This is a genomic window from Agromyces sp. PvR057 (genome assembly GCF_040547485.1).
In the GTDB taxonomy this organism is placed as follows: Bacteria; Actinomycetota; Actinomycetes; order Actinomycetales; family Microbacteriaceae; genus Agromyces.
Map to the genome: position 1 here is coordinate 340567 of NZ_JBEPPT010000003.1, position 104367 is coordinate 444933.

Sequence of the window (104367 nt, forward strand, 5' to 3'; positions counted from 1 at the left end):
CGAACTTCTGTTCCTCAGCGCGAGCGTGTACAGTGCCGACGGGGCCCGGCGCATCACCAGTTCGCATGCCGCGACCCCCGAGAGCCGCTCAGCCGCCGATCTGGCGGAGGCGGCTCGCGATGTCGCCGATCGCGCCGTCGCAGAACTCCTCGGCAACGGTGCCGCTGAATTGGCTGCTGCTGCTGCTCCGGAGGAATCGTGACCGAATTCGAACCCGTCACCGGGGTCATCGGGCTGCCTTCCCACCCCGGCAAGCCCCTCGCCGGCTGGCGCGTGCTCGTGCCGCGCGGCGGGCCATGGGGAGACGGCGTCGCCGGCGCGCTCCGCGCCCGCGGCGCGGCGCCCATCATCGCCCCGCTCATCAACTTCGCGCCGACCGACGACCAGCCGGCGCTCGAGGCGGCGCTCGCGAAGCTCGCGGCCGGCGGCTTCGACTGGCTCACCGTCACGAGCGCCACCACGGTCGACGTGCTCTCGTCGTACAACGCCGTGATCCCGGAGACCACGAGGGTCGCCGCCGTCGGTGAGACCACCGCGGCCGCCCTCGTGGCCGCCGGATACCACGCCGACATCGTGCCCTCCGAAGACAACTCGGCCAACGGCCTCCTCGAGGAGTGGGAGGTCGCGACCGGCGGCGCCCAGGGCCTCCGCGTGCTCGCGCTGCGCTCCGCGATCGCCAAGCAGGTGCTCTCGATCGGCCTCGCCGAGGCCGGCCACAGCGTCGAGGCGGTCGTCGCCTATCGCACGATCGGCGTCCCGGTCGCGCAGAAGGTCATCGACGACGTGCGCAGCGGTCGCGTGAATGCCGTGCTCGTGACCTCCGGAAGCGTCGCCGAGCAGGTGCAGCAGCAGCTGGGCCCGATCCCCGAGTCGATCCTCGTCGCGGCCATCGGCCCGCAGACCCGGCGCGACGCCGCCGAGCTCGGACTCCGCGTCGACGTCGTCGCGCGCGAGCGCAGCGCGGAGTCGCTCATCGAGGCGGTCGTCGACGCCGCGACGGCGCACGCCTGACACCGGGCCCTCGGTCCGGGCCGCTCTCGGCGGCTCCCAGACTGCGGCGACGTAGGCTTGTGCGGTGACTTCCACGCCTGCCCCCCGCATCCGCCCGCGGCGTCTCCGCGAGACGCCGGCCCTGCGCCGCCTCGTGTCCGAGACCCGCCTCGATCCGGCCGAGCTCGTGCTGCCGATGTTCGTGCGCGAGGGCGCGAGCTCGCCGGTGCCGATCGCCTCGATGCCCGGCGTCGTGCAGCACACGCTCGAGAGCCTCCCGCGGGCGGTGGCGGATGCCGCGGCCGCGGGCATCGGCGGCGTGATGCTGTTCGGCGTGCCAGAGGTGCGCGACGCCCGCGGATCGGGTGCGACCGACCCCGACGGCATCCTGAACGTGGCGACGCGCGTCGCGGTCGAGGCCGCCGCCGGCTCGCTCGTGGTGCAGACCGACCTCTGCCTCGACGAGTTCACCGATCACGGACACTGCGGCGTGCTCGACGACCGCGGGCGGGTCGACAACGACGCCACGCTCGAGCGCTATGTCGCGATGGCGCTCGAGCAGGCCCGTGCGGGCTCCGAGCTCCTCGGCCTGTCGGGCATGATGGACGGCCAGGTCGCCGCCGTGCGCGACGCGCTCGACGGCGGCGGTCACCGGGACGTCGTGCTGATGGCGTACTCGGCGAAGTACGCGTCGGCGTTCTACGGCCCGTTCCGCGACGCGGTCGAGTCGACGCTCGAGGGCGACCGCCGTTCGTACCAGCTCGATCCGGGCAATCGGCGCGAGGGGCTGCGCGAGGCGATGATCGACATCGAGGAGGGCGCCGACATCGTCATGGTCAAGCCCGCAGGCAGTTACCTCGACGTGCTGGCCGACGTGGCCGCGGCATCCGACGTCCCCGTCTGGGCCTACCAGGTCTCGGGGGAGTACGCGATGATCGAGGCCGCCGCCGCCCACGGCTGGATCGATCGCAAGCGCGCGGTGATCGAGTCGGTTCGCGGTATCCGCCGCGCCGGCGCCGATGCCGTGCTCACCTACTGGGCCGTTGAACTGGCCGAATGGATCCGCAAGGGGGACCTCGCATGACCGCCGCTGCCGACACGACCAACGCCGGGCTCTTCACCCGGGCGCAGGCCGCGATCCCGGGGGGCGTGAACTCGCCCGTGCGCGCGTTCCGCTCGGTGGGCGGCACGCCCCGGTTCCTCGTGAGCGCCCGCGGCGCCTACGTCACCGACGTCGAGGGGCGCGAGTACGTCGACCTCGTCGCCGGCTGGGGTCCCGCGATCCTCGGGCACGCCGACCCGCGCGTCATCGAGGCCGTCACGGATGCCGCGGCTCGCGGTCTCTCGTTCGGCTCGTCGACGCCCGCCGAGACCGAGCTCGCCGAGCTCGTCGAGGCTCGCGTCGCCCCGGTCGAGAAGCTCCGGCTCGTCTCCACGGGCACCGAGGCGACGATGTCCGCCATCCGCCTCGCCCGTGGGTTCACCGGTCGCGACCTGCTCGTGAAGTTCGCCGGGCACTACCACGGCCACTCCGACGGCCTGCTCGCCGAGGCCGGTTCGGGCCTCGCGACGTTCGCGCTCCCGGGGTCCGCGGGGGTGCCCGCCGACATCGCCGCACTCACGCTCGTGCTGCCCTACAACGACCTCGACGCCCTGCGCGAGGCGTTCGCCGAGCACGGCGACCGCATCGCGGCCGTCATCGTCGAGGCGGCCGCCGCCAACATGGGCGTGGTGCCGCCATTGCCCGGCTTCAACGCCGCGCTCGTCGAGCTCGCGCATGCGAACGGCTCGCTCGTGATCAGCGACGAGGTGCTCACCGGCTTCCGCGTCTCGGAGGCCGGCTGGTGGGGCCTCGAGTCGACGACCGATGCCGCGTACACGCCCGACCTGCTCACGTTCGGCAAGGTCATCGGCGGCGGCATGCCCGTCGCCGCGCTCGGCGGCCGCGCCGAGATCATGGACCGGCTCGCCCCGCTCGGCCCCGTCTACCAGGCCGGCACGCTCTCGGGCAATCCGGTCGCGGTCGCCGCGGGCGTCGCGACGCTCAGGGCTGCGGATGCCGCGGTGTACGCCCACCTCGACGGGGCCGCCGCCACGATCAGCGGCGCCGTCTCCGAGGCGCTCGCCGCTGAGGGCGTCGCGCACGGCGTGCAGCGCGCCGGCAGCCTCTTCAGCTTCGTGTTCGGCGAGGAGACCCCGGTCTTCGACTACGCCGCCGTGCAGCGGCAGGAGGCCTACCGGTACGCGCCGTTCTTCCACGCCATGCTCGACGCGGGCGTCTCCCTGCCGCCGAGCGTCTTCGAGGCGTGGTTCGTCACGGCGGCGCACGATGACGCCGCGATCGACCGCATCGTCGCCGCGCTGCCCGCAGCGGCGCGTGCCGCGGCATCCGCTCGCCCCGCCTGACGGGTTGAGCCGCTCGACGGGATCTTCACGCAGCTCGCTCGAGCGTGAAGCGTCTGTGGCACCCCGATAGCCTGCAGCCACCTGTCCTGGTGCGTCGGTCATCAGAATCCGCCCTCCCGCGAGGGCGACTTCGCCGACGCGGTTCGTCGGTACGAGCCCGGCTCCGATGCGTGCTCATCCACGAACGGGCACCTGTTGGCGAAGCCGCCTACTCGTCGATGGTGCGGACCACGCGTGCGGGTGAGCCGACCGCGATCGTGCCGGCGGGGATGTTCCTGGTGACGACGGAGCCGGCGCCGATGACCGCATCTTCACCGATGGTGACGCCCGGGAGGATCGTGACGTTGGCTCCCAGCCAGACGTTTCGCTCGATGACCACCGGGGAGGGTATGAGGTCGCCGCGTCGCCTGGGGTGGAAGTCGTGTTGGAGGGTGGCGATGACGGCGTTGTGCCCGATCAGGCAGTCGTCGCCGATCGAGATGCCGCCCTGGTCTTGGAACCGGCAGCCCGAGTTGATGAAGACGCGCCTGCCGAGTGAGATGTTCTTCCCGAAGTCCGCGGTGAACGGCGGGAAGAGCGTCACGGACTCGTCGACGGGCTTGCCCATCAGTCGCGCCAGAAGTTCCCGTACTTCCGCCTGCTCGTGGTAGCCGGTGTTGAGCTCGCCGGCGATGCGGAGTGCGTCTTGACTGGTGTCGTGCATGACCGCGTGGCCGGGTGAACCGCCGGTGATGGTCTCACCTGCGTCAAGGAGTGCGAGAAGTTCTGCGAGCGTCATGATTCCCTAGCGTGGATCGGGAGAGGGCGGCTGAGCGCTGTCGTTCTGACGGCGCCGTGCGTGCGTGCGGATGAGGGCCTGACGCCGCGGTCAGGCCGCGTTGTCCTTCAGATACGACGACAACGATGCTTCGACGGTCTCCAATCGTGCCGCCTTCGAGCGCACGTCGTCACGGAGCGCGGCGATCTGGGCGAGGAGCCCGGGGCATGCCGACTCCGCCCGTTCGCCCACCGTGCAGGGAAGCACGTCTCGCACGAGGGCGCTCGGCAACCCGATCTCGAGGAGTGCGCGGATGGTCTCGACCATGGCGACCGCGTTCGGCCCGTAGTCGCGGTAGCCGTTCGCGCTGCGGTCGGGCGACAGGAGCCCCTGCTGTTCGTAGTAGCGGAGTGCCCTGGGGCTCGCTCCGGTCCGTTCACTGAGTTCGCCGATCTTCATGACGCCTCCTCTTGACATTGACGCTGACGTCAGACTTTACGCTGCACGCATGACACCACGCACGCACACGCGACTGACCGACCCGCTCTCCGAAGTCCGCGACCTGACCGGACATCGCGCCATCGTCACCGGCGGCGCCGGCGGCATCGGCGTCGTCGTCACCCGCACGCTCGCAGCGGCGGGCGCCGACGTCATCGTGGGAACGCGTGGAACGGGACGTGCCGAGAAGATCCGGGAGACGCTGCTCGCCGAACTCCGAGCCCCCGGGGATCGGATTCGAATCGCGCACCTCGACCTCATCGACGCCGACTCGATCCGCCGGTTCGCCGACCAGATCGGCGACGCGCCGATCCACACGCTGGTGCTCAATGCCGCCATGAGCAGTGTCCCGTTCGGGCGCGATCGGAACGGCACGGAGAGCCAGTTCGCGACGAACCACCTCGGTCACTTCACGTTGACCGGCCGGCTCCTGCCCGCACTCCTGGTCGCACCGGACGCGCGCGTCGTGACCGTGTCGTCCGCGCTCTACCCCAGCGCGAAACTCGATCTCACGCGCCTGGGCGACCATGCCGAGTATTCCCCCGGACGCGCGTACATCCGATCGAAGCTCGCGAACGCGATGTTCGCCATCGAACTGAACCGCCGACTCGCCGCAGCCGGCAGCACGGCACGCAGTTTCGGCACTCACCCCGGCATGGCCCGCACGCCGCTGCACACCACGTATCCGACGGCGCTCACGCGGGCGGCAACCCGCACGCTCGCCAAGGTGATCGGCCGCGATCCAGAACCCGCGTCCGTCGGCATCCTCGCCGCGGCACTCAGCACGCAGGTCACGCCGGAACTCTTCTGGGGGCCTGCCGGATCGAGGAGACACCCCGACGCGCTCGGAACTCCGTACGCGTCGCCGGCCACCGATCACGCACTGGCAGCAGAGCTCTGGAGCGTGTCCGAGAACCTGACCGGGATCGCCTACCTCTCCGAAGCCGTTTCTTCGAGGACCCGCGTCGACCACGAGGCGTGATGCCCGTCGATCGGCCCTCGTGCTGATCGACGGGGCGGATGCCCTCGCTCGGGTGGGCAGTGGCATCCGAGTGGAAGCGCACCTGGCCGGGCGCTCGAACCGGAGCAACCGGCCGATGGGTTGACACGTCGGGCCGGGCGCTCGCCGAAGGCCGTGCTTCCTGCCAGTCTGGACGAGTGGACGAACTGATCATCCTGGGCGTGATCGCGTTCGTGGTGATCGCCGCCGCGACCGTCCTCGGACCCAGGCTCGGCATCGCATCCCCGCTCGTGCTCGTCGCGATCGGCATCGCGGCGAGCTTCCTGCCGATGTTCGACTCGATCGAGATCGATCCAGAGCTGATCCTGGCCGGCGTGCTGCCGCTGCTGCTCTACTCGTCGGCGGTGTCGATGCCGACGATGAACTTCCGACGGGAGTTCGGTGCGATCAGCGGGCTCTCGGTGATCCTCGTCGTCGCGAGCTCGCTCGTGCTCGGGGTGTTCTTCATGCTCGTCATCCCCGACCTCGGGTTCGCGTGGGGCGTCGCGCTCGGCGCGATCGTGAGTCCGACCGACGCCGTGGCGACCTCGATCATCAAGCAGACGCCCGTGTCCAAGCGTGTCGTGGCGATGCTCGACGGTGAGAGCCTGCTGAACGACGCGACCGCGCTCGTGCTGCTGCGCACCGCGATCGTGGCGACCGCCGCGTCGTTCTCGTTCTGGGGAACGGTGGGCACCTTCGCGTACTCGGTCGTCGTCGCGGTCGTCGTCGGCTGGCTCGTCGGGTGGCTGAACCTCGTCGTCCGCAAGCGCGTCACGAACCCGGCCGTCAACACGGTGCTCTCGTTCACGGTGCCGTTCTTCGCGTCGGTGCCGGCCGAGCTGCTGCAGGCGTCGGGGCTCGTCGCCGCCGTCGTGGCCGGGCTGGTCACCGGCATCCTCGCGCCGCGCCGGCTCTCGCCGCAGAACCGACTGTCGGACTCGCAGAACTGGCGCACGGTCGAGCTCGTGCTCGAGGGCGCGGTGTTCCTGACGATGGGCCTGCAGATCCAGGCGATCGTCGCCGACGTGCAGCGCGATCACGCCGGCGTCGCCCCGGCGATGCTCGTCGCCGCCGGCGCCCTCCTGCTGACGATCCTCGTGCGGGCGGCGTACGTCGCGCCGCTGCTCGGCGTGCTCGGCCGGCGTGCTCGCCGCCAGGCGCAGATGCAGGAGCGGCTCGAGGGCATGCAGGAGAAGATGACCACGCCCGAGGGTCAGCAGGAGTTCCTCGAGCGGGCGAACTCCGGGCGCGGTCGGTCGGTGACGCCCCGCGACCTCGATCGCTTCGCCCGCCGGGTCACCCACGCCCTCGGCGACATCGAGTACTTCCGGCGGCAGCCGCTCGGCTGGCGCGAGGGCGTCGTCGTGGTGTGGGCCGGCATGCGCGGCGCGGTGACCGTCGCCGCGGCGCAGACGCTGCCGGAGGACACGCCCCAGCGCCCGGTGCTCGTCTTCATCGCGTTCGCCGTCGCGGTGATGTCGCTGCTGTTGCAGGGCGGAACCATCGGGCCGCTCGTGCGCCGCATCGCGCCGAAGGTCGACCAGGCCGCGCTGGACGCGCAGGCCCTCGACGAACGCACGCGGCTCATGACGATCTTGCGCGGGAGCGCGGAGGGGATCGCGCAGCCCGAGCGCACCGAGGGCGAGCCGCGCATGGAGGCGTTCCTCGCTGAACGGCGCTTCCGGCTCGAGGTCATCGAGGCGCAGCGGGCGGCCCTGCTCGACGCACGCGACAACGGCACGTTCGACGCCGACGTGCTGGCCGACGAGCTCGCGAACCTCGATGCGGCGCAGATCGCGCTCGAGATGCGCGCCAAGACGGCCGACTGACCACGAGCGGATGCCGCGGCATCCGCTCGTCGTGTCGGAGCCGCTGCGGGGGTGTAACCGAGGTTGCGGGTTTCAGGAGGAAACCGGTGAGAAACCGTTACCGCCTTGTGGAGCGTCGACCACCATGCTCCGCGCCGACTCGGGCAGGATGGAGGCATGGCCCAGCTCCGAGTGCACTCCGACCGCATCGAGGTCCTCCTCACCGCGGCCGAGAAGTCGCTCTCGCTGCGCTCCGCCGACATCGTGGTGCAGCGCGACGACATCCGCTCGGCCACCATCACCGACGACCCCTGGGTGTGGATCCGCGGCATCCGCACGCGTGGCAGCGTCGTGCCCTTGGTCGTGGCCGTCGGCGCATGGAAGTACCACGGCGGGCTCGACTTCGTCATCGTCAAGGGCAAGCGCCAGGCCGTCGTGCTCGAGCTCGCCGGCGGCGAGTTCGCCCGCATCATCCTGAGCACCAATCACGCCGCCGCGCTCATCGACCGCCTGAAGCTCGGCGAGACCCCGGTCGACGCCGACTAGCGTCGGCGGGGTCGTCGTCGTCGACCGCAGGGGTCGTCTTCGGTCCCGTCGCGCGGTCGCGTCGCGCGTCGCCTCGGGCCTCGCGCCCCAGCGCCGGACCCGTGTCAACCGAAGTGGGGGCAGCGGGCGGATGGCGAGCCGAGTACAACTGAGGGCACCCCGAGAAACATGAGGTGTCCTCGAAGTCGAGTGCACTCCCTGTTTTCACCCAGACCGTCATGGCCTGCGCACCAAACCCGATAGCGCGCCGAAGCACACCCATGTGCTTCGACACGGCATATCTCGACTCTCGTTACCCAAGGGTCTGCCCGTGTCCCAGCCTGCCCAGAACTCCGCCGCGCGTCCGCGCGCCGCACGCACTCGACTGCGCGCCGCGTTCACCGCGGTGACGGCGTCGCTCGCCCTCGTCGCGGTCGGCGTCGTCGGCCTGCCCGAGTCCGCTGCCGCGGCCTGCGCGAACCCCGTCGCCTGCGAGAACGCGAAGACCGGTGCGAATCCCAGCGAGTGGGACATCAACGGCTCCGGCTCCGACGACATCCAGGGCTTCGCCACCGACATCAGCGTCAACGCGGGATCGAAGCTCGACTTCAAGGTCGACACGACCGCGCGGGCGTACACGATCGGGATCTACCGCACGGGCTGGTACCAGGGGCTCGGCGCGAGGAAGGTCGCCACCGTCACCCCCAGCGCGACGCTCCCGCAGAGCCAGCCCGGATGCATCACCGACGTCGCGACCGAGCTCGTCGACTGCGGCAACTGGAAGGTCTCGGCCTCCTGGAACGTGCCGGCCGACGCGGTCTCCGGCGTGTACGTCGCCCTGCTCAGCCGTGCCGACACCGGCGGCAGGAGCCACGTCACGTTCATCGTGCGCAACGACGCCAGCCGGTCCGACATCGTCTTCCAGACCTCCGATCCGACCTGGCAGGCCTACAACGGCTACGGCGGATCGAACTTCTACGCCGGCGGCCAGAACGGGCGCGCGTACAAGATCAGCTACAACCGGCCGTTCGCGACGCGCGGCGACAACAACGGCCGCGACTTCTACTTCTCGGGGGAGTACGCGCAGGTGCGCTTCCTCGAGCGCAACGGCTACGACGTGACGTACCTCGCCGGCGTGGACAGCGACCGGAGCGGCGCGCTCCTGCGCAATCACAAGGTCTTCCTCTCGGTCGGGCACGACGAGTACTGGTCGGGCGCGCAACGCGCGAACATCGAGGCCGCACGCGACGCGGGCGTCAACCTGCAGTTCCTGGGCGGCAACGACGGATACTGGCGCACGCGCTACGCGGCATCCGCCGACACGAGCGCCACCCCGTACCGGACGCTGATCTCCTACAAGGAGACCTGGGCGAACGAGAAGATCGACCCCGCCGCCGAGTGGACCGGCACGTGGCGCGACCCGCGCTTCGCCCCGACCTCGGCCGGCGCCAACCGCCCCGAGAACCGGCTCATCGGCACGCTCTACATGGCGAACCACAACGACCTGCCCATCACGGTGTCGTCGGCGGAGGGCAAGCTGCGACTCTGGCGGGGCACGTCGCTCACCAGCCTGGCCAGCGGCGCGAGTGCGGCGCTCGCCGCCCACACCGTCGGCTACGAGTCGAATGAGGACCTCGACAACGGCTCGCGTCCACCGGGACTCATCCGGCTGTCGACCACGACCGGGCCGACGCCCGAGTACCTGCAGGACTACGGCAACACCGTCAAGGCCGGCACCACGACGCATCACCTCACGATATACCGCGCGCCCAGCGGCGCCCTCGTCTTCTCGGCGGGCTCGATCCAGTGGGCGTGGGGACTCGACCAGGAGCACGACGGGAACGGCTCGGCCGCCGACTCGCGCATCCAGCAGGCCCAGGTGAACGTGCTCGCCGACATGCGCGCCCTCCCGACCACGCTCCAGACGGGGCTCGTGGCCGCGACGGCCAGCACCGACACGACCCCGGCGACCGCGACGATCACGGCCCCGGCCTCAGGGGCGCAGATCGCCAACGGCGGCTCGGTCACCGTGACCGGCACGGCGACCGACGTCGGCGGTCGCGTGGCCGGCGTCGAGGTCTCGACCGACGCCGGTGCGACCTGGCATCCAGCGACCGGCACCTCGACCTGGACCTACACCTACGTGCAGCACGGACGCGGACCGGTCGAGCTCAGGGCACGCGCCGTCGACGACAGCGCCAACATCCAGACGACGGCCGCGTCCCGGGCGGTCGCGGTCGTCGGGCCGTTCTCGATCTTCGGGGCGCAGGTGCCGACGGTCGCCGACTCCGGCGATGCCTCCGCGGTCGAGCTGGGCCTGCGGTTCACGCCGACCGACGACGGGTTCGTCTCCGGCGTGCGGTTCTACAAGGCGACCGCCAACACCGGAACCCACGTCGGCTCGCTCTGGTCGCCGCTCGGCGAGCGGCTCGCCACGGTGACGTTCACCGGCGAGACCGCCTCCGGCTGGCAGAAGGCGACGTTCGCGCAGGCCGTCCCGGTGACCGCCGGCACGCGCTACACGATCTCCTACACGGCGCCGCGCGGCCACTACTCCGTGCAGGCCGACGCGTTCTGGGCGTCGGGCATCGCGCACGAGCCCCTTCTCGTCGACGGGGGCTTCGGCGCACCGGCCGCCGCGGTGTACGGCAACCCAGGAACGCATCCCGCGACCTCGTACCAGAGCAGCAACTACTTCGTCGACGCGATCTACGACTCCGCCGACTCGACGCCGCTGTCCGCCGCCAACCTCTGGCCGCTGCCTGGGTCGTCGAGCGTGCCGCTCGGCACCACGCTCAGCGCCAGGTTCCTGAAGGCGGTGGTCGCGGCATCCGTCGGCATCTCGGTGACCGACCAGCTCGGCAGCGCCGTCGCCGGCGCCACCGCCTACGACCCCGCGACGCGCGTCGCCACGTTCTCGCCGGCGGCGCCGCTGAACGGCTTCGTCGTGCACACCGTCGTGCTCAAGGCGACCCCATCGGGGTCGACCGCCCCGCCGGCCGAGGTGTCGCGATGGACCTTCACGACCGTGAAGCCGACGCCGGCCGCCGGCATCTGCCCGTGCCGCCTGTTCAACGACTCCACCACGCCGACCGTGCTCGAGGTGGCGGATGCCGCCGCGGTCACCCTCGGGGTGAAGTTCACGCCGTCGGTCGACGGCACCGTCACGGGGGTCTCGTTCTACAAGGGGGCGGGCAACACCGGCGAGCACGTCGGATCCCTCTGGACCACGACCGGAACGCAGCTCGCCACGGCCACGTTCGCCGGCGAGAGCACGAGCGGATGGCAGACCGTCACGTTCGCGACGCCGGTGACCGTGAAGGCCGGCACCCAGTACGTCGCCGCGTACCGCACGACCGTCGGCCGCTACTCCGGGACGTCCGGCGCGTTCTCGGGCAGCGGCGTGAGCTACGGGCCGCTCAGCGCGGGGACGGGTGCCGGCGCGTACACCTACGGCACCGGGTACCCCGCGAACACCAGCACGACGAGCTACCTCGTCGACGCCGTCTTCGAGAAGGCCGCCGACCCGATCGCCGTGGCGTCGACGACGCCGGCGGCCGGCGCCCTCGACGTCGACCGCGGCAGCACGATCTCGGCGAAGCTCACCATGCCGACGGCACCGGGCGCCACGATGACGGTGACGAGCGGGGGCACGGCGGTCGCCGGCGCGACCGCGCTCTCGACCGACCGCACCACCCTCACCTTCACGCCGTCGGCTCCGCTGCCGAACGCCGCCAACGTCAGCGTGGCCCTGGCCGGCGTGCGCTCCGACTCGGGCACGGCGCTGCCGACGAAGACGTGGTCGTTCACGACCGCCGACACCTCGGGCGCGACCACGACGTACTCCCTGTTCGGCAACGCCGTGCCGGCCGTTCCCGCGGTCGGCGACGACGCGTCGGCGGTGGAGCTCGGCATGGCGTTCTCCACAGCGACGGCCGGCAGCGTCACGGCCATCCGGTTCTACAAGGGAACGGGGAACGGCGGCACGCACACCGGCTCGCTGTGGAACGCCGCGGGAACCCGCATCGCCACCGTGACCTTCGCGAACGAGACCGCGACCGGGTGGCAGACCGCCGTGCTCGACGCCCCCGTCGCCCTCACGGTCGGGGCGGAGTACGTCGTGTCGTACACGGCGCCGCAGGGGCACTACGCGGCGACCGGCGGGTTCTTCGCGGGCGCCGCCTCGTCGGGGCCGCTCGTCGCGCCGGCGGAGGGCAACGGGCGCTACCGGTACGGCACCGGCGGAGCCGTGCCGACGTTCACCTGGAACCGCACCAACTACTTCGTCGACGTGCTCTTCCGGGCCACGACGGTCAGCCAGGTGACCGTCACGTCGACCAGCCCCGCAGCGGGGCGCACAGACGTCGGGACGGGGGAGCGGATATCAGCCCAGTTGTCCGCCTCCCCCGTCACGGCACCAACCATCGCCCTCACCGGGCCGGGCGGCGCGGTCGCCGGGCACACTGAATGGGATGCCGCGACGCGAACCGTCGCGTTCGTGCCCGACCAGCCCCTGGCGTGGGTGACCGCGTACACGGCGGCCGTCTCCATCGGCGGGCAGACCCCGCCGGGCGGCACCTGGGGCTTCACGACCAGGGCGCAGCCGACCACGACATCCCTCTTCCCCGAGACCGCCGTGCCGACGCGCATGGACTGGGACGATGCCACCGGCCTGCAGCTCGGCGTGCGCTTCACGTCGACGCAGGCGGGCACCGTCAGCGGCATCCGCTTCTACAAGGTCGCCGGCGATGCGAACACGCACACCGTTCGCCTCTGGGCCGACGGCGTGGAGCTCGCGACCGCGACGTCGTCTGGCGAGACCGTGAGCGGCTGGCAGACCGTGTACTTCGCCCCGGTGCAGATCAGCGCGAACGTGGAGTACCGGGCCACCTACTACACCCCGCGCGGCCGGTATGCCGCCGATCTCGGCACGCTCGCCGAGGCGGTCGTCGCCGCACCGCTCTCGACGGTCGCCGTCGGCGGGGTCTATCGATACGGCACGGATGCCCCGACCGCCGTCACCTCGCACAACTACTGGGCGGACGTCATGTTCACGCCCGCTGGCTGACACGCGCCATGGACGACCACGGCGCAACGGAAGGCGGAGACATGGAACGACTGGGCATCGCCGTGATCGGCGCCGGGTACTGGGGGCCGAACCTCGTGCGCAACCTGCGGGCCAGCGACGACTGGCACCTGCGTGCCGTGTGCGACCTCGACCTCGACCGGGCCGCGCGGGTCGTCGGCCCGCCGGGCGACGTGCGCGTGACGGCCTCCCTCGACGAGGTCCTCGCCGACCCCGCCATCGACGCGGTCGCGATCGCCACCCCGGCGCGGACCCATCACGGGCTCGCGCTCGCGGCACTCGCCGCGGGCAAGCACGTGCTCGTCGAGAAGCCGCTGGCCGACAGCGCCGAGCACGGCCTCGCGATGATCGACTCCGCCGAGGCGGGCGGGCTCGTGCTCATGGCCGACCACACCTACTGCTACACCCCGGCCGTGCAGAAGATCCGCGAGCTCATCGCCGAGGGCGCGCTCGGGGACCTGCTGTTCATCGACTCCGTGCGCATCAACCTCGGGCTCATCCAGCCCGACGTCGACGTGTTCTGGGACCTCGCGCCGCACGACCTGTCGATCATGGACTTCATCCTCCCCGGCGGCCTCGCCGCCGAGGCGGTCGCGGCCCAGGGCTCCGATCCGCTCGGCGCCGGGAGGTCGTGCGTCGGCTACCTGTCGATGCCGCTCGCCAGGGGCGCCATGGCCCACGTGCACGTCAACTGGCTCAGCCCGACGAAGATCCGGCGGATGGTGATCGGCGGCACCCGCAGAACCCTCGTCTGGGACGACCTCAACCCCCAGCAGCGGGTGAGCGTCTTCGACCGCGGCGTCGACCTGGCGTCGACCTCGGAGGACCCCGCCGACCGCACCGCGTCCACGATCTCGTACCGGCTCGGCGACACCTGGTCGCCCGCACTGCCGGAGCACGAGGCGCTCGCGTCGATGGTGGCGGAGTTCGCGGCCAGCATCCGCGGCGGTCGTACGGCACGCACCGACGGCCGCGCCGCCCTCCGCGTGCTCAGGGTGCTCGAGGCCGCCACGCGCAGCCTCGAGGATGCCGGCAGCCTCACCAGGGTCGAACGCGACGAGGTCCCGAGGGAACTGGAGGGCGTGCGATGAGCGGGATCGCGGGAGCCAGGGTGCTCGTCACCGGGGGAGCCGGGATGATCGGCTCGGCCATCGTCGACCGACTCCTGGCGGCGGGTGCGGCATCCGTCGACGTGCTCGACAACCTCGTGCGCGGTCGGTTCGAGAACCTCGACGCGGCACTGGCCGGCGGCCGGGTCGCCTTCGTCGGCGGCGACATCCGCGACCGCGACGCCGTCGACCGGGTCACGCGCGGCAAGGACCTCGTCTTCCACGAGGCCGCGATCCGCATCACGCAGTGCGCCGAGGAGCCGCGGCTCGCGCTCGAGGTGCTCGTCGACGGCACCTTCAACGTCATCGAGGCCGCGGCCCGCAACCGCGTCGGCAAGATCGTCGTCGCGTCGAGCGCCTCGGTCTACGGCATGGCCGAGGAGTTCCCGACCGGCGAGCGGCACCACCACCACAACAACGACACGTTCTACGGTGCGGCGAAGTCGTTCGGCGAGGGCATGCTGCGCAGCTTCCGCGCGATGGAGGGACTGCCGTTCGTCGCGCTCCGCTACTTCAACGTGTACGGCCCGCGCATGGACGTGCACGGCTACTACACCGAGGTGCTCGTGCGCTGGATGGAACGCATCGCCGACGGCCTCCCGCCGATCGTGCTCGGCGACGGGGCCCAGACGATGGACTTCGTGAACGTGCACGACGTCGCGCGGGCGAACATCCTGGCGGCCGCGAGCGACGTCGAGGAGGGCGTCTACAACGTGGCCAGCGGACGCGAGACGAGCCTGCTCGAACTCGCCCGTGCCCTGCTCGCGGCGATGGACGCCGACCTCGCGGTCGAGCACGCCCCGGCTCGAGCCGTGAACGGGGTCGTGCGCCGGCTCGCCGACACGACGGCGGCGCGCCTCGACCTCGGATTCCAGGCGCAGGTCGGCCTCGAGGACGGGCTCCGCGAGCTCGTCGAGTGGTGGAGGCCGTTGCGCGAGGACATCGCCGCATCGCGGGCGGTGCTGCGGTGAGCGCGGCGCAGGCGACGCGCATCGACGTCATGCGCCCGTGGCTCGGGGCCGAGGAGGCCAGCGCCGTCGCCGAGGTCATCGCGTCGGGCTGGATCGCCCAGGGGCCCAAGGTCGCTGCCTTCGAGCACGCCTTCGCCGCGCGCATGGGGGCCGCGCACGCCGTCGCGACCTCGAGCTGCACGGCGGCCCTGCACCTCGCCCTCGTCGTCGCGGGCATCGGCCGAGGGCACGTGGTCATCGTGCCGTCGTTCTCGTTCATCGCGACCGCGAACGCCGTCGTGGCCGCCGGCGCGAGGCCCGTCTTCGCCGACGTCGACGCGGAGACCGGCAACGTGACCGCCGCGACGCTCGCCGAGGTGATCACCCCGGGCACCCGCGCGGTCATCGTCGTCGACCAGGGCGGGATGCCGGTCGACCTCGAGCCGATCCGAGCGCTCTGCGACGAGCACGGGCTCACGCTCATCGAGGATGCCGCGTGCGGCGCCGGGTCCCGGTACCGGGGCGCGCCGGTCGGCATCGGCGCCGACGTGACGGCCTGGTCGTTCCACCCGCGCAAGCTCCTCACCACCGGGGAGGGCGGCATGCTCACGACCTCGCGCGCCGACTGGGCCGCCAGGGCGCGGCGGCTCAGGGAGCACGCGATGAGCATCTCGGCCGCCGAACGCCACGCCAGCCTGCTCGCACCGGAGGAGGTGTACGACGAGGTCGGCTACAACTACCGGATGACCGACCTGCAGGCCGCGATCGGCCTCGTGCAGCTCGCGAAGCTCGACGCGATGGTCGCACGGCGGCGCGAGCTCGCGAGACGGTACGCGATCGGGCTCGCCGGCGTGCGCGGCATCCGTCCGTCGGAGGATCCCCAGCACGGCGAGACGAACTTCCAGTCGTACTGGATCGAGGTGCTCGGAGGCTTCGGGATCGAGCGCGACGACCTGCTCGTCGCACTCGCGGAGGCCGGCATCTCGGCGCGTCGCGGCATCATGGCGGCCCACCGGCAGCCCGCCTACGCCGACCGCGACACCGGATCGGCGCCGCTCGGCACGACGGAGTGGCTCACCGATCGCACGTTGATCCTGCCGCTGCACCACGGCCTGGACGAGGACGACATCGACCGCGTGGTCGACGTGATCGGCCAGGCGGTGGCCTGATGCGGCCGCTGCTCGTGATCGGTGCGAGCGGACTCGCCCGCGAGGTGCTCGCGTTCGCCCCCGCGGCGGGCTTCGAGCCCATCGGCATCCTCGACGACGCCGCCTCGCGGCTGCCGTACCCGGTGGGCGGTGTGCGGGTGATCGGACCGATCGAGGAGGTCGGCCGGATCCCGGGGATCCAGCTCCTCGTGTGCATCGGCTCGGGTGCGGCGCGCGAGCGGATCGTCGCACGGCTGGGCCGCCTCGGGGTCGAGGCCGGCCGGTACGCGACCCTGCTCGACCCGAGCGTTCGCAACCCGGGCGGATGCCGCGTCGGGGCCGGGTCGATCCTCCTCGCCGGCGTCGTGGTCACCGCCGACGCGCTCGTCGGCGACCACGTCGTCGTCATGCCGAACACGACGATCACGCACGACTGCATCGTCGGGGACTTCGCGACCCTCACGGCGGGCGTCTCGCTCGGGGGCGGCGTCACCGTCGGCCGGCGCGCGACGGTGGGGATGAACGCGTCGGTGCGGCAACGGGTCACGATCGGCGCGGACGCGACCATCGGCATGGGCGCCGTCGTGCTCGACGACGTGCCCGCCGGGGCGACCTGGGTCGGTGTTCCGGCGGCACCCATGCGGTACGCCGCGACGGGCGGTGCGGCATGAGGGTGCGTCGCCCGCACGTGAGGGGCGCCCGCCCGGGCGTCACCGCCGTCATCCCGTGCTACCGCTACGGCCGGTACCTCGACGCCGCGGTCGGCGCCGTGCTCGGCCAGGAGGACGTCGACGCCCACGTGATCATCGTCGACGACGCCTCGCCCGACGACTCGCTCGCCGTCGCCCGCCGCATCGCCGCCGCGGACGACCGGGTCGCGGTCATCGCGCACGAGCGCAACGCCGGACACATCGCGACGTACAACGACGGGCTCGCGGCCGTCACCACCGAGTTCGTCACGCTCGTGTCGGCCGACGACCTCGTGGCGCCGGGCGCGCTCGGGCGGGCCGCACGGCTGATGCTCGCGGAACCGACGGTCGGCATGGTCTACGGTCGCCCGCTCGAGTTCGTCGATGCGGGTGCGCAGGACGACGCGGAGCCCGTGCCGACGCCGGCTGAACACGCCGGACGCACGACCTGGACGGTGTGGCGCGGCCACGAGTGGATCGCGCTGGCCTGCTGGCGCGGACGCAGCTTCATCCTGTCGCCGGAGGTGGTCATGCGCACCGCGGCCATGCGCCAAGTCGGCCCGTACAACCCCGAACTCCCGCACTCGGGCGACCTGGAGTACTGGCTGCGGACCGCAGCCAGGTGGGATGTCGCGCGCGTGAACGGACCCGTGCAGGCCATGTACCGCGTGCACGCCGCCAACATGCACCTCACCGAGTTCGCGGGCATGACCGAGGACCTCCGCCACCGGGCGCTCGCGTTCCGGACGCTGTCGTCGCCGGCCGTCCGCGAGGCCGTCCCGCAGGGCGACACCCTCGTCGCGCGCGCCGAGCGCGCGATCGCCCGAGAGGCCCTCCTGCTCGCGCAACGCGAGCTCGACCGAGGGGGCGATCCGGACGCGGCATCCGAGCTGTACCGGGTGGCGGGGGAGGTGCGGCGATCGTCGCTGCGCCGGCGACGCGGCCGGGGCGTCGTGCGGAGCCTCCGCCGCGTGCAGCAGGGCGCGCGGCCCGGCCTGGCGCACCGGAGCGCGGAGTCCGCCCGACGCCAGCTCGACCGGGTGCGCTGGACCCTGTGGCGGCATGTGGGCCTGTCATGAACGCCGCGCCCGAGCAGACGACCACGCTCGCCCGACGCGTGCGGAGCGGGGCGCTCTGGGGCGCGGTCAACGTGGGCGCGTCGCGCATCCTGAGCTTCGTCTCGACGATCATCGTGGCGCGACTCCTCGCCCCGGAGCACTTCGGCGCGCTCGCCGTGGCCATCGTCGTGCAGACGATCGCGCTCAACATCGCCGAGCTCGGCGCGACGGCCGCGCTCGGTCGTGGCGACCGCGATCCCGACGAGATCGCGCCGACCGTGTTCACGATCGCCCTCGTCACGAGCGGCCTGCTGACCGCGGCGATGGTCGCGGCGGCGCCCTGGCTCGCGGGCGTGCTCGGCGACCCGGCGGCCGCCGACGTCATCCGGGTGCTCGCGATCACCGTCGCGCTCGCAGGCCTGAGCTCGGTGCCGACCGCGATGGTGTGGCGGGACTTCCTGCAGGGTCGCCGGATCGCGGTCGACCTCGCGAACATCGCCGTCTCGCTGGCGCTCGTCGTGCCCATGGCCGGCTGGGGCTGGGGTGCGCTCGCGCTCGCCTGGTCGCGGGTGGGCGGCCAACTGGTGGCGGCGATCGGCTACTGGATCATCACCCCCCGTCGGTACGCGCCAGGGTGGAGCCGGACGGAGGCAGGCGGCATCCTGCGCATCGGCCTCCCGCTCGCCGCCGCCAACCTCGTCGTGTTCGCGACCCTCAACCTCGACTACGTCGTCGTCGGGCGGGTGCTCGACCCCGTGGCCCTCGGCCTCTACCTCATGGCCTTCAACCTCGCGAGCCTGCCGAGCAACGTCGTGACGGCGATCGTGCGCACGGTCGCCGTGCCCGCCTTCGGGCGGCTGCACGCCGTCGGTGCGCTGCCGGAGCAGGCGGTGCGCGTCACGCGCGGCCTCTCCTATGCCGCGTTCCCGATCTCGGCGCTGCTCATCGGGGTCGCCGGCCCGCTCATGGTCACGCTGTTCGGCGAGAAGTGGGCGCCCGCGGCATCCGCGATGCTCGGCCTCGGCGTGTTCGGCATGGCGCGCATCCTCACGGAGCTGTTCGCCGACCTCTGCGTCGGCGCCGGCCGCACGCTCGGGCTGTTCTGGGTGCAGGTGGTCTGGCTCGTCGTGCTCGCACCCGCGCTCTGGTTCGGCGTCTCGCAGTGGGGCATCGCCGGCGCCGGCTACGCCCACGCGGTCGTCGCATGGCTCGTCGTCGTGCCCGTCTACCTGGTGCTGGTGCGCCGGGGGGTCGGCGCATCGGCGTCGCGCGTCCTCGGTGCCTGCCTGCTCCCGGCCGTCGGGGCCGTCGCCTGCGCGGTCGCCGCCGGGCTCGTGGCCTCTGCGGTGGGCGCACCCGTCGTCGCCGTGCTGGCGGGCGGAGCCGTCGGGCTCGCCGTGTACGCCGTCGTCACGCTGCCCGTGGGCCTCACGTACCTCGCATCCTTCCGCTCACGAGCGTCCGAAGAAACCCCGAACCCCGCGGCGCAGGCCGCTCCCGAACAGGAGGTTGCACGATGACCGTGCCGTTCACGGATCTCGCCGCCCAGCAGCATGAGGTCGACGACGAGGTGCTGCCGCGATTGCGGGCGGCCCTCGCCTCAGGGGCGTTCATCGGCGGGCCGGAGGTCGAGGCGTTCGAGCAGGAGTACGCCGCGTACTCCGGCACCCGCCACTGCGTCGGCATGGGCAACGGCACCGACGCGCTCGAGGCCGCGCTGCGTGCCGTCGGCGTGCGGCCCGGCGTCGAGGTCGTCCTGCCCGCCAACACCTTCATCGCGACGGCCGAGGCCGTGCTGCGCGCCGGCGGCGTCCCCGTGCTCGTCGACGTCGACGAGCGGTCGCTCCTCATCGACCCCGCGGCCGTGGAGGCGGCCGCGGGCCCGGCCACCGGGGCCATCGTCGCCGTGCACCTCTACGGCCAGGTCGCCCCGGTCGAGCAGCTCACGCCCATCGCCGACCGCATCGGCGCCGTGGTCGTCGAGGACGCCGCGCAGTCGCAGGGGGCGCGACGCCACGGCGCCGTCGCCGGCAGCCTCGGCCGCATCGCGGCGACGAGCTTCTACCCCGGCAAGAACCTCGGGGCCGCCGGAGACGGCGGGGCGGTCACCACCGACGACCCATCGCTCGCCCGCACGGTGCGCATGCTCGGCAGCCACGGCAGCGAGCGGAAGTACGAGCACGAGGTGCTCGGGTTCAACTCGCGCCTCGACGCGCTGCAGGCGATCGTGCTGTCGGCGAAGCTCCGCCGGCTCGAGGACTGGAACGCGAGGCGACGCGCCATCGCGGCCGTCTACGACGTGCTGCTCCGGGACATCGAGGGGATCGTGCTGCCGGCCCCCGCCGAGGGCAACGAGCACGTCTGGCACCTCTACGTCGTGCGGCTGAAGGAGCGCGAGCGCGTGGCGGAGGCGCTCGCCGAGGCGGGCATCGCCACCGGCATCCACTATCCCGTCCCCCTGCATCGGTCGCCGGCGCTGAGCGATCAGCGCATGCGCGTCGCCGACTGCCCGGTGACGGATGCCGCGGCCGACGAGATCCTGAGCCTGCCGATCTTCCCCCACATGACCGCGAGCCAGGTCGTGCGGGTGTCGCAGGTGATCCGCGAGGCCCACGGTCTCCGGGCGGACGCCGAGGAGCTCGTGGCCGAACCGACGATCGAGGGGGTGCGGCCGTGGCCGGCCGCGTGAGCGTGTCCGAGCTCGCCGAACGCCTTCGGCGCGAGGGCGCGCGCGGCGTGATGCGCCGAGCGGCCTACGAGCTCTACCACCGCACGGGGGCCGCGGACCTCGAATCGGCGATCGCCGAGGAGGACTACTCGGATCCGCTCGACGCCCTGCGACTGCCCGGTCCGCTCCCGCATCGTGCCGGCGCACCGGTCTCGGCCGGCTGGATCAGCACGGCACCGGCTCCCGGGTCGGGCGGCCACACGACGCTGTTCCGCATGATCGCCGGTGCGGTCGAGGACGGCATCGAGTCGACGCTGTTCCTGCACGATCGGCGCGGCGGCGACCTCCGCCGGCACGAGCGCGTGATCCGCGAGCACTGGCCGTGGCTCCGCGTGCGGGTCCGCGATGCGGCGGCCGGGTTCGACGGCGTCGACGCGATGGTGGCGAGCTCCTGGGAGACCGCGCACGTGCTCGCCTCCCGCGGCACGGCTCCGATGGCCAGGCTCTACTTCGTCCAGGACTTCGAGCCGCTCTTCCACCCGCACGGCTCGATCCGCGCGCTCGCCGAGGACACGTATCGGTTCGGGTTCCGCACGATCGCGCTCGGCGAGATGGTCCAGCAGGAGCTCGCCGGCATCGGCGTCGCCTCGACGCTCGCGCCGTTCGGCCGCGACGGCGATGCCTACCGACTCCTCGACGCGACGCCGCGGCGGTCGGGCATCGTCTTCTATGCCAAGCGGGGAAACGACCGAAGGGGCTACCTGCTCGGCAAGCTCGCGCTGCATGCCTTCCACGGCATGCATCCGGAGCAGCCCATCCACGTGGTCGGCGATCCGGTCGTCGACTGGCGCATCCCCGTGCTCTCGCACGGCTCGCTGCCCCCTGCCGAGCTCAACGAGCTCTACAACCACGTGATCGGCGGACCGGCGCTCTCGTTCACGAACATCACCCTCGTCGTCGAGGAGATGCTCGCGTCGGGGGCGATCCCGGTCGTCAACGACACGCTGCACTCGCGGGCGGTGCTGCGCCATCCGGATGCCGTCTGGGTGCCGTCGAGCGCCGGCCGGATCGCCATGGCGCTCTCGGACCTCGTCGAGGCGCCGGACCACGCCCGCCGTGCCGAGCAGGCCGCCAGGTACACCGCACGTCACGGCATCGGCTGGGATCAGGCCAAGGGCATCGTCTCCTCGACGATCCTCGAGGAGGTCGCCGGAACGGTGCCGCGGGAGGAGTGGGCACCCGTCGGGCGCGGGGCCGACGACTGACCGATGGCTCGCCCCGCCGAGCGGCGTCAGCGCCGCGACGGAGGTCGGTCGAGCTCGTGCACCTCGTCGTCGGCATCGTCGAGCGCGGGCACGTCGTCGACCCAGTCGAGCCGGAACGGTGCGTAGAGGTCGTCGAGCCCGGATGCCGCGGGCGTCGTGTCCGTGCCGACGGCGACGGCCGCCGCCGCGACCGCTGCGGCCTCCGCCGCGGCGGCCTCCGCCTCGGCCCGGGCTCGCGCCTCCGAGCGGCGGCGGCGGCGTGCCCGCGTCGCGTCGACGCCGCGTCCGAGCGAGACGGCGGCGAACACGAGCACCGCGCCGCCCGCCAGGACGATGACGATCGACCTGAGGCGACTCGAGAACTGCTCTGAGGCCCGGTCTGGTTCCGCGACGACGAGCGAGGTGAACAGGAAGCGATCGTCGGCGCCGTTCACGAGCTGGATCGAGCGCAGCTCGCGCTCGAACATCACGCCGAGCGCGCTCGAGGTGCGCAACGACTGCTGGGCCGTGGAGCCGACGCCCGAGATCTCGACGATGTAGCCGCTTCCCCCGACGCCCGGTTCCACGGTGAACTCGCGACCGAGGCCGGCATCCTCGAGGTATGCGGCCGTCGCCGGCGCCTGCAGGCGGGTGATGACCACGTTGGCCACGAGGTTCGGGTCGGTCGAGCGCAGGTAGGGGTTGTCGCCGTTCAGCTTGGCGAGCGATGGCTGCCGCTCGATGTCCGCCTCGGTCGGGACATCCGGATTCACGAGGGCGTAGCTGATCGTCGACTCGTAGAGGCGCGGACCGAGGAAGTACACGTACGCCGCGACGGCGAACGTGATGAGGAGCGCGGGCACGACGTACCAGCGGTACCTCCACAGCGACTTCAGGACTCCGGTCGGATCCATGGTTCAGCCTCCTCGGCCATCGGGGCGGGTTCAGGTCGGGACGGGTCCGGTGCCGCGATGGCGACACCGGCTGGGTCGCGGACAGCGGATTCCTCGCGCTCCGCACGCACGAGTCGCCAGACGCCGCCCGCGAGGCCGACGAGCGCCGGATACAGCAGCGCGAACACGGGGAACGAGAGGGAGTCGAACGTCAACGAGCACGCGGCGGCGACGAGGGCGCCGGCGGCGACGGCTCCGGCCAGGCCCCGCAGGGTCGGGTCGACGGCCGCACGTGCGGCGAGGATGCTCGAGATGCCGGGCAGCAGGAAGTAGATGAGCGTGGCGACCAGGCCGACGAGGCCGAGGGTGATGATCGATCCGAGGTACTGGTTGTCGAGGATCCGCAGGGCGTCCTCGGGGGAGTAGTTGCCCGGTCCGGCGCCGAGGACCGGGCGCGTGTCGAGCATCTGCGCCACGCGCGGGTAGTTGTTCACGCGGGTGGCGATCGACGGGTCCGACGTGTCGGCGCCGAGCGCGCCGCCGATGGTGGCGACGAAGCCGGGCACGAGGAGGAAGAGCCCGGTCACGGCGAACGGGACGGCGATGAGCACGCGCCGCCGCACGATCCGGGGGAGGAACGGGAGGAAGACCACGAGCGCGACGCCCAGGGCGAGGATGCTCGAGCGCGACACCGTCGTCGCGATGGCGAAGACCAGCAGCGCGGTCTGCAGCCAGTGGAACCAGACCCGCCCCTTCGGGTCGCTGAGCGCACGCCAGATCGAGAGCGGGACGAGCATCGACGCGACGACGGCGAGTTCGATCGAGTGGAACGTGCTGCCGGCCACGCGCATCAGCGAGCCGCGCACCTGGAAGGCGGTGTCGCCGCCGTTGTACACGAAGCCCGGCATGCCGGCCTGGATCCACTCCATCGGATTCACGCGGAACACGAACTGCACGACGCCGACGAGGCAGCAGAAGAACGCCCCGGCCAGCAGCGCTCGCACGACCTGCATGGCGTCGGTGACGGTGCGCACGGCCTCGGCGACGACGAAGATGAGGGCGCTGCTCGCCGCGAGCAGGAGGAGCCACCGGTCCGCCGCGGCGCGCGTCGCCTCCGTCGTGCCCCCGGTCCAGCCGGTGAACATGGCGACGTACGACGCGAAGGTCGAGAGCAGCAGGACGGAGATCGCGATCCGACCCGGATGTCGCATCGACACGGGATCGTGGAGGCCCCACACCCACGACGCCAGCCAGAAGACGAGCAGCAGGAGTGCGAGGAGGATGGGCACCGTGCCCGAGGCCCCGATGGGCTCGATCACCATGGTCGACGGGAAGATGAACATCGCCGCCAGCGTGAACCGCAGCAGCCACGAGACACCGCGGCGCCGCGGCGCGCTCCCGCCGAGGTCCGGCGTGCTCGGGAGGGGTGCTCGGGTCCGTCGGTCAGAGGCCACAGGTCCCTCCGTCCAGCCGGTACACGTGCACGGTGTCGGGATCCGCGAACGCGTCGCCGAAGCGGCCGCCCACGACCGGGATGCTCCGGCCCTCGCCGACGACCTCTGCGGTGGTGGCCGACGAGCAGGCCGACGTGAACGTCACGTCCGCGGCACCTGTGCCCGTCGAGGCGGCGAGGAGCGTGAAGCCGTCGTCGACGAGCTTCACGGCGACGTCGGCCTCGCCGTCGACGGTCACGAGCCCGTCGACGAACGGCGCGTTGAGCGTGGGAGCCATCGTCTCGAGTTCCCGGTTCAGCGTCGTGACGTCCTCGCGGATCGGGTCGCCGCAGACGGAGCGGAGCACGTTCTCGGAACCGCACTCGTCGCCGAACCCGTGGTTGAAGTAGATGACGCCGCGCGCGCCGTGGATGAGGCTGCTCCACACGGCGGCCCGGATCTGCGCTCCGGTCACGGTCGGCAGCGAGCCGTCGTCGAACGGACGCCCGACCTCCACGAACGCCCAGACGGGCCTGGAGCCGGCCGGCGAGACGAGCGAGCGCACGTACTCGACCGTCCAGCCGTAGTTCGCGGCGATCCGGCACTCGTGCACGGCGAGTTCCTCGCCGCCCCCGGGGCCCCAGCCGCCTTCGCTCGCGCCGCAGATGTTCGGGTCGCTGAACCAGTAGGTGTCGGCCGACACCACGTCGGTGTACTCGAGGAACGGCTCCGCCTCCTCTTCGGTGCCCCAGAACGCGACGCCCTTCCCGAAGTTGGCGAGGGTCATCAGGCCGGGCGGAACGCCTCGGGTGAGCTCCTCGAGGATCGTGTACCCGCATTTCGCGTCGGCCTCGCACACCTGGCCCTCACCGGGGTAGGCGCCGGTCCACGCCCCGTCGCCGGCGCCGGCCCACATGTCGACCTCATCGGCGACGAGGAGTCCGGCGGCGCCGGGCTCGACCACGCTCGGGATGGCGTGCATGCCCGCGGCCGCGATGAGGTCGAGGGAGGAGTCCGCCGTCAACTCGACATAGGTGTTGATGCCCATGCTCCGATCCAGGCGCACCTCGTCCTCCGAGGTGACGCTGGCGAACCACTCCGCGACCGGGAAGAATCCGGGGTCGCTCGGGAGTCCGTCGTCGAACTGCGCGTAGAAGTCGCTGCCGCCGTCCACGGGCCGCACGACCACGTCGGACGACCCCGGCATCGGGGCGGGCGGCGAGCTCGCCTGAGGCGCGGCATCCGACCCGAATCCGGCGGCGGCGCCGATCGCGACCGCCGCGACGCCGCCGACCGCCAGCGCCACGACGATGCCGAACACCAGCGGGCGCCGCATCACGTCACCCGCCCCTCGGCGGGCCTCGTGCTGTCGTCGTCACGGCGCGGTGCCCGCGGAAGCCCGGGCCAGCGGCGGGAGTCCGCGACGATCGCGAGCACGCCCTCATGGTGCGGGCGTCCCACGCGGAGCAGTTCCGCGAGGACCGCGACCGTGCGGAACGCCGCCGCGTAGGGTGCGGAGCGGAACTTCTGCGCGTACCGGATGCGGTTCACGGCCTCGAGCGCATGCAGTGCCGGCGAGGTGCCGGAGCCGCCCTGGGCGTGCGTGACCACCGCGGCCGGCTCGTACCAGACGTTGGCGCCCGTGGCACGCAGTCGCCGCAGGTAGTCCGTCTCCTCGGAGTAGAGGAAGTAGCGCTCGTCCCACGGCCCGATGCGCCGTGCGACGCGGGCGTCGATGAGCACCGCGGCACCCGTCGCCCAGTCCACGGGGTGGGCGTGCCCGTAGGCCCGCTGGTCGAAGACCATCTCGGAGAGTCGGGCGGGGCGGCCGCGGAGTCGCCCGCCGAACAGGGCGTCGCCGATCGCGCCCATCAGGCTCGGCTCCCTGCGGAGCGATTCGTAGGTCGTGCCGTCGGCGTCGCGGATGCGCGGCACGACCGCGCCGGCCCCGCTCGAGTCGAGACGGCGCAGCATGGCGTCGACGGCGCCGGGCTCGACGACGGCGTCGGGGTTCAGGACGAGGATCGCGCGGGCCGTCCCGATCGACGCCGCAGCGACGTTGATGGCGCCGGCGTACCCGAGGTTCGCCCCAGTTCCGATGGCGACGACGTCGGGGTGGCGCTCGCGCACGCGGTCGAGGGTGCCGTCCGCCGAGGCGTTGTCGGCGACGATCGCGCGGATCGCGTGCGCGCCGGCCTCGCGCCGGAGCGAGTCGAGCAGCCCGTCGATGCACGGGCGGCTCTCGTAGGTGACGACGACCGCGGCGAGGTCGACGGCGTCGTCGGGGCCGGCGAAGGACGGTGCGATCCCGGATGCCGCGGCGGAGGCAGCGGGCCGGGCGACCGCGGATGCGGTGGCAGCCGCCGACGGCACGACCCGGGTGGACTCGTCGCGCTCCCACACGGCGCCCCCTCGCGCCCGCAGGGCGGGCAGCCGTGAGCTCGCGCTGAGCGCCGCGTACACGGCTGCGTCGACGGCGGACCGGGGGCCGCGCACGGATCGGACGAGCTGCCGCATGGTGGACGGGGCGGTGCCCGTGGTTCTGATGGCGAGCTGGCCGGCGCCCCGAGCTTGCCGGCGCAGCACCGCCATCAGGTTCCGGACCCGTTGTGGAACGCGTACCGGAACGGGGGTCGTCGACACGATGCGCTTCTCGGAGTCCGAGAAGTGCCGGTCGACGAAGACGTCGTCGGCGATGACCCTGGGGAATTCGCCGAAGCGTGCGCGCCCTTCGGCGCCGAGCGCGAACGCACCGGCCCCCCAGAGTCCGCACCTGGTGTTGGGGAGGCGGTCGCGTGCGCGGTAGTAGGCGCGCACGGGCGCCGAGGCCGAGTCCATGACGTACCGGAACTCGGGCCGTGCCGCGAGGGCGTCGCCGCGCGACACGGCGTCGAGCACCTCGAGCGCGGCATCGGCGGTGATCGCGATGTCGGCGTCGAGGTAGAGCCGCGGCCAGTGCTCGGCGGCGGCGTCGGCCGCGTTGAGGGCCGCGGTCTTCAGCGGCTGCGGGGTCTGCAGCACGGTCACCCCGTCGACGGATGCCGCGAGCTCGGCCGTGCGGTCGGAGCATCCGTTGCAGGCGACGACCACTTCGACGACTCGCTGCTCGATGAGCGGTCGGAGGCCCTCGAGGGTGCGGAGGATGACCGCCTCCTCGTCGTGCGCCGGGATCACGATCGAGCCGCGCATGGTGGCCGCGCTCGCCGAGGGCGAGGGCGTCGCCGGGTTCGCCGCCGTGGTGGTGGGCGTCGCCGTCGCCGTCCTCGGCCGGTTCGTCGCCACGTGCTCGGCCGTCGCGGTGAGCAGGGTCGGCTCGTCCGTGAGCGTCATCCGGCCGCCCTCCGTTCGAGTCCGAGGCTGCCGGCGGCGTGCGCGACCGAACGACGCACCGCGAGGTAGGCCGACGGCCCGTCGACGAGGTAGCGGTGCGCGAGCCTGCGCGGTTCGATGGCGAGCCGCCATGCCCACTCCATGCCGTGGTCGGCGACCCAGTGCGGCGCCCGGCTGACCCGCCCGGCGAGGAAGTCGACGACGGCGCCGAACGCGAGCAGCACGTGCGAGCCGGTGAGGGGCCCGTAGCGTTCGATCCAGAGTTCCTGCCGCGGCTTTCCGAGGCACACGAGCAGCACGTCGACCTCGTGCGCGGCGATGTCGTCGGCGATCGCGCGGCAGGCGTCGCCGTCGGCGAGCTGCTCGCGGTCGGGCGCCCAGCACCCCGCCAGGCGCAGTGCCGGGTGTTCCTGGGCGAGCCGCAGCTCGAGCCGTCCATGGGTCTCGGCGGTGCCGCCGAGGCATCCGATCGAGACGTGCGCGCCCTCCGCCCGCTCGAGCAGCGCGTCGATGAGGTCGCTGCCCGCGAGTCGCGGCCATTCGACGTGCGTGATCCGTCGTGCCGCGGCGGCGAGCGGCGCCCCGTCCACGAGGTTCAGCCACTCGACCGGGGCGTCCTCGCCGTCGTGGAGCACGGTGTCCGGCCGGTGCGCGCCCGCGCCGAAGTGGTGGACGTGGTCGAGGTTGATCGAGGCGACGCCGAGGGGCCGCCCCGAGGCATCCGCGAACCGCGACGAGATCGTCTCGATGGCGTCGTCGTAGCGGAGCAGGTCGACGGGTGCTCCGCCGAGCCGCAGGCGCGTGATGGTGTCGCTCATGACCGCACCACCGCCGGCGACCACGCGTGCTCGATGAGGAGTCCGGGGCCGGATGTCGCGTCGGCGGCGATCTCGTAGACATCGGTGTCGCCCGGGGCCGATGCCCGCGAACGGCCGTAGAGCAGCGTGTCGTCGTCGAGCCATTCCGCCTGGTCGTCGACGGACGCCGGCTCGGGCAGCACGACGACGTCGCCGTCGCGGAGGTCGAGCACGGCCAGGGCCCAGTCCGGCTGGCCCGCGCCCGCGCGGTTCTGCTTGAACGCGATGCGCGTGCCGTCGGGCGAGAGCGACGGGCACTCGACGCCGTCCCTCAGCGCCGTCAGCGTGCGGTCGACGAGGTCGCCCTCGACGAGCCAGCGGTGGTCGCCGCTCGCGGCCGTCGCGTAGAACCGGCGGTCGTCGACGAAGGTGACGCCCCAGACGTTGAGGTCGGCGGCCGTCACGAGGGCGCCGTCGACCCGCAGGGGGAACAGTTCGAGCTCACCCGAGTCGGCGACCTCCGGCGCGGATCCGACCTCGACGATGACGGTCGACGTCGAGAAGTCGGTGCCCGCGTACGCGTGGCCGGTGATGAACGAGGTCGTGGCGGCGAGGCGGCCGTCGGGGGAGAGGCGGGTGCGGCTGGGGATCCCGGCGAGCGGCCGCCGATCGACCTCGTCGAGCCGGCCGTCGAGGAAGAGCGTCTCGAACGTCGTCGAGATGCCGAGGTCGGCGCGCAGGCAGACGACGCCGGCCGTGGTGGCGTCGACGCGGTCGCATGGCGTCGTCGAGACGGCTCGCGGGCCGGCCGGGTCGTCGACGGCCACGGATGCCACGAAGCCGTGCTTGGCGCCCCCACCCGTCTGGCGGAACACGATGGTTCCCGCCTCGACGGAGGTCATCGGCGTCGACGTGTCGTCGGCCGGGAGCGCGCGCGATTGCGCGAATGCGACGGCGCCGTAGGCGGTCGCGCCGCCGAGGAGCGCCACGGCGGCGATGGCCACGATGAGCCCGCGACCCGTCACGTCCATGCGGATGCACCGCCCTCAGCCGGTCGCGGTCGGAGCAGGATCGCCGCGACCGGGATCAGCACGGCCAGCGCGCCGGCCGCGATGAGCAGCGCCGGGCCGACGCCGAGCGCGAACCAGAGCAGGCCGAACGTCGTCGCGGCGACGAACCGGGTCACGGCGACGACCGTCTGCGCCGCGGCGATGCCGCTCGTGCGCGCCTCGACGGGCACGAATGCCGAGGCCAGCGCCGCGAGGATGCCGTCGGTCGCCGCGTAGAACACGCCGAGCAGCACGAGGCATCCGATGCTCGCGGCCACCGCGCCGGCGCCGACGAGGGGGAGCGAGGCGAGCACGTAGGCGCACAGCAGCACGACGTGACCGCCGATGAGCACGCGTCGCCCGCCGATGCGGTCGCCGAGCCGTCCGATCGGCACCGCGAGGGCGAGGTAGACGACGTTCGTGCCCACGAACAGCAGCGGGAACCACATGGGCGCGAAGCCGAGCCGGTCGTGCAGTGCGAGGTAGAGGAAGCCGTCGCCGATGGTGACGAGGCCGAGGAGGCCGGCGGCGACGAGGAGCCGCACCAGGCGTGGAGCCCGCAGCAGGCGCCAGCGGAACGGCGCAGGCGGGGCGTCGTCCGTCGCGCGCTCGGCCCGCGGGCGCCGGTCGGGCACGAGGGCGCCGAGCACGACCACACCCAGGAGGGCGAACGCGAGCGACACCACGAAGACGGTGCGGTATCCCTCAGGCACGATGAGCAGCACGGCGAACGCGATGAGCGGGCCGGTCGCCGCGCCGACCGTGTCGAGCATGCGGTGCACGCCGAACGAGCGACCGAGTTCGGCGGGTTCGGCCGACGCCGCGATGAGGGCGTCGCGGGGCGCGGTCCGGATGCCCTTGCCGATCCGGTCGCCGACGACCACGGCCGTGATGGCCGCGAACCCGGTGGCGAAGAGGAGCCCGATGCGGGCGAGGGCCGAGAGGCCGTAGCCGACGAGCGCCACCCGTTTCGGCCGGTCGGCCCGGTCGGACGCCCAGCCGGCGGCGATGCGCACCATCGAGCTCACGCCCTGGTAGAGGCCGTCGATCACGCCGTAGGCGACGACCGACAGGCCGAGCGCACCCGTGAGGTAGAGGGGGAGCACGGCCGCGCTCGCCTCGGACGAGACGTCGGTGAACAGGCTCACGAAGCCGAGGGCGACCACGGTCGAGGACACGCGACCGGCGCGCCGCACGGGGGGCGGTGGCGTGCCGGTCGCGCCGGTCTCGGTGGTCCCACCGGCCGGGCTGGTCTCGGGATCCTCACGGCGTCGGCGGTCGGACAGGCTGATGTACATCGTCAGCCCTCCCGTCCGGCGGTGAGGATCCCGAAGATGGAGTAGTCGGTGCCGCCCGTGACGGATTCCGACACCGTCACGACCACGGTGTCGGCGCCGTCGGTGAAGGTGATCGCGGTGCGCCCTCCCACCGAGGGCGTGTCGACCGGCGCGAACGCGAGGGCCGCGAACGCCGTCCGGAACAGGACCAGCACCTCGTCGGGCGCTTCCGGGGCTTCGGCGTCGAGGGTGGCCTGCACGCGGTCGCCGTCCGCGGTCACGGCGCTCGCGACGATCCGCGACCCCTCGATGATCGGGATGAACGCCGGGAAGCCGTCGACGCGTCCGCCCACGAGGCTCGCGGGCTCGGCCGGCGCCTCGACCGGCTCCTTCTGCGGCTCGTCGTCCGGAACAGGGGGGAGGCCTCCCTCGTCGGGGGCGTCCTCGGCCGAGGCCGTCGCGACGGGAGCCTCGCCGGCGTCGTCCGGACGCTCCGGCGCCGGCGCGTCGCCGAGGACGTGGGCCGCGGTCGAGCCGCCCGGCCCGCCGCGCTGCGCCGAGCGGTCCGCCTGCGAGACCGCGCCCGCGACGCCGGCCAGCCCGGCGACGAGCGCGATCGACGCGATCACGATGATGAGGATGCGCCGCCCAGTCATGTCTTCCGTCTCCGTCAGTAGGCCCCGACGGGGTGCACCATGACGTACAGGGTCCGCCAGAGCAGCATCACGTCGCCGATCAGCGACCAGTTCTCGATGTAGTGGAGGTCGAGCCTGACGCTCTCCTCCCAGGCGAGGTCGCTGCGTCCGCCCACCTGCCACGGCCCGGTGAGGCCGGGCTTGAGGTAGAGCCGGCGCCGTACATGCGCCTCGTAGCCCTCGACCTCGCTCGCCAGGGGCGGGCGCGGGCCGACGAGGCTCATGTCGCCGACGAGCACGTTCCAGAACTGCGGGAACTCGTCGAGCGAGTACCGGCGCAGCACGCGTCCGGCGCGGGTGACCCTCGGGTCGTCGCGCAGCTTGAACAGCACGCCGTTGCCCTCGTCGCGGTGCGCCAGTGCGGCGAGGTCCTGCTCCGCGGTGGGGACCATCGACCGGAACTTCAGGAGCGTGAACGTGCGGCCGCCCCGCCCGACCCGCTCCTGCCGGAAGATCGCGGGCCCACCGTCGTCGAACCGGATCGCGATCGCGATGGCGAGGAAGAGCGGTGCCAGCAGGATGAGCGCCGAGGCGGAGCCGACGATGTCGAGCCCGCGCTTGGCGACGTGCTTGCCGCCCTCGAACCTCGGGATGTCGACGTGCATGAGCGGCAGGTCGTCGATGATCTGGAAGTGGATGCGGGGGCCGGCGACCTCGGTCAGCCTGGCCGCGAGCACGAGCTCGATCGACGTGCCCTCGAGCTGCCAGGCGAGCCGCTTCACGAAGGACGGGCCTCCCGATGCCGTGCCGGCGACCACGATCGTCTGCGCGCCGATGCGCTCCGCTGCGCCGACCACCGCACCTGGCGTGGCGACCACGGGGAACGTGCGCTCGCCGACGGGCAGGCTCGTCCTCGCGGTGAGGCCGTCGACGGCGACGCCGACGATCGCGTAGACCGCGGGGCACCGGCTCATCTGCGCGATGACCTGCGCGACGTCCTCGGCATCTCCGACGACGATCGCCCGGGAGATCGACCGGCCGGCCCGGCGCTCGTGGTTCAGCCACCGCCGCCAGCTCCACCGCTCGACGAGCAGGACCGGCACCCCGATGGCCCAGGCGACGAGCAGGTAGGCGCTGGGCGCGGCGGCGTCGAGGCTGAGGAAGGCGATCGCGATCACGCCGATCGCGATGGTGCTCGCGCTCATGAGGCGCTTGTACTCCTCGGCGCCCACGGCGAAGAGCCGCTCGTCGCGGGTGTGCAGTGCGGCCAGCGCCGAGATCCAGACGGCCGCGGCGATGATCGCGAGCGCGGCGGTGGACCAGACGGGCGCGGTCCTCCCGGCGACGAGCAGGGCGGCCTCGAAGGCCGCGAAGGCCGTGACGGCGACCACGAGGACGTCGCACACGACGAGCCGCGCTCGGTAGTCCGCGGCCCATGCGCGGGCGGAGGTGCCGGCTCCGCCCGGCACCAGGCGCAGGTGGGTGCGTGGCCTGCGGGGCGGTGGCGGCACGGATGCCAGCTGGCGGGCGTCAACCACGGGACTCACCGCCGGGCGGGCCGGTCGACGGCCGCCGGCGCGGTCGGGCGTCGCAGGGCTGGAGCGCATGCGGCCGCGGCGAACTCGGGTTCGCGGCCGCACCGCGCGTTGGGAGCGCAGTCACGGGATAGCCTCGGGTAATGCCCTCGGGAGGGCGAGCTTTCAACGCGATACGTGACCGGAAGGTGCCGGTCCGTCAGTAGCCCAGTCGCGGTGCCGGGGCACCGCGCCTCTCGCACGCTGACACGTGCGAACAGTTTTCACCCGCCGATTCACGGAGCCCAGAAGCCGTGGCCGGAGCGGGAATGCCTCAAGGTACCGCCGTTGTGCGCTGCGCCCTAGAACCCAGTTCGGGGCACGTGGCGGGATGACGCCGACGGATGCCCCGACGCAGCCCTCATCCGGGAGCGAGGAGCCCATCGGCCTCGGTGAAGCGATCCCCGCTCACCGGGCAGCGGAACGCGCCGTCGCCGACGGCCTCGAGGCGGACGCCGCGGGGGCCGACCCAACCGATCCTGCGCGCGGGGACCCCGGCGACGAGCGCGTAGTCCGGCACGTCGCGGGTGACGACGGCGCCGGCGGCGACGAGCGCCCAACGGCCGATCCGCACGGGGGCGACGCACACGCTGCGCGCACCGATGGCGGCGCCGTCGCCGACGACCACGGCGACCTTCGTCCAGTCGTCGCCGGTCTGGAGGCTGCCGTCGGGGTTCACGGCCCGCGGGTTCGCATCGTTCGTGAACACCACGGCGGGACCGATGAACACCCCGTCGCCCACCACGGCGGGTTCGTAGACGAGGGCGTGGTTCTGCAGCTTGCACCGTGCCCCGATGCGCACGCCGGGTCCGACGTACGCCCCGCGCCCGATGGTCGTGCCCGCCCCGATCTCGGCGTGCTCGCGCACCTGCGCCAGGTGCCACACGCGCACGCCCGCGCCGAGGCGCGCCCGTTCGTCGACGTCGGCGCTCGGCTCGATCGACGCGGCATCCTCGGCGCTGTCCATGGGGAGATGGTAGCGCCGAGTCCCGGTCGCGGCCCGGCTCGGCCGTGCGCCGGCGTCACCGATTCGGACCGATGCGCCGGGTCGCCTAGGATATCCGCGGATGCCGCGGCGGGGCCCGTTGCCGCCGCATCCGATCCCGAGACGAACGACCGGTCTGCCGGTGCGTCCACGTACGCCGGCAGAAGGGGAACAGGTCGTGCCGAAGCGCTTGCCGTCAGCACCGCCGATCCTGGCGGGATACAACTACGTGCGCCCGCTCGGCACGGGCGGCTTCGCCGACGTGTTCCTCTACGAGCAGGACCTCCCGCGACGCGTGACGGCCGTCAAGGTGCTGCTCGCCGACGTCATCGACCCCGAGGCGCGCCGCACCTTCACACTCGAGGCCGACGCCATGGCGAGGCTCAGCGCGCATCCCTCGATCGTCACGATCCACCAGGCCTCGATCTCGTCCGACGGCCGCCCGTACCTCGTCATGGAGTACTGCCCGGAGTCGCTCGGCACCCGCGTGAAGCGCGGCCCGATGCCCGCAGGCGAGGTGCTCGACATCGGCGTGCGCATGGCGGGCGCCCTCGAGACCGCGCACCGCTCGGGCCTGCTGCACCGCGACATCAAGCCGTCGAACCTGCTCGTGAACTCCCTCGGGGCCCCCGTGCTCGCCGACTTCGGCATCGCGGGCTCGATCGGCGACGACGGATCCAGCGACACGCTCGCGATGTCGGTGCCGTGGAGCGCGCCGGAGGTGCTCGGCGAACGCACGAACGGCACCGTCGCGACCGAGGTCTGGAGCCTCGGCGCGACCCTCTACACGCTGCTCGCCGGGCACAGCCCCTTCGAGCTCCCCGACCGCAGCCGCAACACCGTCGACCAGCTGTCGCGGCGCGTGCTCGGCGCGAAGTACACGCCGCTCGCCCCGCGCGGGGTGCCGTCGCGCATCGACACCGTGCTGTCCGCCGCGATGCAGCGCGATCCGGCCCGCCGGTACAGCTCGATGGCCGAGTTCGGCGAGCAGCTCCGCTGGGCGCAGTACGAGCTCGGCGTCTCGCCGACGAGCCTCGAGGTCGCCTCGCCCGAGTGGGCGGCCGCGGCCCCCATCGACTTCTCGGATGCCGCGCGCCGCGGTCCCGTCGTCACGACCGTGGATCCCGACTCGCGCCGTGCCGGCCGTGCGGCCGCCGTCGCGAAGGCACGTCCGACCGGTCGCGTGATCGACGCCGGCGGACTCGCGCCCGCGCCGGTCCGCTCCCGCGGCTCCTGGCTGAAGCCCGTCGCGATCGGCGCGGGTTCGGCGCTCGTCGTGCTCGCGGCCGCCGCGGCCGTGCTGCTCTCGTCTGGAGCGCTGTGATGGCCCGTCGCCCCGCGCGTCGCGGGGCGGTCATCGCCTCCGTCGCCGGCGTCGCCGCGCTCGCGACCGTCGTCACGCTCGCCGTCACCGCGAACGGCTACGAGGCGCAGGAGGTGCCGCGCCTCGAGACCTCGGTCTGGGTCACCCGCGACTCCGGACAGTACGCGCGCGTGAACACCGACCTCGCCGAGATCGACCTCGTGCGCGACGTCGAGGACCCGAGCACGATCGTGCAGGTCGGCGCCGAGACCTCCGTCTACAACCAGGGGCTCCGGCAGCGCTGGGCGATCGACGAGGCCGATCCGGTCGACCTCGTCGCCGAGGACGGCGGCGGCTCGGCGCCGACGCCCACCGGCACGCGCGAGGTGCGCGCGGCCGGCGACTGGGTCGCGTACCGCACCGACACCGGTGCCGTGCAGGTCGGCCGGGTCGACGAGGACACGGTGCCGGTCGACCCGTACGCCGAACGGCGGGCCGAGGGCGACGACGACGAGACGTACTCGGCGACCGCGATCGGGCTCTCGCCGACCGGCCTCGTCGCCCTGTACTCGGCGCGCGAGGCGGCCGTGCGCGTGCACGACGCCGACACCGGCCGCTTCGTCGGCGACGAGATCGCGATCGTCGACCCGCCCGTCGCCGACGCCCGCCTGCAGCTCACGTTCGCCGGCGACCGCTGGGTGATGCTCGACGCGTCCGAGGGCCGTGCGTGGATCGCCGGCCTGCCCGAGCCCGTCGAGGTCGACGTCGAGGCCGACGCCGAGCTGCAGCAGGGCGCCGCCGCCGCGGCATCCGTCATCGTCGCCGACTCGGCAGGACTCGTCGAGCTGCCGCTCGACGGGGGAGCGTCGGAGCGCATCGTCGACGCGACCGGAACACCTGCGCAGCCGATCGTCGTCGACGGCGAGCTCGTGGCCGCGTGGCTCTCGCTCGACGGCGGCGGCATCTGGACGAGCGCGGCGCGCGAACTCGTGCCGCTCGACCTGCCCGCGGGCGAGCTGGGAGGCGACGGGCCGCAGTCCGTCACGCCGGTGCTCAGGGGCAACGGCGACCGCGCCGTGCTGAACGAGACCACGTCGGGGCTCGTGTGGACCGTGCCGGACGGGCGACTCGTGCCGCTCGAGCAGTGGTCCCTCGACGACGAGATCGAGGATCGCGTCGGCACCGAGGACGTCGAGGACCTCGCCAGGCAGGAGCCCCCCGTCGCGGTCGCCGACCGGTTCGGCGTGCGCGCCGGCGGCCAGGTCGAGCTCCCGGTGCTCCTGAACGACCACGATCCGAACTCGAAGGACGTGCTCACGGTCGACCCCGCTTCGATCGCCGGCGGCCTCGCCGACCCGGGCTTCGGCGACCTCGCGCTCACCGCGAACGACCAGACCCCCACCGTCCGGGTGCGCGCGACCTCCGGATCCACGACCTTCAGCTACGCCGCGACCGACGGATCTGCGAGCTCGGCGCCCGTCGGCGTCACGCTCACGGTCGTGCCCGACGATGTCAACAGCGCGCCCGTGTGGTGCGGCGTCGACGCCTGCACGCAGACATGGCCGACCCCCCAGCTCATGCCCGGCGGCACTGCGCTCGTCTCGGTGCTGTCCGGCTGGGTCGACCCCGAGGGCGACCCGTTCGTGCTCGCCGACGCGCAGCCCGTCGACCCGTCGGCGCCCGTCTCGGTCGTGCCGATGTCCGACGGGCGCGTGGCGATCCGGCACACCGACCCGAACGCCGCGACCGAGCAGGTGCAGGTGCGCATCACCGTCGTCGACGCGTTCGGCGCCGAGGCCGAGGCCACCCTCGACCTGCGCGTCACGTCGACCGCCGCGCTCGAGGTCGCACCCGTCGCGGTCACCGCGGGTGCCGGCGAGAACGCGATCGTGCGCATCGCCGACCACGTCAGCGGCGGCTCGGGGTCGATGCGGCTCCTCGACGCGGTGCCCACCGCGACCGCGGCCAGCGGCGGCCTCACCGTCGTGCCGAACACGGCCGGCGGCGAGATCGAGCTCAGTGCCGCCGAACCGGGCGCCTACCTCGCGACCTTCACGGTGCAGGATGTCGTGACCCGCGCCGAGCAGACCGCGACGATCCGCGTGACCGTCGCCGCAGCCGGGGCTCCGCTCGCCCTCGCGCCCATGACCGCGTTCGTCCGCGTCGGCGAGGACGCCATGATCGACGTGCTCGGCGCCGTGCAGAACACGAGCGGACGCGTGCTCGTCGTCACCGGCGCGGTGTCGACGACGCCCGAGCTCGACGTCGGCGTGGTGGCCCAGTCGCAGGTGCGCGCGACCGGCACGACCCGCGACGGACAGCCCGGCCTCGTCGGCCGCGCCCGCGTGAGCGTCGCCGACGGTGCGGGCGCGACCGCGGTCGGCGACCTGAGCGTGTTCCTCGTGGCGCCGTCGGCCGGACTCAGCCCGATCGCGATGCCCGACACGGTCACGATGCGCGTCGGCGAGCTCATCTCGATCCCGGTCACGGGGAACGACGTGAGCCCGCGCGCCGAGCGGCTCGTCGTGCACGCCGACGTGACCTCCTCCGGGGCCGACGGCGAGCTCGCCTTCGCGGCCGGCGACGAGGTCCGCTACCTCGCGCCGTCGAAGCCCGGAACCTACGAGCTCGGCTACGCGGTCGGCCTCGAGCAGGCGCCCGACCGGCTCGACCACTCGACGGTCACGGTCACGGTGCTGCCCGACGGGGCCAACCGCGACCCGCAGCCGCATCCGCTCGTCGCGAGGGTGCTGAGCGGGCAGAGCGTGCGCATCCCCGTGCCGTCGACGGGCATGGACCCCGACGGCGACCGCACCGTGCTGACGTCGGCGACCCAGCCCGACGCGGGCCTCGGCATCGCGACCATCTCGGCCGAGGGGGATGCGATCGTCTACACCGCTCCCGCCGCCGGAACCGGGGCGTCCCAGCCCGCGTTCGAGTACACGGTGCGCGACGCCTCCGGCGCGGTCGGCACGGGCACGGTCCGCGTCGGCGTGTTGACGGCCGCGGTGACGGATGCCGCGCCGGTGACGTTCAGCGACTACGTGCGCGTGCAGCAGGGTGCGTCGTCGCCCGTGACCGTGCAGCCGACCGGCAACGACCTCGACCCCGCGCAGGGCGAGCTCGAGCTCGTGAGCCTCGTGCCGAACGCGCCGGAGGGCAGCACCGAGCACGAGCGGCTCGCGGGCCTCGTCGACGGCTCGACCTCGCTCGCCGACGACCGCATCGTGCTGCATCCCGGCGACGTGGCCGGAACCAACTCGTACCGCTACACGGTGCGGTCGGAGCGCACGTCGAGCACGGCGGAGGGCCTCATCGTGGTCAGCGTGACCGAGGCGGAGTCGCCCGACGCGCCGCTCGTCTCCGACACGGTCGTGACCGCGCGTTCGCGCGCCGACCTGCCCGACGTGGGGCTCGACGTCGTCGCCGGGCACGTGGTGTGGGCCTCTGGCGACCTCGACGCGCTCGAGGTCGAGATCTGGAACGGCGGAGGCGCCGCTGCGAGCGGCCCGAACGGGAGGTACCGCGTCGAGGGCCACCGCATCATCGGCCCGCTCACGGCCGACGGAGGGCTCGTGCCGTTCCGCGTGCACGGCGCCGATCGGGCCGGGCGCGAGGTCGAGGCCTTCGGGTTCCTCGTGGTGCCCGCGAGCGACGACCTTCGGGTGCAGGTGCGCGCCGACCTCGAGCCGCTCGAGGTGAAGGAGGAGCAGAAGGTCGCGTTCGACGTGCGAGACCTCCTCGACCTCCCAGCCGGCGACCCGGTCGAGGTCGACGGCGGGGCCTACCGGGTGCAGCGCGCCACGGCCTCCTGCGCCTCGGTCTCGGGCGGAGGGGCCGAGTACGCGGCGGGCCGCGACGCCCCGTGGAGCGACGTCTGCCTGGTGCCGGTGCGGCTCGACGGGCAGTCCGCGTGGTCGTGGGTCGGGGTTCCGATCGCGATCGTCCCGAAGGACCCCCAGGCGATCCTCTCCGCGGTGAGCCGCACGGTCGCGCCCGGTGCGACCGAGAGCGTGAAGCTCTACGAGGAGATGACCACGTGGGAGGGCGGCCGCGAGGGCGACCGCTCCAAGCTCGACTACGCCGTCTCCGCCGCCGGCGGCGCGTTCCTCGTGACGGAGGCGGGCGGCACGGTGACCTTCGAGGCCAGGGCCGATGCCCGTCCTGGCACCCGCGAGACGGTGACGGTGAGCGTCGGCGCGTTCGGCGGGCTCACCTCGGCGATCACGCTCGTCGTCGGGCAGGCGCCCGCCGATGCGCCACGCGGGGCCGTGTTCAGCACCCAGTGCTCGGTGAACCAGGGGGCCTCGTGCACCGTGCAGGTCGTCGGCCTCTCGGGCGAGTACGACCCGTTCACGGGCAAGACGGGCGCCGGCCTGAAGCTCACCGGGCTCGCATCGGGCGCCGCGAACTGCCAGGTGGCGACCGTGCGCGCCGCCGACGACCGATCGATCACGGTCACCTGGCCGACCGGCCAGAACGCGTTCGGCGGCGAGTGCGTCGTGCCGTTCGCGGTCGCCGACGCCCAGGGCCGACCCGGCACCGGGCGCGTGACCGTCGACCTGCTCGGCCTGCCGCAGCCGCCGGCCTCGGTCTCGACGGCCGACTACTCCGAGTCGAGCGTGACGCTCGAGGTCTCGCTCGGCGAGGCGATGCGCGCGCACCCCGCCGTGACGGGCATCGAGATCCTCGAGGGTGGGCGCCCGATCGCGGCCGCCTGCGCGCCGAACGGCCCGGGCACCTGGTGGTGCCGCATCGACGGCCTCACGCCAGGCGACCGGCACGACTACGCCGCGCGGGCCGTGAACAGCGTCGGATCCTCGTCGACCACGAGCGCGGTGACGACGTGGAGCTACCGCGCACCCGCCATCACCGCCGTCTCGATCGACCCCGTCTACCGCGCGGGAACGACGTCGCCATCGACCGGCGTGGCCGAGGTGCGCATCTCCGCGGATCGCGATGCGCGTTCGTTCCGGGTGCAGGAGACCGGCCAGGTCATCGAGCGCCAGGGGTCGACGACGGTCGCCGACCTCGTCCTCGCGCCGGGGCCGCACCTGATCACGCTCGTGCCGGCGAGCATCTTCGAGCCGCCGACCGGGCGAGGCGGCAACGAGGGCGGCACGGTCGCGACCCCGGTGACCGTCGCCGGCGCCCCGGTCCTCGAGCCGAACCGCATCGAGGCGACCGCCACGGCGAACACGTCGCTCGCGGTGTCGGGCGTCGGGCTCTCGACGAACCAGAGCTCCCGGCCGAGCGAGCTCGTGTACTTCGCGTGGCGCGACGGCGGCGAGCCGCAGTGCTGGGCCGACGGCGACGGCTCCCTCTCCTACGACGCGAGGTCGGCGGTCGTCTCGTCGACCCCGGCCATCGGCGGCCTCTCGCAGTACCAGCAGTACCGGGTCAAGGCGTGCGCCACGAACGGCTACGGCATCGCGGTGTCCGGAACGGCCGAGGTGTTCCTGTACACGATGGTCGAGGCCCCCACCGGCGACGCGGGGTACACCGTCGCGACGACGCCCTCCGCCGGCGGCGACACGTACCGCTACGGCCTCACGGGCCCCAACCTCACGGCACTGCAGGACTTCCGGCTCGAGTACCGCTCCGACCTCACCGACTGGACCACCGACTTCGCGTCGGCCGTCGGCGAGTGGGCGAACCCCGGCCAGGTCTTCGTCAGGCAGTGCCACGAGCGGGGCCGGTCGTACTGCTCGAACGAGCTGCCCGTCACCGCGAAGACGGCGCCGGCGCCGGTCACGGTCACGTTCGATTCCGGATGCCTCGCGGCCCCCGCCGACACGGCGGCCGTGACGGTGTTCGAGGTCGGGGCGACGGTGTCGGCCGCCGCGGCCGGATCCGCCGTGATCCGCACCTGGGCCGTGCCGGACCCGGCGGCCCCGCGATCGGTCACGTACACCCTCGTGTTCACGGGGGCGTTCGCCGACCTCGCGCCCATTCCGCGCACGGCGACGCTCTGCGAGCCCGACCCGCCGGCCGGGCCGGGGCCGACGACGCCGACCGTGCCGTGACCCGCACCGCCGGCGCCGGGCACCCCGCGGCATCCGCTCGCCGAGACGCCGGCGGCCGAACAGACCCGAACAGACCTGAAGACCCCGAAGACCCCGAAGACCCCGAAGACCTGAAGTCCACCCGAGAGGATCACCGACCGTGACGATCGCACCCGAGCAAGCCGCCTGGTTCGCCGAGACGTTCTCGCTCATCGCCGACAACGTCGAGCAGGCCGTGCTCGGCAAGCGGCACGTCGTCGAGCTCGTGCTCGCGACGGCCGTGAGCGGCGGGCACGTGCTGCTCGAGGACGCCCCCGGCACCGGCAAGACGGCGCTCGCGCGCGCGATCGCCGAGACGATCCACGGCACCTCGTCGCGCGTGCAGTTCACGCCCGACCTGCTGCCGGGCGACATCACCGGCATCACCGTCTACGACCAGAAGGCCGGCCGGTTCGAGTTCCACGCGGGGCCCGTGTTCGCGAACGTCGTGCTCGCCGACGAGATCAACCGTGCGAGCCCGAAGACCCAGTCCGCGCTGCTCGAGGTCATGGAGGAGGGCAACGTCACGATCGACGGCGTCACCCGCCCGGTCGGCAACCCGTTCCTCGTCATCGCGACGCAGAACCCGATCGAGCAGGGCGGCACCTACCGCCTGCCCGAGGCCCAGCTCGACCGGTTCTCGGTGAAGACGTCGATCGGCTACCCCGACGAGGCGTCGACCATGCGGATCCTGCAGGCGGTCGGCGCGCCGAAGCCGAAGCTCGAGGCGATCGTCGGCACCGACACGATCGTCGCGATGACCGAGCTCTCGCGCGGCGTCTACGTCAACCCGATCGTGTCGGACTACATCATGCGCATCGTCGACGCGACCCGCCGCGCGAGCGAGGTCAGGCTCGGCGTGAGCGTGCGCGGCGCGATCGCGCTCTCGAAGCTCGCCATGGCGTGGGCGGCCGCCGCCGGGCGAACGTATGCGACCCCCGACGACGTGCGCAGCCTCGCCGTCGCCGCCCTCGCACACCGGCTCGTGCTCGAACCCGAGGCCGAGTTCGACGGCGTGACCTCGGTCGCCGTGATCAACCAGATCCTGCTCGACGTGCTCGCTCCCCGGGAGAACGGGGTGGCGTGACCGAGTCCAGCCCGCTCCTCCGCGAACCCGCGACCACCGACACGGTCACCTCGACCCGTGGCGCCACGGTCACGAGGTTCGCCCAGACGCGTCGAGGCCGCGTGGCCTCCGGCGCCGCTCGAGCGCGCCGCGGCGTGCGCTCGGTGGTCGCCGCGCTCTCGCGCGCCCGCGACTGGGTGCGCGAGACGGTGTCGCCCGCCGGGCTGCTGCTCGTCGCGATCGTGGTGGGCGGCGTCGCGGCGGGGGCCGCATTCGGCTGGTTCGAGGCATGGGTGGTCGCGGCGATGTCGGCGAGCCTGCTGCTCGTCTGCGTGCCGTTCCTGCTCGGCGCGCACGACTATCGTGTGCGGCTCGACCTCGATCGCGACCGGGTGGTCGCGGGGTCAGAGATCGGCGGCACGCTCGACCTGGTGAACCGCGGGTCCCGGCCGTCGATGCCGAGCGTGGTCGACATCCCCGTCGGCCAGGGGCTCGTCGAGGCGCACATCCCGCTCCTGCGGGGCGGCGCGCACCACGAGGAGCGGCTCGTGATCGCCGCGCAGCGCCGTGGCGTCATCGACGTCGGCCCGATGACCGTCTCGCGCGGAGACCCCCTGCGCGTGCTGCGGCGCGAGATGCGCTGGCCGGAGGTGCAGCGCGTGCACGTGCACCCCGTGACCGTCCCACTGCCGCCGTCGAGCGCCGGGCTGATCCGCGACCTCGAGGGCGCGCCGTCGAGCGCGCTCGTCGACGCCGACCTGTCGTTCCACGCGGTGCGCGAGTACGTCCCGGGCGACTCGCAGCGGCACGTGCACTGGAAGTCGACGGCACGCACGGGCCGGCTCATGGTGCGCCAGTACGAGGAGTCGAGGCACGCGCGCATCGCGGTGCTGCTCGACCTCGACCTCGACGGCTACACCGACGACGACGAGTTCGAGGTCGCCGTGAGCGCCGCGGCCTCGCTCGGCGTGCAGGGCGTGCGCGAGGGCCGCGACGTGCTCGTCGGCGTCAGCTCGGAGCTCGACACCGCCGACCGAGGTGCCGTGCAGGCGATGCGCTCGCTGCCGACGGTCACCCCGCGCTCCCTCCTCGACGGCGTCTCGACGCTTCGGGGCGGCTCGGCCGCGGGGGCGGGTGCTCGCGTCATCCGCCTCGAATCGGTGGCGACCCTCGTCGCGCAGTCGTTCGGCGACCTCTCGATCGCGTTCCTCGTGACCGGCTCGCTCGTGCCGCTGCAGCGCCTGCGTCGCGCCGCGATCACGCTGCCGCCGGGCATCACCGTGGTCGCGGTGCGCTGCGAGCCCGAGGCCGAGCCCACCGCACGTCACTCGCGCGAGCTGACGGTGCTCACCGTCGGGCGCCTCGACGACCTGCCCAAGCTGCTCGCCCGCGGGGCCGTGCGATGAGCGGCCCGACGATCGGATCGCCGACCGCGACGCGTGCGACGGGCACGCCGGGCGGCTCGGGCGGGCGCACCGCGCTCGGCATCTCGTACGTGGTCGTCGCCGGCGTGCTCGCGACCATCGCGGCGTGGCCGATCTACGAATCGATGCGGATGCCGGTGGCCGCCGCCGTGGGCATGCTCGCGGGGCTCGGGTTGGCGTTCGCCGCCCGCCGCGTGCCGGTCGGCGGCGTCGCGCGGGCGCTGCTGCTGGTGCCCGCGACGGCCGTGGCCTTCGCGCTGGTCGTCGTGCCGGTCGCGATCCCGAGTGCGGTGGGCGCGCCGATGGTATGGCTGCGCGGCATCCGCGACGGGTTCGTGGGCGTCGTCGTCGGCTGGAAGCAACTGCTCACGCTCTCGCTGCCGCTCGGTGAGTACCAGGCGGTGCTCGTGCCGTTCCTGCTCGTGATGCTCGTCGGCACGCTCGTGGCCGCGCTGCTCGTCGCCCCCGATCGTCGGGTGTCGCCGTTCGCGGTCGTCGTCGGGCTCGCCATGTCGGGCTTCGGGCTCGTGTTCGGGTCGAGCGCCCTCAGCGGGTCGCTCGTGCTCGGGCCCGTCACGGTGCCCGCCCCGCGCGAGCTGGTCGTCGCGGTCGGCGGGGCCGTCGCCGCCCTCGCCTGGCTGCTGCTCCGGTCGCGTTCGATCCGTGCGGTCGCGCTGCGCCGTGCCTCCGCCGACACGGTGCAGCGGTCGACCCTCACGGAGTGGTCGGCGCTCAGGCGCCGCTCGCTCGCGGTCGCACTCGTGGTCGTGGCACTCGTCGCGGGTGCCGCGGTCACGCCCGCCGCCGCCGGCCTCGCGCAGCGCGAGGCGTTGCGCGACCGCGTCGACCCCGAGGTCGTGCTGCGCCAGACCTCCACCCCGCTCGCGACCTACCGCTCGGCGTTCGCCGCCGGTCGCGTCGACGAGCCGTGGCTCACGGTCGAGGGCGACACGTCGGGGGTCGAACGGCTGCGCCTCGCGACGCTCGACGCCTACGACGGCGAGACCTTCCACGTCGCGTCCGGCTCCGATGACAGCGCGGCGTCGCAATTCAGCCGGCTGCCGCGGGCCGCGGGCCGTGCGCCAGGCGACGTCGAGTTCACGGTCGCGGTCGAGCCCGGCTACGCGGGCATCTGGGTGCCGGCGCCGCAGGGCCTGCGCGCCGCGCCCGACTTCGCGGGTGCGCGCGCCGCGGTGCTCGACGACGGCTTCCACCGCTCGGGCGACGGCGCGACCTCGATCGACATCGCGAAGGCCGCGGCCGGACCGGCCTCAGACGCGGCCCCCGACGCGGCCTCCGACGACCCGGCTCCGGATGCCGCGGCGCAGGCCGCGACGACGACCCGCGGCCTCGTGGCCGGCGACGAGTACCGGCTCGTCGCGTCCCCCGACCCCTCGGCCGACCTGGACGAGCCCGGCGCGACGCCGCTGCTCGACGCCGAGGCGTACCCTGCGCTCGCCGCGTGGATCGCGCTGCAGGAGCAGCCGGACACGTCAGCCGGCTTCCTCGAGCTCGTGCGCCGCCTGCGCGACCGCGGCTACCTCAGCCATGCGGCGGTCGACGGCCCCGACGCTGCGGGGTGGATCGCCGGGCTCGGCGGCGGCTACACGTTCATCCCGAGCTACTCGGGCCACTCGAAGGCGCGCATCGAGGCGCTGTTCACGCAGCTCGTCGACCAGCAGCGACTGGCCGGCCCCGAGGCATCCGATGCGGCACTCGTGGCGGGTGTCGGCGACGACGAGCAGTTCGCGGTCGCGGTCGCGCTCCTCGCCCGCGCGCTCGGCTACGACTCGCGCGTCGTGCTCGGCTTCCGGCTCGCCGGTTCCGAGGACGTGCCGGGTGTCGCGACCTGCACCGAGGTGTGCGCCGGCGGTGCGCTCTCGGTGTGGGCCGAGGTGTCCGGAGCTGCCGCTGCCGACGGCGGTGCGGGCGTTCCCGCCGCCGGCGGGTGGACGCCGATCGACGCGACCCCGCAGTTCGAGGTCGCGCCGAGCCTGATCCGCGAGGGCGAGCAGCTTCCAGAGCATCCGACGACCCCCGACCGGCCCGAGACGGTGACCATCGACCCGCCCTCGGCGCAGAGCGAGTCGAGCGACGCCGAGGCGGCGCCGGCGGGCGACGATGCCGCGGGGCCGATCGTCCTCGCCGCCTGGGTGCGGTGGACCGCGCTCGGCGTCGCGGCCATGGCGCTGCTGCTGCTGCCGGTGCTCGTGCTGCTGGTCGCGAAGGGGTCGCGTTCGCGTCGCCGGCGTCGCGAGCCGCTCGCCGAGGTGCGCATCGTCGGCGCCTGGGACGACCTCATCGACCTCTACGTCGATCAGGGCGTGCTCGAGGGCGAGCTCGGCAGCCGTGCGGAGACCGCTCGCAGCTCCGGACGCGCTGCCGCGAGCTCGCTCGCCGCCCTCGTCGAACGAGCCGTGTTCGCCGGAGACCCGCCCGACGCCGGCGACGCGGACGCCGCATGGGCGATCGTGGACGCCGAGCGGGCCGAACTCACCGCCCACGCGCGTGCCCGACGCCGGGTCTCGGCCCGGCTCTCGTTCGCCTCGCTCGTCAGAACCGTCACCCCAGACCGCGCCGCACTCGAGGAGCCCGCCCGATGACCCCTGCAGATGCCCAGCAGCTCGCCGCCGTCACCCTGATCATGGTCGTCGCCTCGTTCGCGATCGGCATCGGCGTCTACGTCTGGTACTCGGTCATGCTCGCGAAGGTGTTCGCGCACTTCGGCATGGCCCCGTGGTCGGCCTGGGTGCCCGTGTACAGCCAGATGCAGGTGTTCCGGCTCGGCGGGCAGAACCCGTGGCTCGCGCTGCTCCTCGTCGTGCCCATCGCACAGGTCGTCGGACTCGTGTTCGAGGTCATGGCGCTGCACCGCATCAGCGGGAAGTACTGGCGCGGCGTCGGCACGACCGTCCTCGGCGTGCTGCTGCCCCCGGTCTGGGCGACGGTGCTCGCGGCCGGGCCGTCGCCCGATCCCGAACGCGGGCGGATGCCGGTGCGCGGCGCCTCGACGGGCGCGATCCCGCCCGTGGCGCCCGGCGGCCCCCTCGCGGCGTCCATCGCGGCGGTCGCGTCGGGCTGGGCCACTCCTGCTGCGGCCGTGCCTGCTGCGCCGGCCGTGGCTGCTGCACCGGCGGTGCCGGCTCCGGCTGCGACCGCTCCGTCCGGATGGCCCGCGGGCGACGCCGCACCGATCCTGCCGGCGTGGGCCGACCTGCAGCCGCGCGGCGCGGGGCCGATCCCGCCGCTGCCCGCGCCGACCGCGGCGCCCGCGATCGTCCCCGCCCCGCGGAACGCGCCCGTCGCGTCTGCAGCCCCTGCGCATTCGCCCGCCTTCCCGATCGCCGACCCCGTGTCGCGGATCCCCGGTCGCATCGAGCCCATTCCGGTCATGCCCGCCGTCGCGCAGCCGGACGCCGCCAGGGTCGCACCGACCGCAGCACCGACCGCAGCACCGACCGCAGCGCCGACCGCAGCGCCGGTTGCGAGCCCGATGCTGCCGACGCTGCCCCCCGTCGCGCCCGCGGCGTTCGCCGTGGCGGAGGAGACCGCCCTCTCGGCGCCGCAGGCCCCGGTCGCCTCGCAGGCCCCGGTCGGATGGTCGGGTCCGGTCGCCTCGCAGGCCTTCGCCGAGCCGCTCGCCGCCGGATCCGTCGTGACGGGTGACGACGACCTCGAGGACGACCTGCTCGACCGCACGGTCGTGGTCGCGCGCAAGCCGATCGTGACCTGGCGTCTCGTGGCCGACGGCGCCGAACCGCTTCGGCTCGTGGGCGACGTCGTGCTGCTCGGACGCAACCCGCGCGCCGCGAACGCGAGCGCCGGGGAGCAGCGCCTCGTCGTGCCCGACCCGAGTCGTACGCTGTCGAAGACGCACGCCGTGCTCCGCCTCGACGGGGAGCAGTGGAGCATCACCGACCTCGACTCGACGAACGGCGTGCTCGTGCCCGACTGGGAGGGTGTCGACCGGTTGCTGGACCCCGGCGTGCCGACTCCCGTCCCCGACCGGTTCGTGCTCGGAACGCTGAGCGTCCGCATCGACCGCGACCCGCCGACCGCCGGCGTTCCCGGCCGATGAGCGCGCACCAGGTACGGCTCGCCGTCGCGTCGGCGACCGACGTGGGGCTCGTCCGCCGCGCCAACGAGGATTCGGCGCTCGCGGAATGGCCCGTGTTCGCGGTCGCCGACGGGATGGGCGGCTACGAGGCCGGCGATCGCGCCAGCGCCGCCGTCATCGCCGCGTTCCGCGAGCGCGTGGTCGGCAACCCGATCGCGACCATCGCCCAGGTGCGCGCGGCGCTCGCCGATGCGACATCCGCCGTCGCCGCGGTCGCCGAGACCACCGAACGGGGTGCCGGCAGCACGATCGCCGGTGTCGCGCTCGTCGACGACGAGGGCGAGCCGGCCTGGCTGGTCTTCAACGTGGGCGACTCGCGCGTCTACCGCCACCACGGCACCGAGCTCGAACAGGTCACGGTCGACCACTCGCTCGCGCAGGAGCTCGTCGACGCCGGGGAGCTGCGTGCCGAGGATCGGGACGCGTTCGCCCAGCGCAACGTCATCACGCGCGCGATCGGCGGCCCCGACAGCACGGCCGACAGCTGGCTGCTTCCGGTCGTGAACGGCGAGCGGCTGCTCATCTGCAGCGACGGGCTCACGGGCGAGGTCAGCGACGAGGCGATCAGGGCGACCCTCACGATGGGCGGTCGCGCGGAGTCCGTGGCCTCCGCGCTCGTGCAGCGTGCGCGTCAGGCCGGCGGTCGCGACAACATCACGGTCGTGGTCGTCGACGTGATCGCGGGCGGCATCGACGAGCCGACGGATGCCACGACGGGGGTCGTGCGCTCAGCGGGCGCCGCGGCATCCGATGACGATCACACGACGATTCCCGTGCGGGGGCGCGCATGAGCGCGGTGAACCCGGGCGAGCTGCTCGCCGCGGATCTCGACGCCGACGAGACCATCGTGGTCGCCCGTGCGCCGTTCGCCATCGGCGCGCCGCCGCCGGGCCCGACGTCCGATGCCGCGCCCGGGGCCGACACCGACGCCGACGCCGACGCCGACGCGACGATCGTGGTGCGCCGCGCAGCGCCGGCCCCTGCGGATGCGGATGCCGATGCCGATGCCGATGCGGATGCCGATGCGGATGCCGATGCGACGGTCGTCGTGCAGCGCACGGACCAGTCGCACGCGGCCTCGGACGACGCCGACGAGACCATCGTCGTGGGGCGCCGCGCATCCCGTGCCGGTGACCGGGCAGACGGCGCAGAGGCCGTCGACCAGACGGTCGTCGTCGAGCGCACCGTCGTGCGGTCGCCGCTGCCGACCGCTGCCGACGACGCGGTGATGCACGCGCCGACCCGCAGAGGGCGGCGCGTGGCGCCCGCGCCGGTGTCGGAGGACGTGCTGAGCACGGCGGAGGTCGGCCGCGGCCCCGGCCTGCTCGAGCACTACGCCGCGCGGCCGATCGAGGTCGCCGCGCCGCCGCCCCGCGTGTCCGCATGGGGCGACGACCCGACCCGCGATCCCGCGCAGGCGCTCCCGTCGGTGGCACGTCGTTCGCGCCGGTCCGCGATCGTCGTGCTCGCGGCCTTCGCCTCCTCGTGCGTGCTCGCCGTGGCCGGCCTCGTGGTCGTCGCGGTGCTCGCGTTCGCCGGCTGACGCGGCGTCGCTCAGGAGAACAGGAACAGCACGAATCCGATCAGCGGCAGGGTGCCCTGGATGAGCGCGGGCCGCAGGTAGCCCCGCCCGGTGGTCGTGAGCACCGCCGCGGCGAGGAACATGCAGGCCGTGGCGAACAGCACGAGTGCGCGCCCGGCCTCGTCGGAACCGGTCCACAAGAGCACGAGGCCGATCGCGGCGCCGAGGCCGAGGAACAGGTTGTAGAACCCCTGGTTGTAGGCCATGGGCTTCGTGATGTCGGCGGCCGCCTGGTCGGCCACGCCGAAGCGCTTCCAGGTCGAGGGCCTGGTCCACCACACGCTCTCCATGAGGAAGATGTAGCCGTGCAGGAGCGCCGCGAGGGCGACGAAGACGCTGGCGATGACGAGCATGCCGCGATCGTATCGAGGCGGTGCGCGGTGCCGGGGCGGGCGCGCGGAGCACGGCCGCTGCCGCGCGCGGGGATCAGCCCGGCGATGTCTCCGGTTCGACGGCGACGCTGAGTTCGGTGCCGAGGAACCGTTCGAGTTCGATGACGGATGACGCGAGCGCGCGTTCCTGGTCGGGCGTGAACGCGATCCACGGAACGATCCGCACGGTCGGCGTGCCCGATGCCGCGGGCGGCGCCCACCGGCCCACCATGACGCCGTCGAGCAGGAGCGCGTGCAGCGGGAACTCGGCGTGCAGGCCGGCGTCGCCCGGTCGATGCAGGTAGGTCCGCGGCGGCGCGTAGCCCATGATGTACTCGTCGTAGGCCTGCAGCAGGTCCACCGTGGGCGTCGGTTCCCGGGGTTCCGCGCCGGAGGCCGGCGGCTCGAGTGCGGCCGCCTCGACGAGGTGACCCACCCCATCGGCGTCGACGGTCGCGATGGGCCGGCCCGCGGCATCCGCCCGCTCGACGACCTCGGCGAAGGTGCGTCGCGTGTCGGTGAGCGTGAACCCCGACCACGCCGCGAAGTCGCGGTCGGTCACCGGGCCGCGCGAGGCGATGTAGCGCTGCGCGAGCTCGACGAGCGCGTCGGCCCGATCGCGCGGCGACGCCGTCCCGACCCGCTCGTCGAATGCGGCGTAGGTGCGCTGCTTGCCCGCGTTCGCGCCGCTGATGACGACGCGCTCGAGCTCGGCGCGCATGAGCACGTAGGCCATCGGCACGCCCGTGGACGGCAGGCCGGCCGCTGCGAGGGCCTCGGCCAGCTCGGCCCTCGTGCGGTGGCCGCCGGCGACCGTCGCGGCGACCACGTCGACGGCGCGCACGGCGACCTCGCCCTCGACCCCGGTCGCCCGGTACATGGACCCGTTCGCCCGGTGCACGCGTTCGGCCGAGAGCTCGAGCACCCAGCGGGCGTCGTCGGGGTGCAGGAAGTGCCACGTCGGGCGCAGCACGTGCGTGCGGAGGATGCGACCGGCATCGAGGTCGGCCGCGACCGTCGCGGCATCCGGCCTCGCCTCGGCCGGCACGCGCTGGGCGAGCCCCCATTGGGCGGGCACGAACTCCTGCGCCTGCACCGCGCCGAAGCGTCGCACCGACTCGGCCGCCGACGCGTCGACCGGATGGCGCAGCCCCTGGACGTGCAGGCGCAGCGCGCGAAGCGCGGCCCCGTCCACGCCTACGACACGTCCCTCCGCCACGTCGTCAGCCCGCCGAGGAGCGTCGTGACGAGTCCGATGCCGAGCAGCACCAGGCCGCCCTGCCACCACTCCAGCACGTCCGTCGCGCCGACCGAGGCCACGCTGTAGAACGAGGCGCCGACCAGGGCGTCGCTCGCCGCCCCCGGCAGGAACTTGCCGATGCTCGCCGTCACGTCGTTGAGCGAGGCCGCGAGGCGGAGGATCGGCTCGACGAACTGCGTGAACGCGATCACGATGACGATCGCGGCGACCTGGTTGGTGACGAGCGAGCCGAGGCCGACGCCGATCGTGCCCCACAGCGCCATCGCGAGCACGCCGCGACCGATCAGCGCCCACGTGTCGCTGGAGTCCAGCGCCGTGTCGATGCCGAACGCCGACAACGCCCCCGCACCGGCTCCGACCGAGGTCGCGAACGCGACCACTCCGAGCGCCGCGCCGAACAGCAGCTGCGACAGGTACTTCGCCCACAGCACGGTGGCGCGGTGCGGCAGCACGAGGAACGTCGGCGTCAGCGTCTTGTGCCGGAACTCGGTCGTGACCGCGAGCGCGCCGAAGAGCACCGGGAACACGTAGCCGATCGACGACGCGAAGCTGTAGACGAGCGGGGCGAGGCCGTCGGTCGGCAGCGGCGTCGTCGAGGCGCCGGCCGCGGCATCCGGATTGTCGGTGGCCCAGCCGAGGAAGGCGCCGAAGCCGCCCGCCAGGAACGCCACGTAGAGCACGAGCAGCAGCGTGAGCAGCCACCACATCCGGGTGGTGAAGACCTTCTGGAACTCGGAGCCGAGTGCGCGGATCATGCCATCACCCCTTCGCTCCGTCGGCGGGCGCCTCGGGCGCGTCGGGGAGGTCGGGCGGGCCGGGTTCCGCGGCATCGTGCGGTTCCGCGGATGCGGCGGGCTCGGCAGCGGCCGTGTCGGGCGTCTCTGCGGCGCCCGGCGCCTCCGACACGAGTTCGACGTGGTCGACCTCGCCGCTCACGAGCGCGAGGAACGACTCCTCGAGGCCCGACTTGAGGCGGTACAGCGACTTGAGCTCGACGCCGCCGACGAAGGCCGCGTGCCCGACGAGTCCGGGGTCGGGCTCGGCCACGATGAAGCCGTTGCGCCCCTCGGTGAACTCCAGGCCCGCCTGCGCGAGCGCCGCCGAGAGCCTCGGCCGGTCGGGGGAGTCGGCGATCGTTCGCGGCGCCGACTCGAGCTCGAGGCTCGAGAGCGTGCCGGTCTTGGCGAGCCGCCCCCGCGAGATGATCACGACGTCGTCGACGCTCTGCTGCACCTCGCTCAGCAGGTGGGAGCTCACGAGCACCGTGCGGCCGTCCTGCGCCAGGCGCTGCAGGAACATGCGGATCCACTTGATGCCCTCGGGGTCGAGGCCGTTGATCGGCTCGTCGAGCACGAACACCGACGGATCCCCGAGCAGCGTGAACGCGAGGGCCAGGCGCTGGCGCATGCCGAGGGAGTAGCCGCCGACGCGACGGTCGGCGAACTCGGCGAGCCCGACCTGCTCGAGCACGATCGGAACACGCGACGACGGGATGCCGGCCGCGGTCGCCGTGACCCTGAGGTGGTTTCGGGCGGTGCGGCCGGGGTGGAAGCTCGCATCGAGCGCGGCGCCGACCGTCTCGAGCGGGCGCTTGAGCTGGTGGTACGGGGTTCCGCCGAACGTGGCCGTGCCGCTCGAGGCCTTCACGAGGCCGAGGAGCACGCGCAGCGTCGTCGTCTTGCCGGCGCCGTTCGGGCCGAGGAATCCGGTGACCCGGCCCGGTTGCACCGTGAAGCTGAGGTCCTCGACGGCGGTGACGCTGCCGAAGTGCTTGCTGAGCCCCGTGATCTCGATGGGGATGCCGCTGTTCATGCGCTCTCCTCGTGGCCGGGGGCGTACGGGCCGCGCAGGCCGCACCCCCGCACGGCCCGGGCGACGAGTCGCCTTCCGCTCACCCTAGCGAGCGCGGGCCGCGCGCGGCATCCGTCACGCGGGGGATTCGCGAGATCCCGCGGATGTCTCGGCGCTCAGTTGAGCGGTCGGATGCCGTCGGGCAGTACGCCACCGAGGTAGAGGTCGGTCGCGAGGTCCTGCAGCGCACCGAGCGCGACGCGCTGCGTCGTCGGGCCGTACGAGAGGCGAGCGACGCCGAGCTCCTGCAGTCGCTCGGGGGCCGGAACGCCGGGCAGGCCGATGAGCGCGACCTTCAGCTCGCCGATGCCGGCGACGAGCTGCCGCACCACGTCTTCTCCGAAGATGCCGGGCACGAACACGCTCGTCGCGCCGGCGTCGAGGAACGCGCGCCCGCGTTCGATCGCGTCGGCGACGTTGGCCTCGAGCGAGCGCTCGCCCCCGCGGACGAAGGCGTCGGTGCGCGCGTTCAGCGCGAACGGCACGCCCTCGGCTTCTGCGGCGGCGACCGCGGCGCTCACGGCCGCGACCGACTCGTCGAGCGGCTTCAGCCGGTCTTCGAGGTTCGCCCCGACGACGCCCTCGCCGATCGCGCGTCGCACGGTCTCGCCCGCATCGCCGAAGCCGGCGTCGAGGTCGGCGCTCACGGGCACGTCGACGGCACGGGCGATGCGGCCGACCATGTCGAGCATGAGGTCGAGCGGGATCTGCTCGCCGTCGGGGTACCCGAAGGTCGCGGCGATCGAGTGGCCCGCGGTCGCGAGGGCCTTGGTGCCTGGCAGGGCGGCGACGGCGCGCGCCGAGACGACATCCCAGACGTTCACCACCTGGAGGAGTTCGGGGGCGGTGTGCAGGCGGCGGAGTTCGGTGGCACGTTCGGCGATCGTCATGCCTCCAGCGTATGGTCGCCGCGCGCGCCGGTGGCCGCCCGGGCAGGATCAGGTTCGGAACCCGCGACCTCTCGCCGGTCGAGGAGGCGCGCAGCGCCGTATCGAGACCACGTGCGCTGGTCTCGATGCGCTGCGCTACTCGACCGGCGTGCCGAGCACCTCGGCGAGCCCGGCGAGCAGCCGATCCACGTCGTCGTCGTCGGTGTACGGCGCGAGCCCCACGCGGAGCCCGCCTGCATCGCCGAGGCCGAGCCGGCGCGACGCCTCCAGCGCGTAGAAGTTGCTGCTCGGCGCGAGCACCCGGCCCGCGGCGAGCCGCTCCGTGACGGCGGATGCCTCGTGGCCGGCGAAGGTGAGCAGCAGCGTCGGGGTGCGGCGGGCCGCCCGCGAGTGCAGCGTCACGCCGGGCAGCTCGCCGAGGGCGGCCTCGAGTCGCAGCCGCAACCGCTCCTCGTGCTCGTGGAGCGCCTCATACGAGGCCTGCAGCCGCGTGCGGCGCGAGTGCGCGGCATCCGTCGTCTGCGTTCCATCGTGCGCCGTGGTTGCGAGACCTGCGAGGACGTCGACCGCGGCCGTGACCCCGGCGAGCAGCTCGTAGGGCAGCGTGCCGAACTCGAACCGCTCGGGCACGACCTGCGTCGCGGGCAGCAGCTTGTCGGGCGCGATCGTCTCGAGCAGCTCGGGCCGGGAGACGAGCACGCCGCAGTGCGGCCCCAGGAACTTGTACGGCGAGCACGTGAGGAAGTCCGCCCCGAGCGCGTCGAGGTCGGGCAGTTCGTGGGCGCCGGCGTGCACGCCGTCGACCCAGACGAGCGCGCCGGTGGCGTGGGCTGCTGCGGCGATGGCCGCGACATCCGGCATCGTGCCGATGAGATTCGACGCAGCCGTGACCGCGATGAGTCGCGTGCGCTCGCCGATGAGCGTGGTGACGGCCTCGACCGGGAGTTCGCCCGTCGCGGGATCGAACTCGGCCCATCGCACGGTCGCGCCGACGCGCTCGGCGGCCTGCACCCACGGGCGGATGTTCGAGTCGTGGTCGAGGCTCGTGACGATCACCTCGTCGCCGGCCCGCCACCCCTTCGACAGGTGGTGCGAGAAGTCGTAGGTGAGCTGGGTGGCGCTGCGCCCGTGCACGATGCCGCGCGGGTGGGCGTTCGCGAAGTCGGCCATCGCGAGCCGGAACCCGTGCACCGCCGCCTCGGCGCGCTCCTCGGAGACGCCGACCGTGCCACGGTTCGACAGCGGCCCGGTGAGCACGGATGCCACGGCGTCGCCAACGGCCCGCGGCGTCTGCGTGCCGCCCGGCCCGTCGAACTGCGCCCATCCGCTCTCGAGCGACGGGAAACCGGATCGGATGCTCGCGACGTCGTAGGCCATGCGGCGAGCATAGGACGCGACGGCCCGGATACCATGCAGTCATGAGCGGGGAGGGCTCCGAGACATCCCTGCCGACGGCCGAGCCGCCGGCAGGGTCGACGGCCGCGCCGCCCGCCGCGCCGCCCGCCGCTCCGCCTGAAGAGTTGGAGGCCCCGACGCGCACGCGCCGAGTGTCGTTCAACGCCGTGCTCGACGGCTTCTTCTTCGTCTACGCGGGGATCGCCGCGGTGTGGCTCGCCTGGCTGCTGCTGACCGAGTCGTTCACGCTCGGCTGGTGGGGCATCGCGTTCTTCGTGATCTTCTGGCTCGTGCTCGCGTACCTCGTGCTGCCGCGCCTGCACCGGATCCTCACGACCATCTACGTGCCCGACTACTTCATGGGGCGCACGCGCACGAGCGACGGCCTGCTCGGCGACCCGGTCAACCTCGCGCTCGACGGCACGGCGGCCGACCTGCACGACGCGATGGCCGCCGCGGGATGGACCAGGGCCGACGACGTCACGCTCGCCTCGAGCCGACGCATCATCACGTCGACGCTCACCCGCCGGAGCTACGACGAAGCCCCGGTCAGCCCGTTGTTCCTCTTCGGTAGGCAGCAGGATTTCGCCTACCAGCAGGAGGTCGAGGGCAACCCGGCACGCCGCCACCACGTGCGATTCTGGCGCACGCCCGACGGCTGGCTGCTGCCCGGCGGACGGCGCGTCGACTGGCTCGCGGCCGGCACCTTCGACCGCGCGGTCGGCTTCTCGCTGTTCACGCTGCAGGTCACGCACAAGATCGACGCCGACACCGACGTCGAGCGCGACCACATCGTGGCGAGCGTGCTCGCGGCGGGTGTCGGCGCTCGCGTCGAGGTGCTCAGGGACTTCTCCAGCGGGTACCACTCCCGCAATGGCGGCGGCGACTCGATCAGGACCGACGGCGACCTGCCCGTGCTCGAACTCGACGCGGTTCCGGATGCCGCGGCCACCGCCGTCGCGACCCCGGGGGAGGCCTCGTGAGCCAAGGGCCCGACCGCGAGCCGCGCAAGCGCTCGGCGTACGAGCCGCCGGTGCTGCTCGCCCAGCCCGTGCAGGCGCCGCCGACGATGCCGCGGCCGGCGGCGACGACCCTCGGCGCGATCCTCGTGATGCTGCGCGTGCTCGCGGGCGTGGTCTGGCTCGTCGTGCTCGCGATCACGTGGCGCCAGGTCGTGTACGACGAGGCGGGCCTCGCCGTGGTGCCCGGCAGCGAAGAGGACCACACCCTCAACGTCGTGCTCATCGGGATCCTCGTGGCCGGCGGCATCGGGCTGCTCGTCGTGGTCGGCTTCGGCATCGCCGTGTACCGCGGCGGCAACGTCGCCCGCCTGCTCGTGATGACGTTCACCTCGCTCAGCATCACGGTCGCGGCGATCGACTACTTCGCCGGCGGGGAGGACATCACGATCCGCACGACGCTGCTGACCCTCTCGCTCGACATCCTCGTGATGCTCGCGCTCTCGAGCCGCGCGGCCCGCGCCTACGCCCGGCGGCCGCGCACGCGCCGCCGGCAGCGTCGCACGGGCCTGCCGCGCCCCGCCGAGTAGTGTCGCCGCGCCGCGTCAGCCGAACGATCGGGCACTCTCGCGGGAGGAGATCGGCCGCGGGGGAGGAGGCTTCCGTGAGAAACGTCCTCCCGTCGGGGTGATGTCCTCCCGCGGGGCGGCCGGGTCTACTCGGCGGGCGAGGCGGCGCGCAGCCAGTGGTCGGCGACGAGCTCGGCGACGAGCAGCTCGGCGAGCACGGCGACCGAGTCGTCGGCGTCGCCCGCGAACCGGATCACCTGCTCGGCGCCCGGCAATTCGCGTCCGACCGATGCGAACCGCGAGCCGCGCTGCGCCATCCAATCGAGCGCCTGCGCGTCCCACGCCGACCCGGCGAACACGAGGGCGCGGTAGTCCTGCGTCTTCGTCAGGTACACGTCGACGTGCGACCAGTCGCCGGTCTCCGACGCGAAGGCGCTGCGGCGCGGCACCTCGCGCAGCATGAGCGCCGACTGCTGCGCGCTCGAGGCCCGCTCGGCCGGCGCCAGCGCCCACGTGCCCATGGGGCCCGCGAGCAGGTCGGCGAGCGGCGGCATCCAGTCGTCGACCGTGCCGAGCAAGGTCGCGTTGGCGGATGCCGCGGCGCGCACGGCTGCGGCATCGAAGCGGTCGGCGGGCGCCGTGCCGAGCAGTTCCTCGAGCACCGCGTCGAGCACGACGAACGTCGCGCGGAACGTGCGGCAGGCCACCCCGGATGCCTCGACCCCGGCGAGCAACGGCACGACGACGTCGGCGAGGCGCCCGAGCTCGGACTCTGGACGGTTCGTGACCGCGACGAGCCGCCCGGTGCCGCGGTAGCGCTCGACGGCGCGGAGCACCTCGACGCTGCCTCCGGTCGCCGAGACCGCGACCACCGCGAGGTCGGGTGCGGCGGGTGGCAGCAGGTCGGCGCTCGCGAGCTCGACGACGACGTTCGCGCCGACGCTGCGATAGCGCCGGGCGACGACGTCGGCCGCGTATCGGCTCGACCCCATGCCGAGCACGAGCACGCGCGACGCGCCGAGCATCGGCAGTCGTTCGAGTCCGGGGAGTCCGGCGTCGAGGGCGTCGGCGAGCCGCTCGAGCGTCGAGGGGATCAGGTCGAGGTCGGCTCGAAAGGCGGCGGTGTCCACGGGTCCTCCGGGGTCTCGTTCGTCGAAGCGTAACGGTGCGTGATCGCGGCGTCGGGCGCGTAGCGCCACGGCGGCAGGAAGCGGTCGGCGTAGTGCAGCTCGGCGGCGAGCTGCTCGGCCTCGAAGCCGGGCAGCAGTGCCGGGTCGAAGAGCTCGGCGCGCGCGAGCTCGGCGCGATAGGCCGCGAGCAGGTCGGCGCGGGCGCGGTCGGCCCAGCTCCACGCGCGGGCGTCGGGCCGGCGCAGGCGCTTCTGCGCGACGGCGGCGACGAGGTCGAGCGAGACGAGCAGGTGGGCGACGTCGCGAGCCGCGGCATCCGCTCGCTCGCGGTCTGTTGCGTCGAGCTGCGGATCGCCGTCGAAGTCGATGACCGTGTAGCGCCGGCCGTCAGGGGCGCCGGCATCGGGCGAGGCGAGCACCTGCCCGAGGTGCAGGTCGCCGTGGATGGGGAACTCGAGCCCGGGCGAGGTGCCTTCGAGCGAGCGGATGTCGCGCGCGAGCGCCTCGCGGCGGTTGCCCAGGCGGGTTCCGGTCGGCCCGTCGCCCGCGGCCACCGCCCTGGCCAGCGCATCGGCGGCGCGGTCGCGGCGTGCGGATGCGGCATCCGCCCCGCTGGGCACCGCGTCGGCGCCGAGCACGTCGTGGATGCGCGCGACCTTCGTGCCGAGCGCGGCCGGCCAGGTCGGGTCGGAGCGGGCGGCGGAGCCGACGCCGGAGCCGGTGCCGCGGACGGAGCCGGTGCCGTCGCCCTCGACGACCGCGACGACGTCGTCGACCGCCCAGGTCCAGCCGTCCTCGGCGCCAGGCAGGTATTCGGTCACGATCGCGAGCGTGGACTCGCCGAGCTCGGGATGCCGCCAGCCGACGCGCCCGTGCAGGCGGGCCACGTCGTCGGACCCGGCCGCGGCGAGTCGTTCGAGCAGGTGCCCGGCGCGGTCGGCCGCCGCCCAGCGCCCGACGACCTTCACGACGAACCGGTCGTCGACGATCACCGAGGTGTTCGTCTGGTCGACGGCGATGCCGCGCTCCGGCGCATCGGCGGCGAGGCCGTCGACCGCGAGTGCGGCGATCGCGCGGGCCACGCCGTCGCCCGCCTCCGGGCGCCGGCCGTCGACGAGCACGCGGCCGTCGCCGTCGACGGACATCGTGCGTCCGTCGACGACCGGATGGGGGCCGTCGAATGAGTTCATTGAATTCGGATTGTAACTATTGTGCAAACTCCTCGCCAGTATGTCCGCACATCCATTGCGGTTTCTTCAGTGCCGGTGCAACAATCGCTCAACCTTTCGACGCCCCAGGAGGAACAGCATGCCCACCACACGACGCATCGTCGCCGTCGCGGCCGGCACCATCGCCGTCGCACTCGCCGCAACATCCTGCTCCACCGGTGGCGGAGAGGCCGATCCGTCCGCCGACATCTCCGAGCAGACGCTCACCGTCTCGATCTGGTCGGACTACTACCCCGAGGACCTCGCCGAGCAGTTCGAGGAGGCGACCGGCGTCAAGACGACGATCGTGAACCACACCACGAACGAGGACATCGTCGCCAAGCTCACCGCGAGCGCCGACTCCGGCATCGACGTGGCCTTCGTCTCCGGCCAGTACGCGCAGGCGCTCGGCGAGCAGGGCCTGCTCGCCGAACTCGACAAGTCGCTCATCCCGAACGAGTCGAACCTCTACCCCGAGGCGCTCGAGCTCGACTACGACGAGGGCAACGTCTACTCCGAGCCGTACGCGTGGGGCACGACGGGCCTCTGCTACCGCCCCGACCTCACGGGCTTCGCGCCCACGTCGTGGAACGACCTGCTGAACCCGAAGCCCGAGCTCGAGGGCAAGACGACCATGCTGTCGACCGACCGCTGGCTCGCGATGCCGGCGCTCAAGGCCGCGGGCCACTCGCTGAACACGACCGACGACGACGAGCTCGCCGAGGCGAAGGACCAGCTGCTGAAGACGAAGCCCACGCTGCTCGCCTACGACGACACGACGTTCTACTCCAAGCTCGTCTCCGGCGAGGCCGCGATGGTCGAGGCCTGGGACGGCTGGTGCAACTACGGCATCGCCGAAGACCCCACGATCGAGTTCGTCGTGCCCGACGAGGGCGCCGACCTCTGGGTCGACACCATGACGGTGCTCGAGTCGTCGAAGAACAAGGAGGCCGCGATGGCCTTCATCAACTACATCCTCGACCCCGAGGTGCAGACCTGGGTCGCCGAGAACATCCTCTACAAGGTGCCGAACCAGGCCGCCATGGAGGCGCTCGACCCGGCGCTCATCGAGTCGTACCCGACGCTCGGCATCACGGTCGACGAGCTCTTCGAGCAGGAGGTCATCGTCGACCTCGGCGAGGACTCGCTGAAGTACGTCGACCTCAACTCCGAAGTCCTGGCGACGAACTGACGCCGTGACCTCGACGCCCCACCAGACGACCCCCGGCGTGCGCGCGACCCGCGTGCGCCGGGGGCTCGCCCCAGTTCCGTTCCTCGCACCGGGGATGCTGTTCCTCATCGTCTTCATGGCGATCCCGGTGGGGCTGCTCGCCTTCTACACGTTCTTCAAGCGCGGTCGCTTCGGCGGCCTCGTGTTCGAGTTCACCTTCGACAACTGGATCAAGCTCGCCGAGCCGCTGTACCTCGGCGTGATCCTGCAGTCGATCGGCATGGCACTCGTCGTCACGCTGCTCGCGCTCGCGATCGGCTATCCGATGGCGTACGCGATCGCGGGGCTCTCGCCGAAATGGCGCACGATCGCCCTCATCGCGGTCGTGCTGCCGTTCTGGACGAACTTCCTCGTGCGCACCTATGCGTGGATCCTGCTCCTGAACAACGCCGGCTGGGTGAACCAGGCCCTGCAGGGCCTCGGCCTCACCGACGAGCCGATCAGCATGCTCTACACCCCGCAGGCGATCGTCGTCGGCCTGCTCTACATGTACCTGCCGCTCATGGTGCTGCCGCTCTACGCCTCGCTCCAGCAGCTCGACCCGTCGCTCCGCGAGGCGGCGACGAACCTCGGCGCGAACCCGTGGCGCGCATTCCGCACGGTCACGCTGCCGCTTTCGCTCCCCGGGGCGCTGACCGGATGCGTCTTCGTCTTCGTGCCGGCGATGTCGAACTTCGTCATCCCCGAGCTCATCGGCGGCGGCAAGACGATCATGGTCGGCAACCTCGTGCGCGACCAGTTCTTCGAGGCCCGCGACTGGCCCTTCGGGGCGACGCTCGCGCTGCTGCTGACCATCATCCTCGTGCTCGTGATCGTGCTGCAGTCCGCGGTCTCGCGCCGCGTCACCGAAGGGCCCCGCCGTGGCTGAGCCGACCACCCGAGCGGATGTCGCAGCTCCCGCCAACCCGACCACGACCGCGATGCGCGAGCTCGAGCCGTCGGCGACGCCGCGCGCGGTGCGCCGGCCCCGCGGCATCCTGATCCCGCTCTGGCTCGGGTACGTGTTCCTCTACCTGCCGATCCTCATCGTCGTGATCATGAGCTTCAACGACTCCGAGAACCTCTTCGTCTGGCGGGGCTTCTCGCTGCGCTGGTACCCGGAGGTGTTCGCCGACGGGGCGCTCATGCAGGGGCTCGGCAACACGATCATCGTCGCGACCGGTGCGACCGCGATCGCGACCGTGCTCGGCACGCTGCTCGCGTACGGCATCCAGCACTACACGCGCGGCGGGTTCGTGCGGGCGTTCGCGATCGCGCCGGCGATCCTGCCCGACCTCCTGCTCGGCATCGGCCTGCTCACCCTGTTCTCGCTGCTCGGCATCACGCTCGGGCTGCACTCGGTGATCCTCGCCCACGCCGTGTTCGCGACCGCGTTCGTCACCGCGATCGTGCTCGCGCGCATGGCGAGCCTCGACCCCAGCCTCGAGGAGGCCTCGCGCGACCTCGGTGCGGGCCCGGTGCGCACGTTCTTGCGGGTCACGCTGCCCCAGCTCGCCCCCGGCATCGTCGCGGGCGCCCTGCTCGCGTTCACGCTCTCGCTCGACGAGTTCGTCATCGCGTTCTTCACGACCGCGCCCACGCAGCCGACCCTGCCGATCGTCATCTACTCGATGGTGCGCTTCGGGGTGACCCCCGAGGTCAACGCCCTCGCCTCCCTCCTCCTGCTCGTGAGCGTCGTGACCGTCATCGCGGCGCAGCGCCTGACCCGACTGACTGGATCCCCGAAATGACCTCTGCCCCTCTGCTCCGGGTCGACGGCGTGCGCGCCGTCTACGGCGACACGGTCGCGCTGCACGACGTCTCGCTCGACATCGGCGACAACGAGTTCTTCGCGCTGCTCGGCCCGTCGGGGTGCGGCAAGACCACCCTGCTGCGCTCGATCGCGGGCTTCGAGACCCCGGCCTCCGGCCGCATCGAGGTCGACGGACAGGACCTGCTCCGGATGCCGCCGCACAAGCGCCCCGTGAACATGATGTTCCAGAGCTATGCGCTGTTCCCGCACATGAGCGTCGAGAAGAACATCGGCTACGGGCTCGAGGCCGAGGGGCTCGGCCGCGCCGAGATCGCGCGTCGCGTCGCCGAGGTCGTCGAGGTCGTCGGGCTCGGGCCGCTCGCCAAGCGCCGTCCGTCGCAGCTGTCGGGCGGCCAGCGCCAGCGCGTCGCGCTCGCCCGCGCGATCGTCAAGCGCCCGCGCCTGCTGCTGCTCGACGAGCCGCTCTCGGCGCTCGACCGCCAGGTGCGCGCCTCGATGCAGCTCGAGCTGAAGCGCCTGCAGCACGAGGTCGGCCTCACGTTCGTGGTCGTCACCCACGACCAGGAGGAGGCCATGTCGATGGCCGACCGCATCGCGGTGCTCCGCGACGGGCGCCTCGAGCAGCTCGCGACCCCGCAGGAGCTCTACGCGAACCCGGCGTCGCGCTTCGTCGCCTCGTTCATCGGCTCGGCGAACCTGCTGGACGGCACGACCACGGCCGACGGCGTCGACGTGCCGGGCCTCGGTGTCGTCCCGGCGGCGCACGCCATGCCCGTCGGTGCGCAGGCGACCGCGGTGGTGCGACCCGAGGACCTCGAGCTGACGGATGCCGCGACGACCCCGCTGCGCGGAACGGTCATCGACACGTACTTCCTCGGCGGGGCATCCACCATCTCGGTCGAGGTCGATGGGCTCCCGGCGCCGGTCCTCGCGACCGTCCACGGCGCGAGCCGGCTCGCTCGCGGCGAGTCCGTCGGGGTGCGCTTCGGCCGCACGTCGGTGGTCGCGCGCGACGCGGCCGACGCCGCGGCATCCGTTCAGGAGGCGGTCAGCGCATGACCTGTGGCGAGCCTCGCGTTGGCCACGATGAGCTCGAGGGCGGCAGCGTGGTCGATCGTCGGGTGCTCGGCGATGATGCGGTAGCCGTAGGCGTCTTCGAGGGCCACGAGGTTGCGTGCGATCACGAGCGAGGGCTGCGCGAGCGTGAAGATGCCGCGCGCGGCGCCCTGTTCGAGCACGACCTGGTACATGCCGACCTGGCGGTCGAAGAGCGTCGTCAGCAGCGACGCCATGAGCGGGTTGCGGCCGGCCGAGCCGCCCAGCTCGCAGAGCAGTCGCACCTCGGTGTCGCCCGGGCCGCTCGGCAGGCCCGACTTCGCGAGCGCGAGCAGGCGCTGCACGGGGTCGTCGGGCAGCCCTTCGAGCATGCGCACGCGCCCCTCGTAGAACCGCTCCATTCCGGCGCGGTTGGCCTCGAACATGAGCTCGTCGATGTCGGGGTAGTAGTAGAGCACCGCACCAGAGGTGAGGCCCGCCTCTTCAGCGACGCGGTTGAGCCGCGCCCCGTCGGGGCCGTGCGCCGCGATCGCCCGCTGGGCCGCCGCGACCAGCTGGCTGCGGCGTTCCTCCTGCCGCTTCGGCCTGGCCATCTGGCTCCTCTCCTGGCAGACAGATTGTCTGCATTGTCACTGAATCTTAGGCCGTATCACCCACTTTCCATATAGGTCTTGACCGACCAGATTCTCTATAGCAACATTCAATAAATCCACGAACGGAGACCCGATGACCGAGGAACGTCGCACCTACCTCTTCATGCCCGAGAGCGCGTACGGCCCGACGAACAACTGCATCGGCATCGGCAACGAGCTCCTCAAGCGCGGGCACCGCGTCGTGTTCGCCGCCGAGCGCTCGTGGCAGGGCAAGCTCGTCGCGCTGGGCTTCGAGGAGGACCTCGTCGACCTCGCGCCCGCGGCCGAACCGGTCGAGGGCGAGGTCGAGGGCGAGGCCGAGCAGGATGCCGGGGCGTTCTGGAAGGAGTACATCCAGTCCATCTCGCCCGAGTTCCGCAAGACCACGGCCGAGCAGCTCGAGACCGTCACCCTGCCCATCTGGGAGGAGCTCGCGAACGGCGCGAAGTACTGCGAACCGCAGCTGAAGGCGATCATCGAGCGCGTGCAGCCCGACGTCATCATCGAGGACAACGTCATCGCGTTCCCGGCACTGGTCACCGCAGGGGTGCCGTTCGTGCGCATCACGAGCTGCAACCCGCTCGAGGTTCCGGGCGAGCACATCGCCCCCGTGTTCTCGGGCCTCGGCAAGGACGACCACGAGGGCTGGGCCGACTTCCGCGCCGAGTACGAGCGCACCCACCGCCCCCTCTGGGAGTCGTACAACGCGTGGGTCCAGGAGCAGGGCGCGCCCGCGCTGCCCGACCTCGAGTTCATCCACACCGGCGACGCGAACCTCTACGTCTATCCCGAGGTGCTCGACTACACCGCCGAGCGCCCGCTCGACGAGAGCTGGACCCGCCTCGACTCCTCGGTGCGCGAGACCGAGCAGGCGCCCGCCGACCTGCCCGCGTCGTTCACCGACGGCAGCCGCCCGCTCGTCTACTTCAGCCTCGGCTCGCTCGGCAGCGCCGACGTCGAGCTCATGCGCCGCGTCATCTCGGTGCTCGCCGACCTGCCCGTCAACGTCATCGTCTCGAAGGGGCCGCTGCACGAGGAGTTCGAGCTCGCCGACCACATGTGGGGGGCCGAGTTCCTTCCGCAGACGAAGATCTTGCCGCTCGTGGACCTCGTGATCACCCACGGCGGCAACAACACCACGACCGAGGCCCTGCACTTCGGCAAGCCGATGATCCTCCTGCCGCTGTTCTGGGACCAGTACGACAACGCCCAGCGCGTGCACGAGCAGGGCTACGGCATCCGCCTCAGCACCTACGGCTTCACCGCGCAGGAGCTGCAGGACGCGGTGACCGGGCTGCTCGGCGACACCGACCTGCGCGAGCGCATCGCCGCCGTCGGCGCCGACATCCGCTCGAAGGACGGCGTCTCGGCGGCCGCCGACGCCATCGAGCGCGTCGGCGCCCGGGAGCGCGTGTGAGCCGGGCTCAGCTGGCGACGGATGCCGCGGCCGAGGCGCTGCGCGACGCATCGCCCACCGCGTACTGGCTCGACCGCGCCGAATCCCCAGCCGCTCGCCCGCGCGTCGACGGAACCCACGAGGCCGACCTCGTCATCGTCGGCGGCGGCTTCACCGGACTCTGGACCGCCTGGCAGGCGACCGAGCGCGACCCGGGCCGAGCGGTCGTGATCCTCGAGGCCGAGCGCATCGCGCACGGCGCGACCGGACGCAACGGCGGCTTCGTCGCGGCCTCGCTCACGCACGGCCTCACGCACGGCGAGGCGATCTGGCCGAAGCAGGTCGCGGTGATGCAGGAGGAGGGCGATCGCAACCTCGCCGGGCTCATCGCCGCCCTCGAGGGCGCCGGCATCGACTGCGACCTGCGCCGCGCCGGCAAGACCACGCTCGCCATCGAGCCGTGGCAGGTCGACGGGCTGCGCAGCGCGCAGGCGCTCGGCGAGAAGTACGGCGTCGACCTCGAGCTGCTCACGCGCGACGAGGTGCAGTCCGACGTGCACTCGCCGACCTACCTCGGCGGGCTCCGCGACCGCACCGGCACGGTGCTCGTCGACCCCGCGAAGCTCGCGTGGGGCATGGCCGCCGAGCTCGAGCGCCGCGGGGTGCGGGTCTTCGAGGCATCCGCCGTCACCGGGCTCGCCCGTCGCGGCGCGCGTGTGCGGGTCTCGACCGCGCGCGGCCACGTCGACACGCGCGACGTCGTCGTCGCGACCGCGGCGTACCCCGGTCCGCTCAAGCGGCTCGGGAACTACATCATGCCGCTCTACGACCACGTGCTCATGACCGAGCCGCTCACCGACGCGCAGCGCGCCTCGATCGGCTGGGGCGAGGGCCAGGGGCTCACCGACGCGGGCAACCAGTTCCACTACTACCGGCCCACCGCCGACGGGCGAATCCTCTTCGGCGGATGGGACGCCGTCTACTACTTCGGCGGCAAGGTCGACGCGAGCCTCGAGCAGCGCGACAGCTCGCACGAACTGCTCGCCCGGCACTTCTTCGAGACCTTCCCGCAGCTCGCGGGGCTCCGGTTCGCGAACCGCTGGGCCGGGCCGATCGACTCGACCACGCGCTTCACGGCCGCCTACGGCACCGCGCTCGGCGGGCGCGTCGCCTACGCGGTCGGGCACACCGGCCTCGGGGTCGGCGCGTCGAGGTTCTCGGCGGATGTCGCACTCGACCTGCTGGCCGGCGAACCCACGTCGCGGCTGCGGTACGACATCGTGCGCAAGCGGCCGTTCCCCGTGCCGCCCGAGCCGTTCCGCAATCCCATCATCCAGTTCACGCGGCACTCGATCCTCAGCGCCGACGCGCACGAGGGCCGGCGCAACCTCTGGCTGCGCACCCTCGACCACTTCGGCCTCGGCTTCAACTCGTAGCGACCGCGAACCCGAGCCGCTCACCCGGCACACGCCACTCGACCCAGCACGACCGTGACGCGGCATCCGTCACACGAAAGGAACCACCTCATGACCACCGGCACGTTCATCGGCGAGTACCGCGCCGGTTCGGGCGGCGACGCCGTCATCACCAACCCGGCGACCGAGCAGGAGGTCGCGGCCTTCACGACCTCGGGCATCGCGGATGTCGACGAGGCCGCCGCCGCGGCACGGGCGGCGCAGCCCGAGTGGGCGGCGAAGACGCCGGGGGAGCGCTCGCTCGCACTGCTGAAGCTCGCCGACGCGCTCGAGGCGGACGCCGAGAACCTCGCCCGCCTCGAGGTCGAGGACTCCGGCAAGCCGTGGACCACCGCCTTCGACGGCGAACTGCCGTTCGGGGTCGACAACCTGCGGTTCTTCGCGGGCGCGGCCCGCTCGCTCGACGGCACGGGCGCCGGGTCGTTCTCGAACGGCTACACCTCGATCCTCACGCGCCGCCCGGTCGGGGTCGTCGCGGGCATCACGCCCTGGAACTTCCCGCTCATCATGGCGATCTGGAAGGCCGGCCCGGCGCTCGCCGCGGGCAACGCGGTGATCGTGAAGCCGGCGCCCGCGACCCCGCGCACCACGCTGCGCTTCGCCGAGCTCGCGCTCGAGGCCGGACTGCCCGCCGGACTCTTCAACGTCGTGACGGGCGATGCCGAGGTCGGCCAGGCGCTCGTGACTCACCGCGAGGTCGACATGGTCAGCGTCACGGGCTCCACGCAGACCGGCAAGGCCGTCATGCGCGGCGCCGTCGAGGGCGTGAAGCGCGTGCACCTCGAGCTCGGCGGCAAGGCCCCCGTGATCGTCTTCACGGACGCCGACCTGGGCGCCATGGCCCACGCCGTCGCACTCGGCGCGACCTACAACACCGGCCAGGACTGCACGGCTGCGACCCGCGTCTACCTCGAGCGCTCGGTGTACGACGACGGCGTGGCGGCCCTCCGTCACGCGATCTCGCAGATCAAGGCCGGCGACCCGATGGACGCCGAGACGCACATCGGCCCGCTGATCTCGCCCGCGCACCGCACGCGCGTCGAGGGCTTCGTCTCGCGCGCCGTCGCCGAGGGGGCCGAGGCGCTCGTCGGCGGCCACGCCATCGACCGCGTCGGCTCGTACTTCGCGCCGACGCTGCTCGTCGGCGCCGCGCAGTCGTCGGAGATCGTGCAGGGCGAGGTCTTCGGGCCCGTGCTCGTCGTGCTGCCCTTCGACGGCGAGGCCGAGGGCATCGCGCTCGCGAACGACAACGCCTACGGGCTCGCGTCGTCGGTCTGGACCTCGGATGTCTCGCGCGCCCTGCGCGTCAGCCAGTCGCTCGACGTCGGGGTCACCTGGGTCAACGACCACCTGCCGATCGCGTCGGAGGCGCCGCACGGCGGAGTCAAGGGATCCGGCTTCGGCAAGGACATGTCGATGGAGCCGCTGCTCGACTACTCCGTTACCCGGCACCTCATGATCCGGCACGCGGCGCCGCCCGAGACGACGGGCTTCCGGCCGGCCTGAGTATCGCGCCTACTCGACCGGCTGAGGTGCCGCGGTCTGCTCGGCGGGCAGCGGCAGGTCCTCGGCGTCGCCGGCGAAGAGCCTCTTCGCGACTGGGCGCATCGGACGCGAGAGCATGAGCTTCACGTTCACGCGTGCGAGCGCCGACATGATCCTGGTGCGGGGCAGCATGACGGCGAGGCTGCCTCCGGGGATCTGCCGCGACCGCTCGGCGTGCGGTGCGAGCTGCTCCTCGAACCGGGCGAGGGCGGCGGCAACCGCCACCGGGTCGCCGAGGCCGCCGCCGCCTCCGCCGCCCGACCCGGCTGCGGTGGCCGCGGCACCCGCGAGCCCGATGACCTCGAGGCCGAGCAGGTACGCGCCGAGGATCGCCATCGCCGTGCCCATGCCCGTGAGCGGTGAACCGCAGGTCGCGGCGTCGCCGATGAGCACGACGCGGCCGCTCGACAGGCTCGGCATGTCGACCCGTGCAAGCTCGTCGAAGTAGAAGTCGTCTGCGCGTTCCATCGCCTCGAGGATGCGCGTGGCGTGCCATCCGCCGTCCGCGATCGCGTAGCGGATGAGCGCCCGCTGCGCCGCCGGATCGCCCCCGAGTGCCGGGTCGCGGTCGGTGCGCACGTTGATGATCGCCTTCGAGGTCGCCGGATCGCCGTCGGGCCGGATGCCGAACATCGCGCCGGGCACGAGGCGCATCGCGAACCAGCCCGGCTCGAGGTCGGCGGGGGTCGGCATGGTGAAGAACGCGGCATACCCGCCGAGGTTCGTGACGTATCGGTCCTCCGGGCCGAACGCGAGGCGCCGGGTCGCGGAGTGCACGCCGTCGGCACCGACGACGAGGTCGTAGCGTTCGCGGCGGCCCGAGGCGAACGTCGCGTCGACCCCGTCGGCCTGCTGATCGAGGGCGACGAGGTGCTCGCCGTAGCGCTGGTCGAGCAGGCGCTCGTCGGCGCCGACCGAGTTCGAAGGGCCTCCGGATGCCGCGGCCTCGCGCAGCGCGTCGAGCAGCACGTCGTTCAGGTCGCCGCGCGTGATCTCGATCTCGGCGATCGCGCCCTTGCCGTCGAAGTCCTCCATCGACATGCGGCCGTAGACCCGGCCGTGCCCGTCGACGTAGCTCATGCCGCGCTCGTCGAGCTGGTGGCGTCGGACGCCCGGCATGAGGCCCAGGCGTTCGGCGGCCTCGCGGCTGGCACCGCGCAGGTCGACGGCCTGGCCGCCGGGGCGCGGGGCTCGAGCGCGCTCGACGATCGTGGTCGGAATGCCGGCCCGCACGAGTTGCAGGGCGAGGGCGTTGCCGGCGATGCCGCCGCCGGAGATCAGGATGCGCGGTGCGGTGCTCATGGTACGGCCTTTCGATCGATTCGCGGTTCCGTTGCCGGAGAGATTTGCACATATGTCTTACACGAATGTCTAACACCGCTCGCCGCGAATGTCTAGGACATATGTCTCAGACATCCGGCTAACCTGTCGGCATGGGCAATCGTGAAGACCTCCTGGCCGGCGCTCGCAAGGTGATCGTGGAGCAGGGCGTGGCCAAGGCCACCGCGCGCGACATCGCCGCGGCCGCGGGCGTGAGCCTCGCCGCGATCGGCTACCACTTCGGCTCGAAGGAGCAGCTCATCACCGAGGCGCTGCTCGACGCGCTCGGCACGGCCATCGGCGACGGCATGGGCGAGCTCATCCGCGCCGGTGCCGACGACGCGCCGCTCGACGGCTTCGCCCGCCTCTGGAACGGCATGCCCGCCGTCTTCGCCGAGAACCGCGAGGCCCTGCTCGCCAGCCTCGAGAACACGCTGCGCATCGTGCGCGATCCCGTGGGGCGCGGGCAGATGCAGGCTGCGGTCGAGGGGGCCTACGAGGGCATCGCCGAGGAGTTCGAGCAGGCGCACCCCGACCTCGACGCCGACCGGGCGCGCGCACTCTCGGAGTTCAGCTTCGCGCTCGTGCAGGGACTCGCGATCCTCTGGCTCCTGAACCCCGAGGGCACCCCGTCGGGCGACCGGCTCGCATCGGCGGTCAGGGCGCTGGTGCCGGCGGGCACGTCGGCGACGTCGGCGACGTCGGACGAGTAGGCGCCCCGGCGCCGGTTCGAGACCCGTCAGCGCCGGGCTCGATACGCTTCGCTACTCGACCGGCGCGACCGGCGCGACCGGCGCGACCGGCGCGGCCCGGACGCCCGCACCCGCGTGCTCGGCGCACTCGGCCGTGTCGCACGACTCGCACACCACGAGCTGGGTGCGGCACGAGGCATCCGTGCAGTTGACGGTGCGCTTGGTCGCCGTGCCGCACACCGAGCACGTGCCGATGACGGCCGCGTGGTCGCTGAAGTCGATCGAGCCGCGCCCGTCGAACACGTAGAGCGAGCCGTTCCAGAGGCCGTCGTCGCCGTAGCGCTCGCCGTAGCGCACGATGCCGCCCTCGAGTTGGTAGACCTCGCCGAAGCCGCGGCTCGTCATGAGGCTCGAGAGCACCTCGCAGCGGATGCCGCCCGTGCAGTACGTGACGACCGGGCGCCCCTTGAGCTCGTCGTACTCGCCCGAGTCGAGCAGATCGACGAAGTCGCGCGTCGTCTCGACGTCGGGCACGATCGCGCCGGCGAATCGCCCGATGGCGGCCTCGAGGGCGTTGCGTCCGTCGAAGAAGACGACGTCGTCGCCGCGCTCGGCGACGAGCTCGTGCAGCGCATCGGGCGTGAGTCGCGTGCCCCCGCCGACCACGCCCGAGTCGTCGACCTGCAGTTCGCCCGGGGCGCCGAACGAGACGATCTCGTCGCGCACCTTGACGCTGAGCTTCGGGAAGTCGAGGGTCGCGCCCTGCTCGTCGAGCCCGGTGCCCTCGCTCCACTTGAAGTCGATGTGCTTGAAGGCCGGGTATTCGCGGGTCTTGCGCACGTAGCGCTTGAGTGCGCCCATCTCGCCGCCGAGCGTGCCGTTGATGCCGTCCTTCGAGAGCAGGATGCGCCCGCGCAGGCCGAGCGAGTCGGCGAGGTCGCGCTGCCACAGGCGCACGGCATCGGGGTCGGCGAGGGGCGCGAAGGCGTAGTAGAGGAGGATTTTGGCGAGGGCCACCCCGAGATTCTACGAGCGGATGCCGGGAGCAGACCGAGTGCGTTCCCTGCCCGGGTGCCTCACCTTTTCAGGACCACAGCGGCGATACGCGCAATATGCGGTCATGACCGATGTGGTCCTGAAAAGGTCTCGCGCTCGTTCGCCTCAGTGCTTGGTGCCGCTGAACGCCAGCACGCCGCCGAGGCCGATCATCATGACGCCGCCCGTCGCCGACAGGTGCTCGATGCGCTTCGGCGAGCGTGCGAACCAGCCGCGGGCCGCGCTCGCCGCCAGCGCCCACACCGAGTCGCACAGGAGCGCGAGCACGATGAACACCACGCCGAGCTCGAACAGCTGCAGCGGGATCGATCCGGTGCCGAACGACACGAACTGCGGCAGCACGGCCACGAAGAACGCGATCGTCTTGGGGTTCGTGACGCCGACCACGAAGCCCTCGCCCAGCTGGCGCCGGTGCGAGCGCGGGGCGGCCCTGCGATCGACGGATGCCGCGGCATCCGCCCGGTGCCTGATGGCCTGCACGCCGAGGTAGACGAGGTACGCCGCGCCCGCGAACTTGATGATCGTGAACAGCACGACCGACTGCGCGACGATCGAGCCGACGCCGAGCGCCACGGCCGCGACGAGCGGCACCATGCCGAGCGCGTTGCCGACGACGCTGAGCAGGCCGCCGACGCGACCGAGCGCGAGCGAGCGCCCGATGACGAACAGCACGCTCGGGCCGGGGATCACGATCAGCACGACCGATGCCACGACGAACGCCCAGAGGGATTCGAGGGGGACCATCCGGCGATGCTACTCCGCTCGCCGGCTCACCGAGCGTCCGCCTGCGGGCGATACGGTGGCAGGCGTGAGCGAGCACATCTCCGCGAGCGTCGCCGACGGTGTCGGCCACGTCACGCTGAATCGTCCGAAGGCGCTGAACGCGCTGAGCTACGACATGATCGTCGCGCTCACCGAGGTGTTCGACGCCTGGCGAGGCGACAGCGAGGTCGCCGTCGTCGTGCTCGACGGGGCGGGCGACCGCGGCTTCTGCGCGGGCGGCGACATCCGCGAACTGCACGGATATGCCACGGCGGGCCACACCGAGGAGGCCCGCACGTTCTTCCGCACCGAGTACCGCCTGAACGCGGCGATCGCACGCTACCCCAAGCCCGTCGTCGCGATCATGGACGGCATCACCATGGGCGGCGGCGTCGGCCTCGCCGGACACGCCTCGGTGCGCGTCGTGACCGAGCGCTCGCGGATCGCGATGCCCGAGACGCGCATCGGCTTCACGCCCGACGTGGGCGGCACCTGGCTGCTCGCCAAGGCGCCGGGCGAGCTCGGCGCGCACCTCGCGCTCAACTCCCGCACCATGGATGCCGCCGACGCGATCCACGCCGGATTCGCCGACGCCCTCGTGCCCTCCGAGAGCCTCCCGCACCTGCTGCAGGCGCTCGCCGAGCGCGCCGATCCCGGCAGCCCGGCCGAGATCGTCATGCTCTTCGACGAGACACCCGGCCCGTCGGCGCTCGCCGCGACCCGCGCCTGGGTCGACGCGTGCTACTCGGCGCCGACGGTCGCCGAGGTCGTCGAGCGCCTGCGCGCGCGCTCCGAGCCGGATGCGGCGGCCGCCGCAGACGAGCTCGAGACCCTCTCGCCGACGGCCCTCGCCGTGACCCACGATGCCGTGCGGCGCGCGCGCACGCTGCCCCGCCTCGAGGACGCGCTCGAGCAGGAGTACCAGCTCGTGTCGTGGTTCATCGAGCAGCCCGACCTGCACGAGGGCATCCGGGCCCAGGTCATCGACAAGGACCGCTCGCCGAGGTGGGATCCGGCCGCGCTCGCCGACGTCGAACCCGGAATCCTCGACCGAGTCCTCGCGTCGCAGGTATACGGGCGGGTGTGGCCGGGATAGCGTTGCAGGGTGAAGACCCACCACCTGCGCACACACCGGAGTGACGAGAACCTCGCACGTGAGGGCCAGCTCGCATGGCAGCTCGCGGGGCTCGCCATCGATCCCGTCGAGCTCGACGACGACGTGGTCGACATGGTCGTCAACCGCGTCATCGACAATGCAGCGGTCGCCGCGGCATCCCTCGCCAGGCGCCCGGTCGTCTCGGCACGCAGCCAGGCGCTCGCGCACCCCGTCTCGATCGGCGGCGACGGCGCGACCGTCTTCGGTGCGGATGCCGCGCGCCGCACGAGCCCGGAGTGGGCGGCGTGGGCCAACGGGGTCGCCGTCCGCGAACTCGACTTCCACGACACGTTCCTCGCGGCGGAGTACTCGCACCCCGGCGACAACATCCCCCCGATCGTCGCCGTCGCGCAGCACCTCGCCGCGGGCCGCGGCCTCACCGGGCGCGACGTCGTGCGCGGCATCGCGACGGGCTACGAGATCCAGATCGACCTCGTGAAGGCGATCTCCTTGCACGAGCACAAGATCGACCACGTCGCGCACCTCGGCCCGTCGGCCGCCGCCGGCATCGGCACCCTGCTCGGCCTCGACCAGGAGACGATCTTCCAGGCCATCGGCCAGGCCCTGCACACGACGACCGCCACGCGGCAGTCCCGCAAGGGCGAGATCTCGACGTGGAAGGCGCACGCCCCCGCGTTCGCGGGCAAGATGGCCGTCGAGGCGGTCGACCGCGCGATGCGCGGCGAGACCAGCCCCGTGCCGATCTACGAGGGCGAGGACGGCGTGATCGCCTGGCTCCTCGGCGGGCCGGAGGCCACCTACGAGGTGCCGCTGCCCGAGGTCGGCGAGGCCAAGCGCGCGATCCTCGACTCGTACACGAAGGAGCACTCGGCCGAGTACCAGGCCCAGGCGTGGATCGACCTGGCGCGCAAGCTCCACGAGGAGTACCCGCTGATCCTCGACGACCCCGAGCGCATCGAGTCGATCACGCTGCACACCTCGCACCACACGCACTACGTCATCGGCTCGGGTGCCAACGACCCGCAGAAGTACGACCCCGACGCCTCGCGCGAGACGCTCGACCACTCGATCCCGTACATCTTCACGGTCGCCCTGCAGGACGGCGCGTTCAACCACGAGACGTCGTACGACCCCGAGCGCGCGCACCGCGCCGACACGGTCGGGCTCTGGAAGAAGGTCTCCACGGTCGAGGACGCCGAGTGGACCCGCAGGTACCACTCGAACGACATCGCCGAGAAGGCGTTCGGCGGCCGGGTCGTCATCCGGCTCGCCGACGGCGGCGAGATCGTCGACGAGATCGCCGTGGCCGACGCGCACCCGCTCGGCGCGCGTCCGTTCGCCCGCGAGCAGTACGTGCAGAAGTTCCGCACGCTCGCGGAGTGGGTGCTCGAGGAGGCTGAGATCGAGCGGTTCCTCGACCTCGCGCAGCGCCTGCCCGAGCTCGGACCCGACGAGCTCGGCGGCCTCACCCTCACGGCGGCGCCCGGTGCGCTCGTCAGCGTCGAGATCCCGACCGGCCTCTTCTAGGCAGCGGATCCGGACATCGGGATCCGGCGACGGATCTCGCCAGCGGATTCACGGCATCGACCGCTCCCACGGCCCTTAGGCTGGGGGAGCGGTCGCATCGCGGCGCCGCCCCGTCAGCACTCACGAGGAGCACGATGAGCGACCAGCAGCAGGCGCCCGAGATCTACAAGGGACTCGCCGGAGTCCCCGTCGACTACACGGCGGTCTCGAAGGTCAACCCCGAGACGAACTCCCTGCTGTACCGCGGCTACCCGGTGCAGGAGCTCGCGGCATCCGCGACCTTCGAGGAGGTCGCCTACCTGCTCTGGAACGGCGAGCTGCCCGACGAGCGCCAGCTCGCCGAGTTCGAGCAGCTCGAGCGCTCGCTGCGCGGCCTCGACCACGAGATCAAGCGCGTCATCGACGAGCTCCCGCTCACCGCGCACCCGATGGACGTCGTGCGCACGGCCGTGAGCGTCATCGGCGCCATCGACCCGCAGACGCCCGACGACTCGCGCGAGGCCAACCTCGAGAAGTCGATCCGCCTGTTCGCGAAGCTGCCGTCGATCGTCTCCTACGACCAGCGGCGCCGCCACGACCTCGACTTCGTCGAGCCCCGCGAAGACCTCGGCTACTCGGCGAACTTCCTCTGGCAGACGTTCGGCGAGCTGCCCGAGCTTCCCGTCGTGAGCGCGTTCGACGTTTCGATGATCCTCTACGCCGAGCACTCGTTCAACGCCTCGACCTTCACGGCGCGCGTCATCGCGTCGACGCTGGCCGACCTCTACTCCGCCGTCACGGGCGCGATCGGCGCCCTCAAGGGCCCGCTGCACGGGGGCGCGAACGAAGCCGTCATGCACGCGTTCGAGGAGATCGGCCCGGGCGAGGGAGCCGCCGACCGCGCCGCGGCCTGGCTCGACGAGGCCCTGGCCGAGAAGCGCAAGATCATGGGCTTCGGCCATCGCGTCTACAAGAACGGCGACTCGCGCGTGCCGACCATGCGCGACGCCCTCGAGCGCATGGTCGAGTACTACGACCGTCCCGACCTGCTCGAGCTCTACACGGCGCTCGAGAGCGGCATGGGCGAGCGCAAGAACATCAAGCCGAACCTCGACTACCCGGCCGGCCCGACGTACCACCTCATGGGGTTCGACACCGAGACGTTCACGCCGCTGTTCGTGGCGAGCCGAGTCACCGGCTGGACGGCGCACATCATGGAGCAGCTCGCGTCGAACGCGCTCATCCGCCCGCTGTCGGTCTACAACGGCCCCGACGAACGGCACGTGCCAGAGGGGCGCTGACCTCTCGCTTCCGCACAAGGCGGGCCTGCGGCATCCGCCCGCGCACTGTCGCGACTCGCCAATGATGGGCGACCTCCGACGAAGCAGTCGTAAAGTCGTCGACTATGCACATGTTCTTCCGCACGCTGCTGCACGTGGTGTTCCTCTCGCGTCGAAAGCCCGACCTCGGCCCCGACGACGTGGCACGCACGAACTTCATCACGCTGCCGACCGATCTCGACATCAACCGGCACATGAACAACGGCGTGTACTTCTCGATCATGGATGTCGCGCGCTTCGACATGCTCGTGCGCAACGGCGTCTGGGGCATCATGCGCGAGAAGAACTGGTACCCGGTCGTCGCGAGCGAGACGATCACGTTCCGCAAGTCGCTGCGGCTCTGGCAGCGGTTCACGATCGAGTCGCGCATCACGGGCTACGACGACAAGGCCGTCTACCTCGAGCAGCGGTACGTGCGCCCGTCCGCCGACGGCACCCCCGAGATCTACGCGCAGGGGTTCATCCGGGCCAGGTTCCTTCGCAAGGCGGGCGGGGTCGTGCCGGTGGCCGAGCTCATCGAGGTGTTCGGCGCCCCCGCGACCGCTGGGCTCCCCGATTGGATCGAGCGCTGGGGCGCGGATGTCGCGCTGCCGGCCACGCGCGCCGAGGCGCCGTCGATCTGGCCGACCGAGGTCGAGCAGCGCGCCTGAGGCGGGTGACGAACCCGGCCTAGAGCCGCGCCTGCTTCGGGATCACGATCTCGCGGATGATGAGCAGGATGCCGGCCGAGATCGGGATCGCGACGAGCGCCCCGAGCAGGCCGAGCAGCGTGCCGCCGGCGAGTGCCGAGATGAGCACGATGGTGCCCGGCACCTGCACGGCCTTGCCCATGACCTTCGGCGTGAGCACGTAGGCCTCGACCTGCATGTAGACGAGCATGAAGATCAGCACGATGAGGCCGGCCGTCGGCGAGACGAGCAGCGCGATGATCGTCATGAGGATCGTGGTGAGCACGGTACCGATGAGCGGGATGAGCGTGACGAAGAACGCGACGACGCCGATGATGAGCGCGTAGGGAACGCCCACGATGACCAGCAGGATCGTCGAGTAGGTCGCGTTCATGAAGGCGAGGATGACCATGCCGCTGAGGTACTTGCCGACTGAGAGCATGATGCGCTCGGCGAGGTCGGAGATCTGCGCCCGGTTCGACTTGCGGATCAGGGTGTAGCAGGCCTGCTTGGTGCTGTCGAGCGTGGCGATGAAGTAGATCGACAGCACGAACACGAAGAAGCCGGTCGAGATCGCGCTGATCACCGAGGCGCCGAATGCGAGCGCGCCGCCGCCGACCGTGGCCCAGAGGTTCGGGTCGGTCAGGGCGTCCTGGACGGCCTTCACGACAGTCGCCAGGACGCCGTTGGTCGCCTCGTTGGCCTGGTCGTACCAACCGGAGTCCTGGGCGTTCTTGACCATCGCGGGGATGTTCTTCACCAGGCTGGCCGCCTGCTCGACCACCGGGGGGACCAGGATCCAGACGATCGCGACGGCGACGCCGACGAAGAGCAGGATCACGACGATGATCGCCATGCTGCGCTTGAGGCCCCGCCGTTGGAACCAGCGGATGAGCGGGTCGAGGCCGAGCGCGACGAACGCGGCGATGAACACCGAGAGCAGCACGCTCTGCAGGTTCGCCACGGCGATGCCGAGGAGGATCGCGAGCATCACGCCGAGGGAGACGATGAACCCCCATCGCAGCGGATGGTTCGCGAAGAAGGTTCCGTTGCTCTGTGCGGGCTCGCGTCGCCGCATGCGCTCTGCCTGATTCACGGCGTCAGTCTAGGGGCGCGGATGCTCCGCCGAGCCGCGTGCCGCGCCGAACCCGCCATCGGGTCGGCCGTGCGCTCGTCCCCTATCGAGTGGGCGTCGCGGGCGAGTCGAGGTCGGCGTCGTGGGCCGGGTCGTACCCGGCTTCGGGCCCGTGTCCGGGTTCGCCGCGATCGTCCGCATCGACGACGAGGACGGCATCGGCCTCGACCACGTCGATCGACTCGGTCGGCGTCCGCGGCCGCACGGGCACCGGCAGATCCCGGTAGTAGCGGGTGAACGCCGGGAAGTACGACTCCCATGCGGGCATCGGCGAGCCGCTGCGGGCGGCGATGAGCCGGTCGAGGTAGTAGTCCCAGCCGCAGCCCCAGCTCGCGACATCCGTGCCGGGGTAGAGCCGCTGGCCGAAGGTCAGTGCGGTCATGCCGCCCCGCTCGGTGAGGTTCGCGAACACGCGCATGTGCTCGGGCGAGGAGCCGTCGGCGACGAAGTGGTGGGGCGCGTCGCAGAACAGGATGCTGACCGCCTGCCATCCCTCGTCTTCGGCGACGTCGCCCTCGGCGTTCATGCGGAATCGGACGGCGCCGGTCGAGGGACTGCCCGTGTACGTGCCGATCCACGCCTTCATCGCGTTGCGGTTGGTGAGGCTGTACCAGACGTCCTCGATCGGGGCATGGAACAGCCGATCGAACTCGATGTAGAGCCCATCGCCCCTCAGCTGATAGTGGCCAGTCGGTTTCACGGTCATCATCGCCCCCGATCATCGGTGTTTTCAGGCTAAACCCGTGAGGCCCCTACGACTAGAGTTGGCCGCATGAGTTCGAAGACGCAGCAGCACGAAGAGGCGATCAACGTCACCGATGGCAAGTCCGGACTGTGGGGCTTCCTCGTCGGCCTCATCGTCGCGGCGTTCATCGCGATCCCGCTCTCGGCGGCGTTCTCGTTCGCGACGCACCCCAACACCCAGCAGCTCTTCTCGGGTCGACTCGACGAGGCGAGCCAGGGCGGTTACGCCGCGTTCTGGTGGCTCGCCACGATCTTCCTGGCGGCGCTGCCGTTCCTCGTCGGCTACGCCGTCGCGAACCTGTCGCGCAAGTCGCTCGCGATCGTCGGCGCGATCATCGTGCTCTTCATCATCGCGGCGCTCGTGCTCGGCCAGCTCTTCCTCGTCGTCTGACCTCCGACCCGATTCGTTCCGAGGGCCGATCCGTCACATGGGTCGGCCTTCGTCATGTGCCCGACGCGGCGGATGTCGCGTGGCGCCGTCAGTCGCGCGCGGCGTCGAACGCGTCGCGTGAATCCGTGATGCTCGCGTGGTTGGCCGACGCCCACTCGACGAGTCCGAGCACCGGCAGCGCGAGCGAGCGGCCCAGGTCGGTCGCCGTGTACTCGACCCGCGGCGGGATCTCGGGGTAGCTCCTGCGCGACACGAGCCCGTCGCGCTCGAGGTTGCGCAGGGTCTGGGTGAGCATGCGGTGCGAGATGCCGTCGATGCTGCGCTGCAGCTCGGTGAATCGCCGGGGCCCGTCGTGCAGCATCCGGATGACGAGCAGGCTCCACTTGTCGCCGACGCGCGACAGCACGTCGCGGATGATGCGCGCCTCGCTGCTCTCGGCACCGCACGGGTCGACGGGCGTCGTCGTGCAGGCGTCGACGTCGAGGGCGAGGCGGGGGGCTGCGGCATCCGTGATCGTCATGGGGGCCTTTCGGGTCTGGCGGATCGGGGTCACGCACCTCGAGGTGCGTGACGCACGATGAAGTGCGGGGCGGTGGCGGGCTAGAGTCACCGATCGTGCGTCACGCACTGATCGTAACCGACACTTCTGTGTGAACCGACCTTGGAGAACCCCCATGATCATCGTCCTCTGGATCGCCACCGGGCTGCTCGCCCTCGTCTTCCTCGCCGCCGGCGTCACGAAGAGCCTCACGCCCCGCGAGAAGCTCGTCGAGAAGATGGGCTACATGGAGGACCTCTCCGACGGCCAGGCCCGCGCCGTCGGCATCCTCGAGTTCCTCGGCGCGCTCGGCCTGATCCTCCCGGCCGCGACCGGCGTGCTGCCCTGGCTCACCCCGGTCGCCGCGTTCGCCCTCGCCCTCACGATGGCGGTCGGCACGGCGCTGCACGTCAAGCGCCACGAGCCCGCCGTTCCGAGCATCGTGCTCGGCGTGTTCTCACTCGTCGTGGGCCTCGGCTGGGTCTTCCTCGGCTGATTCGCAGCGCTCGGGTCCGATCAGGCGCCGGATGCCTCGAGCACGGCCATGGCGGCGTTGTGGCCGCCGATGCCGCTCACCGCGCCGCCGCGCACCGCTCCAGACCCGCAGAGCAGGACCCGCGGATGCCGCGTCGCGACGCCCCATCGTTCGGCGGGCGTCGTGAGGGCCGCGCCGGGTTCGGCCCACGGCCACGACAGCGGTCCGTGGAAGATGTTGCCGCCGGGCATCGCGAGCGCGTGCTCGAGGTCGAGCGTCGTCCTCACCTCGATGCAGGGCCGGCCGGCGGCATCCGTCGCGATGACGTCTTCGATGGGTTCGGCGAGCACCGAGTCCAGCGACGCGAGCACCTCGGCCCTGAGCCGCTCGCGCAGGGCGTCGTTGCCGAGTCGCTCGACGAGCCGATGCGGCACGTGCAGCCCGAAGACCGTGAGCGTGTGCCATCCGGCCTCGACGAGCTCGGGTGCGAGGATCGACGGATCGCTCAGCGTGTGGCAGTAGATCTCGCACGGCAGCGGTGACGGCACCTCGCCGCGTGCGGCCGTGCGGTAGGCCTTCGCGAGCTGCGACTCGAGCTCGTTGATGTGGAAGGTTCCCGCGAACGCCGCCTCTGGCGCGACCGACGTGTCGCGCAGGCGCGGCAGGCGCGTGAGCAGCAGGTTGACCTTCACCTGCGCGCCCTCTGGCATGTCGAGCTGGCGCAGGCGCTCGCGCACGACGGCCGGGAGGCCGAACGGCACGTCGCGCGAGAACGGCGGCTGGCTGCGCGGCGCGACGGCGTCGGGGTCGGATGCCGCGTGGGCGGCGGTGTCGACGGGCTTCGCCGCTCGGGCGGCCGCGTCGGCGCCCGTATCGAGCAGGCGGTCGAGCACGGCGGGGGCGACGTTGGCGAGCACGGTCGTCGCGACGACCTCGCGAGGCGCCGCGTCATCCGCCGCGCCGGCGCGGTCGTCGGCGCGCCGGTAGCGCACGCGCCCGTCGGGGTCGACGGAGACCACCTCGGCACCCGTCACCAGTTCGGCGCCGGCGTCGCGGGCCGCGCGCGCGAGCTCGCCAGTGACGGCGCCCATGCCGCCGACGGGCACGTCCCAGTCGCCGGTCCCGCCGCCGATCACGTGGTACAGGAAGCACCGGTTCGCGTCGAGCGACGGGTCGTCGAGCTCGGTGAACGTGCCGATGAGGCCGTCGGTGGCGACGACGCCGCGCACGAGGTCGCTCGTGAAGCGGGCGTCGACGACCTCGCCGAGCGGCCGCTCGACGAACGCCGACCAGGCCTCGTCGTCGGCGACGAGCGCGCGGGCCTCGTCGCGGGTCGGCAGCGGCTCGGTGAGCGTGGGGAAGAGGCGCTCTGCCAGCCGGGCGGTGTCGGCGGAGAACGCGCTCCAGGCCGCGGCATCCGCTTCGGCGTCGACCCGTGCGAAGGCGGCGACGGACGCCTCGGGGGAGGCGTCGGCGTCGACGAGCAGGCCTCGCGACGGGTCGCGGGGGTCGGGCGTGTACGACGAGAAGCGTCGACGCACGAGCCGGATCTCGAGCCCGAGGTCGTCGATGATGCGCTGCGGCACCAGGCTCACGAGGTAGGAGTAACGCGAAAGGCGGGCGTCGACGCCGTCGAACGCCTGCGCCGAGACGGCCGCGCCGCCGAGGTGGTCGTCGCGTTCGAGGAGCAGCACGCGGCGTCCGGCTCGGGCGAGGTAGGCGGCGGCGGTGAGGCCGTTGTGTCCGCCGCCGATGATCACGACGTCGTGGTCTGCAGCTTCGTCGTCTGGCTGGGGGAAGGACATGCCACGAGCGTAGGCGACGTGGCGCTTGCGCCCCGAACGCGGTACGTGCACCCCGAAATGGGGGCAAAAGAAATTACTGACAAGTCAGTAAGTCTTCCCATATGCTGACGTCGCGACCGCGCCGAGGAAGGCGTCGGCCGTGCACCACCTCGCACTGACCCGGTACAACGGCGGCGCGATCTGCCGCCGGCCGACGTTCAAAGGAGAACCTTGTGATGCACCGCAACAGGGCGGACCATCCGCCCACCCGCCCCGGCCGGCTCATCGGCGCCGGCGCGACGATCGCCGCGCTGGCCATCGCCGGCAGTGCGCTCGGCGCGATGCCCGCCTATGCCGCCGAACCCGACTTCGGACCCAACGTCACGGTCTTCGACGAGACCTGGACCGCCGACCAGATCAGCGCGGCCCTCATGGCCGCGTCGACCGAGGCGGAGTTCAGCCTCGACCGGCACCAGTTCTTCTTCAAGCCGGGCACCTACGGGTCCGCGGCTGGGCAGGACAACCCGACCACGGCGACCGGCATCGTCAACTCCGAGCTCGGCTACTACCAGGCGGTCGCCGGCCTCGGCGCGTCGCCGGAGGACGTGCGCATCAACGGCGCGATCCACGTCGAGCCCGTGCGCCAGTGCGAGGCGAACCCGTGGGACTGCCAGCAGCCCGGCTCGCTCACGCGGTTCTGGCGGTCGATGTCGAACCTCACGTTCAACCCCATCCAGCGCCCGGTGGGCGTGGATGCGAACCGCTCATTCCCGAGCGGCATCACGGCGCCCCACCAGCTGCGCTTCGCCGTCTCGCAGGCCGCGCCGCTGCGCCGCATCAACATCGAGGGCGACCTCACGCTCATGGGCCGCGTCGGCGAGTACGCCTCAGGCGGCTACCTCGCGAACTCGAAGGTCTCCGGTGAGATCCTCAGCGGCTCGCAGCAGCAGTGGTTCACCCGCGACTCGACCGTCGGCACCTGGAACGGCGGCGTCTGGAACATGGTGTTCTCGGGCGTCGACGGCGCCCCGGCGACCGACTTCGGGCCCCTGCCCGGCGGCGGCAACGGCAACAAGACGAACGTCGGCGACACGCCGATCAACCGCGAGGCGCCGTTCCTCTACCTCGACGGCGACGACTACAAGGTGTTCGTGCCGAAGGCCAAGCAGGACACGAGCGGCCACGACTGGTCGACGGATGCCTCGGCCGGCGAGTCGATCTCGATCGACGACTTCTTCATCGCCCACGAGGGCGCCACGGCCGCGCAGCTGAACGCCGCGCTCGCCGCGGGCAAGCACCTCCTCATCACCCCCGGCGTCTATTACCTGGACGCACCGCTCGAGGTCGACCGCGCCGGCACCGTCGTGCTCGGACTCGGCTACGCCTCGCTCGTGCCGACCGCGGGCAACGCGGCGATCGAGGTCGGCGACGTCGCCGGCGTGAAGATCGCCGGCCTCACGATCGACGCGGGCGAGGTGCTCTCCGACGTGCTGCTGCAGGTCGGTCCCGACGGCGCGAGCGCGTCCGACCCCGCCGACCCGACCACGCTCAGCGACGTGTTCATCCGCGTCGGCGGGCCGTGGGCCGGCAAGGCGACGACGAGCATCGAGGTCAACAGCCCCGACAGCCTGCTCGACCACATCTGGGCCTGGCGCGCAGACCACGGCGAGGGCGTCGGATGGACGTCGAACGTCGGTGACCACGGCGTCGTCGTGAACGGCGACGACGTCACCGCGCTCGGTCTCTTCGTCGAGCACTACCAGAAGAACCAGGTCATCTGGAACGGCGAGCGCGGCCGCACGGTCTTCTTCCAGAGCGAGATCCCGTACGACCCGCCCACCCAGGGCGCGTACATGGACGGCACCCGACTCGGCTACGCGGCGTACCGGGTCGGCGACCACGTGCGGCACCACCTCGCACAGGGTCTCGGCGTGTACTCGTTCTTCGACACCCAGTACAACCAGAGCCAGGACATCTTCGTCGAGAGCGGAACCCAGGTGCCGCAGCGACCGGGTGTGCGCGTCGAGTCGGCGGTCTCCGTCAAGCTCAACGGCACGGGCGGCATCAAGCACATCGTCAACGACCAGGGCGATGCCGCCCAGGGCGCGGGCGGCGGCGTCTCGAAGTTCCTCGCCGTCTACGAGAGCGCGACCGACCCGAACGCGCAGAACCTGCAGGTGACGATCCCGGTCGGCGCACCCGGCGAGTTCGTGTGGAGCATCGACGGGACGAACGACATCGTCGACCTCGGCACGGCCGTCGAGAACGGCGACCACTTCGCGGCCGCCGGTTCGATCAACCCCGTGCGGGTCACCGACACGCGTCGGGGCGCGACGCCCTGGTCGGTCTCGGCGCAGGTCGGCGACTTCGACTCGCCTGCCGGCTCCTTCTCGGGCAAGTACCTCGGCTGGGCTCCGAAGGTCGTCGAAGCCGGCGGCGGCGCCGTCGCCGGTGAAGCCGTGCAGTCGGGCTTCGTGAGCGGCGACGGCCTCTCCGACTCGTCGACCCTCGGCAGTGCGCCGTCGGGCCACGAGCGCGGCTCCGCCAAGCTCGGCGCCGACCTCGATCTGCGGATCCCGGTCTCGGCGACCGACGGCACCTACCGGGCCACCCTCACGATCACCGGACTCGGGTGATCGGGCTCGGCTGATCGGGTCCGGGTCGGCTCCTGCCGGCCCGGACCGCCAGGCCGGGGTGAGCGCGTGTGCGGCACCCGCCCCGGCCACCCTCCGTTCCACCCTCGACCACGAGGAGCACCACATGCGCACTGCGCCCGCCACCGACATCCGCCCCCCTCGAGCTCGAGGCGCCGCCCGCACCGCGGTGCTCGGGGGCGTGCTCGCCGCAGCGCTCGCCGCGGCCCTCGCGGCGGTGCTCGTCGTCGCCGCGCCGGCCGCGCCGGCCTCCGCCGAGGAGGTCGACGGCCCGGAGGTCACGTGGGGCGTGCGCACCGCCGACACCACGTGGGGCGAAGGCCGGGAGAACTACGCCTACGCCGTCGACGCGGGCGAGACCATCGACGACGCCATCATCATCGCGAACCACGACGTCGTGCCGGTCGAACTCGACGTCTACGCCGCCGACGCCTTCACCACCTCCGACGGGCAGCTCGACGTCGCGACCCGCGACGTGCGCCCCCGGGAACTCGGCGCCTGGGCCGCGCCGGCCGCCGACCGGGTGACCGTGCAGCCGGGCGAGGCGATCGAGGTGCCCTTCACGATCACCGTGCCGGCCAACGCGACGCCGGGCGACCACGCCGGCGGCATCCTGACGTCGCTCGCCTCGCCCGAGGTCGACAGCGGCCTGACCGTCGACCGTCGCCTCGGCATCCGCATGCACCTGCGCGTCGGCGGTGCACTCGCGCCCGCGCTCGCGATCGACGACCTGCGCGTCGACTACGCCGGCACGCCCAACCCCTTCGGCACCGGCGCCGCGACCGTCTCGTACACGGTGCGCAACGCCGGCAACACGCGGCTCTCGGCGGCGCAGCAGGTCGCGCTGACCGGGCCGTTCGGCATGCTGCCGGTGGCCGCGACGGGCGTCGCCGACGTTCCCGAGCTGCTGCCCGGCGAGACCTGGCCGGTCGAGGTCGAGGTCGAGGGCATCGTGCCGGCCTTCGTGCTCACGGCCGCCGTGACGCTCGACCCCGCGTCACCGGCCGACACGAAGCCAGAGCCGAGACCCGTCGAGGAGGCCGTCTCGACCGCGGCCGTGCCCTGGACCCTGCTCGCCCTCGTGCTGCTGCTCGCCGCGGCGATCTTCGCCTGGGTGCGGCTCGGGCGCCGGCGCCGGGCGCAGCGGAAGGCCCGCGAGGACGCGCGCGTGCAGGAAGCGGTCGACCGGGCGCTGCGCGAGCGCGAGGCGCCGGCGGTCGCTCCTGCTGCCGGGGGCGGCACCGCGCCCGTGGCCGGCCCCGCGACCGCGGCAGAGCCAGAGCCGGAGTCCGAACCGGCGCGGTCGTAACGTCACCCGGCCGGGCGCACGCCGACGAGGGGCGAGCGGATGTCGCATCCGCTCGCCCCTCGCCCATGCCCGGGAGCCCGGGCCGGGGTCGCGGCCGCCGGTCAGCGCGCCTTGCGCATCGAGCGCACCCCGACGAACACGCCGATGGTGCACGTGGCGATCGCCGCGATGACGCCGCCGAGCACGCTCGGGTCCGCGAAGTCGCCGGCGAGCAGGGCGCGCTCGGCATCGACGAGGTAGCTCAGCGGGTTGACGGCGGCGGCGACCTGCATCCAGGCCGGGCCGTCCTCGAGGGGCAGCAGCATGCCCGAGAGGATCATCAGCGGGAACAGCAGCGTCTGGTGCACCATCCAGAACATCCAGTCGCGGTTGCGGCAGGCGAGGGCGAGCGCGTAGCTGAGGGCGCCGAAGCCGATGCCGAAGACCGCGAGCACGGCGAGGCCGGCGACGAGCCCCGGCACGTTCAGGCTGAAGCCGAACGGCACCGCGACGAGCACCACGATCGTGCCCTGGATGACGAGCGGCACGACCTCCTTCAGTGCGCGGCCGACGAGCAGTGCGCTCCGCGAGAGCGGTGCGACGAGCGTGCGCTCGTGCGATCCGGTCTGCATCTCGAACAGCAGGTTCGCGCCCGTGCTCGCGGTGCCGAACAGGGCGACCATGACGAGGATGCCGGGCACGAACCACTGCAGCGTGCCCGCGACGTCGCCGCCGGAGGCGCCGACCAGCAGCGGACCGAACAGTCCGAGGAAGACGAGCGGCTGCACGAGCGAGAAGACGACGCTGAACGGGTCGCGCACGAGCGGGCGGGTCTCGCGCACGTACACCGCGGCGGTGTCGCGCACGAAGCCGGTGGGGCGGGCGGTGGTGGATGTCGTGGTCATGATCAAAGTCCTTCGCTTCGTGAGAACAGGGCGTTCTCGGGCGGGCGTTGCGTGTGGTTCCTGAGTCGGTGCCGGATGCCGCGTGGGCACCTGTCTTCGTGGTGCAGGCGGTGGCGGCGGTCAGGCCGCGACGGCCTCGGCGGCGGCGGGGTCGGCCGGTGCAGCGTGCGCGGCCTCCTCGCGGAGGCTCCGGCCGGTGAGGGCGAGGAACACGTCGTCGAGCGTCGGCTGCCGGTGGGTCGCCGCGACGACGTCGAGGCCGGCGTCGCCGAGCTCGCGGATCCACGTGGGCAGCGCGCGGTCGCCGCCCTGCGCGGTGACGGCGACCACGCGGGGGTCGCCCGCCTCGACGGCGCCGCCGATGCGCGCGGCGGCGGCCGCGGCATCCGTCGTCGAATCGAACGACAGCGTCACCCGGTCGCCCGCGAGCGAGGACTTGAGCGCGTCGGCCGTGTCGTCGGCGATGACCGTGCCGTGGTCCATGACCATGACGCGCTCGGCGAGCTGGTCGGCCTCGTCGAGGTAGTGCGTGGTGAGGAAGATCGTCGTGCCGGTCGCGCGGCGGAGGTCGACGATGTGCTCCCACAGGTTGGCCCTGCTGTGCGGGTCGAGGCCGGTCGAGGGCTCGTCGAGGAACAGCAGCTCTGGCCGGTGGATGAGCCCCAGCGCGATGTCGAGCCGGCGCTTCTGGCCGCCCGAGAGCGCCTGCACGGTTCGCGTCGCGACCTGCTCGAGCTCGAGCGACTCGATGAGTTCGGCCGCCCTCGCCCTGGTCTGGCGGCGGCCCATGCCGTAGAACGCGCCCTGCGCGAGCAGCTCGTCGCGCACGCGCTGCGTGTGGCCGCCCGAATCGCCCTGGCCGACGTAGCCGATGCGACGGCGCACGCCCGCGGCATCCGAGCGGATGTCGCAGCCGGCGACGGTCGCCTCGCCCGCGGTCGGCGGCAGCAGGGTCGTGAGCATGCGGAGCGTCGTCGACTTGCCGGCGCCGTTCGGGCCGAGGAACGCGACGAGCTCTCCCTCGCCGACGGCGAGGTCGAGGGGGCGGACGGCCTCGACGGTCTGCCCCTTGGAGCGGAACGTCTTCGTCAGGCCTCGTGCGGTGATCATCTGGTTCGTCATACCTGCAGTCTTCTCGGCTATGCGGACAGGTTCTGTCCGGTTTCGCGAGAGAATTCAGGTATGGCCGCAACCACCTCGAGGACCCTCGAACTGCTCTCGCTGCTGCAGAGCCACCGGCACTGGACCGCCCGCGAACTCGTCGACCGCCTCGACGTCAGCGACCGCACCCTGCGGCGCGACGTCGAGCGGCTGCGCGAGCTCGGCTACGGCATCGAGTCGCTGCGGGGAAGTGCAGGCGGCTACCGCCTCGAAGCCGGAACCGGGCTGCCGCCGCTGCTGCTCACCGACGACGAGGGCGTCGCTATCGCCGTGGGCCTGCGTTCGCAGGCGACCGCCGGACTGCGCGGTGCCGAGCACACCACGCTCAGCGCGCTCGCGAAGATCGAGCAGGTGCTGCCCGCGGCCCTGCGCCGCCGCATCGAGGCCCTGCAGTCGCACGCCGCGGTCGGCACGGGCGGGGTCGGGTCGGCACGATCGGCCAGGCCGTCGCCGGAGGTCGACTCCGGGCTGCTCGGGTTGCTCGCGCTCGCCTGCCGCGACGCCGAGCGGCTCCGGTTCCGGTACACGGATGCCGCGGGCGAGGCGTCCGCCCGAGTGGTCGAGCCGTACCGGCTCGTGCCCGTCGCCCGCCGCTGGTACCTCCTCGCGTTCGACCGCGACCGCGACGACTGGCGCACCTTCCGCCTCGACCGCATGAGCGAGCCGTTCCAGACGCGCGTGAACTTCGAGCCGCGACCCATGACCGACGACGAGGCTCGCGAGCGCGTCGAACGCGCGCTGCGCTGGCGCGACCGAGGCGTCTCGGCGAGCGTGGTGGCCGCGATCCCGAAGGAGGCGCTCGTCGCCCACCTCGGCTGGTACGGACGGGACGTCGTGGCGATCGACGCCGAGCACTGCGCCTGGCCGCTCGAGGCCGACACGGTCGAGAACCTCGTCATGGCCCTCATGTGGATGCCGCGCGGCGTCGAGTACCGAGTCGAGGGCCCGCCAGAGGTGCAGGCGTTCCTCGCCGAGCAGGCGTCGCGCTTCGCGGCCGCCGCTCGCGCCGTCGGTGCATGACCGGCCTGCGGGGGCCGGCCCAGTGGCAGGTATCGCGGATGTCGGTGGGCGGGGGTTTCATGGGCGCATGGACATCGCCTTCGTCGCGGGCTTCGGCCCCATCGGCACGGCCGACTCGGCATCGCTCGACTTCTGGCGCGGATCCCTCGGCATCCCCTTCCACGAGAACGCGCCAGGGTACTTCCACACCGAAGACCTCCGGGGCGTCAAGGCGTTCGCGATCTGGCCCCTGAGCCAGGCCGCCGAGGCGACGTTCGGGTCGCCCGAGTGGCCGGCGTCCCTGCCGACGCCGCAGGCCTGGGTCGAGTTCGACGTCGCGTCGCCAGCGGCCGTCGCCGAGGCGGTCGACGAACTGCACGCCGCGGGCCACGAGATCCTCGTCGGCGCGCACGACGAGCCGTGGGGGCAGACGACCTCTCGCCTGATGAGCCCGGAGGGCCTGCTCGTGGGCGTCAGCTACACCCCCTGGATGCACGAGCAGCAGGGCTGAGCGCGTCGCGCGACGACGGCTCAGTCGTCGCTGCGCTCGAGGGTGCCGATCTCCGAGCCGTCCTGGTCGATCACGGTCATCGTGTCGTCGGCGATGGTCGCCTGGCTGAGGCCGGCGAGCCAGGTGTCGACGTCGGCGCACGCCATGCGCGTCGAGGCGACGTCGTGGAACTCCACGTGGTCGGACTCGTCGACCGTCCACGTGCCGGTCAGCTGGTTGCAGCCGTCGGTTCCGGTGAGCCCGCCGTCGTCGTCGAGTTCGAGCGACGGCGCGCCGGTGTCGGTCGTGTCGCCCCACGTTCCGGTGGGATCGACCGATCCGCCCCGGTCGTCGCCCTCCTCGCCGGCGCATCCGGATAGCAGGAGCAGGCCCATGACGGCACCCGCGGCGATCGTGACTCCCCGAAGTCGACCCATGCTCGCAGGCTAGCCCGTGTCGGCGGGCGACGCCAGAGCGGCGACGCCCCGACGCCGGAGCGGCGCTACCCGATTCAGTCGCGGGCCGCGGCGCGGGGCGGTCGCCCGTCGCCCGCGGGCGTGGCGGTGGCCGCGGCCGCACGGGCGAGCGCATCGCGGCTCGCGACCACGGCGGGGCGGGTGGCCGCGGCCGGGCGCGTCGACGTGAAGATCTCGCGCTCCGGATGCCCCGGCAGGTCGAGCAGCGAGACGCTCGGCGCCTCGCCGGCCCACACGAGGTCTGGCAGCACGCCCACCGCGTTGCCCGTGCGGATGAGGCGGATGTGCGCCATGAGGTCGGCCGATTCGAACCGCACGTCGGGCTCGAACCCCGCCTCGCGGCAGAGCTGTTCCGCCCACTCTCGCGACGCGGTGCCCTTGGGCTCGAGCACCCACGGCATGCCGGCCGCGGCGGCGAGCACGGCGCTCGGGTCGGGATCGCGTGGCATCAGGCGGGTCGGGTGCGGCGGCAGGGCGAGGCGGATCGCGTCGGCGGCGAGGCGCACGCGGTCGAGGTCGTCGCGGTGCGCTCGGGTGTGGCCGGGATACTGCTCGGCGATCACGAGGTCGAAGTCGCGGGCCGACACCTCGAAGAGCCCGGCGTCGGGTTCCCGCTCGGTGACCTCGACGCGCAGGTTCGGGTGCTCGGCGCGCAGCAGGGTGAGCGCCTGCGGGACGATGGCATGCGCCGCCGACTGGAACACGGCGATGCGCACCGTGCCGCCGACGTCGGTGAGCGACCGCGCGACATCCGCCTCGGCCTCCTCGAGTCGATCGAGCACGGCGCGCGCGTGGCCGACGAGCAGCTCGGCCTGCGGCGTGAGCTGCACGCGCCGGCCGACCTGCACGAGCAGCGGGACCCCGGCCTCGCGTTCGAGCTGGCTGAGCTGCTGCGACACCGACGACGGGCTGTACGACAGCGCCTCCGCGACCGCCGAGAGCGTGCCGCGCTGGCTCAGCTCGACGAGCAGGCGCAGTCGTCGCACGTCGAGCATGGGTCGGCCTCCGCATCCGAAGATCGTTCGGTTCTCCTGAACAGTATCCGTCAGATTCATTCGCTTTACCGAACGGATGTCGCGGCCGCACACTTAACCCCGACAGGCGCATCCAACCCGCGGCGCCCGAAGCAAAGGACACTACCCTCGTGACCATGTCGGACACCGCCACGCTCGCGTCGCAGAGCACCGAGCGCGTCGTCGCCCTCGTGCGTCGATGGCTCGCCGAGAGCGCCGAGCACCCCACCGAAGTTTCCGCCGAGCGTCTGGCCGGCGTGCTGAAGGACCCGAACGGCCTCGCGTTCACCGTCGGCTTCGTCGACGGCGTGATGCGGCCGGAGGACCTCGGCGTCGCCGGTCGCAACCTCGCACACGTCGCCAAGCTCACCCCCCGCTTCCTGCCGTGGTACCTCCGCGCCGCGATCCGCCTCGGCGGGGTCTTCGCGCCCGTCGTGCCGTGGGCCGTCGTGCCGATCGCCCGCCGCGTGCTGCGCGCCATGGTCGGCCACCTCGTGCTCGACGCGACCCCCGCGAAGCTCGGCCCCGCCATCGCGCACCTGCGCGAGTCGGGCAACCGCCTGAACCTCAACCTCCTCGGCGAGGCCGTGCTCGGTGAGGACGAGGCCGATCGCCGCCTCAAGGGCACGACCGAGTTCCTCGCGCGCGACGACGTCGACTACGTGTCGATCAAGGTGTCGAGCGTCGTCAGCCAGCTCTCGATGTGGTCGTTCGACGAAGCCGTCGCGAAGGTCGTCGCCAAGCTGACGCCCCTCTACGAGCTCGCCGCGAACGCGTCGACGCGTGGCACCGGCAACGCGAAGTTCATCAACCTCGACATGGAGGAGTACCGCGACCTCGACCTGACGATCGCGGTCTTCACGACCCTGCTCGACCAGCCGCAGCTGAAGCACCTCGAGGCCGGCATCGTGCTGCAGACGTACCTGCCCGACGCACTCGGCGCGATGCAGCACCTCACCGAGTGGGCGACGCGTCGCCGCGCCGACGGCGGCGCGCCGATCAAGGTGCGCGTGGTCAAGGGCGCCAACCTCGCGATGGAGCACGTCGACGCCGCCGTGCACGGCTGGCCGGTCGCGACCTACGGCACGAAGCAGGACTCCGACACCAACTACAAGCGCGTCCTGCGCTGGTCGATGACCCCCGAGCGAACGGATGCCGTGAAGCTCGGCATCGCCGGCCACAACCTGTTCGACGTGGCCGACGCCTGGATCACCGCCGTCGACCGCGGCGTCACGGGTCGCGTCGAGTTCGAGATGCTGCTGGGCATGGCGACCGGGCAGGCCGAGGCCGTCCGCGGCGACGTCGGCAACCTGCTCCTCTACACGCCGGTCGTCAACCCGAGCGAGTTCGACGTCGCGATCGCGTACCTGGTGCGCCGCCTCGAAGAGAACGCGAGCCAGGAGAACTTCATGTCGGCCGTGTTCGACCTCGCGTCGAGCAGGAGGCTCTTCGACCGCGAGGAGGCCCGCTACCTCGCCTCGCTCGCGGCGCTCGAGGCCGATGCGTCCGAGCCCACGCCGAACCGCGTGCAGAACCGCCGCACCGAGTGGACCGAGGAGTCGTTCGCCGCGGCCATGGCCCAGAAGGACGCCCCCGCGCCCGGCACCGAGCACGAGCGCGACGAGTCGCTCACGAGCGTCGTGCTCGGCATCCGTCGCGGCAGCCTCGGCGACGGCTTCGACCTCGACGCGATCGACGGGGCGACGGCGCTCGCCGACCCCCCGGCTCCGCGCGGGTCTGGCGTGACCCCCGGGTTCGCGAACGAGCCGGACACCGACCCCGCGCTCGCCGCGAACCGCGACTGGGGCCGACGCATCCTCGCGCGCGTGCCCGAGTCCCGCCTCGGCGTCGACACGGTCGCCGCCGCGCGCATCGACGACGTCGCGACGCTCGATCACGTCATCTCGGTCGCCGCCGAGCGCGGCCGCGCCTGGGGACAACTGTCCGGCGACGAGCGCGCCGCGGTGCTGCACCGTGCCGGCCTCTCGCTCGCCGCGAACCGCGACCGCCTCATCGAGGTCATGGCCGCCGAGACCGGCAAGACCATCGCCGAGGCCGACCCCGAGATCAGCGAGGCCATCGACTTCGCCCACTACTACGCCGAGCGCGCGCGCGAGCTCGACCACGTGCAGGGCGCCGAGTTCGTGCCGTCGACGGTCACCGTGGTCACCCCGCCGTGGAACTTCCCGGTCGCGATCCCCGCCGGCGGCGTCCTGGCCGCGCTCGCCGCGGGCTCGGCCGTCGTCGTCAAGCCGGCGAAGCTCGCGCAGCGCTCGGGCGCCGTCATGGTCGAGGCGCTCTGGGAGGCGGGCATCCCGCGCGACCTGCTCGTGCTCGTCGACCTCGCCCAGCGCGAGCTCGGCAGCCGCCTCGTCAGCCACCAGGCTGTCGACCGCGTGATCCTCACGGGTGCCTACGAGACCGCGAAGCTGTTCCGCTCGTTCCGCCCCGACCTGCCGCTGCTCGCCGAGACGAGCGGCAAGAACGCCATCATCGTGACGCCGTCGGCGGACCTCGACCTCGCGGCGTCCGATGTCGTGAAGAGTGCGTTCGGCCACGCGGGCCAGAAGTGCTCGGCCGCCTCGCTCGTGATCCTCGTGGGCTCGGTCGCGAAGTCGGAGCGCTTCATGCGCCAGCTCGTCGACGCGACGATGTCGCTCAAGGTCGGCTGGCCCGAACACGCGTCGAGCCAGATGGGCCCGCTCGTCGAGCCGCCGAACGGCAAGCTCGAGCACGCGCTGACCCAGCTCGGCATCGGCGAGGAGTGGCTCGTCGAGCCCAAGCGCCTCGACGACACCGGTCGCCTCTGGTCGCCCGGCGTGCGCTCTGGCGTCGCCGCGGGCTCGTACTTCCACCTCACCGAGTTCTTCGGGCCCGTGCTCGGCGTGATGCATGCGAAGAACCTCGACGAGGCGATCCGCATGCAGAACGCGGTCGACTACGGCCTGACCGCCGGCCTGCACTCGCTCGACTCCGACGAGATCGCGACGTGGCTCGACCGCGTCGAGGCCGGCAACCTGTACGTCAACCGCGGCATCACGGGCGCGATCGTGCAGCGCCAGCCGTTCGGCGGCTGGAAGCGCTCGGCGGTCGGCGCGGGCTCGAAGGCCGGTGGGCCGAACTACCTGTTCGGCCTCGGCGACTGGGTTCCGCAGCACGACATCACGTCGAGCTCGCTGCACCTGCGCGGGCTCGAGAAGCGCGTGTCGGAGATCATCGAGGCCTCGCAGTCCTCGCTCGATTTCGAGGCGTTCGAGGTGCTCCGCCGTTCGGCGCTGTCCGACCAGATCGCCTGGACCGAGGAGTACGCGACGGTCAAGGACGTCTCGGGCGTCGGCGTCGAGCGCAACCTGTTCCGGTACCGCTCGCTGCCCGTCGCGATCCGCATCGGCGAGGCGGCGACGCTCGGCGAGGGCCTGCGCGTCATCGCCGCCGGCGTGCTCGCGGGTTCGGCGCTCCGCGTCTCGACCGCGCACCAGCTCCCCAAGGGCGTCGCGCAGCTGCTCTCGTCGCGCAACGTCGACGTCACCCGCGAGGGCGACGCGTCGTGGCTGCAGCGGATCTCGAGGAAGGGCGTCGGCGCCTCGCGCGTGCGCCTGATCGGCGGCGACCCCGCCGGCCTCGCGATCGCGCTCGACGGCACGCCGGATGTCGCGGTCTGGTCGCACCCGGCCACGCCGTCGGGCCGGGTCGAGCTGCTGCCGTTCCTGCACGAGCAGGCGATCTCGATCACCAACCACCGCTTCGGGAACCCGACGACGATCACCGACGACGTGATCTGAGCGGTCGCCACTCGACCGGCGGCAACGTGCGCTACGCGGTCGGCGGCAGCGGTTCGCGCCCGCGGTTCTGGCGGCGGATGCCGCGGGGCGCCCGCCCGCCGAGGAACGACTCGCCTGCCGCGACGAGGAACCCGTTGCGCAGCGCCTCGCGCCCGATGAGCATGCGGAAGCCCATCTCGTCGCGGTTGCTGAGCGTGACCTCGGCCCGCATCTCGCGGCCGAGCAGCACGATGTCCAGCAGCACCACGATGCGCTCCTCGGAGTGGCCCGACGAACTGCGCACGATGCGTCGATCGTGCACGCGCGACTCGACGACGACCCCGTCGTCGTCGGAGTTCTGCCATGGCCGCACGCCGTAGCGCACCCACGGTTCGCCGTCGCGCTCGAACTCCTCGACGTCGAACGCGTGCAGCGACGACGACCGGGCACCGGTGTCGAGCTTCACCTTGATCCACGCGACGTCGATCTCGGGGAGGCTCGCCCACTCGCGCCATCCGGCGATGGTGCTTGAATGGTCTGGCTCTCTCATCTCGATCCATCATGGCAGGGGCTGACTTTGAAACTGGCGATTCTCTCGCGTGCCCCGCAGGCGTACTCGACCCAACGACTCCGTGCGGCGGCGCTGCAGCGCGGCCACCGGGTGAAGGTGCTGAACACCCTGCGGTTCGCGATCGACCTCGCCGGGTCCGAGCCCGACCTGCAGTACCGCGGCCGGCCGCTGAGCGACTACGACGCGATCCTGCCGCGCATCGGCAACTCGATCACGTACTTCGGCACGGCCGTGGTGCGTCAGTTCGAGCAGATGGACGTCTACACGCCGAACACGGCGAACGGCATCACGAACGCGCGTGACAAGCTCCGCGCGCACCAGATCCTGTCGCGGCACAACATCGCGCTGCCCCCGACGTCGTTCGTGCGCAACCGCGCCGACGTGCGCCAGGCGATCGAGCTGATCGGCGGTGCGCCGGTCGTCATCAAGCTGCTCGAGGGCACGCAGGGCATCGGCGTGATCCTCGCCCCGCAGGTCAAGGTCGCCGAGGCGATCATCGAGACGATGCACTCGACGAAGCAGAACGTGCTGATCCAGAAGTTCATCGCCGAGAGCCGGGGCCGCGACATCCGTGCGCTCGTGGTCGGCGATCGCGTGGTCGCGGCCATGCGTCGGGTCGCGAGCGGCGACGAGTTCCGGTCGAACGTGCACCGCGGCGGCAGCGTCGAGCCGGTCGAGCTGACGCCCGAGTACGAGCTCGCGGCCGTGCGGGCGTCGCAGATCATGGGTCTCAAGGTCGCGGGCGTCGACATGCTCGAGGGCAACGACGGTCCGCTCGTCATGGAGGTCAACTCGTCGCCGGGCCTGCAGGGCATCGAGACGGCGACGAACCTCGACGTCGCCGGCGCGATCATCGACTACATGGCCAACCAGGTCGCGTTCCCCGAGATCGACGTGCGCCAGCGCCTCACGGTCTCGACCGGGTACGGCGTGGCCGAGCTGCTCGTGCACGGCAACGCCGACCTCGTCGGCAAGACGCTGGGCGAGTCGGGCCTGTGGGAGCGCGACATCACGGTGCTGACGCTGCACCGCGGCACGAACGTGATCCCGAACCCCCGCAAGGGCGTGCTGCTCGAGGCCGGCGATCGCCTGCTGTGCTTCGGCCGTCTCGAGGAGATGCGCTCGATGATCCCCGAGCGCCGCAAGCGCCGTGCGAAGGTGCGCCGCCTGCCCAAGGAGCCCATCCCCGAGAGCTGAGCGGATGCCGCGGGCCGGCATCGCGTCGTCGGTGCGCGCTCGCAGGGGGTAGCGTCGTCCGGTGCGCATCGCGATCATCGGCGGGGTGCTGCTGCTCGTCGGAGCCGTGGCGGCGGTGTTCGGCGTCCTCCCGCTCGAGGCGGTGGCCGACCTCGCGGGTCGCGTGGTGCCGATCCTCGTGTTCGTGGTGGCCGTCACGATCGTGGCCGAGCTCGCCGACGAGGCGGGGCTGTTCCGGGTCATCGCCGAGCGGCTCGCGGGGATCGCGCGCGGCCGTGCGCTCCTGCTCTGGCTGCTCGTGCTGGTGCTCGCGACGGCGTCGACCGTGTTCCTCTCGCTCGACACGACGGCGGTGCTGCTGACTCCCGTGGTGGTCGCGCTCGCGGCGCACGCGCGCATCTCGCCGATCCCGTTCGCGCTCACGACGGTGTGGATCGCGAACACCGGCTCGCTGCTGCTGCCCGTGTCGAACCTGACGAACCTGCTGGCCGCCGAGCACCTCGGGCTGCATCCGCTGCAGTTCGCGGCGATCACCGCGGCGCCGGCCCTCGTCGCGGTCGTGGTGACGGCCGCGGTGCTCTTCGCGACCCGCCCGCGACAGCTGCTCGCGCGGTTCGAGCCCGAGACGGCGACGCCGCCCGACGACCGCGTGCTCTTCCGCACCGCCGCGATCACGCTCGCGGCGCTCGTGCCGCTGCTCGTGTCGGGCATCGAGGTGTGGATCCCGGCGTGCGCCGCTGCCGCGGTGCTCGTCGTGGCCTTCGCGGTGCGCCGGCCGGCCGCACTCAGGGGGTCGCTCGTGCCGTGGCAGCTCGTGGTGTTCGCGTCGGGGCTGTTCCTCGCGGTCGAGGCGTTGCACGCCGCGCATGCGACCGACATGCTCGCCGCGATCGCGGGCACCGGTGAGGGCCCGCTCGAGCTGCTGCGCCTCGCCGGGGTGGGGGCGGCCTCGGCGAACCTCGTGAACAACCTGCCCGCCTACCTCGCGCTCGAGCCGTTCGCCGACGACCCGGTGCGGCTGGTGGCGCTGCTCATCGGCGTGAACGCCGGCGCGATCATCACGCCGTGGGGGTCGCTCGCGACCCTGCTCTGGCATCAGCGCCTCGTGTCGATGGGCGTCGAGATCTCGTGGCCCCGGTTCATGCTCCTGGGGCTGTTGGCGGCGCCGCTCGTCGTGGTGTCGGCGACGCTGGCGCTGTCCTTCAGTGCCTGAGCGTGGCCGGTCGAGTAGGGAGCGCAGCGAGCGTATCGAGACCCCGCTGGTCTCGACACGCGCTTCGCGCTCCTCGACCGGCGGATCAGCGACGCGCGCGCAGTGCCGTCTCGACGAGGGCGAGCGCCGCGGCGTCGTCGAGGCCGAGGTGGTGCACGCGGTCGGCGTAGGCGATCGCGGCGAGCTGCGCCTGCTGCGACGCGGGGTCGCCCGTCGCCGACACGAAGGTGCCCGCACGCCCGCGCGTCTCGATGACGTGGTCGGCCTCGAGCGCCCGATACGCCTTGGCGACGGTGTTCACGGCGAGCTCGAGCTCGGCGGCGAGGGCGCGCACCGTCGGCAGGCGGGTTCCGGGCGCGAGCGACCCGTCGGCCACGGCATCGACGACCTGCCGTCGCAACTGCTCGAACGGCGGTGCGGATGCCGCGTGGTCGATCGTGAGCGCGAGCGGGCCGGCCGCGGCATCCGTCATGCTCAGTCCCTGCTGCGGTTGACCAGGCGCGAGAGCACGATCGCACTGCGCGTGTGGTCGACGTTGGGGGCGATGCGCACGCGCTCGAGCGCGTCTTCGAGGGAGGCGATGTCGCGGGCCCGCATGTGCACGATCGCGTCGGCGCTGCCGGTGACGGTGCCCGCGTAGACGACCTCCGGCACCCCCTGCAGGATGCGCTGCAACTCGTCGGGTGCGACGGTTCCGCGGCAGAAGAGCTCGACGTACGCCTCGGTCGACATGCCGTCGACGGCGGGGTCGACCTGGATCGTGAACGAGCGGATGACCCCGTCGGCGACGAGGCGGTCGACCCGTCGCTTGACCGCGGACGCCGACAGCCCGACCGACGACCCGATGTCGCCGTACCCCGCTCGCGCATTCTGGCGGAGGAGGTCGAGGATGGCGCGATCGAGGTTGTCCATCCTCGGAGTGTACGACGATCGGTTGCGCGAGGACAGGAGTCGACGCGGGAATATTGCGTGCCGTTCGTCGATCTCCCGCGCGGTTCCCGGGTCGTGCCGGGCTCGCCCGGGCGGCGAAGCCTCCCACGGGCGCTGGCGTGCCGCAACCCCTCGCGCGCCTCGGCGCCCCGGCCGTAGCGTAACCGCATCGGCCAGTGTCGTGTGAATCGAGGGGGACTCCATGCACCAGGTTGCGACGCGTCGCGCGCTCACGTTCTCGGTCGCGGCGGTCGCCGTCGGCGGCCTGCTCGCCGTCGGGGCCCCGGCCACCGCGGCCGCACCGCCGGCGCTCGCCCCGGCCGTCGTCACTGCCGCGATCGGGACGCCGGTATCCGCCTCGTCCCGCTGGTCGCCGCAACCGCAGGCGACCTCGGTGGGATCCGGCGGCGCCGTGTCCTCCGTCGACGCCGTCGCGAGTCGCATCGGCGTGGAGGTGCTGCGCCTCGGCGGCAACGCGGCCGATGCCGCCGTCGCGACCGCGGCCGCACTGGGGGTCACCGAGCCGTACAGCGCGGGCATCGGCGGTGGGGGATACTTCGTCCACTTCGACGCGAAGACCGGCGAGGTCACGACCATCGACGGACGCGAGACCGCACCGGCGGCGATGCCGACCGACGCCTTCATCGATCCCGCGACGGGCCAGCCGTACCGCTTCACGCCCGAGCTCGTGTCCTCCGGCGTCTCGGTCGGCGTCCCGGGCACGCTCGCGACGTGGGAGGCGGCGCTCGACCGGTTCGGCACGAAGCGGCTGTCCACGATGCTCGCGCCTGCGATCGCGGTCGCAGCGACCGGATTCGAGGTCGACGAGACGTTCCGCAGCCAGACCCTCGACAACAGGGCGCGGTTCGCGGCCTTCCCCGACACCGCGAAGCTGTTCCTCCCGAACGGCGATGCGCCGGTCGTCGGATCGACCTTCCGCAATCCCGACCTCGCGAAGACGCTCGGGCTCATCGCGCTGCGGGGCACCGACGCCTTCTACGAGGGGCGCCTCGCCGGCGAGATCGCCGACGTCGTGCAGCACCCGCGCAAGGATCCGGCGTCGCCCCTGCCGGCACCGCCGGGCACCCTCACGGCGGCCGACCTCGCCGCCTACGAGGTCGTCGAGCAGGCTCCGACGCACGTCGAGTACCGCGGGCTCGACGTCTACGGCATGGCACCCAGCTCATCGGGCGGCACGACCGTCGGCGAGTCGCTGAACATCCTCGAGAACCACGATCTGTCCGGCGACACCCCCGAGGCGACGACGCAGGGCCTGCACCTGTTCCTCGAGGCCACCGCTCGTGCGTTCGCCGATCGCAACGCCCACGTCGGCGACCCGGCGTTCGTCGACGTGCCGACCGAGACGCTGCTGAGCCAGGGCTTCGCCGACGCCCGCGACTGCACGATCGACCCGTCGGCCGCCTCAGCGCGGCCGGTCCCGCCGGGGGCGCTCGACGTGTCAGGCTGCGCGACGACGGATGCCGCGGAGCCGGCGGACACCGAGAACGTGTCGACCACGCACCTCTCCGTCGTCGACCGGTGGGGCAACGCGGTCGCGTACACCCTCACCATCGAGCAGACCGGCGGATCCGCGATGACGGTGCCCGGCAGGGGATTCCTGCTCAACAACGAGCTCACCGACTTCTCGACCGTGTACACCGAGACCGACCCGAACCGCATCGAGCCCGGCAAGCGTCCGCGGTCGTCCATGTCGCCGACGATCGTGCTCGACGGCGGCGACGTGCGGTACGTGCTGGGTTCCCCGGGCGGCGCGACGATCATCACGACGGTCACGCAGATCCTGCTCAACCGCATCGATCTCGGGATGACGCTCCCAGAGGCCGTGGCCGCACCGCGAGCCTCGCAGCGGAACGCCGCGGTGACGCCGGCCGAACCGGAGTTCATCGATGCCTACGGCGCAGCGCTCGGCGCGTACGGCCAGACGTTCACGCCGTCGGGCGACCGCTTCACGTCGGCCTCGCAGATCGGCGCCGCCGCGGCGATCGAGGTCGCTCCCGACGGCACGATGACGGCGGCCGCCGAGCCGGTGCGACGAGGTGGCGGAACCGCGCTCGTGGTGAGGCCGCGCCGATGAGGGGCGCACCGCCGACGGGCGTGGCTCGCGGCATCCGTGCGAGCGCACCGGATCGACGCGATCCGGGTGGAGGGCGTCGAGCCGGATCTAGGCTTGGAGCATGAGCCCTACCTCGACCGTGCGCCTCGGCATCCAGGTGCAGCCCCAGCACGCCCAGTACACCGCGATCCGCGACACGGTGCTCCGCCTCGAGGAGCTCGGCGCCGACGTGGTCTTCAACTGGGACCACTTCTTCCCGCTCAGCGGCGACCGCGACGGCGAGCACTTCGAGGCCTGGACCATGCTCGGCGCCTGGGCAGAGCAGACCGAGCGCATCGAGTTCGGCACGCTCGTGAACTGCAACTCGTACCGAAACGCCGACCTGCAGGCCGACATGGCCCGCACGCTCGACCACATCAGCGCGAAGGGCGGCGAGGGCCGGTTCATCTTCGGCACGGGTTCCGGATGGTTCGAGCGCGACTACGACGAGTACGGCTACGAGTTCGGCACGGTCGGCGGCCGCCTGAACGCCCTCGCCGACGCGCTGCCGCGCATCGAGGCGCGCTGGGCGAAGCTCAACCCGGCGCCGACGCGGAAGATCCCCGTCATGATCGGCGGCAAGGGCGAGCAGAAGACCCTCCGCATCGTCGCGCAGCACGCCGACATCTGGCACTCGTTCGTCGCGCCCGACGAGCTCGGCCGCAAGCTCGACGTGCTGAAGCGCTGGGGCGACGAGGTCGGCCGCGACGTCTCCGAGATCACCGTGTCGAACGAGCTGCACCGCGGCACCGCCGACCTCGAGCAGGCCGACGCACTCTACGACGCGGGGGTGCGCCTCTTCACGCTCGGCATCAGCGGCCCCGACTACGACCTCACGGCCGTGCGCGAGTACCTCGCGTGGCGCGACGCGAAGAACGGGCTCGCGCGGGTCGCCTGAGCCCGGGCGCCCGCTCGCAGGTCGCCCGGCGCGGCTGAGCGAGCGGATGCCGCGGCGTCAGCGTCCCGGAGACCGGGCCGGAGGCGCCTCCGCGGCGGGCTCAGGCGGTTGACGCGTCGACGGTGTCCCAACCCGGTTCACGCCGACGAAACACGCTGCTCGGCAGCGCTGAAACACCGACTTCCTAGGTTCGGCTCATTCGCATTCCGCGAATGCCCGTGTCCAGGAGGTTCGATGCAATCACCACCGAGCAACACCCGAACGAGACGACTGCCGTACGCGATCCTCGGGGGTGGCGTCGTCGCCGCCGCCGCGATCGTCGGCGGCTTCATGGCGATCCCCGCGATCAGCGGCGCCTCAGGCGCCGAGAGCTCGCAGACCAGGGAGCTCGAGGCCGTCACCTCGAAGCCCGAGCTCGGGGCGCCGCGCGACCCGCTCAGCGCCGATGAGCTCAGCTATGCGATCCACCTCGCGAGCACCGACGCGAGCGTGCCGGAGGACGTCACCTCGGCCGATGGATCCTCGGCGCCCCAGGTGCTCTCGGTCGACATCTCGACGAGGGACGTCGATTCCGTCGACCGCCTCGTCGACGTCTTCCTGTTCGACTACACCTCGAACCGGACCTTCCTGCAGACGGTGGACCTCACCGACGGTACCGTCGAGAGCAGCTCGAGCACCGGCGTGCAGCCGCCGACCAGCCCCGACGAGGTCGACTACGCCTTCAGCGTGTTCCTCGGCGACCCGGTCGCCAGCGCTGCCGTGCGCGCCGAGTTCACCGCGGTGACCGGCGATGAACTCGAGTCGATCGACCAGCTCGCCGTCACGGGCGGCGCATTCGTGCCGGATGCCGGAACGCTCGGCGCCGACGCCTGCAGCACCGACCGCTGCGTGGAGATGCAGTTCCGCGTGCCCGCCGGCGGGTACCTCGACACGACCGCGTTCGTCGTCGACCTGTCCACCGAGTCCGTGATCGGCATCAAGTGAAAGGCGCAGCTATGAAGAGGATGTCCCGCGCGATCGCGTTCGCCGCGGCCGCGCTCGCCGTCACGGCCGGCCTCGCCGTCCTGCCGGCGACCGCCGCCACCGCAGCGGCGCCGACCGTGAACTGCTCTGGCGATGCGCGCATCGAGAAGTCGTTCGACAACGGCACCGAGTGGCAGATGTGCTGGCGCATCGACAGCAAGCACGGCCTCGTGCTCGAGCAGGTCGCCGTCAAGGCGCCAGGTGAGGACTCGTACCGCCGTGTGCTCGACTCGGTGAGCCTCGGCCAGCTCAACGTGCCCTACGACACCGGCAAGAACGTCTGGAACGACATCACGTCGTACGGCTTCGGCAACCAGTACCTGCAGAAGCTCAGCGCGGCCGAGTGCAGCACCGGCACGCTCCGCGACTACGGTCAGGCCTGGAGCATCACCCGCCGCGGCGAGACGACGAATTACCTTCGCACGATCCCGGCGCTGTGCGTCACCGACACGACCCGCGACCTCGCGTACCGCTCGCACGAGCAGACCTGGGGCTCCATCGAGGACGCACCGCTGTTCACCGCGACGGGCCAGGCGTTCAACCTGACGATCATCTCGAAGGTCGACTGGTACGAGTACGCCACCAAGGTGGAGTTCACCGACGAAGGCGCGATCTCGTTCAACCTGGGCGCGACCGGCGACGTCTCGTACGAGGACTTCGACGCCGACGCCACCACGGGCTGGCCGATCGGGACGGATGCCGCGGACTTCGCCGCGTCGCACTGGCACAACGCCTTCTGGCGGCTCGACTTCGGCCTCGACGGGCAGGCGCTGCAGCAGGTCGAGCAGTACGACTCGACGCTCGGCGAACCGGGCGAGAAGGCACCGCTCATGCACACGACCGGCACCGCCATCGAGCACCCGGCCAATCTCGTGCCCGCGGCGGACACGACCTGGTGGCGCGTCGTGGCACCCGAGAGCCGCAACGCCGACAACCACGCCAGGTCGTACGAGTTCGTGTTCCCGGGTTCGCAGCTCTACCAGGGCAACCCGATCACGCAGCCGCTCATCAGCGTGACGAACTACGCCGACTGCGAGCAGTTCGCGAGCAACAACCTCAACCCCGCGTGTCCCAACCTGAGCGTGCTCGACTACGTCGCGAACAGTGCGGATGCCGCGCTGACCGACCCGGTCGCGTGGGTCAACAGCGGCTTCCACCACGTCGTGCGCGATGAGGACCAGAGCCCGATGCAGACGCACTGGCAGTCGTTCTCGATCATGCCGCGCGACTGGACGGCGCAGTCGATGAGCACGCCCGACGCCAGGTCGTGCATCGACGGCGACCCGGGTGGGGAGATCCACAGCGACGAGACGCCGTGCGAGGTCGTCGTGCCGACCGACCCCGAGCCGACCGACCCGCCGGCGACGACGGAACCGACCGACACGCCGACCCCGACGGACCCCGGAACCGGCGGGCCCGACGACGGCGGCGCGGACGCACCGACGGTGACGCTCTCGGCGACGGACCTCGCCCCCGGCGAGAGCTTCGAGCTCGAAGGCGCCGGCTTCGACGCGGACGAGACGGTCGAGGTCGTGCTGCACTCCGACCCGATCACGGTGGGAACCCTCACCGCGAACGGCTCCGGTGAGGTCTCCGGAACCCTGAAGGTGCCCGCGGCAGCACCGGAGGGACCGCACACGCTCGTCGTCACGGGCGCCACGTCCGGGCTGACGGCGGAGGCCGCCGTCACGATCACCGCGGTGGCCGGCACGGCCGGTGCGGGAGCCGGCGCGGGCCTGCTCGCCTCGACGGGCACGGCGCTGCCGATCGCGGCCGCGTCGGTGGCGCTCGCGCTCCTGGCCGCCGGCGGCGTGCTCACGGCCCGTCGTCGTCGCCGTTCCGCGATCACGTCGATCTGACCAGGAGGTGGGGGGGGCCCCCCCCCCCCCGGGCCCCCCCCGACCCCCCCCCCCCCCCCCCCCCCCCCCGGCGGCCCCCCCCCCCCCCCCCCCCCCCCCCCCCCCGCGGCCCCGGCCC

General features: G+C 72.4%; 87 protein-coding genes (1 of these 87 only partly in view). 52 read left to right on the forward strand and 35 right to left on the reverse strand.

What is annotated here, in order from left to right; translation table 11 throughout:
• The 4 genes from hemC to hemL all read left to right on the forward strand — a co-directional run.
• On the forward strand, window positions 1-202 hold the end of the coding sequence (gene hemC, locus ABIC29_RS14220) for a hydroxymethylbilane synthase (protein ID WP_354246341.1). 776 nt of this gene lie to the left of the window's left edge; only the last 202 of its 978 coding nucleotides appear in the window; its start codon lies off the left edge, out of view; the stop codon is at window positions 200-202.
• A gap of 32 nt (window positions 203-234) precedes the next feature.
• Complete coding sequence (locus ABIC29_RS14225; protein WP_502915494.1) at window positions 235-1011, forward strand: uroporphyrinogen-III synthase; 777 nt, start codon at window positions 235-237, stop codon at window positions 1009-1011.
• 64 nt (window positions 1012-1075) lie between these two features.
• Window positions 1076-2074 (forward strand): porphobilinogen synthase, encoded by a 999-nt coding sequence (gene hemB, locus ABIC29_RS14230; RefSeq protein WP_116080241.1) that lies wholly within the window; start codon window positions 1076-1078, stop codon window positions 2072-2074.
• Window positions 2071-3396 (forward strand): glutamate-1-semialdehyde 2,1-aminomutase, encoded by a 1326-nt coding sequence (hemL, locus tag ABIC29_RS14235; RefSeq protein WP_354246347.1) that lies wholly within the window; start codon window positions 2071-2073, stop codon window positions 3394-3396. The genes hemB and hemL overlap by 4 nt, the downstream gene beginning before the upstream one ends.
• A 208-nt stretch (window positions 3397-3604) precedes the next feature.
• Here the strand turns inward: hemL and ABIC29_RS14240 are convergent, their stop codons facing one another.
• Window positions 3605-4174 (reverse strand): sugar O-acetyltransferase, encoded by a 570-nt coding sequence (locus tag ABIC29_RS14240; RefSeq protein ID WP_354246350.1) that lies wholly within the window; start codon window positions 4172-4174, stop codon window positions 3605-3607.
• Between the two features lie 90 nt (window positions 4175-4264).
• Window positions 4265-4612 carry a MerR family transcriptional regulator gene (locus ABIC29_RS14245; RefSeq protein WP_116080247.1) on the reverse strand — a complete coding sequence of 116 codons (348 nt, stop codon included), beginning with the start codon at window positions 4610-4612 and terminating at the stop codon, window positions 4265-4267.
• 49 nt (window positions 4613-4661) lie between these two features.
• Between ABIC29_RS14245 and ABIC29_RS14250 the strand changes: the two genes are divergently transcribed.
• The 12 genes from ABIC29_RS14250 to ABIC29_RS14305 all read left to right on the forward strand — a co-directional run bounded on the left by ABIC29_RS14250 (window position 4662) and on the right by ABIC29_RS14305 (window position 21960).
• Window positions 4662-5633, forward strand: a complete 972-nt coding sequence (locus ABIC29_RS14250) for an SDR family NAD(P)-dependent oxidoreductase (RefSeq protein ID WP_354246354.1) — start codon at window positions 4662-4664, stop codon at window positions 5631-5633.
• A gap of 176 nt (window positions 5634-5809) precedes the next feature.
• Window positions 5810-7483: a cation:proton antiporter gene (locus ABIC29_RS14255; protein ID WP_354246357.1), complete on the forward strand. Its 1674-nt coding sequence runs from the start codon at window positions 5810-5812 to the stop codon at window positions 7481-7483.
• A 156-nt stretch (window positions 7484-7639) separates the two neighbouring features.
• A complete protein-coding gene (locus ABIC29_RS14260; protein WP_116080254.1) occupies window positions 7640-8008 on the forward strand; it encodes a hypothetical protein in 369 nt (122 codons plus the stop codon).
• A 310-nt stretch (window positions 8009-8318) separates the two neighbouring features.
• Window positions 8319-13055: a DUF4082 domain-containing protein gene (locus ABIC29_RS14265; protein WP_354246360.1), complete on the forward strand. Its 4737-nt coding sequence runs from the start codon at window positions 8319-8321 to the stop codon at window positions 13053-13055.
• Between the two features lie 41 nt (window positions 13056-13096).
• Window positions 13097-14164 carry a Gfo/Idh/MocA family protein gene (locus ABIC29_RS14270; RefSeq protein ID WP_354246363.1) on the forward strand — a complete coding sequence of 356 codons (1068 nt, stop codon included), beginning with the start codon at window positions 13097-13099 and terminating at the stop codon, window positions 14162-14164.
• A complete protein-coding gene (locus ABIC29_RS14275) occupies window positions 14161-15153 on the forward strand; it encodes an NAD-dependent epimerase/dehydratase family protein (protein WP_116080258.1) in 993 nt (330 codons plus the stop codon). The genes ABIC29_RS14270 and ABIC29_RS14275 overlap by 4 nt, the downstream gene beginning before the upstream one ends.
• A gap of 29 nt (window positions 15154-15182) precedes the next feature.
• A complete protein-coding gene (locus ABIC29_RS14280) occupies window positions 15183-16301 on the forward strand; it encodes a DegT/DnrJ/EryC1/StrS family aminotransferase (protein WP_116082079.1) in 1119 nt (372 codons plus the stop codon).
• Complete coding sequence (locus ABIC29_RS14285) at window positions 16301-16951, forward strand: acetyltransferase (protein ID WP_116080259.1); 651 nt, start codon at window positions 16301-16303, stop codon at window positions 16949-16951. The genes ABIC29_RS14280 and ABIC29_RS14285 overlap by 1 nt, the downstream gene beginning before the upstream one ends.
• 17 nt (window positions 16952-16968) lie before the next feature.
• Window positions 16969-18048, forward strand: coding sequence for a glycosyltransferase family 2 protein (locus ABIC29_RS14290; protein ID WP_158551718.1), 1080 nt, complete (start codon window positions 16969-16971; stop codon window positions 18046-18048).
• Entirely contained in the window at window positions 18045-19547 is a 1503-nt protein-coding gene (locus tag ABIC29_RS14295; protein WP_354246366.1) for an oligosaccharide flippase family protein, read from the forward strand. Before ABIC29_RS14290 ends, ABIC29_RS14295 begins: the two co-directional genes overlap by 4 nt.
• On the forward strand, window positions 19544-20716 hold the full coding sequence (locus tag ABIC29_RS14300) for a DegT/DnrJ/EryC1/StrS family aminotransferase (protein WP_354246369.1): 1173 nt from the start codon (window positions 19544-19546) through the stop codon (window positions 20714-20716). Before ABIC29_RS14295 ends, ABIC29_RS14300 begins: the two co-directional genes overlap by 4 nt.
• Window positions 20701-21960 carry a glycosyltransferase family protein gene (locus ABIC29_RS14305; RefSeq protein WP_354246371.1) on the forward strand — a complete coding sequence of 420 codons (1260 nt, stop codon included), beginning with the start codon at window positions 20701-20703 and terminating at the stop codon, window positions 21958-21960. Before ABIC29_RS14300 ends, ABIC29_RS14305 begins: the two co-directional genes overlap by 16 nt.
• Window positions 21961-21986: 26 nt before the next feature.
• Here ABIC29_RS14305 and ABIC29_RS14310 read toward each other — a convergent pair whose 3' ends face one another.
• The 10 genes from ABIC29_RS14310 to ABIC29_RS14355 all read right to left on the reverse strand — a co-directional run bounded on the left by ABIC29_RS14310 (window position 21987) and on the right by ABIC29_RS14355 (window position 33894).
• Complete coding sequence (locus ABIC29_RS14310) at window positions 21987-22853, reverse strand: chain-length determining protein (protein WP_354246374.1); 867 nt, start codon at window positions 22851-22853, stop codon at window positions 21987-21989.
• The gene (locus ABIC29_RS14315) at window positions 22832-24286 is read right to left on the reverse strand and encodes an O-antigen ligase family protein (RefSeq protein WP_354246377.1); all 1455 of its coding nucleotides are present in this window, start codon (window positions 24284-24286) and stop codon (window positions 22832-22834) included. The genes ABIC29_RS14310 and ABIC29_RS14315 overlap by 22 nt, the downstream gene beginning before the upstream one ends.
• Complete coding sequence (locus tag ABIC29_RS14320; protein ID WP_354246380.1) at window positions 24276-25601, reverse strand: hypothetical protein; 1326 nt, start codon at window positions 25599-25601, stop codon at window positions 24276-24278. The genes ABIC29_RS14315 and ABIC29_RS14320 overlap by 11 nt, the downstream gene beginning before the upstream one ends.
• Window positions 25601-27595, reverse strand: coding sequence for a glycosyltransferase (locus tag ABIC29_RS14325; RefSeq protein WP_354246383.1), 1995 nt, complete (start codon window positions 27593-27595; stop codon window positions 25601-25603). The genes ABIC29_RS14320 and ABIC29_RS14325 overlap by 1 nt, the downstream gene beginning before the upstream one ends.
• The gene (locus ABIC29_RS14330) at window positions 27592-28413 is read right to left on the reverse strand and encodes a WecB/TagA/CpsF family glycosyltransferase (RefSeq protein ID WP_158551719.1); all 822 of its coding nucleotides are present in this window, start codon (window positions 28411-28413) and stop codon (window positions 27592-27594) included. Before ABIC29_RS14330 ends, ABIC29_RS14325 begins: the two co-directional genes overlap by 4 nt.
• Complete coding sequence (locus ABIC29_RS14335) at window positions 28410-29423, reverse strand: TolB-like translocation protein (RefSeq protein WP_354246386.1); 1014 nt, start codon at window positions 29421-29423, stop codon at window positions 28410-28412. Before ABIC29_RS14335 ends, ABIC29_RS14330 begins: the two co-directional genes overlap by 4 nt.
• Window positions 29414-30739 (reverse strand): MFS transporter, encoded by a 1326-nt coding sequence (locus tag ABIC29_RS14340; protein ID WP_354246389.1) that lies wholly within the window; start codon window positions 30737-30739, stop codon window positions 29414-29416. Before ABIC29_RS14340 ends, ABIC29_RS14335 begins: the two co-directional genes overlap by 10 nt.
• Before the next feature lie 2 nt (window positions 30740-30741).
• On the reverse strand, window positions 30742-31374 hold the full coding sequence (locus tag ABIC29_RS14345; RefSeq protein WP_354246391.1) for a hypothetical protein: 633 nt from the start codon (window positions 31372-31374) through the stop codon (window positions 30742-30744).
• 14 nt (window positions 31375-31388) lie between these two features.
• Complete coding sequence (locus ABIC29_RS14350; protein ID WP_354246394.1) at window positions 31389-32891, reverse strand: sugar transferase; 1503 nt, start codon at window positions 32889-32891, stop codon at window positions 31389-31391.
• A 397-nt stretch (window positions 32892-33288) separates the two neighbouring features.
• A complete protein-coding gene (locus ABIC29_RS14355) occupies window positions 33289-33894 on the reverse strand; it encodes an acyltransferase (protein WP_116080271.1) in 606 nt (201 codons plus the stop codon).
• Window positions 33895-34090: 196 nt separating this feature from the next.
• Here ABIC29_RS14355 and ABIC29_RS14360 point away from each other — a divergent pair, with 196 nt between their 5' ends.
• The 9 genes from ABIC29_RS14360 to ABIC29_RS14400 are packed head-to-tail and all read left to right on the forward strand — an operon-like array spanning window position 34091 to window position 49409.
• Complete coding sequence (locus ABIC29_RS14360; RefSeq protein ID WP_354246398.1) at window positions 34091-35236, forward strand: serine/threonine-protein kinase; 1146 nt, start codon at window positions 34091-34093, stop codon at window positions 35234-35236.
• Complete coding sequence (locus tag ABIC29_RS14365) at window positions 35236-41241, forward strand: Ig-like domain-containing protein (protein ID WP_354246401.1); 6006 nt, start codon at window positions 35236-35238, stop codon at window positions 41239-41241. The genes ABIC29_RS14360 and ABIC29_RS14365 overlap by 1 nt, the downstream gene beginning before the upstream one ends.
• The gene (locus tag ABIC29_RS14370; protein WP_158551720.1) at window positions 41238-41384 is read left to right on the forward strand and encodes a hypothetical protein; all 147 of its coding nucleotides are present in this window, start codon (window positions 41238-41240) and stop codon (window positions 41382-41384) included. The genes ABIC29_RS14365 and ABIC29_RS14370 overlap by 4 nt, the downstream gene beginning before the upstream one ends.
• Window positions 41381-42346: an AAA family ATPase gene (locus ABIC29_RS14375; RefSeq protein ID WP_116080274.1), complete on the forward strand. Its 966-nt coding sequence runs from the start codon at window positions 41381-41383 to the stop codon at window positions 42344-42346. Before ABIC29_RS14370 ends, ABIC29_RS14375 begins: the two co-directional genes overlap by 4 nt.
• The gene (locus ABIC29_RS14380; protein WP_116080275.1) at window positions 42343-43731 is read left to right on the forward strand and encodes a DUF58 domain-containing protein; all 1389 of its coding nucleotides are present in this window, start codon (window positions 42343-42345) and stop codon (window positions 43729-43731) included. Before ABIC29_RS14375 ends, ABIC29_RS14380 begins: the two co-directional genes overlap by 4 nt.
• On the forward strand, window positions 43728-46352 hold the full coding sequence (locus tag ABIC29_RS14385; RefSeq protein WP_354246406.1) for a transglutaminase domain-containing protein: 2625 nt from the start codon (window positions 43728-43730) through the stop codon (window positions 46350-46352). The genes ABIC29_RS14380 and ABIC29_RS14385 overlap by 4 nt, the downstream gene beginning before the upstream one ends.
• The gene (locus tag ABIC29_RS14390) at window positions 46349-47827 is read left to right on the forward strand and encodes a DUF5684 domain-containing protein (RefSeq protein WP_116080277.1); all 1479 of its coding nucleotides are present in this window, start codon (window positions 46349-46351) and stop codon (window positions 47825-47827) included. The genes ABIC29_RS14385 and ABIC29_RS14390 overlap by 4 nt, the downstream gene beginning before the upstream one ends.
• On the forward strand, window positions 47824-48657 hold the full coding sequence (locus ABIC29_RS14395; RefSeq protein ID WP_116080278.1) for a PP2C family protein-serine/threonine phosphatase: 834 nt from the start codon (window positions 47824-47826) through the stop codon (window positions 48655-48657). The genes ABIC29_RS14390 and ABIC29_RS14395 overlap by 4 nt, the downstream gene beginning before the upstream one ends.
• The gene (locus ABIC29_RS14400; protein WP_354246411.1) at window positions 48654-49409 is read left to right on the forward strand and encodes a hypothetical protein; all 756 of its coding nucleotides are present in this window, start codon (window positions 48654-48656) and stop codon (window positions 49407-49409) included. The genes ABIC29_RS14395 and ABIC29_RS14400 overlap by 4 nt, the downstream gene beginning before the upstream one ends.
• Before the next feature lie 11 nt (window positions 49410-49420).
• Here the strand turns inward: ABIC29_RS14400 and ABIC29_RS14405 are convergent, their stop codons facing one another.
• From ABIC29_RS14405 to ABIC29_RS14430, 6 genes are all read right to left on the reverse strand, one after another.
• Window positions 49421-49801, reverse strand: coding sequence for a DUF1304 domain-containing protein (locus ABIC29_RS14405; RefSeq protein WP_354246413.1), 381 nt, complete (start codon window positions 49799-49801; stop codon window positions 49421-49423).
• Between the two features lie 73 nt (window positions 49802-49874).
• Window positions 49875-51014, reverse strand: a complete 1140-nt coding sequence (locus tag ABIC29_RS14410) for a winged helix DNA-binding domain-containing protein (protein ID WP_354246416.1) — start codon at window positions 51012-51014, stop codon at window positions 49875-49877.
• Window positions 51015-51016: 2 nt separating this feature from the next.
• Entirely contained in the window at window positions 51017-51835 is an 819-nt protein-coding gene (locus tag ABIC29_RS14415; RefSeq protein ID WP_354246419.1) for an ABC transporter permease, read from the reverse strand.
• 4 nt (window positions 51836-51839) lie between these two features.
• A complete protein-coding gene (locus ABIC29_RS14420) occupies window positions 51840-52892 on the reverse strand; it encodes an ATP-binding cassette domain-containing protein (RefSeq protein WP_116080283.1) in 1053 nt (350 codons plus the stop codon).
• A gap of 155 nt (window positions 52893-53047) precedes the next feature.
• The gene (locus tag ABIC29_RS14425; RefSeq protein WP_116080284.1) at window positions 53048-53821 is read right to left on the reverse strand and encodes an isocitrate lyase/PEP mutase family protein; all 774 of its coding nucleotides are present in this window, start codon (window positions 53819-53821) and stop codon (window positions 53048-53050) included.
• Between the two features lie 135 nt (window positions 53822-53956).
• On the reverse strand, window positions 53957-55198 hold the full coding sequence (locus tag ABIC29_RS14430; RefSeq protein WP_116080285.1) for a cysteine desulfurase-like protein: 1242 nt from the start codon (window positions 55196-55198) through the stop codon (window positions 53957-53959).
• 41 nt (window positions 55199-55239) lie between these two features.
• Here ABIC29_RS14430 and ABIC29_RS14435 point away from each other — a divergent pair, with 41 nt between their 5' ends.
• Together ABIC29_RS14435 and ABIC29_RS14440 are read left to right on the forward strand one after the other, a co-directional pair.
• A complete protein-coding gene (locus ABIC29_RS14435; RefSeq protein WP_116080286.1) occupies window positions 55240-56199 on the forward strand; it encodes an LssY C-terminal domain-containing protein in 960 nt (319 codons plus the stop codon).
• Window positions 56196-56765, forward strand: coding sequence for a hypothetical protein (locus tag ABIC29_RS14440; protein ID WP_116080287.1), 570 nt, complete (start codon window positions 56196-56198; stop codon window positions 56763-56765). Before ABIC29_RS14435 ends, ABIC29_RS14440 begins: the two co-directional genes overlap by 4 nt.
• A gap of 125 nt (window positions 56766-56890) precedes the next feature.
• Here ABIC29_RS14440 and ABIC29_RS14445 read toward each other — a convergent pair whose 3' ends face one another.
• Both ABIC29_RS14445 and ABIC29_RS14450 read right to left on the reverse strand, forming a co-directional pair.
• Window positions 56891-57874: an SIS domain-containing protein gene (locus ABIC29_RS14445; protein ID WP_116080288.1), complete on the reverse strand. Its 984-nt coding sequence runs from the start codon at window positions 57872-57874 to the stop codon at window positions 56891-56893.
• Window positions 57838-59064: a hypothetical protein gene (locus tag ABIC29_RS14450; protein ID WP_116080289.1), complete on the reverse strand. Its 1227-nt coding sequence runs from the start codon at window positions 59062-59064 to the stop codon at window positions 57838-57840. Before ABIC29_RS14450 ends, ABIC29_RS14445 begins: the two co-directional genes overlap by 37 nt.
• Window positions 59065-59182: 118 nt before the next feature.
• On the opposite strand from ABIC29_RS14450, the gene ABIC29_RS14455 reads away from it, so the two are divergent.
• The 4 genes from ABIC29_RS14455 to ABIC29_RS14470 are packed head-to-tail and all read left to right on the forward strand — an operon-like array spanning window position 59183 to window position 63125.
• A complete protein-coding gene (locus ABIC29_RS14455; RefSeq protein WP_354246426.1) occupies window positions 59183-60274 on the forward strand; it encodes a polyamine ABC transporter substrate-binding protein in 1092 nt (363 codons plus the stop codon).
• 4 nt (window positions 60275-60278) lie between these two features.
• Window positions 60279-61181 (forward strand): ABC transporter permease, encoded by a 903-nt coding sequence (locus ABIC29_RS14460; protein WP_199471187.1) that lies wholly within the window; start codon window positions 60279-60281, stop codon window positions 61179-61181.
• Window positions 61174-62043 carry an ABC transporter permease gene (locus ABIC29_RS14465; RefSeq protein WP_199471191.1) on the forward strand — a complete coding sequence of 290 codons (870 nt, stop codon included), beginning with the start codon at window positions 61174-61176 and terminating at the stop codon, window positions 62041-62043. The genes ABIC29_RS14460 and ABIC29_RS14465 overlap by 8 nt, the downstream gene beginning before the upstream one ends.
• Entirely contained in the window at window positions 62040-63125 is a 1086-nt protein-coding gene (locus ABIC29_RS14470; protein WP_116080291.1) for an ABC transporter ATP-binding protein, read from the forward strand. The genes ABIC29_RS14465 and ABIC29_RS14470 overlap by 4 nt, the downstream gene beginning before the upstream one ends.
• On the opposite strand, the gene ABIC29_RS14475 is transcribed toward ABIC29_RS14470, so the two are convergent.
• Window positions 63104-63715 (reverse strand): TetR/AcrR family transcriptional regulator, encoded by a 612-nt coding sequence (locus ABIC29_RS14475; protein WP_116080292.1) that lies wholly within the window; start codon window positions 63713-63715, stop codon window positions 63104-63106. The genes ABIC29_RS14470 and ABIC29_RS14475 overlap by 22 nt on opposite strands.
• A gap of 133 nt (window positions 63716-63848) precedes the next feature.
• Here ABIC29_RS14475 and ABIC29_RS14480 point away from each other — a divergent pair, with 133 nt between their 5' ends.
• From ABIC29_RS14480 to ABIC29_RS14490, 3 genes are all read left to right on the forward strand, one after another.
• Window positions 63849-65171: a glycosyltransferase gene (locus tag ABIC29_RS14480; RefSeq protein ID WP_116080293.1), complete on the forward strand. Its 1323-nt coding sequence runs from the start codon at window positions 63849-63851 to the stop codon at window positions 65169-65171.
• On the forward strand, window positions 65168-66586 hold the full coding sequence (locus ABIC29_RS14485) for an NAD(P)/FAD-dependent oxidoreductase (protein WP_354246432.1): 1419 nt from the start codon (window positions 65168-65170) through the stop codon (window positions 66584-66586). The genes ABIC29_RS14480 and ABIC29_RS14485 overlap by 4 nt, the downstream gene beginning before the upstream one ends.
• A 90-nt stretch (window positions 66587-66676) precedes the next feature.
• Window positions 66677-68131 (forward strand): aminobutyraldehyde dehydrogenase, encoded by a 1455-nt coding sequence (locus tag ABIC29_RS14490; RefSeq protein ID WP_354246435.1) that lies wholly within the window; start codon window positions 66677-66679, stop codon window positions 68129-68131.
• A 9-nt stretch (window positions 68132-68140) separates the two neighbouring features.
• Here the strand turns inward: ABIC29_RS14490 and ABIC29_RS14495 are convergent, their stop codons facing one another.
• A complete protein-coding gene (locus ABIC29_RS14495) occupies window positions 68141-69472 on the reverse strand; it encodes an FAD-dependent monooxygenase (protein ID WP_354246438.1) in 1332 nt (443 codons plus the stop codon).
• Window positions 69473-69603: 131 nt separating this feature from the next.
• On the opposite strand from ABIC29_RS14495, the gene ABIC29_RS14500 reads away from it, so the two are divergent.
• The gene (locus tag ABIC29_RS14500; protein ID WP_116080296.1) at window positions 69604-70203 is read left to right on the forward strand and encodes a TetR family transcriptional regulator; all 600 of its coding nucleotides are present in this window, start codon (window positions 69604-69606) and stop codon (window positions 70201-70203) included.
• A gap of 51 nt (window positions 70204-70254) precedes the next feature.
• On the opposite strand, the gene trhO is transcribed toward ABIC29_RS14500, so the two are convergent.
• Entirely contained in the window at window positions 70255-71199 is a 945-nt protein-coding gene (trhO, locus tag ABIC29_RS14505) for an oxygen-dependent tRNA uridine(34) hydroxylase TrhO (RefSeq protein WP_116080297.1), read from the reverse strand.
• Window positions 71200-71343: 144 nt separating this feature from the next.
• Complete coding sequence (locus ABIC29_RS14510; RefSeq protein ID WP_354246442.1) at window positions 71344-71982, reverse strand: LysE family translocator; 639 nt, start codon at window positions 71980-71982, stop codon at window positions 71344-71346.
• A 64-nt stretch (window positions 71983-72046) separates the two neighbouring features.
• Here ABIC29_RS14510 and ABIC29_RS14515 point away from each other — a divergent pair, with 64 nt between their 5' ends.
• The 4 genes from ABIC29_RS14515 to ABIC29_RS14530 all read left to right on the forward strand — a co-directional run bounded on the left by ABIC29_RS14515 (window position 72047) and on the right by ABIC29_RS14530 (window position 76613).
• The gene (locus ABIC29_RS14515) at window positions 72047-73096 is read left to right on the forward strand and encodes an enoyl-CoA hydratase/isomerase family protein (RefSeq protein ID WP_116080299.1); all 1050 of its coding nucleotides are present in this window, start codon (window positions 72047-72049) and stop codon (window positions 73094-73096) included.
• Window positions 73097-73105: 9 nt separating this feature from the next.
• Entirely contained in the window at window positions 73106-74644 is a 1539-nt protein-coding gene (locus ABIC29_RS14520; RefSeq protein ID WP_116080300.1) for an MmgE/PrpD family protein, read from the forward strand.
• Window positions 74645-74778: 134 nt separating this feature from the next.
• Window positions 74779-75924 (forward strand): bifunctional 2-methylcitrate synthase/citrate synthase, encoded by a 1146-nt coding sequence (locus ABIC29_RS14525; RefSeq protein WP_116080301.1) that lies wholly within the window; start codon window positions 74779-74781, stop codon window positions 75922-75924.
• A 104-nt stretch (window positions 75925-76028) separates the two neighbouring features.
• Window positions 76029-76613 carry an acyl-CoA thioesterase gene (locus ABIC29_RS14530; RefSeq protein ID WP_116080302.1) on the forward strand — a complete coding sequence of 195 codons (585 nt, stop codon included), beginning with the start codon at window positions 76029-76031 and terminating at the stop codon, window positions 76611-76613.
• A gap of 19 nt (window positions 76614-76632) precedes the next feature.
• On the opposite strand, the gene ABIC29_RS14535 is transcribed toward ABIC29_RS14530, so the two are convergent.
• Together ABIC29_RS14535 and ABIC29_RS14540 are read right to left on the reverse strand one after the other, a co-directional pair.
• Window positions 76633-77727, reverse strand: a complete 1095-nt coding sequence (locus ABIC29_RS14535) for an AI-2E family transporter (protein ID WP_147309095.1) — start codon at window positions 77725-77727, stop codon at window positions 76633-76635.
• 82 nt (window positions 77728-77809) lie between these two features.
• Window positions 77810-78472: an SRPBCC domain-containing protein gene (locus ABIC29_RS14540; RefSeq protein ID WP_354246448.1), complete on the reverse strand. Its 663-nt coding sequence runs from the start codon at window positions 78470-78472 to the stop codon at window positions 77810-77812.
• A 66-nt stretch (window positions 78473-78538) separates the two neighbouring features.
• Between ABIC29_RS14540 and ABIC29_RS14545 the strand changes: the two genes are divergently transcribed.
• Entirely contained in the window at window positions 78539-78901 is a 363-nt protein-coding gene (locus tag ABIC29_RS14545) for a hypothetical protein (protein WP_116080305.1), read from the forward strand.
• A gap of 88 nt (window positions 78902-78989) precedes the next feature.
• Here the strand turns inward: ABIC29_RS14545 and ABIC29_RS14550 are convergent, their stop codons facing one another.
• Window positions 78990-79454, reverse strand: coding sequence for a winged helix-turn-helix transcriptional regulator (locus tag ABIC29_RS14550; RefSeq protein ID WP_354246451.1), 465 nt, complete (start codon window positions 79452-79454; stop codon window positions 78990-78992).
• 121 nt (window positions 79455-79575) lie between these two features.
• On the opposite strand from ABIC29_RS14550, the gene ABIC29_RS14555 reads away from it, so the two are divergent.
• Window positions 79576-79935, forward strand: a complete 360-nt coding sequence (locus ABIC29_RS14555) for a DoxX family protein (protein WP_116080307.1) — start codon at window positions 79576-79578, stop codon at window positions 79933-79935.
• 20 nt (window positions 79936-79955) lie between these two features.
• On the opposite strand, the gene ABIC29_RS14560 is transcribed toward ABIC29_RS14555, so the two are convergent.
• Entirely contained in the window at window positions 79956-81719 is a 1764-nt protein-coding gene (locus ABIC29_RS14560; RefSeq protein WP_354246454.1) for a phytoene desaturase family protein, read from the reverse strand.
• A 215-nt stretch (window positions 81720-81934) separates the two neighbouring features.
• Between ABIC29_RS14560 and ABIC29_RS14565 the strand changes: the two genes are divergently transcribed.
• Together ABIC29_RS14565 and ABIC29_RS14570 are read left to right on the forward strand one after the other, a co-directional pair.
• Window positions 81935-84334 carry a pectate lyase-like domain-containing protein gene (locus ABIC29_RS14565; protein ID WP_354246457.1) on the forward strand — a complete coding sequence of 800 codons (2400 nt, stop codon included), beginning with the start codon at window positions 81935-81937 and terminating at the stop codon, window positions 84332-84334.
• A 124-nt stretch (window positions 84335-84458) separates the two neighbouring features.
• Window positions 84459-85661, forward strand: a complete 1203-nt coding sequence (locus ABIC29_RS14570) for a WxL protein peptidoglycan domain-containing protein (RefSeq protein ID WP_354246460.1) — start codon at window positions 84459-84461, stop codon at window positions 85659-85661.
• 101 nt (window positions 85662-85762) lie between these two features.
• On the opposite strand, the gene ABIC29_RS14575 is transcribed toward ABIC29_RS14570, so the two are convergent.
• Together ABIC29_RS14575 and ABIC29_RS14580 are read right to left on the reverse strand one after the other, a co-directional pair.
• Window positions 85763-86545, reverse strand: coding sequence for an ABC transporter permease (locus ABIC29_RS14575; RefSeq protein WP_354246463.1), 783 nt, complete (start codon window positions 86543-86545; stop codon window positions 85763-85765).
• A 120-nt stretch (window positions 86546-86665) separates the two neighbouring features.
• Window positions 86666-87667, reverse strand: coding sequence for an ABC transporter ATP-binding protein (locus tag ABIC29_RS14580; protein ID WP_354246465.1), 1002 nt, complete (start codon window positions 87665-87667; stop codon window positions 86666-86668).
• Window positions 87668-87727: 60 nt separating this feature from the next.
• On the opposite strand from ABIC29_RS14580, the gene ABIC29_RS14585 reads away from it, so the two are divergent.
• Window positions 87728-88726, forward strand: coding sequence for a helix-turn-helix transcriptional regulator (locus ABIC29_RS14585; RefSeq protein WP_354246468.1), 999 nt, complete (start codon window positions 87728-87730; stop codon window positions 88724-88726).
• Window positions 88727-88793: 67 nt separating this feature from the next.
• Window positions 88794-89216: a VOC family protein gene (locus tag ABIC29_RS14590; RefSeq protein WP_354246471.1), complete on the forward strand. Its 423-nt coding sequence runs from the start codon at window positions 88794-88796 to the stop codon at window positions 89214-89216.
• 20 nt (window positions 89217-89236) lie between these two features.
• Here the strand turns inward: ABIC29_RS14590 and ABIC29_RS14595 are convergent, their stop codons facing one another.
• Together ABIC29_RS14595 and ABIC29_RS14600 are read right to left on the reverse strand one after the other, a co-directional pair.
• On the reverse strand, window positions 89237-89632 hold the full coding sequence (locus ABIC29_RS14595; RefSeq protein WP_116080313.1) for an META domain-containing protein: 396 nt from the start codon (window positions 89630-89632) through the stop codon (window positions 89237-89239).
• 74 nt (window positions 89633-89706) lie between these two features.
• The gene (locus ABIC29_RS14600) at window positions 89707-90666 is read right to left on the reverse strand and encodes a LysR family transcriptional regulator (protein WP_354246474.1); all 960 of its coding nucleotides are present in this window, start codon (window positions 90664-90666) and stop codon (window positions 89707-89709) included.
• 155 nt (window positions 90667-90821) lie between these two features.
• On the opposite strand from ABIC29_RS14600, the gene ABIC29_RS14605 reads away from it, so the two are divergent.
• Window positions 90822-94466 carry a proline dehydrogenase family protein gene (locus ABIC29_RS14605; RefSeq protein WP_354246477.1) on the forward strand — a complete coding sequence of 1215 codons (3645 nt, stop codon included), beginning with the start codon at window positions 90822-90824 and terminating at the stop codon, window positions 94464-94466.
• Window positions 94467-94497: 31 nt separating this feature from the next.
• On the opposite strand, the gene ABIC29_RS14610 is transcribed toward ABIC29_RS14605, so the two are convergent.
• The gene (locus tag ABIC29_RS14610) at window positions 94498-94995 is read right to left on the reverse strand and encodes an ATP-dependent zinc protease family protein (RefSeq protein WP_354246480.1); all 498 of its coding nucleotides are present in this window, start codon (window positions 94993-94995) and stop codon (window positions 94498-94500) included.
• 27 nt (window positions 94996-95022) lie between these two features.
• Between ABIC29_RS14610 and ABIC29_RS14615 the strand changes: the two genes are divergently transcribed.
• A complete protein-coding gene (locus tag ABIC29_RS14615; protein ID WP_116080317.1) occupies window positions 95023-96213 on the forward strand; it encodes a RimK family alpha-L-glutamate ligase in 1191 nt (396 codons plus the stop codon).
• 61 nt (window positions 96214-96274) lie between these two features.
• The gene (locus ABIC29_RS14620) at window positions 96275-97426 is read left to right on the forward strand and encodes an SLC13 family permease (RefSeq protein WP_116080318.1); all 1152 of its coding nucleotides are present in this window, start codon (window positions 96275-96277) and stop codon (window positions 97424-97426) included.
• An 85-nt stretch (window positions 97427-97511) separates the two neighbouring features.
• Here the strand turns inward: ABIC29_RS14620 and ABIC29_RS14625 are convergent, their stop codons facing one another.
• Window positions 97512-97898 carry a GntR family transcriptional regulator gene (locus ABIC29_RS14625; protein ID WP_116080319.1) on the reverse strand — a complete coding sequence of 129 codons (387 nt, stop codon included), beginning with the start codon at window positions 97896-97898 and terminating at the stop codon, window positions 97512-97514.
• Window positions 97899-97900: 2 nt separating this feature from the next.
• The gene (locus ABIC29_RS14630) at window positions 97901-98338 is read right to left on the reverse strand and encodes an Lrp/AsnC family transcriptional regulator (RefSeq protein WP_055854559.1); all 438 of its coding nucleotides are present in this window, start codon (window positions 98336-98338) and stop codon (window positions 97901-97903) included.
• 220 nt (window positions 98339-98558) lie between these two features.
• Between ABIC29_RS14630 and ggt the strand changes: the two genes are divergently transcribed.
• From ggt to ABIC29_RS14650, 4 genes are all read left to right on the forward strand, one after another.
• On the forward strand, window positions 98559-100451 hold the full coding sequence (gene ggt / locus ABIC29_RS14635; RefSeq protein WP_354246485.1) for a gamma-glutamyltransferase: 1893 nt from the start codon (window positions 98559-98561) through the stop codon (window positions 100449-100451).
• A gap of 100 nt (window positions 100452-100551) precedes the next feature.
• A complete protein-coding gene (locus ABIC29_RS14640) occupies window positions 100552-101367 on the forward strand; it encodes an LLM class F420-dependent oxidoreductase (RefSeq protein ID WP_354246488.1) in 816 nt (271 codons plus the stop codon).
• A 234-nt stretch (window positions 101368-101601) separates the two neighbouring features.
• On the forward strand, window positions 101602-102351 hold the full coding sequence (locus ABIC29_RS14645) for a hypothetical protein (RefSeq protein ID WP_354246491.1): 750 nt from the start codon (window positions 101602-101604) through the stop codon (window positions 102349-102351).
• Window positions 102352-102362: 11 nt separating this feature from the next.
• Window positions 102363-104249: a copper amine oxidase gene (locus tag ABIC29_RS14650; RefSeq protein WP_354246493.1), complete on the forward strand. Its 1887-nt coding sequence runs from the start codon at window positions 102363-102365 to the stop codon at window positions 104247-104249.
• Window positions 104250-104367 lie beyond the last annotated feature (118 nt).

Coding starts and splice junctions, on each gene's coding strand:
- ABIC29_RS14605 (WP_354246477.1), top strand. CDS start 90,822: ATGTCGGACACCGCCACGCTCGCGTCGCAGAGCACCGAGCGCGTCGTC.
- ABIC29_RS14610 (WP_354246480.1), bottom strand. CDS start 94,995: ATGAGAGAGCCAGACCATTCAAGCACCATCGCCGGATGGCGCGAGTGG.
- ABIC29_RS14385 (WP_354246406.1), top strand. CDS start 43,728: ATGAGCGGCCCGACGATCGGATCGCCGACCGCGACGCGTGCGACGGGC.
- ABIC29_RS14345 (WP_354246391.1), bottom strand. CDS start 31,374: ATGACTGGGCGGCGCATCCTCATCATCGTGATCGCGTCGATCGCGCTC.
- ABIC29_RS14310 (WP_354246374.1), bottom strand. CDS start 22,853: ATGGATCCGACCGGAGTCCTGAAGTCGCTGTGGAGGTACCGCTGGTAC.
- ABIC29_RS14565 (WP_354246457.1), top strand. CDS start 81,935: ATGCACCGCAACAGGGCGGACCATCCGCCCACCCGCCCCGGCCGGCTC.
- hemL (WP_354246347.1), top strand. CDS start 2,071: ATGACCGCCGCTGCCGACACGACCAACGCCGGGCTCTTCACCCGGGCG.
- ABIC29_RS14450 (WP_116080289.1), bottom strand. CDS start 59,064: ATGAACTCATTCGACGGCCCCCATCCGGTCGTCGACGGACGCACGATG.
- ABIC29_RS14320 (WP_354246380.1), bottom strand. CDS start 25,601: ATGCGGCGCCCGCTGGTGTTCGGCATCGTCGTGGCGCTGGCGGTCGGC.
- ABIC29_RS14580 (WP_354246465.1), bottom strand. CDS start 87,667: ATGACGAACCAGATGATCACCGCACGAGGCCTGACGAAGACGTTCCGC.
- ABIC29_RS14595 (WP_116080313.1), bottom strand. CDS start 89,632: ATGGGTCGACTTCGGGGAGTCACGATCGCCGCGGGTGCCGTCATGGGC.
- ABIC29_RS14340 (WP_354246389.1), bottom strand. CDS start 30,739: ATGTACATCAGCCTGTCCGACCGCCGACGCCGTGAGGATCCCGAGACC.
- ABIC29_RS14260 (WP_116080254.1), top strand. CDS start 7,640: ATGGCCCAGCTCCGAGTGCACTCCGACCGCATCGAGGTCCTCCTCACC.
- ABIC29_RS14250 (WP_354246354.1), top strand. CDS start 4,662: ATGACACCACGCACGCACACGCGACTGACCGACCCGCTCTCCGAAGTC.
- ABIC29_RS14640 (WP_354246488.1), top strand. CDS start 100,552: ATGAGCCCTACCTCGACCGTGCGCCTCGGCATCCAGGTGCAGCCCCAG.
- ABIC29_RS14420 (WP_116080283.1), bottom strand. CDS start 52,892: ATGAACAGCGGCATCCCCATCGAGATCACGGGGCTCAGCAAGCACTTC.
- ABIC29_RS14365 (WP_354246401.1), top strand. CDS start 35,236: ATGGCCCGTCGCCCCGCGCGTCGCGGGGCGGTCATCGCCTCCGTCGCC.
- ABIC29_RS14325 (WP_354246383.1), bottom strand. CDS start 27,595: ATGACGCTCACGGACGAGCCGACCCTGCTCACCGCGACGGCCGAGCAC.
- ABIC29_RS14285 (WP_116080259.1), top strand. CDS start 16,301: ATGCGGCCGCTGCTCGTGATCGGTGCGAGCGGACTCGCCCGCGAGGTG.
- ABIC29_RS14435 (WP_116080286.1), top strand. CDS start 55,240: ATGAGCGGGGAGGGCTCCGAGACATCCCTGCCGACGGCCGAGCCGCCG.
- ABIC29_RS14545 (WP_116080305.1), top strand. CDS start 78,539: ATGAGTTCGAAGACGCAGCAGCACGAAGAGGCGATCAACGTCACCGAT.
- ABIC29_RS14650 (WP_354246493.1), top strand. CDS start 102,363: ATGAAGAGGATGTCCCGCGCGATCGCGTTCGCCGCGGCCGCGCTCGCC.
- ABIC29_RS14490 (WP_354246435.1), top strand. CDS start 66,677: ATGACCACCGGCACGTTCATCGGCGAGTACCGCGCCGGTTCGGGCGGC.
- ggt (WP_354246485.1), top strand. CDS start 98,559: ATGCACCAGGTTGCGACGCGTCGCGCGCTCACGTTCTCGGTCGCGGCG.
- ABIC29_RS14300 (WP_354246369.1), top strand. CDS start 19,544: ATGACCGTGCCGTTCACGGATCTCGCCGCCCAGCAGCATGAGGTCGAC.
- ABIC29_RS14455 (WP_354246426.1), top strand. CDS start 59,183: ATGCCCACCACACGACGCATCGTCGCCGTCGCGGCCGGCACCATCGCC.
- ABIC29_RS14400 (WP_354246411.1), top strand. CDS start 48,654: ATGAGCGCGGTGAACCCGGGCGAGCTGCTCGCCGCGGATCTCGACGCC.
- ABIC29_RS14495 (WP_354246438.1), bottom strand. CDS start 69,472: ATGAGCACCGCACCGCGCATCCTGATCTCCGGCGGCGGCATCGCCGGC.
- ABIC29_RS14405 (WP_354246413.1), bottom strand. CDS start 49,801: ATGCTCGTCATCGCCAGCGTCTTCGTCGCCCTCGCGGCGCTCCTGCAC.
- ABIC29_RS14525 (WP_116080301.1), top strand. CDS start 74,779: ATGAGCGACCAGCAGCAGGCGCCCGAGATCTACAAGGGACTCGCCGGA.
- ABIC29_RS14560 (WP_354246454.1), bottom strand. CDS start 81,719: ATGTCCTTCCCCCAGCCAGACGACGAAGCTGCAGACCACGACGTCGTG.
- ABIC29_RS14280 (WP_116082079.1), top strand. CDS start 15,183: ATGCGCCCGTGGCTCGGGGCCGAGGAGGCCAGCGCCGTCGCCGAGGTC.
- ABIC29_RS14645 (WP_354246491.1), top strand. CDS start 101,602: ATGCAATCACCACCGAGCAACACCCGAACGAGACGACTGCCGTACGCG.
- ABIC29_RS14590 (WP_354246471.1), top strand. CDS start 88,794: ATGGACATCGCCTTCGTCGCGGGCTTCGGCCCCATCGGCACGGCCGAC.
- ABIC29_RS14390 (WP_116080277.1), top strand. CDS start 46,349: ATGACCCCTGCAGATGCCCAGCAGCTCGCCGCCGTCACCCTGATCATG.
- ABIC29_RS14355 (WP_116080271.1), bottom strand. CDS start 33,894: ATGGACAGCGCCGAGGATGCCGCGTCGATCGAGCCGAGCGCCGACGTC.
- ABIC29_RS14335 (WP_354246386.1), bottom strand. CDS start 29,423: ATGGACGTGACGGGTCGCGGGCTCATCGTGGCCATCGCCGCCGTGGCG.
- ABIC29_RS14245 (WP_116080247.1), bottom strand. CDS start 4,612: ATGAAGATCGGCGAACTCAGTGAACGGACCGGAGCGAGCCCCAGGGCA.
- ABIC29_RS14500 (WP_116080296.1), top strand. CDS start 69,604: ATGGGCAATCGTGAAGACCTCCTGGCCGGCGCTCGCAAGGTGATCGTG.
- ABIC29_RS14625 (WP_116080319.1), bottom strand. CDS start 97,898: ATGACGGATGCCGCGGCCGGCCCGCTCGCGCTCACGATCGACCACGCG.
- ABIC29_RS14240 (WP_354246350.1), bottom strand. CDS start 4,174: ATGACGCTCGCAGAACTTCTCGCACTCCTTGACGCAGGTGAGACCATC.
- ABIC29_RS14330 (WP_158551719.1), bottom strand. CDS start 28,413: ATGAGCGACACCATCACGCGCCTGCGGCTCGGCGGAGCACCCGTCGAC.
- ABIC29_RS14510 (WP_354246442.1), bottom strand. CDS start 71,982: ATGGTCCCCCTCGAATCCCTCTGGGCGTTCGTCGTGGCATCGGTCGTG.
- ABIC29_RS14470 (WP_116080291.1), top strand. CDS start 62,040: ATGACCTCTGCCCCTCTGCTCCGGGTCGACGGCGTGCGCGCCGTCTAC.
- ABIC29_RS14585 (WP_354246468.1), top strand. CDS start 87,728: ATGGCCGCAACCACCTCGAGGACCCTCGAACTGCTCTCGCTGCTGCAG.
- ABIC29_RS14555 (WP_116080307.1), top strand. CDS start 79,576: ATGATCATCGTCCTCTGGATCGCCACCGGGCTGCTCGCCCTCGTCTTC.
- ABIC29_RS14630 (WP_055854559.1), bottom strand. CDS start 98,338: ATGGACAACCTCGATCGCGCCATCCTCGACCTCCTCCGCCAGAATGCG.
- ABIC29_RS14480 (WP_116080293.1), top strand. CDS start 63,849: ATGACCGAGGAACGTCGCACCTACCTCTTCATGCCCGAGAGCGCGTAC.
- ABIC29_RS14540 (WP_354246448.1), bottom strand. CDS start 78,472: ATGACCGTGAAACCGACTGGCCACTATCAGCTGAGGGGCGATGGGCTC.
- ABIC29_RS14415 (WP_354246419.1), bottom strand. CDS start 51,835: ATGATCCGCGCACTCGGCTCCGAGTTCCAGAAGGTCTTCACCACCCGG.
- ABIC29_RS14270 (WP_354246363.1), top strand. CDS start 13,097: ATGGAACGACTGGGCATCGCCGTGATCGGCGCCGGGTACTGGGGGCCG.
- ABIC29_RS14295 (WP_354246366.1), top strand. CDS start 18,045: ATGAACGCCGCGCCCGAGCAGACGACCACGCTCGCCCGACGCGTGCGG.
- ABIC29_RS14425 (WP_116080284.1), bottom strand. CDS start 53,821: ATGACGATCGCCGAACGTGCCACCGAACTCCGCCGCCTGCACACCGCC.
- ABIC29_RS14475 (WP_116080292.1), bottom strand. CDS start 63,715: ATGGCCAGGCCGAAGCGGCAGGAGGAACGCCGCAGCCAGCTGGTCGCG.
- ABIC29_RS14575 (WP_354246463.1), bottom strand. CDS start 86,545: ATGACCACGACATCCACCACCGCCCGCCCCACCGGCTTCGTGCGCGAC.
- ABIC29_RS14600 (WP_354246474.1), bottom strand. CDS start 90,666: ATGCTCGACGTGCGACGACTGCGCCTGCTCGTCGAGCTGAGCCAGCGC.
- ABIC29_RS14275 (WP_116080258.1), top strand. CDS start 14,161: ATGAGCGGGATCGCGGGAGCCAGGGTGCTCGTCACCGGGGGAGCCGGG.
- ABIC29_RS14395 (WP_116080278.1), top strand. CDS start 47,824: ATGAGCGCGCACCAGGTACGGCTCGCCGTCGCGTCGGCGACCGACGTG.
- ABIC29_RS14430 (WP_116080285.1), bottom strand. CDS start 55,198: ATGGCCTACGACGTCGCGAGCATCCGATCCGGTTTCCCGTCGCTCGAG.
- ABIC29_RS14530 (WP_116080302.1), top strand. CDS start 76,029: ATGCACATGTTCTTCCGCACGCTGCTGCACGTGGTGTTCCTCTCGCGT.
- ABIC29_RS14570 (WP_354246460.1), top strand. CDS start 84,459: ATGCGCACTGCGCCCGCCACCGACATCCGCCCCCCTCGAGCTCGAGGC.